Below are 81,232 nucleotides of genomic sequence, written 5' to 3' on the forward strand. Positions count from 1 at the left end.
GACCACCTTGTCAACACTGGCCGAGCCCTGCGCGCTAAAGGCGCCACTCAGCAGCAGGGGGCTGCCAATCAGGGCGGTAAGGGCGATCGCCAGCGTGAAGCCGCGCATGCCGTAACGCCAGATGATGCCAGCCAGCAGTGCCAGCAGCATGGCAGCCATCAGCCAGCCGGTGGCATAGCTGCCGAGATGGTTGTCGAGCAGGCTGGTGAGCCAGAGACTGGAGCCCAGCATCATCAGGCCAAGCAGGATGCGCAGATGGTTCATCCAGCGCCCCGGTTTCGGCAACCAGAGGGCGAGCCGTGGCAGGGCTGCCACCAGTAGCCAGGGCAGGCTCATGCCAATCCCGAGGGCGGTGAAGATCAGCCAGAGCTGGCCAAGTGGCGCCACCAGCGCAAAGGCCACCGCGGTACCGAGGAAGGGGGCCGAGCAGGGGGTAGCCAGCAGAGTAGCGAAGCTCCCCTGCAGGAAGTGACCGCCGAGGCCGTTGCCGCCGCTGGTGGCGAGGCGGGTGCTGAGGGCGCTGGGCAGGCGGATCTCGAACAGCCCCAACAGGTTGGCGCAAAACAGCAGGGTGACCAGCACCATCAAGCCGATAAAACCGGCGCTCTGGAACTGGATGCCCCAGCCGACGGCCCCTTGCGTGGCGCGCAGCAGGCTGCTCATGGCCGCCAGCACCCAGAAGGAGGCGATGATCCCGGCGCTGGCGGCGAGGAACTGCTTGCGCACTGCTCCCTGTTCACGCTCCTGATGTTGCAGCACAGACCCCAGCTTGAGCGCCAGCACCGGCAGCACGCAGGGCATCAGGTTGAGGATCAGGCCGCCGAGCAGCGTCGCCCCCAACAACCAGAAGAGGGGTTGGCTCGGCGCTGGCAGCGCAAGCGCTTCGCCAATCGAGCCTTTGGCCTGCCACGCCTGTTCGCCGCTGGTGAGCAGCAGGCCGAGAGATTGGCCGCGCAGATCCGGCGCATCCCCCTGCCAGCCATCGCTCACCGGCACCCGGGCGATCAGGGTGTTGCCCTCGACCTCAAGCGCCGGTTTGCCAAATTCGGCCCCCTCCAGTGCATCGATAAAGAGGGCCGGTGATTGCCAGCCCTCTGCCCGCTCGGCGCGCAGTTGCAGCTGGTTGTGCTGATAACCCAGCTCGACCCGGGTTTCGGCAGGCAATTGCTGGGGCAGGGTACTCATCGCTTTCGCCCAGGCAAAATCGAAGTCGGCCGGGGCGGCGCTATCCACCGCGAGGGTGAAGGGGAAGTCGGTCAGGATGCAGACATTGCTGCAGGTGGAGAGGCGTAGAGTCCCCTTGAGCGGTTGCCCGGCGGGATAGTTGAGGCTGAGGGGGAAGGTCACCTCACCCTGATAACCCTGGGTGCTGAGCCCGGCTACCTCGAAGTGACGTGGCACCGGCCAGTGCCACTGAAAGTCTCCGACCGGCTCGTCCCACAGGGTCTGGGGAGCAATGCCCCCTTCTCCCGGGCTGTGCCAGTAGGTTTTCCAGCCCGACTCCAGCTCGACATCGAGCAGGATGCGGGTCTGATCTGCCGTGCTGCGGTCGGCCTGCAGCCGTACCCGGGCGTGATCATTCTGTGGGCTGGTGAGCCAGCCCGTGTCGCTGGCCAATCCCATGGATTGCCACAGCAGACCGCCCAGTAGCAGGGCCGCCTTGAAGAGATTCGACATCTTTTTGGTCTCGCAAAAATTGAGTGACAGCTAACGAAAGAACGCTGCCGAACTCATTCCCGCCAGACGCAGAGGGTGAGGTGCAGACGCCGCTCGGGCGGCGAGATGACTCTGGGAGGGGGCAGTGGCGGTGTGTAGCGCCAAAGGGGGGCCAGCAGGGCGATCAGCACGGCCACGGCAAAGAATAGCTGTTCGACGCAGAGCAGGGTGGCGGCGCTTAGCCACTTGCCGTTGAGCTGGCAGCTGGTGGGTTGCGGGCTGGCCGGTTTGGCATCCTCTTGATCCGTTGCCGAGCCTGGAACGGGCAGCGCTTGACAGCTGAGGGCATGATCGAGCAGGGCAAGCCGGGCCAGCGGCTGGGCCGCACAATTGAGCACCAGCAGGCAGACCAGCAGCAGGAGATGTTTCGCTACCCGTTGTTGCAACATCATGTTCGCCCCGTCCATCAAGATGGGGCCATCCTAACGACCAATGGCGGGTGGGGCAAGTCGGCGGCGTATTGATGAGCAGCAATGTGTGTGGCGCGACGGGGTGGTCGGTTCTGTTTGGCGAACGCTTGTTCGCTAAAAGGGGGATCAGTATACTGCGCCGAGTTAAAACTCGAGGTGTTCGATGCTCAAAATTGCCCGTGTGCTGCTGCTTGGTCTGCTGCTCATTTTCTGGTTCCTGTTCGGCCTGCTGCTCTGTCTGGTTCGTCCGCGCCATCCCAACAACGTCTATGTCTTCGCCCGCATGTATCACGCGGTCTGCCCGCTGATCGGGCTGCGAGTCAAGGTGACGGTGGCCGACGAGGTCAAATCGGTCGGCCCGGCGGTCTACGTCTGCAACCACCAGAGCAACTTCGACATCTTCACCGTGACCGGTGCGGTGCAGCCCGGCGTGGTGGCGGTAGGCAAAAAGAGCCTGCTCTGGCTGCCGCTGTTCGGCCTTATCTTCTGGCTCTCCGGCAACGTGCTGATCGACCGCTCCAACCGCTCCCGTGCCATCGGCACCATAGGTCAGGTGGTGGATCGTATCAAGAACCGCGGCACCTCCATCTGGATGTTCCCGGAAGGGACCCGCTCCCAGGGACGTGGCCTGCTGCCATTCAAGGCGGGCGCTTTCCACACTGCGGTACAGGCTGAAGTGCCCGTGGTGCCCATCGTCTGCTCCAGCTACTTCGGTCAGGTCGACCTCAATCGCTGGGACAACGGCGAAGTGCTGGTGGAAGTGATGGCGCCGGTCTGCAGCAAGGAGCACGGTGCCAGCGGCATTCGCGATCTCTCCGACACCTGCCGTGCCCGGATGGAGGCCAAGCTGACCGAACTGGACAGCAAGCTGGGCCACAGCCACGCCGCCTGACGGATATTGCAGACGAATCGACAAGGGAGCCACAGGCTCCCTTTTTTGTTGGTAAAAATCACCACAAGGTTGGCTATTCTCACCAACAAGCCCTTCTTGAATTTCCTCAGTAAATTCCCATCTATATGTAAAACAACAATAATTTTTCTTGGCACGGCTCTTGTAATGCTATGGGAAGAGATAGCCATCCCATCAACAAGGAGCCAGACCATGAGCGTATTCAGCCGCCTGACCGACGTGATAAATGCCAACCTGCACAGCCTGCTCGACAAGAGTGAAGAGCCGGAGAAGATGCTGCGCCTGATGATCGAAGAGATGGAGCAGGTGCAGGTCGAGATGCGTACCCAGGCCGCCCGCGTGATTGCCGAACAGAAGCAGCTGGAGCGTTACCAGCAGGCGCTGCAGGCGCAGATCCTGGAGTGGTCGGCCAAGGCCGAGCTCGCCATCCAGAAGGGACGTGAGGATCTGGCCCGCGCAGCCCTCACCGAGAAGCTGGCGGAGGTCAAAAAATGTGAACAGCTGGAGCAGGACAAGGCCCGGGTGGCCGAGGTGCTGGCTCAGCTTACCGCCGACAGCGAACGGCTGGCTGCCAAGCTGACCGAGGCGCGCGAGAAGCAGAAACTGCTGACCCTGCGCGAGCAGACAGCCCACAGCCGCATTCGTGCCCGCGCTCAGGTGGACAACCAGCGTATGCATGAGCTGATGGCGCGCTTTGACGGTTTTCAGGGCCGGGTCGATCAGCTGGAAGCCCAGCTGGAGGCGGCCACTCTGGGGCAGAATCCCTCGCTGGAGGCCCAGTTCCGCGAGCTGGAGCTCAATGACGAGATCGAGCGCGAGCTGGCTCGCCTCAAAGGCCAGAAGGCGGAGGCGTAATCATGAGCCCCTGGCCCAAGGATCTGGTGAATCGCAAGCTGACCGGGGTCTGCGCCGGTATTGCCAGGCGGTTGGGGGTCTCCAGAGTCACGGTGCGGGTGGTGGCACTGCTCGCCCTGATCCTGATGCCGCCGCTGGCACTGGCCGCCTATCTGCTGGCGGTGCTGATGATGCCACCCCGTTATGAATTGAAGCGCTGGCTGGATTGACCGAAGGGTTGCCAAGCCGGCAGACAAGGTACTGATAAGGAGCAAGTTATGCTGGAATTTTTCATATTGCTGGTGGTGCTGCTGGTCATGGCACTGACCGGTTTTACCCTGGTAGCCATGTTGCTGGTGAGCAGCCTGTTCGTGCTGCTTGGGGCGCTGGGCGGCATGCTTGCTCTGATCATCAAGCTGGCCCCCTGGTTGTTGCTGGTGCTGGCGGTTTGCTGGCTGATCAGCAACCGCAGCAAGCGTTCCAATACCTACCTCTAACCCGCCTGAGGTTGTGCAAGACGTTGTGTGATGCTCCCTGATTTCCCCTTTCCGGCCACTCATCGAGTGGCCTTTTTTTGCCTGTCGTCCTCAAGGCTGGGTGGCTGCGGGTAACCACTGGGGGCTCCAGCTCTGCCAGAGTGCCGGGCTGTGGATCAGCTGCTCCTTGAAGGATTTCGGCTGTTGCTTGAGGCGATATTCGATGCGCAGGGCTGCCCCCTTCTCGCCGACTTCCTGTTGCCACGCCAGCGTCAGTGGCCCCTTGCCGCGCAGGGCGCGAGCGCCCTTGCCTCTCTGGTGCTGGCCCAGACGGCGCAGCGGATCCGTGCTGATCCCGGTATAGAGCAGGCCGGTGGCAGTACGCACCATATAGACAGACCAGCGGGAAGGGGCGGATGGTTGCGGCGCTGGAGTGGTGGTCGCGGGTTCTCTCATTCAAATTCTCTGTGCCAAACTCAGAGGCAGCTCAAGGAGGTGCGATGAGAGTCTGGTTTTGGTTGTGGTTACTGTTGTCGGTCCCGGCTCTGGGGGAGACGATCCGTCTCTACGATTACCATCAGCATCCCCCCTTCAACACCGGAGTGGATGCAGGGCTGAGCCGCGAGCTGGTCAAGTATCTCAATGAAAAGCTGGGGGGTGAACCCAGAATCGAGCTTTGGCTGGTCAATCGCGCCCGGCTGGCGCTGGAGATGGCAGATCCCGACTTTGACGGTCTGGTTGTCTGGGTCAATCCCTCCTGGGTGGGGGATCCCCATCGCGAGCGCTATCTCTGGACCTTTCCGGTGATGCGCGACACCAACGAGCTGGTCTCGAACATCGACAACCCGGTCACCTACCGCGGGCCTGACTCCCTCAGGGGGCTGGTGTTTGGCGGGGTGGAGGGCTACCGCTATCAGGGGATCGATGATGCGGCCAGCCGCGGCGAGCTGGTACGTCAGGATGCCAAGAAGGTGAAGACCAATCTTGAGCTGCTGGTGCGCGGCCGCATTGATGTGACGCTGGTGAGTGGTTCATCGCTGGGCTTTTTCATCGACGCACAGCACTATCAGGGCAAGCTGTTTATCTCGCCCTTCCCCCAATCCAGCTATACCCGCCATATCCTGCTGCCCAAATCCCGTCCCGAGCTGCATGCCACCCTCAACGACATCGCCGAGCAGATGGACAGGGATCCCCGCTGGCACAAGGTGCTGGAGTCCTATCGCGGTACGCCCTGAGGGCGGCGCTTGAGCCGGTGCAGCGGTAACAGGCTCACCAGCAGACCTGCCCAGACAAAGGCGAAACCGACTGCCTTGATGGGGTCCGGCGCCTCACCAAACCAGTAGATGGCGAGCAGGAAGGCGAGGCTGGGCTCGATATATTGCAGCAGCCCCACAGTGCTCATCCGGGTTCTCGCCACCGCGTAGCAGAACAGTCCCACCGGCAGCAGGGTGGCGGGCGCACTGCCCATCAGCAGCAGCTTGTCGGCCAAATCCCCGTTCACGAATGCCCCTTCCCCGTGCCACGCCAGCGTGCCGATGATGATCAGCGCGACGGGCAGTTGCACCATGGCTTCCAGATAGAGGCTGGTGCCGGTGTCGTAGTGGATCTTCTTCTTGATAAGGCCATAGCAGGCGAAGTTGGCCCCCATGATGAGGGAGAACCAGGGGAGCTGGCCGTAGCAGAACAGCATGTAGGCGAGCCCCGCCAGCGCCAGGGCGACCGCCAGATGCTTTTGCGGGGTGAGCCGCTCTTTGAGGAAGATGACGGCGAATACGATATTGAACAGCGGGGTCATAAAGAAGGCGAGGCTGGTGGTCAGCACCTGCCCGGTAGTGAGGCACCAGGTGAACATGCACCAGCTGATGGACATAACGGGGCCCGCCAGCAGAATGAGGCCGAGCTGGCGCGGCTCACTGCGCAACCGTGCCCACGGCACCTGGTGGCCAAGCAGCAAAAACAGGGCACCCAGCAGCACCACAGACCAGAGCACCCGGTGGGAGATCAGCTCCCACATGTTGACCTCGGGCATGAATTGATAATAGAGCGGCAGCATCCCCCACAGGATGAAGGAGAGGGTTGCGGTGCCGGTACCTAGCCAGTTTTTCATTATTGTCCGTTTATTAAATTAAACACCCATGGCGATAGTAGGGGGCGCGCCCTGTTTCCACAAGAGGGAAAACAGGGAAATGCTGGTACTATCAACGTCATGCAGCGAATCGATAAGTTGTTTGAGCAAATCAGGGCCTGCCGTCTGTGCGAGGCTCATCTGCCGCTGGGGCCTCGTCCGGTGATCCGCGGGGCCGAGAGTGCCCGCCTGCTGATCATCGGTCAGGCTCCGGGCACCCGGGTGCATGCCAGCGGTATCCCGTGGTATGACCCCTCTGGTGACAGGCTGCGCCAGTGGCTTGGTGTCGATAAGGCCACCTTTTACGACCAATCCCGCATCGCCATCATGCCGATGGGGCTCTGCTATCCTGGCAGGGGAAAATCCGGCGATCTGCCACCCAGACCCGAGTGCGCACCCACCTGGCACGACAAGGTATTGATGCTGCTGCCCAATATCGAGCTGACCCTGCTGATCGGCCAATATTCACAAGCCTACTATCTGCGGGGGGCAGTCAAGGGATCGCTCACCGATACGGTGCGCCGCTGGGCCGACTATGGCCCCGGCTGGCTGCCGTTGCCGCATCCCTCCCCGCGCAATACCCTCTGGCTCAAAAAGAATCCCTGGTTCGAGGATGAGATCGTCCCCCATCTGCAGCAAAGGGTCGCCCCTTTGCTGGCACGACCCTGAGTGCTTAAACCGCCGGCTCGGCCAGCGGTTTTGGCTTGCTGCGCGCCATGGCGATGAGCGGCAGGACGATGCAGATACAGCCCAGCAGCAGCGGCAGGCCCGGCTGCTCGTCAAACAACCATACCCCGATGGCCACCGCCATCAGCAGACCGGTGTACTCCGCCGAGGCGATCTTGCTCGCCTCCGCCTTGCGATAGGCCACTACGCACAATCCCGCATAGACCATGATCAGCACCGAGGAGCCGAAGGCGGGCCACCACATCTGCCACTGCCAGTCGCCCCCTTCCCACAATGCCAGCACCAGGATAAAGGGCATGCTCAGCACGTTGGTGAAAAACAGGGTCTGGGCGATGGGCTGCTTGAGCGGGATCCGCTTGATCAGCAGGTTGTTGAGCGCCATCGACAGCGCCACCCCGAGCGCCGCCAGTGCGGCCCAGTTCACTTCGGTCGGGCGCAGCACGATCAATACCCCGATAAACCCGATAACCGCGGTCAGCACCTTCTGGCGCGAGATCGCTTCCCCCGCCATCCACACCGCCAGCGGCACCATCATCAGGGGGGCGGCATAGAAGAGGGCATTGGCAGTGGCGAGCGGCAAGCGGGTGAGGGCCACTACCATCAGGCAGACGCCGACCGCCCAGATATGGGCCCGCAGCAGGTGCCACTTGATGGCCACCGGTGGATTGCGGCGCCATGACCAGAGCAGCCAGGGCATCAGCAGAATGGCGGCCGAGAGCTGGCGGAAAAAGACAAACTGGAAGATGGGCTGATCCGGCTCCAGCACCTTGACCAGCGCATCGGAAAAGACCGCCACCATATTGCCCAGCACCAGATAAAGGATGCCGATCCCTACTGCATTCATACCACCTCCCACTTCAGATGGGCGGAGGGTAGCGTGCCGGTTGATATCCAGTAAAATGATAAAAAATGACCACTCATGAGACATTTAGATAATGAAGCTTCCTCCCCTGCGTGCGGTGCAATATTTCGAGGTGGTGGCCCGGCTGCTCAGCTTCTCCCGTGCCGCCCTTGAATTGAACGTCAGCCAGAGTGCGGTCAGCCACCAGATCCGCCTGCTGGAGGATTTTCTGGGGGAGCGGTTGCTGCTGCGTCAGGGGCGGTTGCTCTCGCTGACAACCCAGGGGGAGAGCTACTTCGAAGGGATTGCTGCCGGGCTTAGCCAGATTGCCCAGAGCAGCGAACAGCTGCGCGGTGGCGGCGAGATGCGGTTGCGCCTCGCGGTCTACAGCTCGTTTGCGGTTAAGTGGCTGATCCCGCGGTTGGCTGGATTGCGCCAGCTCTACCCCGAGCTGGACTTGAGTCTGGAGATGGTGGCGGAAGATCCTGAGCTATCTGATAGGGTGGCGGATTGCTTTATCACAGTCTCACCCCACGGACGGGGCTACTGCCACGATCTTATCTATCAGGAGCGGCTCTTTCCGGTCTGTAGTCGCCGCCTGTTGCAGCAGATCAGCGGGGAGTGGCCTGAGGCCATCTGGCAGTTGCCGCTGCTGTCGGTGCAGTCCATCTACAAGGCGCGGGGGGAGGATTGGCAGCGCTGGGCCAAGGCCGGCGGGCTGGTTATTCCGGACGAGGCACGGATGCACCACTTCAGCCATGTGCTGTTGGCGATGGAGGCGGCGGCCTGGGATCAGGGGGTGGCGTTCGTGAATGACTACATGTTGCGGCCCGATGATCCCCAGCTGGTGGCTTTGCCGGTACACCAGCTGGAGACGGGGGATGCCTTCTATTTCACCTGCAAGCGCTCGCGGGCCCATGAGCCCGCCATCAGCCGGTTGCGCCAGTGGCTGATGATGGAGACACGCCAGAGCATGCCGTTGTAATTGCCTGGGTTATCAGGCTTTTTTGAACTGGCTCAGCACAAACAGGCTGGTGGCGCAGACGACGACAGAAGGCCCTGCAGGAGTATCTTGATACCAGGAGAGGGTCAATCCACCCAGCACGGCGAGGCAGCCAATCAGCGCGGCAAAGCCGGCCATCTGCTCCGGCGTCTGGCTGAAGCGGCGGGCGGTGGCGGCGGGGATGATCAGCAGGGAGGTGATGATCAGCGCGCCGACAAATTTCATCGCCACGGCAATCACCAGCCCGATCAGCAGCATCAGTACGCAGCGCAACACGTCGACCCGGATCCCTTCTACCCGTGCCAGCTCTTCCGAGATGGTCATGGAGAGCAGGGGATCCCACAGTCGCCACAGGGTGAGCAGCACCAGTGCGCCACCGCCGTAGATCCAGAGCAGATCCATCGGTTGTACCGAGAGCAGGTCGCCAAACAGGTAGGCCATCAGATCCACCCGCACGTTATCCATAAAACTCAAGGTAACCAGACCGAGGGACAGGGCGCTGTGGGCCAGAATGCCGAGCAGGGTATCGGTCGCGACCTGCTGGTTGCGGCTCATGATCACCAACAGCATCGCCATGGCGAGGCAGCAGACCACCACCGCCAGGGTGAGATCGACCTGCAGCAGGATGCCCAGCGCGATGCCAAACAGACAGGCATGGGAGAGGGTGTCGCCAAAATAGGCCATCTTGCGCCATACCACGAAGCTGCCGAGGGGGCCGGCCAGCAGGGCGATGCCGAGACCGGCCGCGAGGGCGTATAACAGAAAGCTGTCCACTTGAATGTCCTGTTGCTTGCGCTATTTGCTGTGAGCGTTGTTGCGAGAAGGCAGGCGGATGACGGGGGCCTGCGGTTCATGATGATGGTGTTCGCCGTCGCAGTGGTGATGGTGGGTATAGACCGCCAGCACCTCCTGCTCCGGTCGCCCGAACAGACGGGCAAATTCGGGGTGGCGGGCCACGCTTTCCGGCTCGCCATGACAGCAGACGTGGCGATTGAGGCAGATCACCTCGTGGGTGCTGGCCATCACCAGATGCAGGTCGTGGGAGACCATCAGCACGGCGCAATTGAACTCGGCGGCGAGTTGGCCGATCAGGGCGTAGAGTTCGATCTGGCCATTGATATCCACACCCTGCACCGGCTCGTCCAGTACCAGCAGCTCGGGCTTGACCAGCAGGGCGCGGGCCAGCAGCACCCGCTGCATCTCACCGCCGGAGAGTTTTTGCATCCGGTTTTCCAGCAATCCCTCTGCGCCCACCCGGGCCAGAGCTTCCTCGATGGAGAGGCGGCTATTTTTGCCCAGTTGCAGGAAGCGACGCACCGTCAGCGGCAAGGTGGGATCCAGATAGAGGCGCTGCGGTACATAGCCGACTCTCAGATCGCGGCTGCGGGTGATCTTGCCTGAATCCGGCGTGAGCAGGCCCAGCACCAGCTTGCTCAGGGTGCTCTTGCCCGCCCCGTTGGGGCCGACTAGTGTGGTGATTTTGCCTTTATTGAGGGTAAAGGAGACCTTGTCGAGCACAGAGCGTCCATCAAACGAGAGAGAGACCTCTTTCAGCTCTACCAGTTGGCTCATGACAACTCCGGGGTTTACAGCCAGTGAGAGTTATAATATAACAAAAAGCGGCTGTTATATTATCACATACTCACCCCCTGACGAGATTCACCAATGAGAATTATTGCGCTTTTCACTGCCCTGCTGGCGGTGAGTTTGCCTGTTCGTGCCATTGAGGTACTGACCACCATCAAGCCCCTTGGCTTCATCGCCGCGGCGATCACTGACGGGGTGAGCGAGCCCAAGGTATTGCTGCCGACCGGCGCCTCTCCCCACGATTTTTCCCTGCGTCCCTCCGATATTCGCAACATCAATAGTGCCGATCTGGTGGTATGGGTTGGCCCAGAGCTGGAAGGGTTTATGGCCAAGCCGCTGGCCAATCATCCCCATGCTCTGGCCCTGACTCAGGTTGAGGGGATGCCGCTGTTCAACTACGCGACTCAGGATAGTCATGACTCCCATGACCATGATGATCACGATCATGCTGCCCACGAGCACGGTGACCATGATGAAGGGCATGAAGGACATCATCACGAAGGGGTCGATCCCCATATCTGGCTTGGCCCGACGCAGGCCAAAGTGATTGCCAAGGCGATCGCAAGTGAATTGGGCAAGCTGGATCCGGCCAATCAGGCTCGCTATGACGCCAACCTCGCGGCATTTGATACCACAGTGGATGCCAAAGACAAGGTGATTGCTGGCCAAATGAAGGCGGTGAATGAGAAGGGGTACTTTGTATTCCACGAGGCGTATGGCTACTGGGAGCGCCACTACGGCATGAGTTCAAAGGGTCACTTTACCGTGAGCCCTGAGCGTCGCCCGGGCGCCAAGACCCTGGTGGATATCCGCAAGGCACTGGAAGAGAAGCAGGCGAGCTGCATTTATGCCGAGCCGCAATTCTCACCGGCTGTGATCGAATCGGTGGCACGCAATACCGGCGCCAAGGTGCTGTTGCTTGATGAGGTGGGTGAACAGGTACCGCTCGGCCCGGATGGTTATCCCCAATTCATGCAGCAACTGGCAGACGCATTTGCCCAATGTCGCTGATCAGCGGCTGAGCCTCTCATCCGGAGGGGCTATACTGACCTCCAGCATCTGACATGGAGTGTCCGGTATGAAATGGTTGTTGATCCCGGCCTGTACTCTGGCGCTATGTTGCGCCAACGTGCAGGCTTCGCGTCTTTCCGAATATATTGCCAGTCCGGATCTGCGGGCCAAGCTGCAGGAAGTGTATGGTGGCCGGGCCATCCAGCGGGCCGAGGCATTCTCTCGCCTGCTCACCCCCAGAGCGGGTACAACCGACCAGCAGAAGATCGAGCTGGTGAACAACTACTTCAACAATCTGACCTACAGCGAGGATCCCAAGCTGTGGGGAGATGAGGATTACTGGGCCAATCCGCTGGAGTTCATCGGCGCCCGGGGGGGGGATTGCGAGGATTACAGCATCTCCAAGTACTACACCCTGATGGAGTTGGGGGTGGATGAGAAGAAGCTGCGGCTGGCCTACGTCAAGGCGGTGCGTTACAACCAGTTCCACATGGTGACTCTCTATTTTCCGACGCCCAAGGCTGATCCACTGGTGCTCGACAACATCAACAGCCGGATCCTGCCGGGCAGCAAGCGAACCGATCTCATCCCCGTCTACAGCTTCGATGCCAAAAGCATCTGGATCATGAAGTCACGGCGGGAAGGGACGCTGGCGGGGAGTGCCGATCGGCTGGCGCAGTGGACATCGATGAAGACCCGTTTCTCCAGCGAGCAACTGCGCTCTCCCCGTCGCCAGCTATAGCTTGCCTGCCGCTTTCAGCTCCTCGAAATATTTAGCCGCGCCCGGATGCTGCTCAATACTCAGTACTGGGCCGGTTTTATTGCGTGCCCGGTGAAACATATTGGCGTAGCCATAAGTCTGCTCATTGAACTTGGTCTGCTGGGTCAGCATGGCCTTGGTCAGACGATAGACAGACTCTTCCGGCATGTTTGCATTGGTGACCAGGGTGGCGGCAATGGCAAAGGTGGGGGTCGCCTTCAGATTGCCGGGGTAGATGCGGGCGGGCACCTGACTACGTTGGTAATATTTGACCCCTTTGAGTAGCTGATCACGGGTGGCCCCATCGATGGGGAGGAAACTGACCGCGCAGCGTTTGGCGGTGTCGAGCACAATCCGGTTCGGGTGTCCCATCACCAGTGCAAATGCGTCGATCTGTTTGCTGCAGAGCGCATCCGGCAGGTTGGCCATGCTCTTTAGATCGAGATCCTGTTCTTTCGCTCCCAAGATGTTGAACAGGGTCAGCGCCGTCTGGCGGGTTCCCGAGCTCTTCAACCCCATGTCGATGGGGGCGAGCTTGAGCTGTTCCAGTGAAGTGATATCGCCATCGGCACGGATCACTATGGTGAAGGGCTCGGCATGGGTGGCAAACAGGGCGCGCAGCTCAGGTTGCGGCTGCGTGGCAAAAGGGCCCAAGCCCTGGCTTGCCTGATATAGCCAGTCTGATTGCACCATGGCGTAGGAGGTCTCGCCACTCTTCAGCCGCTTCAGGTTTTCTATTGAACCCGATGAGCTCTGCAGTGTGCACGCAAGTTGCTCATCAACCTCATGGGCCAGACGGCAAAACTCTTTGGTTATCTGGTGATAAATCCCCTGCTCACCCCCGGTGGTGATAGTGACGGTTTCAGCCATCAGGCCGGGTTGCCACAGCAGGGGCAAAAGCATGGCGAGCTTCTTCATGATTGCGCCTCCTTGGCATAACCATCGATACCCCAGGTCCGCAGTTTGTCGATGTCGCGACACTCTCCCGATTCTGCCAGCAGGGTATAACCGGCGGCATGCATGGTTTGGGAGAGCAGATTCCAGTAGAGCGGCGCATCGGTCAGCTGACAGCTGATAAAAATGGGATTGAGTGGGTCAAGTTGATTGAAGGTATCCGCATTGAGGGGAATGGCGCTGAAGGCGAGCTCACACCCCTGTTCCTGCAACGCAGCCAATGTGGCTTGGCCATGGGCCGGGAATGTGGCTACATCCCAGCGCCAATCCAGTGTCTTGCCGCGACCCTGGCTTAGCAGAGGTACGATTTCTGACCATTGCGGATGATTGAGCAGGGAGAGGGGCAGCAAGATCCCCTCTATATGAGAGTGCTGCCATTGTTGCAGGGCGCTCTGGATGGTTGCGAGATCGCTGTCGGCACCGAGGGGCTGACTGGGCAAGAAACGCTCATAGAGCGCGATCTCCCCTTGTGTGGAGACAAATTTTTGCAGTTGCCCACCTTCCGGCAGCGGGCTCACTCCTTGCAGCGGCTGTGGGGGCGTCAGTGGCAGCTGTTTTCCCAGCTGGGTGATTTTGAGTCGTTGTTGCAGCAGATCCCGTTTGCGTTCGGAAACCAATTGGTTGATGGAAAGTGCCACTTCTTTGAGGTCTTGCAACCAGGGAGTGGGCAAGGTGCTGTTGAACTGGTGTTTGCGGATACGGATCAACTGCAGGTTGATCTGCTCCAGGGGCTGCAGCAGGCGTTGGCACACCAGGGAGATGATCAGGGTAAATACGACGAGGCCCGCCAGCAGCGCCAGACCGGTGCGACTGATGGCATTCCACAGATGCTGATAGGCGTAGCCGCTATGCCCCTCAAGGGTCAGAGTGCCCAGCATGCGCCAGCCATCGGTCAACTCTTGCTCAATCTTGACGGGGGGCATGCCGATAACCGAGGGAAGCCAGCCGGGGACATTTTGCTGGGTAGAGTGGAAGACCTTCTGAAACAGCAACTGGCCATCAGGATCGATCAGGGTGACCGAGCTGACGAAGCCGCCATCGAACATGGCATTGACGATGGTCTCGGCCAGCACATTGTCGTCATTAAGCAGGGTTCCTTGCAGCACCAGCCCGAGAGCGGTGATGGCGGTTTCCAGGTTGGCTGACATCTGGTCGAGGATGGATTGGCGGACCGTCGTGACTTCCAGTGCAAACAGCAGCGCTGCACCGATCAGGAACAGGACGACAATTATTCTGATTAACAGTTTTGCTAACGACATATCCACTCCATGGAAAAGTTATCGCAACATTTCAGGTTTCTATTCAGTATCGAATCCGACCCGGTTCTTAAAAATAGGAAAAAATGGTTAAAAAAGACGATCATTTCTGCCCATCCGGGCGGGTTATGCATAAAATGTGAGGTTCATGCAGATTGTGATGAACTATTTGTAACTATTTGTGTCCAACAAACAGTTTTATACGGTTTTGTCACAACTGACATCGCAACTCACACTCTTTAGATCTAAATACAGGATAGCGGATGAAACGTCTCCGTCCCTTGGTAGTACAGGCTGCCAATTGGGAACCACCGGTTCCCCGCAAACACTTTTACGCCATGCTGATGCTGACGGCCATGACCCTGTCAGCAGTGGCATTATTGCCAGCTCCGGGTGACATCCTTGAGCGGCCGCTGCGTCTTGAGTTGCCCATTGATACCGCAGGTACGGCAACCAACGAAAACAACACCGACTTTAACGAAATTCCCGATCACGAACTGGTTGATCAAAGTGCGCCGGATGACGACATCCCGGTTGACACCACCCCCCAGTGGCAGGATTACCGGGTCCGCAACGGCGAAAACCTGACCGCCATTTTTAACAATCTCGGTCTCTCCACCACCACCCTTTACAAGGTGCTGGACGCGGACAACAAGAACTATCTGGCGCGCCTCAAGCCGGGCCAGAATATCGAGCTGCTGATCGATCAGGACAACATCCTGCAGCAACTCAAAATCCGCCTGAACATCAAGCAGACGCTGGTGATGGCGCGCAGCGATGATGCCTATACCGCCTCCATGATCAATGAGAAGGTCGAGTGGCAACCGCAGCGTTACAACGGCGTGATCAACGGCAGCTTCTATGTCAGTGCCCGCAATGCGGGGATTCCGGCCAACCATATCCAGAAAATTGCCAACCTGTTCCAGTGGCGGATGAATTTCGCCAAGGATCTGCAGAAGGGCGACAAGTTCAAAGTGCTGGTACGCCAGGAGACGGTGGAAGGCAAAAGCACTGGCAACAGCCAGCTGCTGGGTGTGGAAGTGACCAGCCAAGGCAAGACGGTGTCGGCCTGGCTCTCCGATGACGGCAACTATTACGACGGTCAGGGCAACAGTCTGGAGCGCGGATTCCGCCGCTACCCGACCCACAGCCGCTATCGGATCAGCTCCAATTTCAACCCGGCCCGCAAACATCCGGTAACCGGTATGGTGCGTCCTCACGAGGGTACCGACTTTGCGGTGCCGGTGGGCACGCCAGTGCTGGCGACTGGCGATGGTATCGTCCAGAAGGCAACCAGCCACCCGCTGGCGGGTACCTATATCGTCATCAAGCATGGCCGTACTCTCTCTACTCGTTATCTGCACCTGAGCAAGCTGCTGGTCAAAACCGGTCAGCGAGTGAAGATGGGCGACAAGATCGGCCTTTCCGGCAACACCGGTCGCTCGACCGGTGCTCACCTGCACTACGAGCTGCGGATCAACAACCGCCCGGTCAATGCCATGACCGCCAAGCTGCCTATGGCTGAACCCCTGAGCGGCAAGGAGCGTCGTCAGTTCCTTGCCAAGGTGAAGAGCTATCGCAAGGAGCTGGCAGCGGGTTGATTCCTGTCGTCACAGCCTGAAATGAAAGGCCCCGCCAGATTGGCGGGGCCTTTTTACATGCGCAGTGAGGGTCAATAACCCTTGTCGAAGTCGATCTTGCCATCCAGTGGCTGGCCATCGATAAAGCGGATGTAGTTGCGCACAAAGATCTGGGCCACATCATCCGGGAAGCTGTAGGCGCTGTTATGGGGGGTGACGATGAGGTTGGGTTGGCCCCACAGCGGACTGTCGGCGGGCAGCGGCTCCTGCTCGAACACATCCAGCACCGCCATCGCCAGCTTGCCGGTACGCAGTGCGGTGAGCAGATCGCCAGAGTGCACGGCGCTGCCACGGCCAACGTTGAACAGGATGGCGCCCGGTTTGCAATGTTCGAAGCGGGCGGCATTGAACAGATGACGGGTATCGCGGGTGGCTGGCAGCACGCTGACGATGACATCGGCCTGCGCCAGCATTTTGTTGAGCGCAGGTAGCTGATAAACCTGATCAAACCCGGCTCGCTCCCGACCGCTGCGGCTGATGCCCAGCACCTTCATGCCAAAATGTTTGCCGGTGTGGGCAATATGCTGACCAATGCTGCCGGTCCCCAAGATCAGCATGGTGCGCCCCTTGAGGCCCTGATAGGGGTGGCTTTGCCACAGTCGCTGTTTCTGCTGTTCCCGATAAAGGGGGATTTGGCGCATCAGGCTGAGCAGATGACCAAAGACATACTCGCTCATCAGCGGGCCGAAGATGCCGCGCACATTGGTGAGCTGGTAGTCACGGCGACTGTCAGGGTCGAGCAGCACATCGACTCCCGCATAGGTGGACTGGAACCAGCTCAGCTTGTTGGCTTTGGGCAGCAGCGGTTTGGCACGGGCCGGTTCGGCCATCAGAATATGGGCTTCGCCGATCAGCTTCTCGGCATCGCTCTGGTTATCGGCTCGCAGAATGCGCAGATGGGGGAGATTGGCGGCCTTGAGCAGCCGTTCGTAGTGAGCATTATCCTGGCTGAGCAAAAGAAGGGTACGTTGGCTCATACTCTTGTTCCTTATCAGAATTTGCGGCGCAACAAGATGCCGCTCTCGACCCATCTTACCTGACTTCATATCGCAACATAGCCGACCAGGGCGCTTTTTCGTTTTCGCCGCGCGCCTCGTGGGCTACAATCTGCCCCACATTTTGCAAAGGATCCGACTCCAGTGTTTGGTGACAAGTTTTATAAGCGACTGGCCGAGCTACAGCCTTGGCAACAGACCGTCTACACCCTGGCGCTGGCAGAGCGCATGTACCCCAACTATGCCCTGTTCTGTCAGGCCTCCGGCTTTGGCAATGCTGGCGCTTTCCGGCATGCGCTGGATCAGATGTGGGTCTACCTCACCGTCAAGGGATCCCGGGTCAATCTGGGGGCCATTCTCGAAGAGTTCGAGTCTCACATTCCGGATCCCCGCAAGTTTGAATCCTACGGTGCCTATCCCGCGCTGGATGCCTGTGTTGCGCTGGGCTGCGCCTACAACTCGGTGATCTGCCGGGTCGGCGAAGAGGCCAACGATGCCAGCCATGCGTCAGTCGGTACCGTGGCCGGTTTTATCGAGCTGCTGGAAGAACGGGATCTGACCGAAGATGAGCTCTACGAGCACGAGTACATGGAAGCCGAGCTGGAGTTCCAGGTTGAACTGCTCAAGCGGGTTGCCCATGAGCGCGACAGCGATCGTATCCTGGCCATCAGAGCATTCGCCTCTCAGGATGGCGTCTCCAATATCGGGATCAGCCTGGAAGAGTAATCCTCTACGACCCCTGATAGAACAAAGCTCCCTTTCGGGAGCTTTTTTTATGCCTGAAATTGTTCAGCAGCTTATGCCTGCTCTTCGGTGAGGGGTCTGACGCTCAGCACCGGGGCGGCATCGATTTCGTCTGCATTCATCATGGCGGAAATGCGCTGCAGCGAGGAGAGCAGCAGGGTCTGTTCCCACGTTTCCAGTGCTTGAAAACGCTGGATGAAGCGCTCTTGCAGCGGGGTCGGGGCCTGGGCCAGCAGGGCGCGGCCTGCGTCAGTCAGTGTCGCGTGAACCTTGCGCTTGTCGGTATTGCTGCGAACGCGCTGCACCAGTTGGCGGCTCTCCAATCGGTCCATGATGGTGGTGGCGGTGGCCTGGCTCATGTTGGTGTGATCGGCCAGCTGGCGCATGGAGATCTGTCCCAACTCGTCGATCCCTTTGAGCAGCAAAAGTTGCGGGGAGGTTAGCCCGGCTTCTTTGATTAAGCGCCTAGAGTGCATGTCGATGGCACGAATAATCTGGCGCAGGGCGACCAGCACTTCATCATGTTTTTCCATGGGGTGTGCGTCATTGGAGGGCTATGGAGAGGGGCAAAATTTTCCGCCTAATTCGTCTCAAGGTCAATATGGTTTTTGCTGTAATAATTTCTGCTCTAACTAATTTTGTGTTAGGTTGACGGGCATTTCACGGAATTCACCCTGACATTTGAGGAGCGAAATGATGAATGACGAGCTGGATATCAAGTCTCTGGTGGCCGAGTTACGTGTGGTCAGAGTGCGCTATGAACTGCCGGATACCTCGGCTTTTGTGCGCTATCAGCCTGCCTATGATGAAGACCCGAACAACCTCAAGGTACACCACTATGATGGTGAGTTACCCCTCTCTTGCAGTGAGACAGGTACTTTCAACCTAAAGGAGTTGGTGAATGAATTGCGCTACGCCTATGTGCTGGTGCACCTCTTTCCTGACGAAAGTGCCATGAACTTCTATCTGACCGGCCTCGATACCGGCCTGGCCCAGCTGGAGTTCATCGGTGGCTCTTACGACTTCAATCGCCTCTGGATCACCAGCGGTATCTCCAATCTGGGCGTCCCCATGGCCATCTTCCTTGGCAAGCGTCACGCCGTGAATGGCCAGCCCTCGGTTTCGCTGGTGGATCACCGCGAACAAGCAGCTGGCAAGCTGGTCTATCGCGCCATCGGCGGGGCCGGTGATCATGTGGGCGAAGACTTTTTCAACTACGACTAAGGAGGCTGGATGCGAGCAAGCAAAGGGCTATTGAAAGGCCTCAACCCCACCATGGCCATGACGGCCCTCACCGTGATCACCCTGTTTTTGCTGTTTGGCGTATTTGTTCCCGATACCGCGGCCGCCTGGTTTGTCGGTGCCAAGGATCAGATTATTGCCGGGTTCAAGTGGTACTACATTCTGGTGGTCGCCCTGTTCCTGTTCTTCGCTGTCTACCTGATGTTCAGCCGTTTTGGCAGCATCCGGCTGGGTGACGACGACCAGGTACCGGAGTTCGGCTACTTCGCCTGGTTCTCCATGCTCTTTAGCGCTGGCATGGGGATCGGTCTCGTGTTCTGGAGCATCGCCGAGCCGATGAACCATCTGCAGGGCAACCCTTTTATTACCGAAGGGATGACCCCGGAGGCGGCCCAGATCGCCATGCGCCTCACCTTCTTCCACTGGGGCCTGCACCCCTGGGCCATCTATGTGATCGTCGGCCTGTCGCTCGCCTTCTTCAGCTACCGGCGCAAGCTGCCGCTGGCGATCCGCTCCGTGCTTTACCCCATTCTTGGCGAGCGGATTTACGGCTTCTGGGGCCATGCGGCCGATGTGCTGGCGGTGTTCGGCACCGTGTTCGGGGTGGCAACCTCCCTTGGTCTGGGGGTCTCCCAGATGAATACCGGCCTCAACCAGATGTTTGGTATGGCGGTGTCGCAGTCCAACCAGCTCTGGCTGATTGGCGGCATCAGCCTGATCGCCACCCTCTCGGCGGTCTCCGGGGTCGGGCGCGGAGTGAAGCTCCTCTCCGAGCTCAATATCTGGCTGAGTGTTTTCGTGCTCGCGCTCTTTCTGGTGCTGGGGCCGACCACCTATATCCTCAACGCCTATGTACAGAACATCGGTGATTACCTGCAGAACATCGTCAAACTGAGCTTCTGGACCAACACCGAGGCCAACGGCACCTCGGCCTGGCAGTCGAGCTGGACGGCGTTTTACTGGGGTTGGTGGATTGCCTGGGCGCCGTTTGTCGGCATGTTTATCGCCCGCATCTCCAAGGGGCGTACTATCCGCGAGTTTGTGCTCGGTGTGCTGCTGGTGCCCTCGCTGCTCGGCATGTTCTGGCTCACCGTGTTTGGCGGTACGGCGATGAATCTGGAGCTGTTTGGTGGTGGCGGCGTGGTCGCTGCGGTCAATCAGGATGTGACGCTGGCGCTCTACAAGACGGTCGAGCTGCTGCATTGGGATACCTTCGGCTGGATCGCCAAGGCTGTGTTGACCCTGCTCATCTGCACCTACTTCATCACCTCCAGTGACTCGGGCACGCTGGTCATCACCACCCTGCTCTCCATCGGTGATCAGGATCCGCCGGTGCTGCACCGCGCCGTATGGGGTCTGGGGCAGGGGCTGGTTGCCGCTATCCTGCTGGTTTCCGGCGGCCTGGCGGCCTTGCAGGCGGCCAGCATCATAGCCGCGCTGCCCTTCTCGGTGATCATGCTGGCCATGTGCTATTCGCTGATTCTGGGGCTCAAACAGGAGAGCCAGCGCCAGTTCGAGTATCGCCAGAATCTCAAGCGCCACGATGGCTCATCCCATATGAGCCTGATGGAGCGAATTGGTCCGGCATAACGGCACCAGCAGGGGTTAGCGCCCCTCACATATCAATCTGGATGCAAAACGGCCGCCCTGGCGATGTTCTCCTTGCGGATCTCATCGTCAAGGCGGCCGTCTGTTATGGGGCCGAGGTTACTCCTCGATAAAGGTCCACTCATCCTTGATGCGGCTGATGGCATCAGTGCGCTTTTTAGCCAGCTGCTCCTTAATCTCTTCCCCTTTGTAACCGGCCGCCACTATCTCTTTCACCGGCACTGCCTGGGCGGCAGCCAGCGCTTCGGCCACATAGTCAGGCTCGGCGTAGACCCGCTCCTCGAAACCTGTGCGGCCGTGGAAGTCGGCGCGGCAGGCATCCAGCAGCTGGGCAAAGCGCTCGGGGCGACGCCAGGCATCAGCCTTGTCGAACACCTTGAGCAGGGTGGCGGGCTTGAGCTCAAAGGCGATATGGATGTGGGTGTGCAGATCGCTCACCAGCAGCGCCAGATCCCGGCACTCGTTGGGAACCCGGAACCGCTCGCACAGGGCGCGAATAAGCGGCAGCCCCTTCTGGCCATGACCGTGATGACTTGGCCAGAACTCCTTGGGGGTTACTCCCTTGCCAAGGTCGTGGCAGAGGGCAGCAAAGCGGACGGTCAGCTCGGGGGAGATCCGGCACGCCTGCTCCAGCACCATCAGGGTGTGGATGCCGGTGTCGATCTCCGGGTGCCACTTGGCCGGGGCGGGGACGCCGAACAGAGCGTCGATTTCGGGGAACAGCGCCTTCAGGGCGCCGCACTGGCGCAGCACCTCGATAAAGATCTGCGGGGTTGGCCCCAGCAGCACTTTTTCCAGCTCCTTCCAAACCCGCTCCGGCGTGAGGTGGGCCAGCTCGCCAGCGGCCGTCATCTTGCTCATCAGGGCGAGGGTCTCCGGCGCTATGGTAAAGCCCTGAGCGTGGAAGCGGGCGGCGAAGCGGGCGACCCGCAGGATGCGCAACGGATCTTCGGCAAAGGTGGGGGAGACGTGGCGCAGCAGCCGTTTTTCCAAATCCTTGATGCCACCGTAGGGATCATGGAGCTGGCCCTGATCATCCTCGGCGATGGCGTTGATGGTGAGATCCCGGCGCAGCAGATCCTGCTCGAGCGTCACATCGGGGGCGGCGTGGCAGACAAAGCCGGTGTAACCCTGACCCTGTTTTCGCTCGGTACGGGCGAGGGCATACTCCTGCTGGGTTTTGGGGTGAAGAAACACGGGAAAGTCGCGACCGACCTGGGTAAAACCCAGCGCCAGCATCTGTTCCACGGTGGCGCCGACCACCAGATGATCCCTGTCGCCCTGCGGCAATCCCAGCAGGCGATCCCGCACTGCGCCCCCAACCAGATAAGTCTGCAAACCGTCTCTCCCGTCATCAATCGTGGGGCCGAGTATATCGTCTTTGTTACCGCTTTGCTGCCTGACCACCACCTGCCCGCAGCGCCAGTCAGCGCGGCTTTGACTTGGGCGTGACGAGGCCTTACGCTGCCGCACCAGACAGCTGGCACTATGCTGCGGGATGACTTTATGCCCGCGCAGGCCAGATGAGCCGAAGGAACCGCAGAGTTCCCCATATATCAACGACATGAGAACAACGTGAATCAATCAACCTTCGCAAGCCGGGTTCTGGAGTGGTACCAGCTTCATGGCCGCAAAACCCTGCCCTGGCAGCAGGAGAAGACCCCTTACCGGGTCTGGGTCTCGGAGATCATGCTGCAGCAGACCCAGGTCGCCACAGTCATCCCCTATTACCAGCGTTTTATGGCGCGCTTCCCCGATGTGGTGGCGCTGGCCGATGCCCCTGTCGACGAGGTGCTGCACCACTGGACTGGGCTGGGCTACTACGCCCGGGCCCGCAACCTGCACAAGGCGGCCCAGCAGATCCGCGATCACCACCATGGTCTCTTTCCCGAGCGCTTTGACGAGGTGATGGCGCTGCCGGGGATTGGCCGCTCAACCGCCGGGGCCGTGCTGTCGCTCTCTCTGGGTCAGCCCCACGCCATCCTTGATGGCAACGTGAAGCGGGTACTCACCCGCTGGCTGGCGCTGCCGGGCTGGCCCGGTCAAAAACAGGTGGAGAACGAGCTGTGGGAGATCGCCATCCGGCTCACCCCCAAGCTGGGGGTGGCGCAATACAATCAGGCGATGATGGATATCGGGGCGACAATCTGCACCCGCAGCAAGCCTGCCTGTGATCGCTGTCCGGTGCGGGCCGATTGCCAGGGGCTGTCGCAAGGCAAGCCTACCGCTTATCCCAACAGCAAGCCCAAGAAGAGCATTCCGGCCCGTGACGGCGTCATGCTGCTGATCCGTCACGGCGATGAGTTGCTGCTGGAGAAGCGGCCGCCACAGGGGATCTGGGGCGGGCTCTACTGCTTCCCGCAGGTGGCCTCGCTGGCGGAGGTGGATGGTCTGCTGGCGTCCCTCGGCCTGAGCCATCACAGTTATCGTGAACTGGCCGGTTTTCGCCATACCTTCAGCCACTTCCATCTCGATATTCAGCCGCTGCTGATTGACATTGATGAGGCGCAGCCGCTGCGGCTCATGGAAGCAGATAACCGACTCTGGTATAACTTACGCCATCCTGCCGAGGTGGGGCTGGCGGCCGCCACGGCCCGTCTGCTCGCCTATCCAGAGTTACAACCATAGAGGTCAACATGAGCCGTACTGTATTTTGCCAACGCCTGAAAAAAGAGGGCCCGGGTCTGGATTTCCAACTCTATCCAGGTGAGCTCGGCAAGCGGATTTTTGACAACATCAGCAAGGAAGCCTGGGCCGAGTGGCAGAAGAAACAGGTGATGCTGATCAACGAGAAAAAGCTCAACATGATGAATCTTGAGCATCGCCAACTGCTGGAAAAAGAGATGGTCAGCTACCTGTTTGATGCAGGTGAAGTGCAGATCGAAGGTTACACCCCGCCTGCCCAGTAAGCTCTCCGGCTGTTGTACGTGTGAACAGGTGCGGGAATGGCGCCACACTGGCGTGACCGCTCCTGAAGTCGCAGCAAATGAATGATGGGCAGCTCTGCTGCCCGGTTTGAGGATCCTATGGGCCGAATTTTTTGGCTGCTGTGCACCCTGCTGTTTCTCTCTGCCTGCTCATCTTCCCCCAAGCCCAGCGGGAGTGAGGATGACGATCTGGTCAACGGCAAGGACATCCGCGGTTTTGAACACATGATCAGCGCGCTCTCCCATAACGTGAACGAGATATGGGGGCGGGAGGCGCTGTTTGCGGGCAAGTTTGACTACGTAAAATACACGGATCAGTACAAGAGCCGGGCCCACATCGACTTCTCCAGCGGCCACATCATGGTGGAGACGGTCTCGGGCATCGATCCCCGCGCTCACCTGCGTCGCGCCATCATCGAGACCCTGCTGACGCCGGACGATCCGGCCGAAGTGGATCTTTACTCCGATCGGGAAATTCTGACTGGTGGCGAGCCTTTCCTCTACGGTCAGGTGCTGGACAACCAGCGCCAGCCAATCCGCGCCTCCTGGCGCGCCGAGCGCTATGCCGATTACCTGCTCAACACGGCGATGAAGAAGCGCACTTTGGGGATTCGCACCATCTTCTTCGTCGATATTCCCATGGTGGCCAACCATGAAGATCGACGGGGCTACAAGTATGCGGGGATCATCCGGGAAGCGTCGCGCAAATACGGCGTGCCGGAGAGCCTGATCTATGCGGTGATCAAGACCGAGAGCAGCTTCAACCCCTATGCGGTGAGCCATGCCAACGCTTATGGCCTGATGCAGGTGATCCCGGCTACCGCCGGTCGTGACGTCTATGTTCGGGTCAAGGGCAAGAACGGCCAGCCGACCCGGGAGGAGCTGTTCAACCCGGCCTACAACATCGATGTTGGTACCGCCTATCTGCACCTGTTGCAGACCGTCTATCTGGCGGATATCGAGGATCCGCGCTCCCGTCGCTATGCGGTGATCTCCGCCTATAACGGTGGCGCTGGCGGGGTGCTCAATACCTTCTCCAGCGATCGCAAGGCGGCGCCGGGCCGGATCAACCGGCTCTCCCCCGAGGCGGTCTATCAGGTGTTGACCGAGCAGCATCCCAAAGAGGAGGCGCGCCGTTACCTCTACAAGGTCAATCAGGCCGAGAAGGGGTTCAAGAGAGCCTTTGCCAGTCGGGCCGGTTAAGCGGTGATGCTGGGTTAACCATGCAAAAGGGCGCTTGATATCAAGCGCCCTTTTAACGTCTGGCCAGTTCGTCGTTGAAGTGGCCTTATTTGGCGATAAAGCCGCCCTTGGTCTGCGGGGCCGCGCCCACTTTCTCCAGCGTTTTCACTTCCACTTCGGTTTTGTTCCAGCTGTGGTCCACTTCACCACGGATACGGATCTGATCATCCGGGCCCACTTCGGTGCCACGCCACACATCCTGATCCACTTCGACCTCTACTTCACCGCTGGCATCGCGGAACAGATAGTTCTCGCCGCCCAGGTGCTTGACCAGTTTCCCTTCCAGGGTGGCCCAGCTGTCATCGGCCAGATCTTTCAGTTGAGCAACGGAAACCTTGTTCTGCTCTTGCGGGCCGGTATAGGCCGCCATGGCAAAAGAGGAGACAGACATCAGGGTCAACAGTCCGATTACGCTTGCGCTTGCCTTGTTCATTTCATACTCCTGTCGTTGGTATGGGGGCATTGTGCCGGGGGGGGCGTGAAACAAGCGTGAAAGAAATAGGCTGGTGTGATTGTCTGTTTTGTGAGCGCAAGCGATTTCATCGGTGGCGGAACATGTGTGATTTCATCTGGAACTGTAATCTGTCGCCTTCACCAGAAGTCAGTGGCAGCAGACTCTTCCCATGCCTGTCGCCACTCGAGGAGAAGTCCGCAGGTCTCACCTGCTTAATCGAAGAGCATAACAATATGAAAAAATGGCTTGTTTGTTTATTGGGGTTAATGGCATTGACCGCGCAAGCGGCAGAGGGACGCCAACCTTTTTCCCGGGTTGTGATGTTTGGTGACAGCCTCTCCGACACCGGCAAGATGTACAAAAAGATGCGGGGGTATCTCCCCTCCAGCCCACCCTACTTCAACGGGCGCTTCAGCAACGGCCCGGTGTGGCTGGAGCAGTTGGGTGACGAGCGTTTCCCCGGTTTGGTCGTGGCCAACGAGGCGGAAGGCGGTGCAACCGCGGTGGCCTATAACCATCTGGGTGCTCTGAATGGCTGGCTCGGTTTCTGGTCCTGGGATCCCAAATATCAGGTGATCAACAATCTCGATTACGAGATCGATCAGTTCCTGAAAAAGGACAAGTTCCGCCCCGATGATCTGGTGGTGATCTGGGTCGGTGCCAACGACTATCTGGCCTATGGCTGGAACACCGAGCGGGATGCGGATCGGGTGATCGATACCATCCGGCTGGCATCCAACCGGTTGGTGCTCAACGGCGCGCAGCAGATCCTGCTGTTCAACATCCCGGATCTGGGGCAGACCCCGTCAGCCCGCAGAATGAAGGTGGTGGAGAAGGTGCGCCATGTGGCCAGCTACCACAACCAGAAGTTGCAGAACCTCACTCGCGAGCTGGCTCCCCTTGGCATCGTGAAGCTGTTCGAAGTGGACAAGCAGTTTGACGAGATGATGCGCGATCCTCAGCAGTTCGGGCTGAGTGACACAGAACACGCCTGCTACGGTGGTGGCTATACATGGAAGCCGTTCTCCGGCAGCGCCGCCGAGGTGGCTGCGACCCCGGTTTTGAGTGTCTCCGAAAGAGTGGCTATTGCCGGTAACCCGATCCTGGCGCAGGCGGTGGTGAGCGGGCAGGCAAAAGGGCGAGCAGCGACTCTCAACTGCGATGAGCATATGTTCTGGGATCAGGTGCATCCGACCAAGACGGTGCACAAGGTATTGAGCCAGCGTGTTGCTGACTTTATCGATCAGCACTACGAGTTTGTTCGTCACTGATATCGCTTCGGGCCAGCATGTTGCTGGCCTTTTTCTCCTATCAGCCCTCATCTGTGCGTCTTTTTGCGTCACATTTAGTTCAAATAACAAACGTTTGTTGCTGTTTTTGTAACGTGGTTGCGTTAGAGTGTTTTTTGTTAATTGATATCAGTGACTTGAAAATAGGCTAACGTTGATATGCTGCGATCGCTTTTGGGTGGTTGCACCTATAAGACGAGGTGATATCAATCAACCTCCTCCTACATAAAGTTGCAGAGGCTCAAACATGAAAAAATCATTGATTACCTTGCTGGTTACCGGCTTGCTGGCGGCCAATGCCCAGGCTGCCGGTCAAGACAACACCTGGTATGGCGGTGCCAAACTGGGTTGGTCCAACTTCTACGGCATTGATGAAAGCAATGCCCTGACCCTTGGCAATGAGACCAACGATGCTTTGGGTGCAGGCGTGTTTGGCGGTTATCAGATCAACAAGAATCTGGGACTGGAGCTGGGTTACGACTATCTGGGCAATTACAAATACGATGCCACTACGGCGGCAGGCGCTTTCAGTGATGAAGTAAAAGCGCAGCTGGCTCAACTGACCCTGAAACTGGGCTTCCCGGTTACCGATAATCTGGATCTGTATGGTCGTGTCGGTGGCGGTTATGGCTGGGCTGACACCAAGAGCGATGTCTACAAAGATGACAGCCGCTTTGTCATGGTCGGTGCACTGGGTGCCGAGTATGCATTCAACCTCGACTGGGCCGCTCGCCTGGAGTATCAGTACACCACCCCGTATGGCAGCCGCGATGATACCGGTTTGAGAATGGATAACGGCCTGCTCTCGCTGGCAGCGGTTTATCGCTTTGGTCAGGTTGCCCCGGTGGCGCCCGCCCCGGCTCCGGAACCTGCTCCTGCACCTGTGATGGTTGAGAAGCAGTTTACCCTGAGCTCCGATGTGCTGTTTGACTTCAACAAGGCGACCCTCAAGCCAGAGGCCAGTCAGGCACTGGATAGCCTCTATAGCCAGATTGAAGAAGCACGACCCAAAGATGGCGTGGCAACCGTAATTGGTCACACCGACCGTATCGGTTCCGATGCCTACAACCAGAAGCTCTCCGAGCAGCGTGCCCAGACCGTTGCCAACTATCTGGTTGGTAAAGGGATCCCGGCCGCCAAGATCAATGTGGAAGGGCGTGGTAAATCCTCACCGGTTACCGGCGACAGCTGCGTCAGCAAGTCCAAGCGTGAGCTGATCGTCTGCCTGGCTCCGGATCGCCGTGTTGATGTGAAAGTCGAAGGTGTCAGCGAGGTGCAGGAGTAATCCTTCACACTGAGCAGATCTCCACTGGGGCTGGAAGGAACAGCCCCTGTCGGAGCAAGAGAGACCAAAAAGCCAGTCAGTTGATCTGACTGGCTTTTTACATTGGCATTGCGGTCGGGCAGGGGACAAATCAGGAAGGGAGTGGCATCACCCGGTTGCGCCCCAGCTCCTTGGCCTTGTAGAGCAGCTTGTCGGTACGTTCGACCAGACAGTCTGCGCTCTCCTGACCGTTGAACTCACCCACGCCAAACGAGGCTGTGATGTGGTCGATGCGGCGGCCCGATTTGCGATCCAGAATCGACATCCGCTCGATAGCGCGGCGCATGCTCTCCGCCATCTGTCTGGCCAGCGCCAGCGAGCGATGGGGGACCAGCATGGCGAACTCCTCCCCACCCAGCCGATAGGCGGTGACCCCCTCCTTGCAGGCATCGCGCAGCCGTTTGCTGAAGGCGCGCAGTACCTGATCGCCGAGCAGGTGCCCATATTCGTCGTTGAAGTTCTTGAAGCGATCGATATCGGCAAGGATCAGCGAGAAGGGGTGCTGGCTGCGGATCAACCCCTCCAGCTCCAGATCGAAGGCCCGGCGGTTAAGCAGGTTGGTGAGGGCATCCTCGTTGGCCAGTTTGCGGGTCTCGTTTAGTGCGGCACGCAGCTCCTTGATCTCTTTCTCCGCATTGCTGAGCTGGCTGCGAAAGTGCATGGTGGACATGCGTACATCCCGTGACTCGCGTACCAAGTCTCGCAAGATGCCCATGGTATCTTCCAGACTTAAACCCTCATCGTCGATCTTGCTCAACTTGTCGAAGCTTTTGTCGAGCATTTCCTGAAACATGCCGGTGTCGGAGATGGCATCCTGCATCGAGTGACCCAGTTCATTGGCCATGGCGGCAAGGTTGAGCTTCATGGCTTCCATCTGCTGTTCGTCCTGCGCAGCCAGATATTGGTGATAGAGCCGCTCGCAGGTAGTGAGCGAGCAGGTTCCCTGCAACTTGATGGCTTGATCGATCGCCTGGTTGAGTTCGGGCATGCTGGCCGAGACATAGTTGTACCAGAGATGGTAATTGTCCGGCGTAGTTGGGATTTGGTACTTGATCATCAGGGGAACTGCCTGCTTGAGATAAGCGGCAGATTGGGCAAATGTATCCTTACTCATGAGTTCTATGTCTCATCATGCCAGCGAACTGCACATAGTATGACAGAGAGATTGGCCAAAAGGCAGCCGATGGATGCCATTCGCCCCCCCCTCCGATATAATGGCACCGTTACCACCAACCCTAAGGCCTGCTTATGTCTCAAAAAGATCCTTTCCTCGAACGCGAGGCCGAAAAATACGAAAACCCCATTGCAAGTCGTGAACTTATCCTCGACCTCATCAAGGGCCATGAAAAGCCGATGTCACGGGAAGAGCTGGCAAAGGTCCTCAAGCTGACAGAAGAAGAGCCGTTGGAGGCCCTGCGCCGCCGCCTGCGCGCCATGGAGCGCGATGGTCAGCTGGTCTTTACCCGCAACCAGTGCTATGCCCTGCCGGATCGCCTGAATCTGGTGAAAGGCTATGTGCTGGGTCACAAGGATGGCTTCGGTTTTCTGCGTCCGGAAGGTGGTGGTCCGGATCTGTTTTTGAATAACCGTGAAATGCAGCGTCTGATGCATGGCGACTATGCGCTGGTGCAACCGACCGAGATCGACCGCAAAGGACGTCAGGAGGCACGTCTGGTGCGTCTGCTCAAGTCACGCGAAGCGGATATCGTCGGTCGTTACTTCGTCGAGAACGGTGTCGGGTTTGTGGTACCCGACGACAGCCGTATCGGCCAGGACATCATTATCCCTGAAGGGGAAAACAAAGGGGCTCGCCAGAGCCAGGTGGTGGTCGTGCGCATCAACCAGCGTGCCACCGCCCGCTTCAACGCGGTGGGTACCGTGCTGGAGGTGCTGGGTGAAAACATGGCGCCCGGCATGGAGATCGAAATCGCCCTGCGTACCCACGGTATCCCGCACACTTGGCCCGAGGAAGTGACTAAAGAGGTTGCCGGTCTGGGCGAAGAGGTGCCGGAGAAGGCTAAAGAAGGTCGCATCGACCTGCGCGCTCTGCCGCTGGTTACCATCGACGGGGAAGATGCCCGTGACTTCGATGACGCCGTCTTCTGTGAAGCCAAGCGTGGTGGCGGCTGGCGCCTGTGGGTCGCCATTGCTGACGTCTCCGCTTACGTGAAGCCCGGCACGGCGCTGGATGCCGAAGCCTATCAGCGCGGCAACTCGGTCTACTTCCCCGAGTTCGTGGTGCCCATGCTGCCTGAGGTGCTCTCCAACGGCTTGTGTTCCCTGAACCCGCAAGTTGACCGCCTCTGCATGGTGTGCGAGATGACCATCTCCGCCGCTGGCCGCATGTCCGGCTACAAGTTCTACGAAGCGGTAATGAACTCTCACGCCCGTCTGACCTACACCAAGGTTGCCGCGATCCTCGATGGCGATCCCAAGCTGCGCCAGCAGTATGATCCGCTGGTGGGCCATATCGAAGAGCTCAACAACCTCTACAAGGCGCTCAAGCATGCCCGCCACCAGCGTGGCGCGGTGGAGTTCGAGAGCGAGGAGACCCGCTTCATCTTCAACGCCCAGCGCAAGATCGACCGCATCGTGCCGCTGGTGCGCAACGATGCACACAAGATCATCGAAGAGTGCATGATCCAGGCGAACGTGGCTGCTGCCCGTTACATCGAGAAGAACGAAGCCGCCGCCCTGTTCCGGGTACACGATCGTCCTGGCGAAGAGCGTCTTACCGGTTTCCGCGATTTCCTGGCCGAACTGGGTCTGGAGCTCAAAGGCGGTCTCGAGCCCGAGCCGAAAGACTTTGCCGAGCTGGCCGCCAAGTTTGAAGGGCGCCCGGATGCGGAGCTGCTCTCCACCATGCTGCTGCGCTCCATGCGTCAGGCCATCTATCAGGCTGACAACATCGGTCACTTCGGTCTGGCGTTGAAGTCCTACGCGCACTTCACCTCGCCAATCCGTCGCTATCCCGACCTGATCCTGCACCGGGCGATCAAGTATCAGACCGCCAAGGAGCAACAGGGCAACCTGCGCCACAAGTGGACCCCGAGCGGTGGTTATCACTACCAGTTGGAAGAAGTGGACCCGATGGGCGAGCACTGCTCCATGACCGAGCGCCGTGCCGACGATGCCACTCGCGACGTGGCCGACTGGCTCAAGTGCGAGTACATGCTGGATCACGTGGGTGACGAGTTTGACGGCGTCATCGCCAGCGTCACCGGCTTTGGCTTCTTCGTGCGTCTGGCGGAGATCCACATCGATGGTCTGGTGCACGTCAGCACCCTCACCAACGACTACTACCAGTTTGATCCCCTGCACATGCAGCTGATTGGCGAGAACTTCCGCCGTCGCTACCGTCTGGGCGACAAGGTGCGGGTCAAGGTGATGGGCGTGAACTTGGATGATCGCAAGATCGACTTCGTGATGGTGGAAGAGCCGCTCAAGGCCACCGGCAAGAACGCCAAAGAGATGGCGCGCAAGCAGGCCGAGATCAAGAAAGAGAAGGCCAAGAGCGCCCAGCGCCACGAAAAACGTAAAGAGGGCAAGGATCACGGCAAATCCGACAAGGGTGGCCGCGCCAAACCGAGCAACAGACGACCGGGCAAAAAGGCTCGCGATAAGGCCAAGAGCACTAAATGAGTACTGAACTGATCTACGGCATTCACGCTGTATCCGCGCTGCTGGAGCGCACCCCGGAGCGTTTCATCGAAGTGTGGGCCCTCAAGGGGCGCGATGACGACCGGCTGCAACCCCTGCTGGCCGAGCTGGAGTCCCTCGGCCTCAAGGTGCAGAGCGTGAACCGCAAGACCCTTGATGACAAAGCGGAAGGCAACAATCACCAGGGCATCATGGCCCGGGTGAAAGAGGCGCCGAAGCTCGCCGAGCACGATCTGGCCAGCCTGCTGGACGAGCTGGCTGCACAACAGAGCCAGCCCTTCCTGCTGGTACTGGATGGCGTGACCGATCCGCACAACCTCGGCGCCTGCCTGCGCAGCGCCGATGCTGCCGGGGCTCATGCGGTGATCGTGCCGCGGGACAAGGCCACGGGTCTCACCCCGATCGTACGCAAGGTCGCCTGTGGCGCGGCCGAAGTGGTGCCGCTCATTCAGGTCACCAACCTGGCCCGCACCCTGCGCGAATTGCAGGAGCGCGGAGTCTGGATTGTCGGTACCGCTGGCGAGGCCGATCACGACCTCTATCAGGCCAAACTGACCGGCCCGATGGCGCTGGTGATGGGAGCTGAAGGTAAAGGCATGCGCCGTCTGACCCGCGAGCACTGCGACGAGCTGGTGAGTATCCCGATGGCGGGGGCGGTATCCAGCCTCAACGTCTCGGTGGCAACCGGCGTCTGCCTGTTTGAAGCCGTGCGCCAGCGCCGTGCTTGATCATGCTGATTGACAGACCCCCCTTCGATTGGGCGCAGGTCGCAGATAAAGAGGAGGCCGCGCGCCTCCTCTCTTTTGCCCGCCCGCTGACCCTCAGCCCGAAAAGCTGCCTCTGGCACGCCGGCGACAGCCCGGATCTGCTGGTCAGGGTGGAGCAGGGGCTGCTGCGGGCCAAGCTGGTGCTGGAGGATGGCCGCGAGTACATCAAGGAGTTCTACTGGGAGGGGGACGAGTTTCTCGACTTCCACCACCTGCTCAGTGGCGAGCCGGCCCGCTACAGCGTGGAGGCGCTGGATCCCTGCCGTCTGCAGCTGTTCCAGTTGGCCGACTTGCGCCAGTTGCCCGGCTGGCCGCGCTGGTACCAGCACCTGCTGGAGGTGCAGCTGCGCATCAAGGAGGAGAAGGAGCAGTTGCTGCTGACCGGCAGCCCGCAGGCGCGCTATCAGCACTTTCTCGACAGTTTTCCCACGCTTGATGCCAGAGTGCCCGACCACCAGATCGCCGCCTATCTTGGCATTACTCCCATCAGCCTGAGCCGCATTCGCAAACGGCTGAAAGAACTTAACAAAGGTTAATGCAGGGGGCGGGCGCCACGATTATGCTGGCAGGCCGAACTGATAAGGAGTTGCCGATGAACTGGATCCTGAAACCCTGGTCTGAACTGACCACTGACGAGTTGTATGAGTTGCTGGCGCTGCGGGCCGAGGTGTTCGTGGTGGAGCAGACTTGCCCCTTTCAGGATCTGGACGGGCTCGATCGCCGCGAGGGGGTCTGGCACCTGCTCGGGTATCAGGGTGAGCTGCTGGCGGCCTATGCGCGGATCATGGCGCCCGGCATCGGCGACGAGAGCGGCGCCGCCATCGGCCGGGTGGTGACCTCACCCAAGGCGCGCGGCGGCGGTCTTGGTCATAAGCTGATCAGCGAGGCGGTCAAGGCGTGTGAGGCACGTTGGCCGACCCACAGTATCTGGCTTGGTGCTCAGGCTCATCTGCAGGGCTTCTACGGCCAACACGGTTTTGTGGCGGAAGGGGAAGGCTATCTCGAAGACGATATCCCCCATATCGGGATGCGCAGAGTGGTGGCATAACCACTCGTCAGAGTGATTCAGAATGCAGAAGGGCCATCCCGCGGGATGGCCCTTCTCTTTATCGCCAGGCGATCACTTCTTCTTTTTCTTCTTGGCGGACTTCTTCTTGTCGACCGGCTTTTTCTTCTTCACCGGTACCCGTGCTTCCTTGTGTTTCGGGCGCAGCTCGTCGATCACCCGGCGCTTGAGGCGCTCCTCGGTGTAGCGCTCGATCTTGGCGACCATCGCCATGTCGTGGGCTTCTACCAGGCTGATGGCACAGCCACGGTTGCCGGCGCGGCCGGTACGACCGATACGGTGGACGTAAACATCGGCGCCGTAGGGCATGTCGTAGTTGATGACATGGCTGACGTTCGGCAGGTCGATGCCGCGGGCGGCGACGTCGGTGGCGATCAGGAAGGGTACTTCCCCTTCGTGGAACTTGCGGATCGACTCGATACGCTTGCTCTGCTCCATCTCGCCACGGATCCAGGCGCAGGAGATACCTGCCGCCTGCAGCTGGCCGGAGAGCTCCGCCAGACGCTCGCGAGTCTTGACGAAGATAATGGCCTTCTGGGTTTCCGGATCTTTCAGGATGTGGGTCAGCAGCGCCAGCTTGTGGGCGGCGTCATCGGCCAGATGGATCCACTGGGTAATGGGGCGACGTTCGCTGCGGGGAGGTTCGGCATGCAGCTCCACCGGATCCTTGAGGATCTCGTTGGCGAACTTCTCAAGGCCGGCCCCTTCCAGGGTCGCGGAGAAGAGCATGGTGTGCTTGCGGTAGCGCGCCTCTTCCACGATGCGGTTCACATCCTTGATAAAGCCCATGTCCAGCATGCGGTCCGCTTCATCCAGCACCAGCACTTCGATGTCGTGGCTCTCGAACTCCTCTTTCTCGATGTATTCGAGCAGACGGCCCGGGGTGGCCACCACGATGTCGGTGGTTTTGGTCAGGGCAGGCAACTGCTCTTCATGGCTGACGCCGCCGATGATAGTCTCGATGCTGAGGTTGGTGTGTGCCGCCAGCGCCTTGGCGTGGGCGGTCACCTGCAGCGCCAGCTCGCGGGTCGGGGTCAGGATCAGCATGCGGCAGGGGCCCGGCTTGCGGCGCGGGAAGTCCAGCAGGTGCTGGAGTGCCGGCAGCAGGAAAGAGGCGGTCTTGCCGGTACCGGTCGGAGCGGATGCCAGAATATCGCGGCCGTCCAGGGCTGGCTCCAGCACCATCTGCTGGATGGTGGTGGGGCGGGTGAATCCCATCTCGGCCAAGGCCCGGTTGAGGGCTGGGTGCAGGTCGAAATCATCAAAGGACTGGCTCATGGCAATACTCGGTCATTAAGGAAACGGCAGATTATAGGCGATTATCTCGTCGGCTCCTATTGGTGAGTGTGTCTTAGCCGCTATAATCGCCCACCATTTTTGCAGATGACGGGGGCCAGATGGGACGTAGTCGCGGATTTACCTTCAAACAGTTCCATATCAATCACGATCGCTGCGCCATGAAGGTGGGCACCGATGGCATTTTGCTCGGTGCCTGGGCGCCGGTCGAACAGGCGCGTCGAGTGCTCGATATCGGCACCGGCAGCGGCCTGATCGCTCTTATGCTGGCCCAGCGCAGCAGATCTGACTGCCGTCTTGATGCGGTCGAACTGGATATTAATGCGGCCAGTCAGGCGCGGGAGAATGCGGCTGCCTCTCCCTGGGGCGATCGGGTGACCATCATAGAGAGTGCCATTCAGGATTATCAGGCCGACCCTTATGATCTTGTCGTCTCCAACCCTCCCTATTTCGTGGCAGGCCAGTCATTTAGCGATCCGGCGCGGGCGTTGGCCCGCCATACCGGCGCCCTCGACAGCCACGCATTACTGGCGGCCTGCAATCGTTTGCTGAGCCCGAACGGGCAGGTAGCGCTGGTGCTGCCGACGGCGATGGCCGATGAAATTTTATGCATTTCGGCGAATTATGATCTGCATGGCATTTGTTATACAGCTGTTATCACCAGAGAGGGTAAAGAGGCAAATCGTGTTTTATTGCTACTTGGCAGAGGATTAAACAGGTGTGAGAGGGGTGAAATTGTTATCCATTCTGCTGATGGGGCCTATTCCGACAGATATATCCAACTGACCAACCCCTTCTATTTGAAGATGTAAATTTCGTCTTGAACTATTTTTTCACGCCATTATGCTGGTTCCAGATCGAGCGCCCGCTCCAGACCAGCTAAAACCACTGGTTGCGATGAAAAAACATGCGGGGCTCTTTTTTTATACCCCCTGAACACACCCGGTCAGCGACCGATAAAAACTATAACAAGCAATAATTTACAAGACAGACGAGGTTGAACTTGACGAAATCACTCACATTGTCCGATGTACTCGGATTAGGGTTTATGACCTTCGCCTTCTACCTGGGCGCCGGTAACATCATTTTCCCGCCGTTGGCCGGTTACATGGCTGGTGAGCACCTCTCCCTGGCGATGTTTGGCTTCCTGGTCACTGCCGTGGGCCTGCCTCTGGTGACCATTCTGGCCGTTGCGAAAGCCGGTAACGGCTGGGCTGGCATGACCAAGCTGCTGCCTGCCGGTGTCGCGACTGCGCTGGCCGTTGCCATCTACATCATCATCGGCCCGGCCTTTGCCGCGCCCCGTACCGGTCTGGTTGCCTACGAGATGGGCCTCAAGCCGTTCATCGGTGACATGGGTCAGGTTGGTCTTGCTGCCTATACCGTGATCTTCTTTGGTGTGGCCATTCTAGTCTCCATGAACCAGGGCAAGCTGATGGACGCCATCGGCAAATACCTGACTCCGGTACTGATGCTGCTGCTGCTGACTCTGGCGGTCGGGGTATTCGTAGCACCGCAAGGCTCCATGCCTGATGCGTCCGGTGACTATCAGAACAGCCCCTTCGTCAAAGGGATCCTGGAAGGCTACAACACCATGGACACCCTGGCGTCCCTGATGTTTGGTGCTCTGATCGTCGACCTGCTGCGCCAGAAAGGCATCAACGATTACAAGAGCCAGTTCAAGTATCTGGCCATTGCCGGCCTCATCTCTGCCGTTGGTCTGAGCGTGGTGTACGTCTCCCTGTTCCAGCTGGGCAACACTGCAGCCGGTGTGGCGACCGATGTGAGCAACGGTGGCGCCATCGTCAACGCTTACGTACTGAGCCTGTTTGGTCAGCCGGGTCAGTTCATTCTGGCGGCCATCATCACTCTGGCGTGCTTTACCACTGCAGTCGGTCTGATCTCCGCCTGTTCCGATTTCTTCCACAATCTGACCGGCATGGCTTACAAGAAGCTGGTGGTGTTGCTGGGCGTTATCTGTGCCGTGGTGGCCAACGTGGGCCTGAGCCAGCTGATCAGCCTCTCCATTCCGGTGCTGGTTGCCATCTATCCGGTTGCCGTGGCGCTGGTACTGGTCACCTTCCTGAAGGGTTACTTCGGCCGTCCCCGTCTGGTGTTCCGTGGCGTGTTGATGGTTGCCTTCCTGTTCGGTTGCCTGGATGGTCTGGGTGCTGCCGGCATGAAGATGGATGCGTTCGCCTTCCTGCCGCTGTTCGACAAGGGCCTCGCCTGGCTGATGCCGACCCTGCTGGCCTGCGTAGTTGGCATGATGGTGCGTCCGACCGAGATGGCTGCCGAAGCTGCCTGATCACGCCCGATGTGATATTGCCAAGAGCAAGAGCCTGCCCCGTGCAGGCTCTTTTGTTTTCTGTGAGCTTCGTTTCTCGCCTCGCTTTACACTGCCGTAGTTGTCACCGTTCGCAGATAGCATCTGAGCAGCCGTATTTGGCCGCTATAACCTGTTCCCCCCTTCTTACCTCCCATACGCCACGTGTGACACCTGTTTATGGAACGCCGAGTTGTTCGGCGATTAATTCCGCAGCAGTAAATTGTTTCAAGATATTAATTGGTGATTGAGATCGAACTCTTCTTCTTTATGCTAAAGGTGGTGCGCCTCATCCGGTCCGAGGGCCGTGTGGGGGCGAGAGGTATTGTTACCGGTTATCTGCCAGGCAGTGGGTGCAATCAATAACAAGCTGATAAGGCAGATGAGGTTGAGTTTGACGAAATCATTGAAGTTGTCCGACGTATTCGGATTGGGGTTTATGACGTTTGCCTTCTATCTGGGGGCTGGCAATATCATTTTTCCGCCGCTGGCCGGTTTTATGGCTGGTGAGCATCTGCTGGCCGCCATGTGCGGCTTTTTGCTGACGGCAGTGGGCTTGCCGCTGATCACCCTGATTGCGGTGGCCAAGGGGAGTTCGGGGGGCGGCGCGAGTGGCTGGACCGGAATGACCCGCTATCTGCCCGCCGGGGTGGCGACGGCGCTGGCCATCGTCATCTATATCATCATGGGGCCCGCCTTTGCCATTCCCCGCACCGGTCTGGTCGCCTACGAGATGGGGCTCAAGCCCTGGCTCGGCGATGCCGGTCATGAGGGGCTGCTGATCTACACCCTGAGTTTCTTTGCGCTGGTGATCCTGGTGGCGCTCGATCGGGGCAAACTGCTCGATGCGGTCGGCAAGTATCTGACCCCAGCCCTGATGGCGATGCTGCTTATTCTGGCGGTCGGGGTCTTTATGACGCCGCAGGGCACCATGCCTGATGCCAGCGGTGAGTACATAGATGCAGCCCTGACCAAGGGGATGCTGGAGGGGTACAACACCATGGATACCTTGGCCTCCCTGATGTTTGGCGCCCTGATCATCGGGTTGCTGCGCCAGAAGGGGATTGAGGATTATCGCAGCCAGTTCAAATATCTGACCATTGCGGGCTTGATCTCGGCGGTCGGGTTGTCGGCGGTGTATGTCTCACTCTTTCAGCTGGGCAACAGCGCCGGTGGGGTTGCGAGCGATATCAGCAATGGCGGCGCTATCGTCAATGCCTACGTCCTGAGCCTGTTTGGCCAACCGGGTCAGTTTATTCTGGCTGCCATCATCACCCTGGCCTGTTTTACCAGTGCGGTCGGCCTGCTCTGTGCCGGTGCTGACTACTTCCATGGCCTGACAGGTTGGGCCTATCGCAACTGGGTGATGCTGCTGGGGGCGCTCTGTGCACTGGTGGCCAATGTGGGATTGAGCGAATTGATCGGCCTCTCCATCCCGGTGCTGGTGGCCATTTATCCGGTCGCCATCGCGCTGGTGCTGCTCACCTTCCTCAAGGGGTGGTTTGCCCATCCACGGCGGGTGTTTCGCGGCGTGCTGGCGGTCGCCTTTCTGTTTGGCTGTCTGGATGGGCTGCGAGCTGCCGGTATGAAGATGGATGCGTTTGCTTTCCTGCCGCTGTTCGACAATGGCCTTGCCTGGCTGATGCCGACCCTGCTGGCTTGCGTGGTAGGGATGGTGGTTCGCCCGCCCGAGAAGCTGGCTGCCGAGGCGGCTTGATTCAGAAACAACGAGATAGCAAGGAGGCCAGCATCTGCTGGCCTCTTCTGTTTCTGCCGGATCCGTTACCGGATCAGATTTGCGGGCCTTTTGGCTTGGGTTTTCCCTCCAGACCATACCAGTGGGTTTCTACCCGTCCGGCATGCCACTCGAAGGTGCCCCAGGGCTGCTTGGCTTCCCAGCGCGGGAAGTTGATGAGCACCCGGTTATCTTCGTACTTGTAGAGGGAGGTGCTGATCTGAATGTCCGACAGGATCAACAGCAGGGCCCAGCAGATGAAAATCCATTTCAATGCTTTCCACATAGGGTTACTCGAAGCAGATTTCGATAGTGGCGCGACCGAAATCCGATTCGAACGGCATCATGATCTTGGTGCCATCGGCACGGTGGGTAATGGTGTGGTTGGGGCCTGAGACGATGATGGGGGTCGCCATGTCAAACTCGTAGCCCTTCTCACCCAGCATCCGCTTGGCACCGCCGGTCACCATGTTGGTGATTTCACCGACCATGTCGGTCACCTCTTCGTTGATGGAGGCGGGCGCTTCCCCCAGCATACGGCGCATGATCTCCAGCGCCAGCCCCTTCTCGAAGCTGATGGAGAGGGAACCACGGGTCTGCGGGCCGACCATGCCGATCAGGCCGGAGACGTCGCCGCGCGCCAACTCATCCATCTTGCGTTTCGGTTTGCCCGGTTTGAGTTCCAGCTGTGCCATGGTCGAGAGCACATTGAGCAGGGATAGCAGGAACGGATTTACAAAATCAGCCTTCATGATGACTTCCTACAGTGGGCGTACAACGGGCACATTGGCCATGTGCCTCTATCGTCTTATTGGTAATAGTAAAACCATGCAAGTGGGCCTGCTCGGAAAACGCGCTATCGATCGCCGAGTCGTGAAGCTCGACCACATCACCGCACTCATCGCAGATCAGTAGCTGCATCGGGTGAGCGTGATCGAAGTGGCAGCAGAAGATAAACGCGTTGAGAGATTCCACCTTGTGAGCAAAACCCTGCTCGAGCAAAAAATCGAGTGCCCGATAGACGGTTGGCGGCTTGGCATTGGCTTCGGTTTGTTGCAGCTGGGCTAACAAATCATAGGCGCTGATGGCGTTGCCGTGTGCCGCCAGCAGGCGAAATACCTGACGTCGGGTCGGGGTGAAGCGGATCCCTCGCTGTATACAGAGTCGCTCGGCTCGTTGTAAAAGTTGGTCTTGATTCATGATCACGCAGATACCCTTTCTATTAGCCGGATACTATCACAGGGCCTCGCATGGCGCGGCGACAAAATTCATTTTCTGGGGCTGCTTCACGTTGTGATAAAATCCGCCCCTTTCTTTAGCCAACCCGGATGATTTTTATGCAGGCGCAGCGTTTTTCCATCGCCCCCATGCTGGACTGGACTGATCGGCATTGCCGTTACTTTCATCGACTGATGAGTCGCCAGACCTTGCTTTATACCGAAATGGTGACCACCGGCGCCATCATCCATGGCAAGGGGGATTATCTGGGTTACAGCGAGCAGGAGCACCCCATTTCCCTGCAGCTGGGGGGCAGCAATCCGGCCGATCTGGCGCGCTGTGCCAAGCTGGCCGAGGAGCGCGGCTATGACGAGGTGAACATCAACGTCGGTTGCCCCTCCGATCGGGTGCAGAACGGCCGCTTTGGCGCCTGCCTGATGGGCGAACCGGCGCTGGTGGCTGACTGCGTCAAGGCGATGCGCGATGTAGTCGATATTCCGGTGACGGTGAAGACTCGTATCGGTATCGATGATCAGGACTCCTACGAATTTCTGCAGGCCTTTATCGAGCAGGTGCGCGATGCCGGTTGCGATACCTTTATCGTCCATGCCCGCAAGGCGTGGTTGAGTGGTCTGAGCCCCAAGGAGAACCGCGAGATCCCGCCCCTCGATTATCCTCGGGTCTATCGGGTCAAGCAGGATTACCCGGAGCTCACCATTGCCCTCAACGGCGGCGTCATCTCCATGGAGCAGACCCTTGAGCACCTGCAACACGTTGATGGTGTTATGATGGGGCGTGAAGCCTATCAGAACCCCTACATTCTGGCGCAGGTAGACAACCTGGTGTTCGGCCAGAACAGTGCTGTGCCGAGCCGCCATGAAGTGGTTCGGATGATGCTGCCCTATATCGAGCAGGAGCTGGCCAAGGGCAACTACCTCTCCCACATGACCCGCCATATGCTGGGGCTGTTCCAGAACATGCAGGGAGCCCGCGCCTGGCGTCGTCACCTGAGTGAGAACGCCTGCAAGCCGGGCGCCGGTATTCAGGTGGTGCTGGATGCCATGGCCAAGGTGCCGGAGTTTGCCGCCAGCGAGACGGCAGAATAAGCCAGTTGTGCCAAGGCAAGAGCAACAAAAAGCGCGTCAGTTGACGCGCTTTTTTGATCGCTGTCGCTTCAATATCTGAACTGGTTGATCAGCCGCGAGAGATCCTGCAGCCGCTCTACCAGCAGGGTGATGCCATCTAGCGCCTGCCTGCTGTTGTCGGCGGTGTGGCTGGCCAGCTGGTGGATCTGGTGTACCCCTTCATCGAGGGTCGCCGTGACGTCGGCCTGCTGACTCACCGCCTGGGCGATCTCGTCGCTGGTGCGGGTTACCTGCCCCAGCATCCGGTTGATCTGGGTGAGCACGTCGGCGGTGGTGCCCGCGTGCTGCTGGCAGCGTACCGAGGTCTGCGCCCCTTGTGTCATCCCGTCTGACAGCTGTCGTGTAGTCTGTTGCAGCGCCTGGATCATCTCGTGGATCTCGCTGGTCGAGGCTCGGGTCTTCTGGGCCAGCGCCCTCACTTCGTCCGCCACCACGGCAAAACCGCGCCCCTGTTCGCCCGCCCGAGCGGCCTCGATGGCCGCATTGAGGGCGAGCAGGTTGGTCTGGTCGGCGATTTGGCTGATCACCTCCAGAATACCGCTGATCTTCTGGCTGTCGCTGGTGAGCTGGGCCAGCACGGCATGGTTGGCATCCAGCTCCTGATGAAGTTGGTTGACGGCGGATCGGGTGGTCGCCAATGCTTGCAGCCCCTCATCGGAGACCTGCTGTACCTCTATAACCAGATTGCTCGCCTCATGGGCACTGTGGGCCACATCGCGAATGGAGTGGCTCAACTCGGTGATGGCGGTCGCCAGCTGCTCGCTGTGGGCGCGCTGCTGCTGCAGATGAGTATCAATGGTCTGGATATTGCCCCGGTCATCTTCGGCTGCCTGCAGGATCTGCTGGTTAGTGTCGGCGCTGCGCCCGACCACGGCCTTGAGCTCGGCCTGCTTCATCCGCAGGGCCAGTTCGACGGCCGCCAGGGTGTCGCGCCGTCGGGTGTAGAGCACCTGACAGAGGCGGGTTCCCTTGTCTTGATCGGCAAGGGTGAGCAGATGAGCCAGCCGTTGCTGCAATCGCCAGCCGTGGATTGCCTGTGCCAACAGCAACAAGGCGGTGGGCAGCAGCCATAACAGGTTGCCGGTGACAAAAGTAGCAAGGGTAGTGAGCAACGCAGAAACGGAGAGCCAGAGGGTCAGCTGACCCGGTTCAAAGTGAAAACGGCTCAGCCAGGGAAGCGCCTTGCCGCTGCGCAGCAGGCCATAGAGCTGCTCGGCCCAGGCCACATCGCTGGCGGCGGGTTTGGTGCGCACCGACTGGAACTCGACGATCTCTTTCTGGGCGTTGAGGATCGGGGTGACGTAAGCGTTTACCCAATAGAACTGACCGCTTTTGGCGCGGTTCTTGACCAGCCCCATCCAGCTTTTGCCCTGTCGCAGCCGCTGCCACATGTCGGCGAAGGCCACCTTGGGCATGTCGGGGTGTCGCACCAGATTGTGGGGTACCCCTTCCATTTCGGCTGCACCGTACCCGGCCACATCACAGAAGTGCTGGTTGGCATAGGTAATATGACTGGCGGGATCAGTGGTCGAGATGAGTGCGATGTTGTCGGGGAAGTGTATCTCCCCCTCCTGATGGAGTCTGGTCATGTGTCGTTCCTGAAAAAGCCAAATAACTGATAAATATATTTTTTATTGTCGTTCTCAGTTAATCATTCTAAGGCTCTTCAGTGACCCGAACTTGGCTTGGGTCAATTAATCAACACAATGAATTGATGAAGTGAGGGTCAGCTGGCCGGTGTGAAATCGTGAACTTCACCCTTTCTTGGGGCGAGGCGAGGATCATCATCTTTGTACTCATGTACAAGCTGCATGGTTTTGCAGAAGCTGGCCTGCTTGTCGTACTCCTGACGAGCCAACTCGATGGCCCGCTCGGCCCGGCGCCGTTCCATCTTGTCAGACTTGCGATCGCTGAACTGTTGCTGCTGGTGCAACATCCAGCCAACAAACTCTTGCTGGCATTGGGATTCGCTATTGGCCTGCGCGGGCAGGGTCCACAACAACGAGAGCAGTATCAAATAACGCATGTCTGACTGGGCATTGGAGATTAATTGAACAGAAGGGGCGGCATTTTAGGCTGGAAATCGTGGTATGAACAGTATCAATAGCGAGGCCCAGCGGGGCCTCGCATCGTTGTGGCCGGTCTCAGTGTTTGACGAGGTAGAGCTGGCGGCTGTAGGCCACATCTTCCGGGTTGTTGATGGGGTAGCCCTTGAGCCATGGCTTGATGAGGCGGGCATTGGTGTACTGGTAGATGGGGGCGATGGGGGCTTGATCCAGCAGGATCGCCTCCGCCTCGCCAAACAGCTTGCTGCGGCTGGCGGCATCCTGAGTGCTGGCCGCCTCTGCCAACAGTTGGTCATAACGGGCATTGGCAAAGCCAGCCATATTGCCGCTGTGACGAGAGCCCCACAGGCCGAGGAACGCAGACGGGTCGTTGTAGTCGGCCACCCAGGAGGAGCGGATCACCTCGAACTGACCGCTCTGGCGACTGTCGAGATAGGTTTTCCATTCCTGATTGGTCAGCTCGACCTCGGCGCCCAGCTTCTGCTTCCACATGCTGGCAATCGCCAGTGCCATCTTCTTGTGAATTTCCGCGGTGTTGTAGAGCAGGGTCAGCTTGAGCGGCTTGTCCGGGCCGTAACCGGCCTCCTTGAGCAGGGCCTTGGCCTTGCTGTCCAGCGCCGGTTGGCTGCTGGTGGAGAGCAAGTTGGCGGCCGGGGTAAAGCTGGCGGTCACATCCGGAGTGAAGTGATAAGCCGGTTTCTCGCCGGTACCGAGCACCTTGTCGGCGATCAGGGTGCGATCGATGGTGTAGGAGAGCGCCTTGCGCACCCGCACATCGTTCAGTGGTGCCTGCTTGGTATTGAAGGCGTAGTAGTAGGTGCCGAGCTGATCCGGGGTGTAGACCTCATTCGAGATCTGCTGCTTCAGCTTGTCGTACTGCTCCTTGGGGAAGGATTCGGTGATATGCAGATCGCCAGCCAGATAGCGGTTGGTCGCCGCACTCTCCTGATTGATCGGCATGAAGATCACCTTGGTCAATACGGTATGGGCCCGATCCCAGTAATAAGGGTTGGGGGTCAGCTCCAGCTTCTCGTTGACCACCCGGTTGTTCAGCACAAAGGCACCATTGCCCACCAGTTTGCCGGGTTGGGTCCACAGGTTGCCGTACTGCTCGATGCTGGCTTGATGGAGCGGCGACAGGCTGGGGTGGCTCAGCAGGTTCAGGAAGTAGGGCACCGGCTGGGAGAGGGTCACCTGCAGGGTGTGATCATCGAGGGCCTTGACCCCCAGCTCGCTGGCAGGCAATTTGCCAGCGACTATTTCGTCCACCTTGTCGAAACGGGCCAGCTGGGCGAACCAGGCGAAGGTGGCCGCCTCTTTCGGGTCGACCAGCTTGCGCCAGCCGTAGACGAAGTCACCGGCCTTGACCGGATCGCCGTTGGACCAGCGCGCATCCGGGCGCAGATGGAAGGTAAAGAACTGGTTGCCCTTGTTCTCCCAGCTGGCCGCCACCCCGGCAACCGGTTTGCCATCCGGCCCCTGGGTCAGCAGCCCCTCGAACAGGTCCCGCAGTACCTGCAACTCCGGCAGGCCGACCAGCTTGAGCGGGCTCAGGCTCGCAGGTTCATCCTTGAGGTGGCGAACGACAATCTGCTCGGCGGCGAGTTGTGTTCCGGCGGGAATATCGGCAGCCTGGACAGCAGCACAGCCCAGCAGGGCCAGCAAGGGGGTCCATCCTTTCATGGGTCGGATCCTTCAAATAGTGTGAAGCGGGGAGAAAACTCGGCGAGAAAATATCGCCGACAGATGGGAAATCATGATATCCCGTTTGCTGGTCTGACCGCCAGCATTCGACTCTCACTCCCAATCGGGGTAGAAGAGCATTCTCGGCGTCTGTGCAGTTCAATATGGTGAGGAGTGTCAAACGATGAAAGCATGGTTATTGCTGGCCTGTGTGTTGAGCCAGGGTGCCTGGGCGTTGGCCCCGTGCCAGAGCGACACGGCGGTGGGCAACTGGTGCGAGATAGGCATCGATGCTTTGCACCCGACTCAGGGGGGCGTCGGCCAGATCCAGGTCGATGAGACCCAGGCCACATTGGCGGGCATGAGCGCAAAGCAGCTCGACAAGTTGATGAAAAAGAAAGAGATCCCCGTGGTGATTGCGCCGGATGGCAGCTACTGGCTGGTGGATAGACACCATCTCACCAAGGCGCTGTGGCAACAAGGAGTCAAGGATGCGAGGGTCAAGGTGATTGGCCGCCTGCAGGACAAAGCCAACTTCTGGAGCCAGATGCAGAACAACCACTGGGCTTGGCTCAAGGATGAGAAGGGACAGTCGCTGACCCCGGAGCAGTTGCCGACCAGTATCGACAAGCTGCCTGATTATCCCTATCGCACCCTCGCCGGACTGCTGCAGAATGCGGGCTACTTTCGCAAAGATAAACAGGTCTATTTCGTCGAGTTTGCCTGGGCTAGCTGGCTTGGCAAGCAGATGCAATGGATGCCGGTGGACAGCGCCAATCTGGCGGCCCGCCTGCAACAGGCCAAACGGCTCGCCTGCGGCAGCGATGCCAAGGATCTACCCGGTTATCCCGGCAAGCAGTGCAGCCTCAACCAGTCCAAAAGCGCGCAATGAGTGGATGTGCGATGACGGCATCCAGAGCATGCCGGAGATAACAGAGGGCGACCCCGGGGTCGCCCTTCTGCTGTCAGCTTGTTCGTGCTGGTTGGCGGTGGTCACTCATGGCGCTCCGCCCAGCGGGCAGCCGCCTGTTCAAGCAGGGCAACGTCACCTTGCTGGATCAGCGGTAGCAGATCGTTGACCTGTTGATCCGGCCAATCCCACCAGGCGAGGGCCTGTAGCCGGGCAATCTCCTCCTCGCCAAAGCGCATCCGCACCACCCTGGCCGGGGTGCCCGCCACCATGGCATAGGGCGGCACATCCTGATTGACCAGCGAACGGGCGGCGATGATGGCGCCGTCGCCGATGGTGACGCCGGGCATGATCATCGCCTCCATGCCGATCCAGACATCGTTGCCGATGCGGGTATCGCCTGCGGGGCGGTAGCTGCGCTTGAGCGCCGCCAGATCGGCGAACGGATAGGTGCTGATGAAGGACGTGTTGTGGGTGTGGTTGCCGCCCATGATGATCTTTACCCCGGCGGCAATCTGCACATAGTCGCCGATATGGAGACGGTCGATATGCCAGAGCGGCTCCCAGCCGGTTTCCGGGCTGCGGCTGAAGGGATCGCCATGGAGGTAGCGCACCGCCACCTCTTCGAAGGGGCCATCCCAGGCACCCGAGTAGTAGCTGTGCAGCCCCTTTAGGCAGATATTGGGGTTGGTCACCGTCAGGTGCAGGTATTCGACCTGCGACCAGTGTTGGCAGGTGTTCATGCTGGTACTCCTTTGCTGAATGGATCGGATGGGTTGCGTTCGCTTGAGCGCAGCTAATAGATCCAGACCAGCATGCGGGGCACGCAGAGCAGGGAGCAGCCCAGCATCTGCGGGAGGCGAGGTCGCATTGTGGTGTGCTCCAAAGAAGAGGGAAGGGCGCGATCATAAGGTCGGGCGCTGGGTTTGCCAAGGTTGCGCAGAGATCCTGCACTAACCCTCTGGTTGATATTTATTCTCAATTAGCCATGATAACACTCCCACCATGACGGACTCGGGAGAGCGAAATGACACCGCAAAGTTGGCAACGATACATGCTGGAGGCGGAGCGTGCCTGGCAGGCCGGTTCGCTGGGGGCGGCGATCTGCTTTTATCAGCAGGCGCTGGGGGATGTTTACGAGATGACTCAGGTCGAGTTGACCGAACTGGCCACCATGCGAGTCGCCACCTGCCACCGGCTGGCTGACTTCTGGCGGGCGATGGATGAGCCGACTTACGAGCTGCGCTACCTGAAGCTTGCCTCCGAGCTGGTAACGGCGCTGGTGCCGCAGTGCCCCAATCGGGAGTGCGAGGCACTGATCAGCGAGCTGGGTTGCTGTCGCGGCGCCCTGCTCGCCTTTCTCAAGCGCCACCCCAATCCGGAAATTGCCCGGCTGATCCAGCTACAGGACAAGGTGCAGGGCTGCGAGCTGATCGGCCGTTTTCGCCTCAACTGACAGGCATTGAGCGGCAGCTCAGCTCCGCCGTTTGAGTTTCTGGGCGATGCGCTGTTGCGCCTCTTCCCCCTGCAGTGCCTGAGCGAAGGCGCGCGCCTCCAGATCGATGACAAAGTGCACCGCCTGTTTAAGCTCCTGTTTCAGCAGCGCCTTGCTCTTTTGCAGCGCTCTGGGCGGTTTGGCCGCCAGCTTCAGTCCCTGCTCGCGGGCAAAGGAGAGCAATCCATCGGCCGCTACCACCTTGTTGGCCAGCCCCAATCGCAGCGCCTCTTCGGCATCCATCGCCTCGGCCAGCAGCAACAGCTCGGCCGCCTTGAGGTGCCCCACCAGACGTGGCAGCAGCAGGCTGGAGGCGAACTCCGGCACCAGCCCCAGCTCGACGAAAGGAAGCTGCAAGCGGGCGTTATCCGCCAGATAGACCAGATCGCAATGCAGCAGAATGGTGGTGCCAATCCCCACCGCCGGGCCTGCAACGGCGGCGATCACGGGTTTGGGGAAGTCGGCCAGGGTGTGGAGGAGCTGCAGTATGGGATCGTCGGGCTCCAGCGAGCTCTTGCCCATAAAGTCGGCCAGATCATTGCCCGCGGTAAAGCAATCTTGCTGCCCCTGCAACAGCAGGACATGCACCTCCTCATCGGCTGCCGCCTCTCGCAGCGCTGCCACCAGTTGCTTATAGAGCTCGGTGTTGAGGGCGTTGCGCTTGTCGGGGCGGTTGAGGGTCAGGGTGAGCAAGCCATCCTGCTGCTCGGCAATGAGAATGGGGGCCATGTCTAAATCCTTGTTATTGAAAGGTGCAAAAAAGGTTGCTGCTGGGGTAACCTTGGCGCCGTTTAACAACATCATAAAAGGATTTCAACCATGTTTAAACGTGCGTTTTATTCTCTGCTGGTTCTGGGTATGACGGCGCCTGCACTGGCTAAGGTCGAGGCTGTCGACGGCTATGTGCGCCTGTTGCCACCGGGCTCCCCCAACACTGCCGCCTTTATGGTGCTGAAGAATGACGCCGACCAGCCGGTCAAGCTGGTGGCTGCGGCTTCTGCTGCTGCCGGGCGTGCCGAGCTGCACACTCACCTGCACGAAAATGGTGTGATGAAGATGCGTCAGGTCGAGAACATCGAGATCCCGGCCAGGGGCGAAGCGGTGCTGAAACCGGGCAGCCTGCACATCATGCTGTTCGAGGTGGGCACGCTCTCCGAGCAGACCCCTTTCCCGCTCACCCTCACCATGGACGATGGTCAGAAGCTGGATCTGTCACTGCCGGTGAAGCCGATTGAGCCGATGGCCGAGATGAAGCATATGAAGCACTGACATTTGTCGTCGTTTGTTCAGGATTGACGCTGGGTATTTTGGCTGCACCGAGTAAAATAGTGCTCTTTTCCATGTATGCAAGAGGAAGTGACGTAATGAAAAAGACGCTGATTGCCGGTTTTGTGCTGGCTCTGTGCAGCCAGAGTGCCATGGCCGCTGACGACTGGCGTTTTGCCGCCGGTGCCGACGTATGGGCCGCCAAGGGCAGTGGTCAGGCTTATGGCACCAGTGCTGATGGCAGCTATGACGACAGCTACAACTGGAACGGCTATCTGCAACTGGAACACGGCATCATCTTCCTGCCGAACGCCAAGTTTGAAGTCTCCGATTTCAGCACCTCCGGCGGTAACTTCAAAAACGATCTGACCGCCTACGATCTGAGCCTCTACTACCGTCTGTTCAACAACGATCTGTTCAAGATCGATCTGGGTATGACCGGCCGTCACTACGATGGCGAGCAGGTCTACTTCGGTCGCAAGGGTTATGACGAAGATACCCTGATGGCCTATGCCGGCAGCGAAGTGAAGATCCCGGGCACCGGCATCGCCTTCTTCGGCGATCTGCGCACTCACGATGCGGACAACTATGACTACCGTCTGGGTGGTTCCTACAAGTTCTCCTCCATGCCGATCAAGCTGCGTGCCGGCTGGCGTGAAGCCAAGGTCGACTTCGACAACGTTGACCAGCGTATCGATGGCTGGTTCATGGGCGGCGAATTCACTTTCTAATCTGACGTTGTCTGACAACGGGGGTGAAATTCTTCGCCAACATCTATCAGAGCGTTCTGTCGATGGATGGTTCATGGGCGATGAATTCACTTTCTAATCTGACCGTCAACTGACGACGAGGAGCGATAATGGGCCACATCATAGTGACAGGTGCCGGTTCCGGTCTTGGCCGGGCGCTGACCATAGGTCTGGTTGAGCGGGGCCATAAGGTCTCCATGATGGGGCGCCGTTATCAGCGACTGCAGGAGCAGGAGCAACTGCTCGGCAGCGCGGTAATCGGCATCGCCGCCGATCTGGCGCACCATGAAGAGGTCGACGTTGCCTTCGCCGCTGCGGTGGAGTGGGGCGGGCAGCCCGACATGGTGATCCACTGCGCCGGGGTGGGTGAGTTTGGCCCGGTCGGTGTCTATACTGCCGAGCAGATCCGCCGGGTGGTGGAGAGCAACCTTATCTCCACCATTCTGGTGGCCCAGCAGACGGTGCGGCTTATCGGCGACAAGGGTGGAGTGCTGGCCAATGTGCTCTCCTCCGCCGCGCAGGTGGGCAAGGCCAACGAGAGCCTCTACTGCGCCTCCAAATGGGGGATGCGCGGCTTTCTCGAATCCTTGCGCGCCGAGCTGAAAGGCTCGCCACTGCGGCTGGTCAACCTCTACCCGAGCGGGATCCGCAGCGAATTCTGGGACAACTCGGATCACGTGGACCCGAGTGGCTTCATGACTCCGGAAGATGCGGCGGCCTATATGCTCGACGCACTGGAAGCCAGAAGCAGCTGCCACGTGACCGATCTCTTTATCGGTCGCAACGAGTAGGCTCCTTGCGGCAATCCTCTTTGCTTTAGAAGAGAAGACAAACAAAAAGCGCGCCATTGGGCGCGCTTTTTTATATCGGGAAGAGGGTGGGCTTAGCGGCCCAGCTTGGCCTTGATCATGGCGACGATATCGCTGATGGCCACTTCCTGCTTCTCGCCGGTGCGGCGGCACTTGTACTCGACCACGCCGTTATCCATGCCGCGATCGCCGATGACGATGGCGTGCGGGATGCCCAGCAGCTCCATGTCGGCGAACATCACGCCCGGGCGCTCTTTACGGTCGTCGAACAGCACGTCCACACCGGCCGCTTTCAGCTCGGCGTAGAACTGCTGTGCCTGCTCGGCTACGCGCTCGGATTTGTGCATGTTCATCGGCACGATGGCCACTTCGAACGGAGCGATGGCGTCCGGCCAGATGATGCCGTACTGGTCGTTGTTCTGCTCGATGGCGGCGGCCACCAGACGGGAAACCCCGATACCGTAGCAACCCATCTCCATGGTGACGGACTTGCCAGCTTCGTTCAGCACGCTTGCCTTCATTGCTTCGGAGTACTTGGTACCCAGCTGGAAGATGTGGCCCACTTCGATACCGCGCTTGAGCAGCAGCTTGCCCTGGCCGCACGGGCTCGGGTCGCCTTCCACCACGTTGCGCAGGTCGGCAACTTCGTAAGCGGTGATGTCGCGATCCCAGTTGGCACCGGTCAGGTGGAAGCCGGTTTCGTTGGCGCCGCAGACGAAGTCCGCCAGATGGGCAGCGCTGCGATCGACGATGATGCGACCGGCAAAGCCGACCGGGCCGATGGAGCCTGCGTCGCAACCGGCGGCAGCTTTGATCTGCTCGTCGTTGGCGAAGGTCAGCGGGTTAGCCACGCCAGCCAGTTTCTCTGCCTTGATTTCGTTCAGCTCGTGGTCGCCACGCAGTACCAGCGCAATAACGGCCTGCTTGCCGTGCTCATCTTCCTCTGCCAGTACCAGCAGGGTTTTGGCGATGGCGGTCGGTGCCACGTTCAGGAAGGCAGCCACTTCGTCGATGGTGTGAACATTCGGGGTGGCAACCTTGGTCAGGGCTGCGGTGGCGGCAGGGCGCTCACCAGCCGGTGCCAGTGCTTCGGCCATCTCGATGTTGGCGGCGTAATCGGAGCTGTCGGAGAAGGCGATCAAGTCTTCACCGCTCTCGGCCAGCACCTGGAATTCGTGGGAACCGGTACCACCGATGGAGCCGGTATCGGCCTGCACCGGACGGAAGTTCAGACCCATGCGGGTGAACGCCTTGCAGTAGGCGGCGTGCATCTTCTCGTAGGTATCGACCAGAGACTCTTTGTCGATGTGGAAGGAGTAGGCATCCTTCATCAGGAATTCGCGGCCACGCATCACGCCGAAACGGGGGCGCACTTCGTCGCGGAACTTGGTCTGGATCTGGTAGAGGTTGAGTGGTAGCTGCTTGTAGCTGTTCACTTCGTAACGTACCAGCGCAGTGATCACCTCTTCGTGGGTCGGGCCCAGCACGAAGGGACGGTTGTGACGGTCGGTCAGACGGCACAGCTCGGGACCGTAGTCATCCCAGCGGCCTGACTCCTGCCACAGCTCGGCGGGTTGTACCACCGGCATGGAGACTTCGACGGCACCAGCATTGTTCATCTCTTCGCGAACAATGTTCTCGATTTTCTTCAGTACCCGCAGACCGGTTGGCAACCAAGCATACATGCCGGAGGCCAGTTTACGGATCATCCCGGCGCGCAGCATCAGCTGGTGGCTGACAACTTCAGCGTCGGAGGGGGTTTCCTTGAGAGTGGAAAGCAGATATTGGCTGGTACGCATCGCGGTAGACCTTAGCTAGAACGGGCGCGGGGCCCAGGATAATTTCAAGGGCGGAATTTTAACAGGCTGGGCGTTGCGGCCCAAGGGCTAAATTTGCCGCAACCCGAAAGGTGGCCACGCCCGTCAGATAGCCTGGGGTAATGACCATTGCAACAAGCAGGCTTTTTATGCCTGCAATTTGGCCGGATCTCCGCTAAACTCTGCCACCTTTTCTCGATGGGCATGGTTTTGCCGCGTTCATCACCCCCCATTTTTAGTACTTTTGGAGCCGCTCATGCCGTTAGTGGGACATCAACACCAGATCGAGATCCTGGAACTGACCGACAAAGGAGATGGCAAAGGACGCCTGTTCGATCGCCCCCTGTTTGTCGAAGGTCTGCTGCCCGGTGAGCAGGCGCTGGTGGAGCTGACCGAGGTCAAGCCGAACTATCTGCACGGCAAGGTTGCCGAGCTGCTCCAGCCCTCCGCCGATCGGGTTGCCGATTTCTGCCCCAACACCGAGTGTGGTGGCTGTCAGGTACGTCCGCTGGCCTATCCGGCCCAGCTCAAGCTCAAGCAGGCACTGGTGCAGAGCGCACTGGAGCAGGTCGGGCTGGGTGACACGCTGGTCAAGGATATCCTTGGCATGGAAAGCCCGTTCGCCTATCGCAACAAGGCGCAATATGCGGTGCGTGGCTGTGACGCCGGTGCCGAGATCGGTTTTTATCGCAAGCACTCCCACGATCTCATCACCGCTGATGACTGTGCGGTGCAGGATCCGCTGCACGTCGAGCTCAACGCCCGGGTGCGCAACTGGATGCGCGCGCACGACATCGCCGCCTATGACGAAGTAAACCACAGCGGCTGCGTGCGTAACCTGATGACCCGCAAGGGCTTCAAGAGCGGCGAACTGATGGTGGTGCTGGTGACCCTGGGCGAGGAGCTGCCGTTCGAAGCCGAGCTGCTGGCGAGCTTAAGCGATCTGCCTATCACTACCCTGGTGCAGAACATCAACGATGAGCGCACCAACCGCATTCTGGGCGCCACCAACCGGGTGCTGCTCGGCGAAGGGGTGATCCGCGACAAGATCCACGAACTCGAGTTCGAGATCTCGCCGCTCTCCTTCTTCCAGAACAACCCGACCCAGACCGATGTGCTCTACTCCAGCGCCCTCGAGTATGCCGAGCTGACCGGTAACGAGACAGTGTTCGACATCTATTGTGGTATCGGCACCATCTCCCTGTTCCTGGCTGGCAAGGCCGCCAAGGTGGTGGGGATCGAGTCGGTGGAGAGCGCCATCAGCGATGCCCGTCGCAACGCAGCCCTCAACGGCATCGAGCACACCGAATTCCACGTCGGCAAGGCGGAGCAGCTGATGCCCGAATTGCACGCCCAGGGCGTGACCGCTGACGTGGTGGTAATGGATCCGCCGCGCAAAGGCTGTGACAAGGCGGTGCTGCAGACCCTGGTCGCCATGGCGCCCCGTCGTCTGGTCTATGTCTCCTGCAACCCGCAGACCTTGGCCCGCGATCTCGCCTGGCTGGTCAAGCAGGGCTTCGTGCTGGATGAGGTGCAACCGGTCGATATGTTCCCGCACTCCATGCATGTGGAAGCGGTTGCCCGCCTGAGCCTGCCTGCCAAGGCATAAGTCGCCCCCGACTCTTGTCCATAAAAAACGACGCCAGCTGGCGTCGTTTTTTTATCTCTGCAATCGGCGGATGGGCGATTAGCTGGCGTTCTGGCGCACCTCGGCGGCAATTTGGTCGAGCAACTGTTGCCAGCCCTGACCCAGTTCGTTCACCAGCGCGTTGTAGCCATCGGCCGGCAGCACCCGCTCCTGACGGAAGGGGGCATCGCGCAGCACGGTGCCATCTTCCGCCAGCAGGCGCCAGCGGCCGCTCAGCACGGCGCTGCCGTCATGACGGCCCTGAAAGCGCTCCACCAGAATGGTCAGCACCGGCCCCTTGCGGGCGCCATCCTGCCGCACCACCCAGCCCGGCAGGCGGGTGGAGAGGCCATTGAGGGTGAGCTGGTTGAGTTGATCGTCCAGCGCACCGGCCCAGCGATGGTACTCGGTGAAGTGCAGCTCTTGCCCTTCCAGCTGATAGACCAGGCTGATCCGATCGAGCTGGCTGGCCAGCGCCACCGGGCGCAGCACCAGCTGGTGCTGCGGTTGGGCCGGGGCCGTCACGGGTTGCTGGCTGTCGGCATCGAGCGAGTAGTAGTGCAGGCTTGGCTGGCTGCTGCAACCCGCCAGCAGGCCCAGCAGGGCCAGCGTCAGGATCTCTTTTTTCATTGTTTGCCTCGCTTGGGCTCAGGGTCCGATGGATGCGCGCGATCGAAGATCAGCGAGCTGGGCTGCTCGTTGAGGGAGTGCACCAGCGGCTGCAGTTCGCGCATCAACTGATTGAGGGTCTGCACCGACTGACGCAGGTCCTGATTGGTCTGCGACTGGGCATCATAGGCCTGCAAGGTCTCCTGCAACTGCTTGAGGCTCTCGTTGAGCGAGGCGGGCAGCTGCTGGGTAGAATCCTTGGCGGTGAGCTTGTTCAGGTTGGCGCTGACTGCACTGATGTTCTTCAGGGTGCCATCCAGGGTAGTCAGTGACCCGTTGACCTTGGTCAGGGTGGTTGCCATGTCCATGTCGACAAACTTGTCGAGGATGAGGTTCACCTTGCGCTCAATCTGATCCAGCCCGCCCTGCACGGTGGGGAAGACCTGATAACCGGCCAGCTTGGCCTGTTCGAAACGTGGCGCGTCCGGATAGAAGTTGAGATCGATGATCTTGCCGCCGGTCAGCAGGCTCGAGGTCTTGAGGCTGGCGCGCAACCCCTCCTTGAACTGCTTGCCGAACAGGGCACGCCACTGATCCTTCTCCGCCTTGGCATAGCGGTGGGAGAGGCGCTGTACCTCGATGCGGGCCAGCACCGGGATCTGGCGGCTCTTGAAGATCTGCACGCCCTTGTCCTCGATGAGGTAGGGGGCGGAGATGACGGTACCGACCCGAATGCCGCGATACTGCACCGCCGCGCCCGGGTGCAGGCCACCCACGTTGTCATCGAACAGGAAGACGTAGTCGATGAACTGATCCAGACTACCGGCCAGCACGCTCGCCTCATCCTGGAACAGGGTGAACCCTTCCATCTGTTTGACCGGTTCGCCAGGCGCCCAGCCGGGTGGCAGACCCATGGTGATGCCGCCATCGATCAGGCTCTCCAGCGAATCCATCTTCACCTTCATCCCCTCGCTGCTCATGGAGACCTCGAAGCCCGGGGTCATCCAGAAGCGGGAGTTGCTGCTCACCAGAATGTCATAGGGGGCGTGGATGAAGATTTGATACTGCATCTCGCTCTTTTCCGGCAGGAACTTCGCCTCTTCCACCTGACCTATGGTGAAGCCCTGATAGTTGATGGGGGAGCCTTCCCCCAGCGCGCGGGTGTCGCGGCTGCTGAGGGTGAGACGCAGCCCCTTGGCATCGAGGGAGGCGAGCGGCGGTTTGTCGAGCATGGCGTATTCATCCCGCGCCCGACCTTTCTTGCCGGGGGCGAGCTCGATATAGGCGCCGGAGAGCAGGGTGCTCAGACCCGATACCCCTTCACGGCCCACTCTGGGCTTGACCACCCAGAACTGGCTGTCACCGCGCAGCATGCCGGAGGCGGCATTGGTCAGCCGTCCTTTCAGCACGGCATGGCTGTAGTCATCACTCAGCTCGACGGCCTCGATACGGCCGACGTCCACTTCGCGGGAGCGGATCACCGTCTTGCCGGCGACTATGCCCTCGGCAGTGGCGACTGTCAGGGTGAAACTGGGGCCCTGGGAGTACCAGTGCTGGAACAGCATCCAGAGACCGATGAACAGCGCCAGCAGGGGCACCATCCAGATTGCGGCGGCAGAGCTCAGAAAGTCAGAGCCCGGTTTCCACCTTTTTTTACGCTCACTCACGTTCGCGTTCTCCTTGTTGTAAATCCCAGATCAGGCGGGAGTCGAAACTCATGGCGGCGACCATAGTGATCAGCACCACACCTGCAAATGCGACGGCCGCAGGGCCGGGATAGATGGTCATCAGATTGTCGAGCCGGATCAGGCCCGCCAGAATGGCCACCACGAAGACGTCGATCATCGACCAGCGTCCGACAAATTCGGTCATGCGATAGAGTTTGAGCTTGCCGAGGGGGGAGGTGACATTGCCGCGCTGCACCATATAGCAAAGCCAGAATAGCGCCAGTATTTTCACCAGCGGCACCACCACGCTGGCGAAAAAGATCACCGCCGCTATGGGGTAGGAGCCCATGGCCCAGAGCAGCACCACACCGCCGAGGATGGTGGAGGGGCTGTCATCACCGAGAAACACCGTATCCATGATGGGATAGACGTTGGCCGGAATGTAGAGAATGGCGGAGGTAAACAGCAGCGCCCAGGTGCGGTTCAGGCCGCCCGGCTTGCGGGCATGCAGCTTGCCGCCGCAGCGGGAGCAGCTGTGGCTGCCCACCTCGCTCAGAGCGCCACAGATATGGCAGCCCACCAGACCTGATTCCAGCGCGCCCGCTTCCGGGTCGATATCCCGCGCCTCGGTCGGGCCGAACAGCCGCTGCCACAGCCACATCTGATCCAGTGAGGAGATCATCTTGATGAGCAGCACGGTGTAACCGACGAAAGCCCAGAATGACAGCCCCATCTTGATGTCGGCCATCCCCATCAGCTTGACCAGCGAGATGAGCACCCCCACCAGAAAGACATCCACCATCAGCCAGGGTTTGATCCGGCAGAGCAGACGGCCGAGGGAGCGCAGGGCATTGCTGTGCAGATCTTTATCGATCCGCCACAGCACCAGCATGATGGAGCCCATATAAACCAGCGGCAGGCCGATCAGGGTCAGGCTCAGTACCGCGCCGAGAAACAGATAGCCCTCATCCACCAGGGTGGTGATGCTCTGCAAAAAGGTCATCTCCTGGCCCACCCCTTTGGCCGAGAAGGACATAAAGGTAAAGGCATTGGCGAGCACGAACATTATGAGTGCCGCGAACCCGTAGGAGATCGGCAGCAACTCCTGCTTTGGCAGGTGGCGACTCAAGGTGTGTCCGCAACGGGGGCAGCAACTGGCCTGTCCCACCTCGAGCGGTGTGGCCGGTATCAGCAGGTCACACTCTTCGCAGGCAGTGGCATCATGGACATAGGTGGTGTGGTGTTGGTGTGAAACCGGATGCAAGATAAAACCCCAGATAAGGCCCGTGGTAGAGCCAGAGCTGGCGATTATCGCAGTTGTGCCGGTCAGCGACCAGCCCCCGGAGGCCGCTATTGCTGGCGGGAGTGAGAATGACTTTGACAAGCCAGTGCCCATTTAGCACAATCAAACGCCACTTTTTTTCCGCGGGACAATAATTTATGACAACTGAATCCCCCAGCTACTCCACGATTGAGCAAGCCTTCTCCCTCGGGAACGGGCAAGATTCTGCCCTCAACTGGTTGCGCAAGAACCGCAGTCAGGTTGCTATTTTTCTGGTGAGCGGCATCAAGCTGGAAGGCACCATCAGCGGGTTCGACCAGTACAGCGTGCTGCTGACCGATGCTCATGGTAACCAGCAGCTGGTCTACAAGGCCAAGATCTCCACCATCGCCATGCACACCGGCCGTCCGCAGGTGAACATCCAGCGTGCTCGCAAGCCGCGTGTCTCCATGGCGCCGCGCCCCCACGGTGCGCCGGGTCGTTATGACGACAATCAGGGCGGCGGCAACAACGAGTAATCGTCTGCCCCGCACTCCTCGTTGACGCGCCCTGCGTCAGCGGCTGACGGAACCTGCTCTCATTTTCATTCATGTCCCGTATGAGAGCCGGTTCCGGTTATCGCCCCTTGCAGGGCGATATTTTTTCCGCACTACGCCGTTATGCCGACCGGTTTGCCTTCTTTGACCATGCAGGTCTGCATACCCGCCGCTTCTCCGGCCTGTACCCCGATACCGGTATCTTCAAACACCAGACAGCCTGATGGAGCGACCCCCAGCTTGCTGGCGACCAGCAGGAAGGTGTCCGGATTGGGCTTGTGCAACTCTACATCGTCTGCGGTGACCACCACGGAGAAGTAGCGATCCAGCCCGGTGTTGCGCAGCACTGCCTCGGCGTTTACGCGAGGCGAGCCGGTGCCGATCCCCATCGGGATGACGCCATGATAGCGCTCGACCAGCGCCTGCATGGCCGGAAAGACGGTCGCCTTGTGCAGGTTGGCCACATAGTGGGCGGTCTTGCAGCGGGTGACTTCGAGCGGATCGAGGGGGATCTGCTGCTCCTGTGCCACCAGCAGGGCTATCTTGCGGCTCGGCATGCCACCCAGTTCATAGAACCAGTCGGCATCGAAGCGAAAGCCAAACTCACGTGCGGTATGTTCCCAGGCGGCGAGGTGCAGCGGCATGGAGTCGACCAGGGTGCCATCAAGGTCAAAGACCAGGCCTTGGAATCCGGAAAGCGTCATGGTGCGGGTCAGTCTCTGAAAAAAGGGAGCCCATTCTAGCCAGTGGCTCTCCGCCTCGCCATCACCTAGCTGGTGAGAAACGCTTGCCCCCACATTTGTGACTGAAAATAGACGGGGGTGAGCTGGGCCGGATCGAGCTGATATTTGGGGGCAAGCTGTTCCAGCAGAGCCCAGTTGCCCTGTTCATAGGTGCTGACCAGCTGAAACAGATGAAATAGTGGCCCTTCATGCAGTTCGATGGCGCGCTGCACGCTCTTGGGCAGGTGGGCCATCAGCGGTTCCGACAGCAGGGAACCATCGAGCACCAGTCCCACCAGAAAAGCCCAGCTTGCCTCCGCTTTACCGAGGGCGGTGAGGGCAATCAACTCGCAGAAGCGGCCGCGGGCGATGGCCATGCGGGTGCAGGCCTCCGGCATGTGCTGGCTCACCCGGGCCAGACCGTTGATCAGTACGAACTTGCGGATCTCCTGCTCCCCCAGATAGGAGAGGGCGCGGGGCACCGAGGTGATGGGGGCGGCATGATCGAAGCCGGGGGCGTTGACGTAGGTGAGCAGCAGGCCGGGCAGCCAGGCATCCTGCTCCAGCAGGCGGGCTACCTGGGCGAAGGAGAACTCTTCGTGGCAGATGAGCTGGAGGATCTGCTGCACCAGCGCCATATCGGGCTGGTTGGCCCGCTGATTAACCAGCTCGGGACGGGCGAGAAAGCCGCCGGCAAAGAAGTCGACCCCCGCCTCCCGCAGCGGGAGAAAATCCGCCCAGGCTTCGATGTTCAGCGCCATCCGCTTGTGCTCGGTGGGCTGGCAGATCCCCTCTTCTCCCATCCAGTACACCAGCAGGCGGCTGGCACCGAGCCAGCGTGGATCCCGGTTGGCGCCGTGCACCGCCAGTCTGCGCCGACTGTCGCGCCACTGCTCCAGCACCGGGAACGAGTTGGGCTGGCGTTCGCTGGAGGCTTCAACCAGCGGGATCGCGTCCTGATCCAGCAGCAGGGGACGCTGTTCATCGAGCTGTTCGTGGGTGAAGGGCACCAGATATTGACGCCCCTGCGCCAGCAGGCGGCAATGTTGCGCCAGTGAAGGCCATTCGGCCGGTGAGCTTAGCTGATAGTCGATGCCGTAGGCCACCAGAGCCAGGCGACGATTGAAGATAGGGTAGCGACGCAACAGCATGGGATCACCGATAGGCCAGAGTGCGGGCCCTCCCTTGTGACTTGGCGTGGTAGAGCGCCTGGTCAGCCTGTTCAGTCAGGGTCTGCCATGCTCCGTCCTGGGAGGGAACCAGATAGCTAAAGCCTATGCTAACCGTAATGAAATCAGCAACCCGCGAGGCGGGATGGGGCATTTTCAAGCGGGCAAGACCATCGTGTATCCGTCCGGCCAGCTGTTCGGCCTCACCGGGTTGGGGGGCGCAGAGCAGAATGACGAACTCCTCCCCGCCGTAACGGGCGACCAGATTGGTGCAGCGTCGCTCTGCATCCCGCAGCACATGGGCCACCTGTTGCAGGCAGAGATCCCCCTTGGCATGGCCGAAGTGGTCGTTGTAGGCCTTGAACTCGTCGACGTCGATCATCAATACCGCCAGCAGGTTCTGGGTGCGTCGTGCCCACTCCCACTCCCGCTGCATGGTGATGTCCCACTGGCGCCGGTTGGCGATGCCGGTGAGGGGATCTTCCAGCGACAGCAGGGAGAGGCGGTGATTGGCCTCCTCCAGCGCACGGTTGGTCTCGGCCAGCTGCATGGTGCGCTCGGCGACCCGGGCCTCCAGCTGGCGGTTGAGGGTTTCCAGCTGCTCCTGAGTACGCTGGCGGATCAGCAGTTGTGACAGAATGGCGGCGTACTGTTTGAAGATCTCGCTCTGATAGGCCTTGAGCGGACGGTGCCAGAGCAGGTTGTCGGCGGCGATCCAGCCGATGGGGGTGGTGCCATCCCACAGCGATACCATGGCGTTCCAGCCACGGCCCACCTGCTGCTTCTCGTAGTAGAGAGGGGTATCTTCCATCACCAGCACGTAATCCTTGCGCCTGAGCGCCTCTTGCACCGTGGGGTGATCCGGAATGGGACTGATGAAGTTGTGTTCATCCATCAGCTCGCCCTCTTCGCTGGTGCCCCAGGTGCCGCGCATGGTCTTGCCATCGGGTTCGATCAGGAAGATGGCAACCCGATCGAACTGCAGCTCCTTGCGGGCCAGCAGCACGGCATCCCGCAGCAGATCGTTCTCGCTTCGACTGCGGGAGAGGGCGACGCTGACCATGTGCAGCGCCTGCAACATGGTGAGGAAGGCGCCTTGCAGTGCCTGACTCTGTACCAGATCGGTCTGGGTATGGAGCCGCTGGTCCCGCTCCTGATTGACCTGGCTGGAGAGCAGGTGATTGCTGAGCTCGGCAGTCAGATAGTGGATAAGGAGCTGGATGCCCTGACGCTGGTGGGAGGAGAGGCGGTCGATGCGGCGGCGGGTCTCCAGATAGATGACCCCTTCCAGTTTCATGTGACGCTTGAGAGGGAAACAGGCGCGTAACTGCGGCTGGGCGGGCTCCACATTTTCGCCGGGATCCGGCGGAGGCTGGAGTTGTTCGATCACCAGTTGTCCCTTCTCCATCGCCTTGTCGATCAGGTGGTGGGGCAGGGTCAGTTGACCTAGATGGGCGAGATCAAGCGTGGTCAGCCCGTGATCGAGCTGAAAGCTGTAGAGCTGCGGTTCGGGGGCTTTTAGCCAGAGGTAGAGGCGTTCGGCATCGGTCTTTTCACGGATGGTGGCGAGGCTCACTTCGCATAACTGAGCAAAGTTGGTGAAGTGTTCCGGGTCCCATTCCTGCATACCAATATCCCTTGGATTGTACCCAAGCGAGTATAGACATATTTCTCCTTGATTAATATGTCAGAAAGGAGAGGTGGCGCACATAATGGTTGCTTTAAGCTATTCTTGTGGAGATATTCACTGCGTTCTCTGCCAATCGTGGCTAGAACTGTGTGCCATGACGGTATATATGGCAGCTTGTAGGGCGGGATGCCGGGCAAAAAAAGCCCGCACGATGGCGGGCTCTCGGGCAGATCAGATGATTCTGCGCGGCTTATTCTGCCTTGGGGGCTGCCTCAGCGGGTGTTTCACTGCTATCGGCTGGCGCACTCTCGGCCGCCGGGGCTTCTGGTGCCGGGCCTGGTACCAGATCTACCGCCGGTTTGGCGATAAGAGAGCGGGTCTCTTCCACCGCTTCGGTCAGCTTCACCTCGATGATTTGGCCGAGTTCGTAGACCACCTCGGTCTTGTCCAGATAGACGCGGCCGTTGTCCCAGTTGCACTCCAGTCGATCCTTGTTGTCGAGGATGTGACGGGCAGGCATGAAGACCACTGCGCCGTTCTCCTGCAGACGCAGCTTGAGACCGGCACGCATCACGTCGATGATCTCGGCGTTGAATACCTGATCGGTGCCTGCCGCGGCTTTCAGGTAGCGAACATAGAGCCAGTCGCCGATGTCACGCTCCACCATGCGGTGCAGGCGGCGGCAGGCGGTCAGATGCTCGGTGAGCTCCTGACTCGGGCGCTCACCCGGGGTCTTGCCGGCGATGACGGCTTTGAGCAGACGATGGTTGACCATGTCGCCGTATTTACGGATCGGGGAGGTCCAGGTGGCGTAAGCATCCAGACCCAGACCGTAATGGGCGCCCGGTTCGGAGGACATCAGCGCATAGCTCTGGAAGCGGCGGATCTTGCCATCCAGCCAGCGGGTGTCGAGGTTGTCGATCCAGCGGCGCAGGGCGCAGAAGCCGGAGAGGCTGGCGATCTCGTCGCGCTCGAACGGGGCTTCGGCACTCTTCAGCAGGTCGATGGCGCCGTCGAGGGACTCTTCGTCAAAGCCGGTGTGAACGTTGAAGATGCCGTAACCGACGCTCTTGCCCAGCACGCGACCGGCACAGATGTTGGCGGCGATCATCGACTCTTCCACCATGCGGTTGGCGATGCGGCGCGGCTCGACGTGGATGGCCAGCACTTCGCCATTCTCGCCCAGCTCGAAGTCGTAGTCGGGACGATCCGGGAATACCAGCGCATGCTCGGTTCGCCACGCGATGCGCGCCTCGGTCATTGCCTTCATCAGCGGCAGCTGGGCCAGTACGCCTGCGTCGATGGACAGCTCTTTGCCATGCTCGGCCCAGTCGGAGACGTCGTCGTAGTTGAGACGGGCGTGGGAACAGATGCGGGCAGCGAAGAACTCGGTCTCCTCCAGCAGCAGACCATCTTCGGCGATCAGCAGACGGGCGCACAGGGTGTTGCGCTCCTCACCCTCTTTCAGGGAGCAGAGCTCGTCGGAGAGGGTGCGCGGGATCATCGGCACGTTGCGGCCCGGCATGTAGACGGTAAAGGCGCGCTGGGCGGCCTCTTTGTCCAGCTCGCTCCCTTCGGCCACATAGGCGGTCGGGTCGGCGATGGCAACCAGCAACTCCCAGCCGTTGTCCAGCTTGGTGATGGCCAGCGCATCGTCCATGTCCTTGGTCTTGGCACCATCGATGGTGAAGAAGGGCACCTTGGTCAGGTCACGACGGGGCAGCTCTTCCTCTTCGATGACCTTCCACTCCGGCAAATCAGCCGGCTCGACCTGGGCCAGATTGTGGCGCGCCAGCACCACCCACCAGGGCACATTGTGATCTTCCTGGGCGGCGATCTTCTGGATGATCTCGGCAGAGAAGTTGCCGTCGACCAGCGCATGGCGCTTGAGGGTAGCTACCACCCAGTCACCTTCCTTGAACTCTTTCTCATCCAGACCCTTCTTGACGCGGGCCTTGATGGCATCCTTGATCAGCGGGTGGTCGGCGACCACGTTGAGGCGGTCGCGGAACATCTTGACCCGAGCCACGAAGCGGGTGACGGACTGCTCCAGCAGGGTATCCGGCTCGGCCACTTCCTTCTCTTTTTCGGTGCGGATCAGGGCGGTCACCCGGTCACCGTGCATCACCTTCTTCATGTAGGGAGGCGGCACGAAATAGCTGGTCTTCTCATCGACTTCCAGAAAGCCGAAGCCCCGGTCCGAGGCGCGGATCACACCCTCTTTCTTCGGGATGTTTTCGCGGATTTGTTGCTTGAGCTGGGCCAGCAGCGGATTGTCTTGGAACATAAGTGAGGAACCTGAAGTGAAAACCTGGGTGGAGACCTGATGAAGGATCGCCCAGCACTATACGTTTTTAGCCCTGCAAAGCCAAGGTGAATGGCCGGCTCAGCGTGGTTTCAGCTGCGATCTGGCGTGGTCAATGAGTCGCAGGGAGAGCTGCTTGTGAACCCCTTTTTCCAGTACCCAGCGGTGCCAGTAGAGGCGTTCCGTCAGGACGTGGTCGGGACTGAGGTTGAGTAGTGACCCGCCAGCCAGCTGGCCTCTTATCTGCAATTCGGGGATCAGGCAGTAGGCCAGCCCCTGTTCTGCCATGGCGACGAAGGCCTCTGACGAGTGGACCGTATGGCAGGGATAACCGCCCGGCTCCAGCCCGAAGCGTTCTCTCATAAAGCTCACATGCATGTCATCGCGCTGATCGAACGCCACCGCCGGTGCCTTGGCCAGCGCCTCACGGGTCAGGCCGTGAGGGAAGTGGCGGGCTACGAAGGCGGGGCTGGCGGTGAGCAGGTAGTTCATCTCACCGAGCTCGTCGACGCAGCAACCCGCCAGCGGCTGGGGATGCAGGCTGACCGCACCAAAGGCCTGACCCTCGCGGACCTTGTCGAGAGTGCGGCTCTCGTCATCGACCAGCAGGTTGAGTTCGATGGGATGCTGTTTCAACAAGGGGGCAATGGCGGGCAGAAACCAGGTGGCCAGGCTGTCGGCGTTGACGGCGATGCTGATCCGGATTGGCCCCTGTGGCTGGTCGGGGGTCAGCTCCCCCGCCAGTTCGAGCTCGAGCTGATGTACCTGCCGATAGTGGGCCAGCAGTTTTTGGCCGAGTGGCGTGGCCTGCAGCGGTTGGCTGCGAATGAGTAGCGGCTCGGCAAACTGTTGCTCCAGCTGCTTGATCCGCTGGGAGATTGCCGACTGGGTGATATGGAGCGACTTGGCCGCCCGATCGAAGTTCTGTTCCTGCAGTACCGCATCCAGCGCCCGCAGCAGTTTGTAGTCCAGCTCTTTCATCTTCTCTCCCTTCCGTTGCCCAAGGGCTGACTCTACGTCACTCGGCAGGGGACAACAATGGGCGGTGGAAGGGGCGTTGCGCTGTGATATCTGACAGTGGTGGTCTGTCTTGTAAGGAAGGCATACTGCTAGAGACCGCAGGGGGCAGCCCTGCGGGGTCATAGCGATACAGCGATACGTTTATCCCGGGCCTGTTTTCCCGGGATTTTTTATATCTGGGCCGCTAACTCATGCGAGCGATAAGTGGCAGTTTGATAGTGTCCGATAAGTGGCTGCGAGACCGCCTGCGCGAAGCGCTCATCCAGATGGAAGCGGATGCCAACGCCCCTTACCGCCCCCAGATCGACCGCCTGACGATGACCGAGCCGCTCGATGGGCAGGCCAAGTCGGCGGAAGATGCGCTCCACCGGCAGGCTGACGACTGCGACCAGCTCGCGGATCCCTTGGGCATGGGCGAAGGCATAGACCTCGCGGAAGATGACACAAGTGAGTTCACTGACGCCATTGCTCATGCGCGGTGCGCGCTGGGCATCGATAGCCAGACGGGTGAGTTCCCAGACATCGGGGGTGCGTGGCGCGCTTTCACCGGCAAGGGCGGTGGGGAAGATGGTGGGCAGCATATAGGCATCGGCACAGTTGAGTAGACGAATACAGCCACACAGCCCTTGTTCGTCCTCGATCAGAACCCAATGGGTGTCTGGCGTGTCGAAGCTGTCACGCTCCAGGCCCCGATGAGACTCGACATCCCAGCCTAGCCGGTCGGAAAAGACGCGATTTCGAAAGCGATAGAGTTCATTCTCCACCTCGTTTCGTGGATGTTCTCTCAATTTTCCTTTAAAAACCAACATTATGGACCCTCTATCTTGCTATTCGCCGTTATAATCACATGTCTGGCCAAGGGGGCTTTCATATGAACAGAGACCAACTGCTTGAGTACCTCGAACATTTCACTTCGGTGACAGACGGCAATCGTCTGGCGGAACTGATCGGTCGCTTTACGCTCGGGATGGGCTATGACTACTATCGCTTCGCCCTGATCATCCCGATGTCGATGCAAAGGCCCAAGGTGGTGCTGTTCAACCAGTGCCCCGATTCCTGGGTGCAGGCCTATACCGAAAACAACATGCTTGCGTGCGATCCGGTGATCCGGCTGGCACGCAAGCAGACGCTGCCCATTTACTGGAACCGCCTCGATGAGCGGGCCAGTTTTCTGCAGGAGGGAACCATGGACGTGATGGGGTTGGCAGCCGAGTTCGGGTTGCGTAACGGCATCTCCTTCCCTCTGCACGGTGCAGCCGGGGAGAACGGTATTCTCTCCTTCATCACCTCCGAGCGGGCCTCGAGCGACCTGCTGCTGGAGTCCTCGCCGATCCTCTCCTGGATGTCCAATTACATCTTCGAGGCGGCCATTCGGGTGGTGCGTTTCAGCATGATGGACAGTGCGGGGAAAGACCCCTTGACCGAGCGCGAGACCGAGTGCCTGTTCTGGGCCAGCGAAGGGAAGACCTCTAGCGAGATCGCCTGCATCCTCGGGATCACGGAGCGCACGGTCAATTACCATCTCAATCAGGTCACCCGCAAAACCGGCTCAATGAACCGCTATCAGGCCATTGCCAAAGGGGTTAGTACGGGGCTGTTGCTGCCCAATCTGGAGCAAGTTGTGGTTACCAACTTCCCCAGATTGCTGCAGTAGGCTGAGCCCACAGGCGCAACAGATTCTCCTGCCGCACTCTGAGGGTCACAATTGTCAGATCCGGTAATTGACAAGGGCTGGAACAGCGGCTGGGTATGCCGGTTTTTATTAGCAAAATGAATCAATCAGTAAATCAATGAATTTCTAAGAAGGAACCGCCATCGCTATAGTGCCGCTCATTCATCATTTCGAACGGTACTCTCCATGATGCTCGCAACGACACTGCAAGGCTTCACCATCGGTCTGGCCATGATCATCCCCATCGGCGCCCAGAATGCCTTTGTGCTGAGTCGGGGCATCCATCGCAATCACCATCTGCTGACGGCCACGCTCTGCAGTTTCTGCGATCTCACCCTGATTGCTATCGGCGTATTTGGCGGGGCCAATGTGCTGGCCACCAGCCCCCTCGGCATGGCGCTGCTCACCTGGGGGGGCGTGCTGTTTCTCGGCTGGTTTGGTGGCCGTTCTCTGCTCAGTGCCTGGCGTGGTAAAGGGGAGGGGCTTGCCGAGTCTGCTCAGCAGATGGGCGCCAAAAGCGTGCTGGCGATGACGCTGGGAGTTACGCTGCTCAATCCTCACGTCTATCTCGATACATTGATGCTGCTTGGCTCCCTTGGCAGTCAGGTGAGCGAGTCCCTGCGTCCGGCCTTTGCTGCGGGGGCCATGCTGGCCTCGCTGGTGTGGTTCTACTCGCTGGCGCTGGGGGCTGCGGCACTGGCGCCCTGGTTGGCCCGCGGCCGGGTGCAGCAGGGGATCGATCTGCTGGTTGGCATCATCATGCTGAGCCTGGCTATGCAACTGGCCATAGGACGTTGAGGAAGTTAAGGCGGCAGGAATGGGCGAACGGTAACAAAAAGATGCCACTCACATGAGTGGCATCTTTGCTATTGGAGGGGCTCAGACTCTGAACTGGGAGAGCAGGCGCTGCTGCAGCAGGCTGGCCTGATGGAGCGAGGAGGCGAGCTGCAGGCACTCCTGTGCCTCCTGTTCGCCAGTTCTGGCTTGCAGACTGATACCGGAGACCTTGTCAGAGGAGTGGCTCAGGGTGTGTGACAGTTGACCTGTGGCTACGGCGACCTGCTGCACCATGTCGGCCAGCTGGTCGATGGCGCCTTCTACCTTGAACAGGATCTGCTTGGTGTTCTCGGAGTCCTGCATGCCGGACTCCACCGTCTTGAGGTTGCGCTGCATCATCAGGTAGGCGGTCTCGGTCTGCTGCTGGATACTGCTGATCACCTGGCTAATTTCGGCGCTTGATGTCGCGGTGCGATTGGCCAGGGTGCGCACCTCGTCCGCAACCACCGCAAAGCCACGCCCCATCTCCCCTGCGCGGGCCGCTTCGATGGCCGCATTGAGGGCCAGCAGGTTGGTCTGCTCCGAGATACCGCTGATGGTGGAGATGATCTGGCCAATCTGACCCGCCTGCTCCTTGAGGGAGTTGATGGCGATGGCACACTCGCTCACCTCTTGTACCACCCGTTGCATGCCCGCGCTGGCGGAGGCGACATACTGGCTACTCTCGGTGGTCAGCTGGCGCACCTCATTGGCATTGTGGGCCGCCATGCTGCAGTTGTCCGAGATACCGGTGGCGACCTGCACCATCTGTTCACTGTCGTGGTGCAGGGCCAGCGCATGTTCGGCGGTCTGGCGGCTGCTCTGGCTGATTGCCTCCACCCGGTTGACCGAGGTGTGAACGTGTTCGCTGATGTGCTGGTTGTTGTCCATGGTGGAGCTGATCATCTTCTGCAATTTCTCGATGAAACGATCCACGCTGTTTGCCAGCGAACCTATCTCGTCATCCCGTTGCAGGTTGATGCGGGCGTTGAGATCTCCCTCGCCGGCTGCGATATCCTGCATTCGTTTGTCTACTTGCAGCAGCGGGGTTACCAGCTTGCGGGTCAGCCAGAAGCCGCAGAGGGTGACCATGATCAGGCTCAGTAACAGGCCACCCAGCAGCAGGGTTCGGGTCTGGCTGATGATGCCGTTGAGCTGGGCCACCTGATCCTCGACGGTGGCATCGCCGCTCTCCTCGATGGCAACCAGCTGTTGTCGCAGCTCATCGGCACTGACCTCATAGGCGGACTGCTGGGCCTGATAGCTGCCGAGCGCATCGACCCACTGTCCCATCAGTTGCTGATGCTGGGCCAACAGGGCGCGATACTCTGCCGACAGTGTCTTGCCGGCAAATTCGCCGGTTCCCTCGATATCGAACAGCCCTGTGCCGAGCATGCTGTCGACCGCTTCGTGGTAGAAATCGGTCGCCTCTTTTAACTCGGCTTGGATCGCCTCTGTGACTCCTTGTCTGCGCATCTTCTCCAGCGCATAGAGTTGGCGCAAAAAGCCTATGTTGGACTCCATACCCCCGTCGGCCGCTTCCCAGCGAGTGGAGAGGCCGCTGTTCCAGCTGATGGTCTGGTCGGGGGATTGGGTCAGCGCCTCGACCGCCCCATCGCCGATCACCTCCAGCTGGGTCGAGAGGCGAGCCATCAGATCGGCGTTGTGATGCAGGGCCTGATCCACCTCTGTATAGGCGTGATAGAGCGCCAGCAGCTTCTCTTGTTGCTGTTGATAGTCCTGCTTGTGCTGTTCCATGGTGGCAAGGGCTGCACCATCAATGAGCTGCCCCTGGCTGACCCGGGCCAGCGCGTCATCGGTCGCCGCCTTGGCAGCATCGAGTTCGGCGCGATTGAGTAGGGTTCCGTTTTGCATCTTCTGAATCTGTAGCTGTTGGTTGCCCAGCTCTATGGAGCCCTCCATGGCACCGTCGGCGGTCTGCCAGGCGGCGCCCAATACGTAGGAGAGCAGATTGGCTAGCCGCTGGCTGCCATACCAGCCAACGACCCCCATGCCCAGCGTACAGCCGAGCAATATGGCAAGACCCAGATTGGAGGTGGTAACAATTTTCATGTGATGGCCTTCCTTGGTATCGACATTGGCACCAGTTTCGGTTCCGAACGGGTTTAGTGTAGTGGTTTATCCCCCGCTCGGGGGCCGGTGCGGCGCTGAAACATCCCGTGCACTGGCTGCACCCGATCAAGCATGGTGGAAAATGGGATAAAAAGCCTCTCTGACTAAGCGGGTGTTGCTGCCCTATGCTGGATACTTATCCAGTTATTCTTTATGCTATGAGCCAATTTACGAATAGTTGTATTGGTGAGGAGAGAGCCGTGATTGGTCGCTTGAGAGGCATTGTCATTGAAAAGCAGCCCCCCGAGGTCCTGCTGGAAGTGGGCGGGGTTGGCTATGAGGTGCAGATGCCGATGAGCTGCTTCTATGATTTGCCGGAGATCGGCAAGGAAGCGACCATCCATACTCACTTCGTGGTGCGGGAAGATGCCCAGCTGCTCTATGGTTTTAACCACAAACAGGAGCGGGCGCTGTTCCGCGAGTTGATCAAGACCAACGGAGTCGGCCCCAAGCTGGCGCTGGCTATTCTCTCCGGCATGACAGCTACCCAATTCGTGCTGAGTGTCGAACGTGAAGAGATAAGCTCTTTGGTCAAACTGCCGGGAGTCGGCAAGAAGACCGCCGAGCGGCTGGTGGTGGAGATGAAGGATCGACTCAAGGGGTGGGTCAGTCACGATCTCTTCTCCCCGGCCATGGTCACCTTGCCAGCCAGTGAGCCCGAATTGCGGGCACCTGATGTGACCGAAGAGGCGGCCAGTGCGCTGGTGGCCCTAGGTTACAAGCCGCAGCAGGCGAGTCAGATTGTCAGCAAGATCGCCAAAGAGGGGATGTCGGTGGAAGATATCATCCGTGAATCCCTGCGTAGCCTGGTGTGAGGTAGTTGATGATTGAAGCAGACCGCCTCATCTCGGCCAGTGCCGCCCGTGAGGATGACATTATTGACCGGGCTATCCGCCCCAAGAAGCTGGCTGATTACACCGGTCAGGATACCGTCTGCGAACAGATGGAGATCTTTATCGAAGCAGCCCGTCAGCGGGGGGAAGCGCTCGATCACCTGCTGATCTTCGGCCCGCCGGGTCTGGGCAAGACTACCCTTGCTAACATCGTCGCCAACGAGATGGGGGTCAATATCAAGACCACCTCCGGCCCGGTGCTGGAGAAAGCGGGGGATCTGGCCGCGCTGCTCACCAACCTCGAACCGAACGATGTGCTGTTCATCGATGAGATCCACCGTCTCAGCCCGGTGGTGGAAGAGGTGCTCTATCCGGCGATGGAGGATTACCAGCTCGACATCATGATCGGGGAGGGACCAGCGGCTCGCTCCATCAAGCTGGATCTGCCTCCCTTTACCCTGATTGGCGCTACCACCCGGGCCGGTTCACTCACCAGCCCGCTGCGGGATCGCTTCGGTATCGTCCAGCGGCTGGAGTTCTACAACGTCAAGGACCTGACCGATATCGTCTCCCGCAGTGCCCGTTGTCTGGGGCTCGACATGACGGAAGATGGTGCCATTGAGGTCGCCCGTCGCTCTCGCGGCACGCCGCGGATTGCTAACCGTTTGTTAAGGCGGGTGCGCGACTTTGCCCAGGTGAAATCCGATGGCCGGATCGACGGCCCCATTGCTGCTCGCGCCATGGACATGCTGGATGTCGATAACGAAGGTTTTGACTTCATGGACCGCAAGTTATTGTTGGCTGTGATAGACAAGTTTATGGGGGGCCCGGTGGGTCTCGATAATCTGGCCGCCGCGATCGGGGAAGAGAAAGATACTATCGAAGATGTGCTGGAGCCTTATCTGATCCAGCAAGGGTATCTGCAACGTACACCCAGAGGACGGATTGCGACCACACGAGCCTACGCTCATTTCGGTCTTCAGCGACCAGATGAGAAGTAAAAACAGTCGTTTGAACATGAAACCGCCGTCAAAGGCGGTTTTTTATTATCCGGGCAAAAAAAAGCCCACGGCGGATGCGGTGGGCAAAGACAATTCAGGATGGATGTTCACAGACAGTGAGTGCGTCTGGACACAGGCCGGAAAATAAACAGGTGAGCCGTCGCAAGCTCTCAGAGTCGGTTCAGTTGATAGAGCTGAACAAAGGAAAGCTTGTAGTAACGGATGGTTTTAGCAACAAACTTTTTCATCTTCGATTCCAATAGACAGGTTCAAATTGATCGTCGAATACGTACCGTGAACCCGGATTAACCGGCCTGTATCCAAGGGTATGCCCTCACTGCGAGGCGCATTGTAGGAGTTCGAATCGACCCCGGCAAACAAGAAAAATTGCACTCTTCAAATTAGTTTATCTAATGTCTTTATTGATGAAATTGGTTCGCATGAGTATGCATTCTTTGCAATTTTAAATTGAGTTTTCGAATCAGCTTGCCTGACTCGGATAACATGGAAAAAGGCGCGTCATTCACGCTTTTCAAATTAAACCGAGCGGCGGGATGTTAAATTCTTAAATTGATTTAAATCAATGTTTTACGCTTTATCGTGTTTTGTGATCTGGCTCGCGTCAATAATCGTGAAATAGATTAAAAATGCCTTTCAAAGCCATGTATGGCGGGTCCTTTTACATTGATTTCAATCAAATAAAGGTGATATAAAAACCCGGTCATCATGGGCGAGAATAAATTTAGGCTGATTGTTTTGGAATTGTTAAACATTAGCTTTATTTGTGTTCTCGTATTGCCTTGTTGTTAATGCCAGTGGTTGCTGAACGCGTTTTGTTGTGACACGTCCCAATAAGGCTCATTCGCTAACCTCCAACGGAAGCTTTGTGCTTAAAACTTAAAATAGCCGTGCCAATAATCGGTGAGGAAACATCATGATTGCTGAGCATGTGGTAGACCTATCGCGGTTCCAGTTCGCTGCGACGGCCCTTTATCACTTTTTGTTTGTACCCCTGACGCTGGGAATGGCCTTTCTCCTGGCGATCATGGAATCCGTCTATGTGATGACCAACAACACCATCTACCGGGACATGACCAAATTCTGGGGTAAGTTGTTTGGTATCAACTTTGCCTTGGGGGTTACCACAGGTCTGGCCATGGAGTTCCAGTTCGGGACGAACTGGGCTTACTACTCCCATTATGTCGGCGATATCTTCGGGGCCCCGCTGGCTATCGAAGGGCTGATGGCCTTCTTCCTGGAGTCCACCTTCGTCGGTATGTTCTTCTTTGGTTGGGATCGTCTGAGCAAGCATCAGCATCTGGCTGCCACCTGGTTGATGGCGCTGGGTACCAACCTCTCCGCCCTCTGGATCCTGGTCGCCAACGGCTGGATGCAGAACCCGGTCGGTGCCGAGTTCAACTTCGAATCCATGCGGATGGAGATGATGAGTTTCGCTGACGTGGTGCTCAACCCGGTTGCTCAGGTCAAGTTCGTCCACACTGTGGCGGCTGGTTATACCTGTGGCGCCATGTTTGTGCTGGGTATCTCCTCCTACTACCTGCTGAAGAATCGTGATGTGGCGTTCGCCCGTCGCTCTTTCGCCATTGCCGCCGCGTTCGGTATGGCTTCCATCGTGTCCGTGCTGATCCTCGGTGACGAATCCGGTTACGAGACAGGTGAAGTGCAGAAGGTGAAACTGGCCGCTATCGAAGCCGAGTGGGAAACTGAACCTGCTCCGGCCGCCTTTACCCTGTTCGGTATTCCGAATCAGGAAGAGATGCGCACCGACTACGCCATTAAGATCCCCTATGCGCTGGGCATTATCGCGACCCGTTCTCTGGACGGTCAGGTCACCGGTCTGAAGGATCTGAAGAGCGAGCACGAACTGCGCGTTCGTAACGGTATGACCGCTTACGACCTGCTGACCAAGCTGCAATCCGGTGACAAGTCTGACGAGACCCGCGCTCGTTTCGACGAAGTGAAGCAGGATCTGGGCTACGGTCTGCTGCTCAAGCGCTACACCAGCAACGTGACCGATGCTACCGACGAGCAGATTAAGGCCGCCGTGGATGACTCCATCCCGCAGGTTCTGCCGCTGTTCTTCGCCTTCCGCATCATGGTTGCCGTCGGCATGCTGATGCTGGTACTGATTGGTATGGCCTTCTATGACAGTGCCCGTCACCAGATCGGCAAGCGCAAGTGGCTGCTCAAGGGTCTGCTGTGGGGTATCCCGCTGCCGTGGATCGCGATCGAAGCTGGCTGGTTTGTCGCTGAGTATGGTCGCCAACCGTGGACCATTGCAGAGGTGTTGCCGACTTCCCTCTCTGCATCCAACCTGCCTGCAGCCGAGATCTGGTTCTCTCTGATCGGTATCTGCCTGTTCTATACCGTACTTCTGGTTATCGAGATGTACCTGATGTTCAAGTATGCCCGTCTTGGCCCCAGCAGCCTGAAGACTGGCAAGTATCACTTTGAACAGATCAAGGCATAAGGAGAGCGACCATGTTTGATTACGAAACTCTGCGTGTCATCTGGTGGGCTCTGGTCGGCGTACTGCTGATCGGTTTTGCCATCACTGACGGCTTCGACATGGGGGTAGGTGCACTGCTCCCGTTCGTCGGCAAGAAAGATGTCGAGCGCCGCGTGATGCTCAACACCATGGGACCGCACTGGGAAGGTAACCAGGTGTGGCTGGTCACTGCCGGTGGCGCCTTGTTCGCCGCCTGGCCGATGGTGTATGCCGCGACCTTCTCCGGCTTCTACATCGCCATGATCCTGACGCTGATGGCGCTGTTCCTGCGTCCGGTCGGTTTCAAGTACCGCTCCCTGCGTGCTGATGCCAAATGGCGCAGCAACTGGGACTGGGCCTTGTTCGCCGGCAGTGCGGTGCCGCCCATTGTCTTTGGCGTAGCCTTTGGCAACCTGTTGCAAGGCGTTCCGTTCGAGTTTAACCAGTTCATGATGTTGACCTATCACGGCAACTTCTTTGGCCTGCTTAACCCGTTCGGCATTCTGGCTGGTCTGGTGAGCCTGTTCATGCTGCTCACCCAGGGCGCAACCTGGTTGATGATGAAGACCGACGGTGAAGTGCTGGCGCGTTCCCGCACTGCCGCCATGATCTGCTCACTGCTGACCCTGGTGCTGTTTGCTGCCGCGGGTTGGTGGGTAAGCGGTATGGAAGGGTATGTCATCGTCAAGGCTGCCGCGACTGACGCAGTATCCAACCCGATGAACAAGGAAGTTGTCCTGCAGGCTGGTGCCTGGATGAACAACTACACCCTCTATCCGTGGATGGTGGCTGCCCCTGTACTGGGCCTGGCCATGAGCCTGCTGACTGCGCTGTTTGCCCGCATGAACATCGGCTGGCTGGCGTTTACCAGCTCCTCGCTGGCGATTGCCGGGGTCATCCTCACTGCCGGTTTCTCCATGTTCCCGTTCGTGATGCCCTCAAGCCTTGAGCCGTCACTGAGCCTGACCATGTGGGATGCTACCGCCTCTTTCAACACCTTGCAGGTGATGACTGTGGCTGCAGCGATCTTCGTACCGATTGTGCTGGGTTACACCATCTGGACTTACATCAAGATGTTTGGCCGGGTAACCAACAAGCACATCGAAGATAACCAACAATCTCTCTATTAAGAGGTGCGCTGACAATGTGGTATTTCACCTGGATCCTGGGGCTGTTGCTGGCCTGTGCATTTGGCATCATCAATGCGCTGTGGCTGGAACACACCGAGAACATGGATCGTCAGATCGATGAAAACAAGTGATCGACTCGCCAGGCTCGCCGCTCCACTGGAGCGGCAGCCGTGGCAGGGGTTGATGTTACTCGCGGCGGCCTTGTTGGCCGTCGCTATTTTACAGGCCCCCAATCTGATCGCGGCCAACACCAGCGAGCATGGTCTCTGGCTTGCTCCCTGGCTGATGTGGGCCGTCTGTTGTGGCGTACTTAACGGGCTCGGCTTTCATCTGAAAAGCCTGCCCGGACGTGTGCTGTTCAACCCCTGGCTCGCCTGGCCCAGTTTGTTGTATGGCCTCTGGCTGACACATTCATATTTCCTTTCATAAAAAACGGGGGGAGGCAGGATTTCCCTGTCTCCCCCTGCTTCTTTCCTATTCAGCCCTGCGCTATGATAGCCCCCCATCTGACTGTCGAATGGATCACAGATTGTTATGGGGGAAGTCTTTGAGTTTCCGGTGCGTGTCTACTACGAAGACACCGACGCCGGGGGCATCGTCTACAACGCCAATTATCTCAAGTTTATGGAACGTGCTCGCACCGAGTTTCTTCGTGCCAAAGGGGTCGAACAGGACGTCTGGCTGCAGGAGGGATATGCCTTCGTGGTGAGCCGAACTGAGATCGATTTCCGCTCGGCGGCCCGTTTTAATGAACTATTGAATGTATTAACGCAAGTGATTGAAGTGAAACGCGCATCCCTGCGCTTTTCGCAGCAGATCCTGGCGGCTGATGGACGACTGATCACCCAGGCCATGGTACAGATAGCCTGTGTCAGTCATCCGCAAATGAAACCTGTAGCTATACCTGAAAAAATCAAGGGAGTGCTGTTAAGTGCACGCTGAAATTTCGTTTATTGGCCTGTTTTGGCAAGCCAGCCTGTTGGTAAAACTGGTCATGATGACCCTGATGAGCATGTCTATTGTCTCGTGGGCGCTGATTATCCAGCGTTCAAAGGCGATCAAGGCGGCCAATCTCGCATCGGAACAGTTTGAAGATCGCTTCTGGTCAGGGGTCGATCTCAATCGCCTCTATCAGGAGTCCTCTTCTCGCCGCGATGATATCGAAGGCATGGAAGATATCTTCTACTCCGGCTTCAAGGAGTATGCCCGCTTGCTCAAGGCCGGTGCCCGTGGTCAGGATGCGGTGATGGATGGTACCTACCGCGCCATGCGCGTCTCCCTCTCCCGCGCGGTGGATGATCTGGAATCCAATCTGCCGGTGCTGGCGACCATCGGCTCCATCAGCCCCTATATCGGTCTGTTTGGTACCGTATGGGGGATCATGAACGCCTTTATCGCCCTGGGTCAGGTGCAGCAGGCTACCTTGCAGATGGTGGCACCGGGTATCGCGGAAGCGCTGATCGCTACCGCCATGGGTCTGTTTGCCGCTATCCCGGCGGTTATCTTCTACAACCGCTTCTCCAACAAGGTCGAGCGGCTGGAGAACGCCTACGCCAACTTCATGGACGAGTTCACTACCATTCTGAACCGTCAAATTGCACAGCAGCAGGGTGATCAGTAATGCAAACCTATCAGCGGATCCGGCGCAAGAAGGTGGCCGAGATCAACGTGGTTCCCTATATCGACGTCATGCTGGTGCTGCTTATCATCTTTATGGCGGTCACGCCGGTGATCACGCAAGGGGTCAAGGTGGATCTGCCACAGGCTGAGTCCGAGCAGTTGCCGGAAGATGCCAAGCCGCCCTTCATCGTCAGCGTCAATACCGAAGGCGAGTATGTCATCAAGGCTGGCGAAGCCGATGACGAGCCGGTGCCAAGCGGCACGCCAGAGGCGATGCAGCAATACATCACCGAAAAAGCCATGGGCTATCTGGCGATCAACCAGAATGCCCCCGTGGTGGTCGCGGGTGACAAGGCCGTGCGCTACGAAGAGGTGATCCTGTTGATGGTGGCCCTCAAGAATGCGGGTGTGCCTCAGGTTGGCCTGATGACAGATCCGGTGAACTAACGGAGATGGATGTGAAGCGTGGTATTTCCGGTTATCTCATCGCGTCGTTTCTGCTGCACCTGATCATCGGCATCATCCTGTTTGTCGGGCTCGATTTCAGCAAACCGAAACGACCCGAATCGAAGGGGCAGATCGTCAATGCTGTCATGCTCGATGAGAACTTCCTCAACGAACAGGCCAAGCAGATCCAGCAGCAGAAATCTCAGCCCAAGCCTCAAAAGGTAGAGAAAGAGAAGGATAAGGAAGACACGGATCTCGCCAAGCGCGAGCTGGCTCAGAAACAGGAGCAGCTTCGCATCGCCGAGACCAAGCGCAAGCAGGCCGAAGAGGCGACTCGCAAGGCCGAGGCCGAGAAGCAGAAGAAGGTTGCCGAGCAGAAGCAGGCTGAAGAGAAGGCCCAAAAAGCTGAGGAAGCCCGCAAGCTGGAAGAGCAGAAGGCCAAGAAGGCCGAAGCCGAGCGTAAAGCGGCGGAAGCCGAGAGCAAGGCGTTGGCGTTGAAGAAGAAAAAGGAACAAGAGAAGAAAGAGGCCGAAGAGAAGGCCAAGGCGGCAGAAGCCAAGGCCAAGAAAGCGGAAGCTGACAAGAAGGCCAAAGCCGAAGCCGAGAAGAAAGCCAAGGCAGAAGCAGAGAAAAAAGCCAAAGCCGAGGCCGAGAAGAAGGCCAAGGAAGAGGCTGAGAAAAAGGCAAAAGCTGACGCAGAGAAGAAAGCCAAGGCAGAGGCCGAAAAGCAGGCCAAGATCGCGGCTGAGCGCAAGCGTAAAGCGGCCGAGCAGGCCAAGCTGCAAAAAGAGATGGAAGAGATGATGCAGCAGCAGCTGTCGGCTGAGGCCAATGCCCGCAGTCAGGCTGCATCGGCAGCAGCCCAGGGCGAAGTCGACAAATATGCGGCGCTCATCAAGGCCACTGTTGAGCGGTATATGATTTTGGATCCCACCATGCGGGGCAAAACATGTACTATCGGCGTACGTCTTGCGAGCAGTGGCTTTGTCATATCGGTAGATAACGGCCAGGGTGACCCGGCGGTCTGTCGTTCCGGTAAGGCGGCTGTTCTGAAAGCCAATCAACTGCCTGTGCCCAAGGATCCTGCGGCATTCGAGATGTTGAAGGAATTTAACCTGAAGTTAGAACCGAGTATCTAAGCGTGATAAAACGAGGTTGCTTGCCTCCGGTTGGCAACCTCTCGCCGAGAAAGGAATTTAACCTCTCATCTATATTGGAACCGAGTATTTAAGCCATGATCAGAAAAGTATTTTTTGCTTTGGTTGGCTGTTTGTTGCTGGGCCAGAGTGCCCAGGCGGCCCTGGACATCGTCATCACCGGCGGTATTGATAGCGCACGCCCCATCGCCGTTGCTCCCTTCAAGTGGGAAGGCAACGGACAGTTGCCGCAGGACATCGCGGAAGTAGTCTCCAACGACCTGATGCGCAGCGGCAAGTTCAAGCCGCTGGCCCGTGGCCAGATGCCGCAAACCCCGAGCAGCAGCAGCGAGATCAACTTCGCTCCCTGGGCCTCCCAAGGGGTTGAAGCCGTGGTGGTGGGTTCCATTTCGGCAGTCGGTGACGGCACCTACAAGGTGAACTTCGAGCTGGTCGATGTGCTGAAAGGCCAGCTGGCCAAGGCACAAGGTGGCGAGAGCAACGGTTACATTCTGGATAGCCGTATGGCGACCATCCCGGGTGCCCAGATGCGCCAGTTTGCCCACCGTATCTCCGACATCGTCTATGAGCGTTTGACGGGCGAGCGCGGTGCCTTCCTGACCCGTCTGGCTTATGTCTCCGTACAGCAGGGTACCCAGTTCCCGTACCAGCTGCGTATTTCTGACTACGACGGTTACAACGAGAAGACCTTGCTGCGCTCCCGCGAGCCCTTGATGTCTCCGGCCTGGTCGCCGGATGGCAGCAAGCTGGCTTACGTGAGCTTCGAGAACCAGAAGTCCGAAATCTACGTGCAGGATATCTACACCCAGCAGCGCAGCCTGATCACCAGTTTCCGCGGTATCAACGGGGCGCCGGAGTGGTCTCCGGATGGTCGTCGTCTGGCTATCGTTCTCTCCAAAGATGGTTCACCGAACCTCTATGTGGTTGATGTCGCTAGCAAGCAGCTGACCCGCGTCACAACCAGCCGTGTGATCGACACCGAACCCTCCTGGATGCCGGATGGGCAAAATTTGTTGTTCACCTCTGAACGTGGTGGCAAACCCCAGATTTATAGCGTAAATTTGGCGACTGGTATGACTCGCCGGATGACTTGGGAAGGTGAATCCAACCAGGGTGCATCCATCACTCCTGATGGCAAAATCATGGTGATGGTGACCCGTGTTCAGGGACAGTATCGTATTGCCCGTCAGGACATGGAAAACAATGCCCTGTTGGTCCTTACCCAGAGTGCTCTGGATGAGTCGCCAAGTGTGGCTCCCAATGGCAGCATGATCATTTATGCCACCATCTATCAGGGTCGTAAGAGTCTCGCGTTGGTGTCGACTGATGGTCGCTTCAAGGCTGTGCTTCCGACCAGTAGCGGTGAAATTCGTGCACCAGCTTGGTCGCCCTTCTTGAATTGATAAAAATCCAATTGTTTTTTGTTTTGTTATAAAGGTTTAAGGAAATAGCATGCAACTCAATAAACTGCTCAAGGGTTTGGCCATCGCACTGCCACTGTTCACCCTGGCCGCTTGTAGTTCTTCTTCTGATTCCGACGCCGCTGGCGCTGAATCAGGTATGACCGACGGCATGGGCGGTGTACAAACCGGCGGCGCCAACGGCATGTTGTCCCCGGAAGAGCAGATGCGTCAGAAGTTCGAAGCACTGCAGCGTGACAACGTGATCTACTTCCCGTTCGACGGTTACGATATCCAGGGTCAGTACGCTGATCTGCTGGATGCCCACGCCAGCTACCTGCGCGAGCGCCCGAGCGTGAAAGTCCTGATCGAAGGTCACGCCGATGAGCGCGGTACTCCCGAGTACAACATCGCTCTGGGCGAGCGTCGTGCCAAGGCTGTTGCCAAGTATCTGCAAACCCTGGGTGTGCAGGCCGAGCAGCTCTCCATCGTCAGCTATGGCGAAGAGAAGCCGCTGGACATGTCTCACACCGAGGATGCCTTTGCCAAAAACCGCCGCGCGGTTCTGGTTTACTAAGGTTTAAACCGAACTAAGTTCGTTTATATGCAAGCGGCCATTTCGATGGCCGTTTTATTTGCACTAAACGCCAAGGTTTGATCCGAATGAAATCTGCATATGCGAGCGACGATGGCGCTGGCCGTTTTATCTGTACTAAACGCTAAGGTTTGATCCGAATGAAATCTGTGTACAAGCAAGCTGTCGTTGCGCTGGCCGTATTGGTTGCTCTGAATGCGCAAGCTGCGGCTCCTGTCAGCGATCTGGGCGGTGACTCGGGGGGTGGCGTTGTCCTTAGTGGCAACAACGGCGCCATCGTGCCCACCGGTAGCCTGGAAGATCGGGTTGCCCTGCTGGAGCGCACCCTCAATGCCCGTCTACGACTGCAAGCTGAATTGCAGCAACAGGTCGACTCCCTGCAAGGGGAGGTTTCCGAGCTGCGTGGTCAGCTGGAGCAGCAGACCTACCAGATGGAACAGTCGCAAGAGCGCCAGCGTCAGCTCTACCAAGAGCTCGACAAGGTTGCCAGCAGCCAGCAGGCTGCTCCAGCCGCCGCGGCCCCTGCTGCTGCCACACCGGCTGCCGCCGCCAATTACTCAACCAATCAGGATGAGAATCAGGCCTACGACGCAGCGGTCAACATGGTGCTCAAAGAGAAGAACTACGACAAAGCCATTCCGGCTTTCCAGGGCTTCATCAAGCAGTACCCCAATTCGGGCTATGTTCCCAATGCACACTACTGGCTCGGCCAGTTGCTGTTCAACAAGGGTGACAGAGCCGGTGCCTCGGCCCAGTTCTCGACCGTGGCCAACAAATACAGCAAATCCCCCAAGCGAGCCGATGCGCTGCTGAAGCTGGGTATGCTGGCGCAGCTGGATGGCAAGAAGGCGGAAGCCAAATCCTTCTATGAGCAGGTGATCAAGGGCTATCCCAACACCTCGCCGGCCCAGTTGGCCAAACAGAGTCTGGCCAAGCTGTAACATTGCTGTATGTCACTGTTTTCGTAACGCTACTGTAAAAACAGCCTGCATTTGTACGCACAGTGAGCAAACGGATTTAAATTACGAATTTTCTGTTGCACCGGAAATTTAAATCCGTAATATAGGCCGCCGTCAGAGCCGAAGCAGTAATGCAGTCGGAACTGGTCGTGGTGAGGGTCGTTAGCTCAGTCGGTAGAGCAGTTGACTTTTAATCAATTGGTCGCTGGTTCGAATCCAGCACGACCCACCATTTTCTCCACTCGGTGGAGACAGAATTCCCAGGTCGTTTAGCTCAGCTGGGAGAGCACCTCCCTTACAAGGAGGGGGTCACTGGTTCGATCCCAGTAACGACCACCAGTTTGTAGAAA

Annotated in this window: 82 protein-coding genes and 2 tRNA genes (1 of these 84 only partly in view); 50 read left to right on the forward strand and 34 right to left on the reverse strand. The window is 59.0% G+C overall.

All coding sequences use genetic code 11. The annotated features are described in order from the left end of the window. Together LRL22_RS14330 and LRL22_RS14335 are read right to left on the reverse strand one after the other, a co-directional pair. Positions 1-1,677: the 5' portion of a protein-disulfide reductase DsbD family protein gene (locus LRL22_RS14330; protein WP_270905654.1), read on the reverse strand. The gene continues 366 nt to the left of window position 1, outside the view; 1,677 of the gene's 2,043 nt are visible here — the first part of the coding sequence; the start codon lies at positions 1,675-1,677; its stop codon lies off the left edge, out of view. Positions 1,678-1,730: 53 nt separating this feature from the next. Beyond that, positions 1,731-2,108 carry a hypothetical protein gene (locus tag LRL22_RS14335; RefSeq protein ID WP_005354882.1) on the reverse strand — a complete coding sequence of 126 codons (378 nt, stop codon included), beginning with the start codon at positions 2,106-2,108 and terminating at the stop codon, positions 1,731-1,733. A gap of 181 nt (positions 2,109-2,289) precedes the next feature. On the opposite strand from LRL22_RS14335, the gene LRL22_RS14340 reads away from it, so the two are divergent. From LRL22_RS14340 to pspG, 4 genes are all read left to right on the forward strand, one after another. Then, on the forward strand, positions 2,290-3,018 hold the full coding sequence (locus tag LRL22_RS14340) for a 1-acylglycerol-3-phosphate O-acyltransferase (RefSeq protein WP_005335875.1): 729 nt from the start codon (positions 2,290-2,292) through the stop codon (positions 3,016-3,018). A gap of 210 nt (positions 3,019-3,228) precedes the next feature. Next, on the forward strand, positions 3,229-3,891 hold the full coding sequence (pspA, locus tag LRL22_RS14345; protein WP_270905655.1) for a phage shock protein PspA: 663 nt from the start codon (positions 3,229-3,231) through the stop codon (positions 3,889-3,891). 2 nt (positions 3,892-3,893) lie between these two features. Next, the gene (locus LRL22_RS14350; protein ID WP_252413207.1) at positions 3,894-4,100 is read left to right on the forward strand and encodes a PspC domain-containing protein; all 207 of its coding nucleotides are present in this window, start codon (positions 3,894-3,896) and stop codon (positions 4,098-4,100) included. Positions 4,101-4,148: 48 nt separating this feature from the next. After that, complete coding sequence (gene pspG, locus LRL22_RS14355; protein WP_270905656.1) at positions 4,149-4,367, forward strand: envelope stress response protein PspG; 219 nt, start codon at positions 4,149-4,151, stop codon at positions 4,365-4,367. A gap of 90 nt (positions 4,368-4,457) precedes the next feature. Here the strand turns inward: pspG and LRL22_RS14360 are convergent, their stop codons facing one another. Continuing rightward, complete coding sequence (locus LRL22_RS14360) at positions 4,458-4,802, reverse strand: GIY-YIG nuclease family protein (RefSeq protein WP_158113572.1); 345 nt, start codon at positions 4,800-4,802, stop codon at positions 4,458-4,460. Positions 4,803-4,846: 44 nt separating this feature from the next. On the opposite strand from LRL22_RS14360, the gene LRL22_RS14365 reads away from it, so the two are divergent. Continuing rightward, positions 4,847-5,581: a substrate-binding periplasmic protein gene (locus tag LRL22_RS14365; RefSeq protein ID WP_270905657.1), complete on the forward strand. Its 735-nt coding sequence runs from the start codon at positions 4,847-4,849 to the stop codon at positions 5,579-5,581. Here the strand turns inward: LRL22_RS14365 and rarD are convergent. After that, entirely contained in the window at positions 5,563-6,453 is an 891-nt protein-coding gene (gene rarD, locus LRL22_RS14370; RefSeq protein ID WP_201904372.1) for an EamA family transporter RarD, read from the reverse strand. The two genes, LRL22_RS14365 and rarD, sit on opposite strands and share 19 nt — an antisense overlap. Positions 6,454-6,552: 99 nt before the next feature. On the opposite strand from rarD, the gene LRL22_RS14375 reads away from it, so the two are divergent. Then, a complete protein-coding gene (locus LRL22_RS14375) occupies positions 6,553-7,140 on the forward strand; it encodes a uracil-DNA glycosylase family protein (protein ID WP_270905658.1) in 588 nt (195 codons plus the stop codon). Positions 7,141-7,144: 4 nt separating this feature from the next. Here the strand turns inward: LRL22_RS14375 and LRL22_RS14380 are convergent, their stop codons facing one another. Continuing rightward, positions 7,145-8,002, reverse strand: coding sequence for a DMT family transporter (locus LRL22_RS14380; RefSeq protein ID WP_270905659.1), 858 nt, complete (start codon positions 8,000-8,002; stop codon positions 7,145-7,147). A gap of 91 nt (positions 8,003-8,093) precedes the next feature. Between LRL22_RS14380 and LRL22_RS14385 the strand changes: the two genes are divergently transcribed. Beyond that, positions 8,094-8,984: a LysR substrate-binding domain-containing protein gene (locus LRL22_RS14385; protein WP_040067029.1), complete on the forward strand. Its 891-nt coding sequence runs from the start codon at positions 8,094-8,096 to the stop codon at positions 8,982-8,984. A 12-nt stretch (positions 8,985-8,996) separates the two neighbouring features. Here the strand turns inward: LRL22_RS14385 and znuB are convergent, their stop codons facing one another. Together znuB and znuC are read right to left on the reverse strand one after the other, a co-directional pair. Further along, a complete protein-coding gene (gene znuB, locus LRL22_RS14390; RefSeq protein WP_033115078.1) occupies positions 8,997-9,776 on the reverse strand; it encodes a zinc ABC transporter permease subunit ZnuB in 780 nt (259 codons plus the stop codon). Between the two features lie 21 nt (positions 9,777-9,797). Continuing rightward, on the reverse strand, positions 9,798-10,574 hold the full coding sequence (gene znuC, locus LRL22_RS14395) for a zinc ABC transporter ATP-binding protein ZnuC (protein ID WP_042019414.1): 777 nt from the start codon (positions 10,572-10,574) through the stop codon (positions 9,798-9,800). A gap of 93 nt (positions 10,575-10,667) precedes the next feature. Here znuC and znuA point away from each other — a divergent pair, with 93 nt between their 5' ends. Then, positions 10,668-11,600, forward strand: coding sequence for a zinc ABC transporter substrate-binding protein ZnuA (gene znuA, locus LRL22_RS14400; RefSeq protein WP_270905660.1), 933 nt, complete (start codon positions 10,668-10,670; stop codon positions 11,598-11,600). A 67-nt stretch (positions 11,601-11,667) separates the two neighbouring features. Then, the gene (locus tag LRL22_RS14405; RefSeq protein WP_005335848.1) at positions 11,668-12,342 is read left to right on the forward strand and encodes a transglutaminase-like cysteine peptidase; all 675 of its coding nucleotides are present in this window, start codon (positions 11,668-11,670) and stop codon (positions 12,340-12,342) included. Here LRL22_RS14405 and LRL22_RS14410 read toward each other — a convergent pair. After that, on the reverse strand, positions 12,337-13,278 hold the full coding sequence (locus LRL22_RS14410) for a TAXI family TRAP transporter solute-binding subunit (RefSeq protein WP_236399237.1): 942 nt from the start codon (positions 13,276-13,278) through the stop codon (positions 12,337-12,339). The two genes, LRL22_RS14405 and LRL22_RS14410, sit on opposite strands and share 6 nt — an antisense overlap. Beyond that, positions 13,275-14,573, reverse strand: coding sequence for a LapD/MoxY N-terminal periplasmic domain-containing protein (locus LRL22_RS14415; RefSeq protein ID WP_270905661.1), 1,299 nt, complete (start codon positions 14,571-14,573; stop codon positions 13,275-13,277). The genes LRL22_RS14410 and LRL22_RS14415 overlap by 4 nt, the downstream gene beginning before the upstream one ends. A gap of 260 nt (positions 14,574-14,833) precedes the next feature. On the opposite strand from LRL22_RS14415, the gene mepM reads away from it, so the two are divergent. Continuing rightward, the gene (gene mepM / locus LRL22_RS14420; protein WP_005354854.1) at positions 14,834-16,171 is read left to right on the forward strand and encodes a murein DD-endopeptidase MepM; all 1,338 of its coding nucleotides are present in this window, start codon (positions 14,834-14,836) and stop codon (positions 16,169-16,171) included. A gap of 71 nt (positions 16,172-16,242) precedes the next feature. On the opposite strand, the gene LRL22_RS14425 is transcribed toward mepM, so the two are convergent. Then, the gene (locus LRL22_RS14425; RefSeq protein ID WP_005363043.1) at positions 16,243-17,187 is read right to left on the reverse strand and encodes a D-2-hydroxyacid dehydrogenase; all 945 of its coding nucleotides are present in this window, start codon (positions 17,185-17,187) and stop codon (positions 16,243-16,245) included. Positions 17,188-17,349: 162 nt separating this feature from the next. Here LRL22_RS14425 and LRL22_RS14430 point away from each other — a divergent pair, with 162 nt between their 5' ends. After that, complete coding sequence (locus LRL22_RS14430) at positions 17,350-17,931, forward strand: YjaG family protein (protein ID WP_270905662.1); 582 nt, start codon at positions 17,350-17,352, stop codon at positions 17,929-17,931. Positions 17,932-18,002: 71 nt separating this feature from the next. On the opposite strand, the gene LRL22_RS14435 is transcribed toward LRL22_RS14430, so the two are convergent. Continuing rightward, positions 18,003-18,482, reverse strand: a complete 480-nt coding sequence (locus tag LRL22_RS14435; RefSeq protein ID WP_101529685.1) for a MarR family winged helix-turn-helix transcriptional regulator — start codon at positions 18,480-18,482, stop codon at positions 18,003-18,005. Positions 18,483-18,645: 163 nt separating this feature from the next. On the opposite strand from LRL22_RS14435, the gene LRL22_RS14440 reads away from it, so the two are divergent. Both LRL22_RS14440 and LRL22_RS14445 read left to right on the forward strand, forming a co-directional pair. Continuing rightward, positions 18,646-19,173, forward strand: a complete 528-nt coding sequence (locus tag LRL22_RS14440; protein ID WP_270905684.1) for a hypothetical protein — start codon at positions 18,646-18,648, stop codon at positions 19,171-19,173. Positions 19,174-19,182: 9 nt separating this feature from the next. Continuing rightward, complete coding sequence (locus tag LRL22_RS14445) at positions 19,183-20,781, forward strand: BCCT family transporter (RefSeq protein WP_270905663.1); 1,599 nt, start codon at positions 19,183-19,185, stop codon at positions 20,779-20,781. 117 nt (positions 20,782-20,898) lie between these two features. On the opposite strand, the gene LRL22_RS14450 is transcribed toward LRL22_RS14445, so the two are convergent. Continuing rightward, positions 20,899-22,137, reverse strand: a complete 1,239-nt coding sequence (locus tag LRL22_RS14450; RefSeq protein WP_270905664.1) for a multifunctional CCA addition/repair protein — start codon at positions 22,135-22,137, stop codon at positions 20,899-20,901. A 237-nt stretch (positions 22,138-22,374) separates the two neighbouring features. Between LRL22_RS14450 and mutY the strand changes: the two genes are divergently transcribed. From mutY to mltC, 3 genes are all read left to right on the forward strand, one after another. Then, positions 22,375-23,427, forward strand: coding sequence for an A/G-specific adenine glycosylase (gene mutY / locus LRL22_RS14455; protein ID WP_270905665.1), 1,053 nt, complete (start codon positions 22,375-22,377; stop codon positions 23,425-23,427). 8 nt (positions 23,428-23,435) lie between these two features. Then, on the forward strand, positions 23,436-23,708 hold the full coding sequence (locus LRL22_RS14460) for an oxidative damage protection protein (RefSeq protein WP_005335828.1): 273 nt from the start codon (positions 23,436-23,438) through the stop codon (positions 23,706-23,708). Positions 23,709-23,825: 117 nt separating this feature from the next. After that, positions 23,826-24,929 carry a membrane-bound lytic murein transglycosylase MltC gene (mltC, locus tag LRL22_RS14465; RefSeq protein ID WP_042052484.1) on the forward strand — a complete coding sequence of 368 codons (1,104 nt, stop codon included), beginning with the start codon at positions 23,826-23,828 and terminating at the stop codon, positions 24,927-24,929. A gap of 85 nt (positions 24,930-25,014) precedes the next feature. Here the strand turns inward: mltC and LRL22_RS14470 are convergent, their stop codons facing one another. Next, positions 25,015-25,401 (reverse strand): YgiW/YdeI family stress tolerance OB fold protein, encoded by a 387-nt coding sequence (locus LRL22_RS14470; RefSeq protein ID WP_005335826.1) that lies wholly within the window; start codon positions 25,399-25,401, stop codon positions 25,015-25,017. Between the two features lie 254 nt (positions 25,402-25,655). Between LRL22_RS14470 and LRL22_RS14475 the strand changes: the two genes are divergently transcribed. After that, a complete protein-coding gene (locus tag LRL22_RS14475) occupies positions 25,656-26,693 on the forward strand; it encodes an SGNH/GDSL hydrolase family protein (RefSeq protein WP_270905666.1) in 1,038 nt (345 codons plus the stop codon). A gap of 265 nt (positions 26,694-26,958) precedes the next feature. Next, complete coding sequence (ompA, locus tag LRL22_RS14480; protein ID WP_005335824.1) at positions 26,959-27,996, forward strand: porin OmpA; 1,038 nt, start codon at positions 26,959-26,961, stop codon at positions 27,994-27,996. Positions 27,997-28,126: 130 nt separating this feature from the next. On the opposite strand, the gene LRL22_RS14485 is transcribed toward ompA, so the two are convergent. After that, on the reverse strand, positions 28,127-29,149 hold the full coding sequence (locus LRL22_RS14485; RefSeq protein WP_047434508.1) for a GGDEF domain-containing protein: 1,023 nt from the start codon (positions 29,147-29,149) through the stop codon (positions 28,127-28,129). Between the two features lie 134 nt (positions 29,150-29,283). Between LRL22_RS14485 and rnr the strand changes: the two genes are divergently transcribed. Genes rnr through LRL22_RS14505 form a run of 4 tightly spaced genes read left to right on the forward strand, consistent with a single transcriptional unit; the run spans position 29,284 to position 33,510 of the window. Next, entirely contained in the window at positions 29,284-31,677 is a 2,394-nt protein-coding gene (rnr, locus tag LRL22_RS14490; protein WP_270905667.1) for a ribonuclease R, read from the forward strand. After that, entirely contained in the window at positions 31,674-32,423 is a 750-nt protein-coding gene (gene rlmB / locus LRL22_RS14495; protein WP_167565242.1) for a 23S rRNA (guanosine(2251)-2'-O)-methyltransferase RlmB, read from the forward strand. The genes rnr and rlmB overlap by 4 nt, the downstream gene beginning before the upstream one ends. A gap of 2 nt (positions 32,424-32,425) precedes the next feature. Continuing rightward, the gene (locus LRL22_RS14500) at positions 32,426-32,998 is read left to right on the forward strand and encodes a Crp/Fnr family transcriptional regulator (RefSeq protein ID WP_270905668.1); all 573 of its coding nucleotides are present in this window, start codon (positions 32,426-32,428) and stop codon (positions 32,996-32,998) included. A 56-nt stretch (positions 32,999-33,054) separates the two neighbouring features. Next, positions 33,055-33,510 (forward strand): GNAT family N-acetyltransferase, encoded by a 456-nt coding sequence (locus LRL22_RS14505; RefSeq protein WP_270905669.1) that lies wholly within the window; start codon positions 33,055-33,057, stop codon positions 33,508-33,510. A gap of 72 nt (positions 33,511-33,582) precedes the next feature. Here the strand turns inward: LRL22_RS14505 and srmB are convergent, their stop codons facing one another. After that, entirely contained in the window at positions 33,583-34,806 is a 1,224-nt protein-coding gene (srmB, locus tag LRL22_RS14510; protein WP_005335816.1) for an ATP-dependent RNA helicase SrmB, read from the reverse strand. A gap of 119 nt (positions 34,807-34,925) precedes the next feature. Here srmB and LRL22_RS14515 point away from each other — a divergent pair, with 119 nt between their 5' ends. From LRL22_RS14515 to brnQ (LRL22_RS14525), 3 genes are all read left to right on the forward strand, one after another. Then, positions 34,926-35,636 carry a tRNA1(Val) (adenine(37)-N6)-methyltransferase gene (locus tag LRL22_RS14515; protein ID WP_270905670.1) on the forward strand — a complete coding sequence of 237 codons (711 nt, stop codon included), beginning with the start codon at positions 34,926-34,928 and terminating at the stop codon, positions 35,634-35,636. Positions 35,637-35,827: 191 nt separating this feature from the next. Beyond that, positions 35,828-37,132 carry a branched-chain amino acid transport system II carrier protein gene (brnQ, locus tag LRL22_RS14520; RefSeq protein ID WP_270905671.1) on the forward strand — a complete coding sequence of 435 codons (1,305 nt, stop codon included), beginning with the start codon at positions 35,828-35,830 and terminating at the stop codon, positions 37,130-37,132. A gap of 457 nt (positions 37,133-37,589) precedes the next feature. Further along, the gene (gene brnQ / locus LRL22_RS14525; RefSeq protein ID WP_254204564.1) at positions 37,590-38,867 is read left to right on the forward strand and encodes a branched-chain amino acid transport system II carrier protein; all 1,278 of its coding nucleotides are present in this window, start codon (positions 37,590-37,592) and stop codon (positions 38,865-38,867) included. Between the two features lie 73 nt (positions 38,868-38,940). On the opposite strand, the gene LRL22_RS14530 is transcribed toward brnQ (LRL22_RS14525), so the two are convergent. Genes LRL22_RS14530 through zur form a run of 3 tightly spaced genes read right to left on the reverse strand, consistent with a single transcriptional unit; the run spans position 38,941 to position 40,085 of the window. Then, positions 38,941-39,171 carry a hypothetical protein gene (locus LRL22_RS14530; protein WP_005335809.1) on the reverse strand — a complete coding sequence of 77 codons (231 nt, stop codon included), beginning with the start codon at positions 39,169-39,171 and terminating at the stop codon, positions 38,941-38,943. Between the two features lie 4 nt (positions 39,172-39,175). Continuing rightward, positions 39,176-39,637: a chemotaxis protein CheX gene (locus LRL22_RS14535; RefSeq protein ID WP_005343179.1), complete on the reverse strand. Its 462-nt coding sequence runs from the start codon at positions 39,635-39,637 to the stop codon at positions 39,176-39,178. Then, positions 39,627-40,085 (reverse strand): zinc uptake transcriptional repressor Zur, encoded by a 459-nt coding sequence (gene zur / locus LRL22_RS14540; protein ID WP_160882369.1) that lies wholly within the window; start codon positions 40,083-40,085, stop codon positions 39,627-39,629. The genes LRL22_RS14535 and zur overlap by 11 nt, the downstream gene beginning before the upstream one ends. Before the next feature lie 137 nt (positions 40,086-40,222). On the opposite strand from zur, the gene dusA reads away from it, so the two are divergent. Continuing rightward, the gene (gene dusA / locus LRL22_RS14545) at positions 40,223-41,209 is read left to right on the forward strand and encodes a tRNA dihydrouridine(20/20a) synthase DusA (protein WP_216979507.1); all 987 of its coding nucleotides are present in this window, start codon (positions 40,223-40,225) and stop codon (positions 41,207-41,209) included. A gap of 68 nt (positions 41,210-41,277) precedes the next feature. Here dusA and LRL22_RS14550 read toward each other — a convergent pair whose 3' ends face one another. The 3 genes from LRL22_RS14550 to LRL22_RS14560 form a co-directional block, all read right to left on the reverse strand. Beyond that, a complete protein-coding gene (locus LRL22_RS14550; protein ID WP_216979506.1) occupies positions 41,278-42,837 on the reverse strand; it encodes a methyl-accepting chemotaxis protein in 1,560 nt (519 codons plus the stop codon). Positions 42,838-42,974: 137 nt separating this feature from the next. Next, a complete protein-coding gene (locus LRL22_RS14555; RefSeq protein WP_013723462.1) occupies positions 42,975-43,274 on the reverse strand; it encodes a hypothetical protein in 300 nt (99 codons plus the stop codon). Positions 43,275-43,392: 118 nt separating this feature from the next. Next, the gene (locus LRL22_RS14560; RefSeq protein ID WP_270905672.1) at positions 43,393-44,997 is read right to left on the reverse strand and encodes a peptide ABC transporter substrate-binding protein; all 1,605 of its coding nucleotides are present in this window, start codon (positions 44,995-44,997) and stop codon (positions 43,393-43,395) included. 184 nt (positions 44,998-45,181) lie between these two features. On the opposite strand from LRL22_RS14560, the gene LRL22_RS14565 reads away from it, so the two are divergent. Further along, positions 45,182-45,889 carry a ParB-like protein gene (locus LRL22_RS14565; RefSeq protein WP_005354823.1) on the forward strand — a complete coding sequence of 236 codons (708 nt, stop codon included), beginning with the start codon at positions 45,182-45,184 and terminating at the stop codon, positions 45,887-45,889. 101 nt (positions 45,890-45,990) lie between these two features. On the opposite strand, the gene LRL22_RS14570 is transcribed toward LRL22_RS14565, so the two are convergent. Continuing rightward, positions 45,991-46,650 carry a CatB-related O-acetyltransferase gene (locus LRL22_RS14570; protein WP_270905673.1) on the reverse strand — a complete coding sequence of 220 codons (660 nt, stop codon included), beginning with the start codon at positions 46,648-46,650 and terminating at the stop codon, positions 45,991-45,993. A gap of 284 nt (positions 46,651-46,934) precedes the next feature. Between LRL22_RS14570 and LRL22_RS14575 the strand changes: the two genes are divergently transcribed. Next, positions 46,935-47,363, forward strand: a complete 429-nt coding sequence (locus tag LRL22_RS14575) for a DUF2753 family protein (protein ID WP_005335785.1) — start codon at positions 46,935-46,937, stop codon at positions 47,361-47,363. 18 nt (positions 47,364-47,381) lie between these two features. On the opposite strand, the gene LRL22_RS14580 is transcribed toward LRL22_RS14575, so the two are convergent. Further along, entirely contained in the window at positions 47,382-48,131 is a 750-nt protein-coding gene (locus LRL22_RS14580; RefSeq protein WP_270905674.1) for an enoyl-CoA hydratase-related protein, read from the reverse strand. A gap of 90 nt (positions 48,132-48,221) precedes the next feature. Here LRL22_RS14580 and LRL22_RS14585 point away from each other — a divergent pair, with 90 nt between their 5' ends. The 3 genes from LRL22_RS14585 to LRL22_RS14595 all read left to right on the forward strand — a co-directional run bounded on the left by LRL22_RS14585 (position 48,222) and on the right by LRL22_RS14595 (position 50,208). Beyond that, positions 48,222-48,671: a copper chaperone PCu(A)C gene (locus LRL22_RS14585; protein WP_043820460.1), complete on the forward strand. Its 450-nt coding sequence runs from the start codon at positions 48,222-48,224 to the stop codon at positions 48,669-48,671. Between the two features lie 95 nt (positions 48,672-48,766). Beyond that, a complete protein-coding gene (locus tag LRL22_RS14590; protein WP_252655804.1) occupies positions 48,767-49,399 on the forward strand; it encodes a TIGR04219 family outer membrane beta-barrel protein in 633 nt (210 codons plus the stop codon). Between the two features lie 128 nt (positions 49,400-49,527). Then, positions 49,528-50,208 carry an SDR family oxidoreductase gene (locus LRL22_RS14595; RefSeq protein WP_270905675.1) on the forward strand — a complete coding sequence of 227 codons (681 nt, stop codon included), beginning with the start codon at positions 49,528-49,530 and terminating at the stop codon, positions 50,206-50,208. Positions 50,209-50,300: 92 nt separating this feature from the next. On the opposite strand, the gene LRL22_RS14600 is transcribed toward LRL22_RS14595, so the two are convergent. Further along, entirely contained in the window at positions 50,301-52,025 is a 1,725-nt protein-coding gene (locus tag LRL22_RS14600; RefSeq protein WP_216960816.1) for a proline--tRNA ligase, read from the reverse strand. A gap of 274 nt (positions 52,026-52,299) precedes the next feature. Here LRL22_RS14600 and rlmD point away from each other — a divergent pair, with 274 nt between their 5' ends. Further along, complete coding sequence (rlmD, locus tag LRL22_RS14605; protein WP_216960818.1) at positions 52,300-53,652, forward strand: 23S rRNA (uracil(1939)-C(5))-methyltransferase RlmD; 1,353 nt, start codon at positions 52,300-52,302, stop codon at positions 53,650-53,652. A gap of 78 nt (positions 53,653-53,730) precedes the next feature. On the opposite strand, the gene LRL22_RS14610 is transcribed toward rlmD, so the two are convergent. The 3 genes from LRL22_RS14610 to LRL22_RS14620 are packed head-to-tail and all read right to left on the reverse strand — an operon-like array spanning position 53,731 to position 57,210. After that, positions 53,731-54,300, reverse strand: coding sequence for a PqiC family protein (locus tag LRL22_RS14610; protein ID WP_019445716.1), 570 nt, complete (start codon positions 54,298-54,300; stop codon positions 53,731-53,733). Continuing rightward, entirely contained in the window at positions 54,297-55,946 is a 1,650-nt protein-coding gene (pqiB, locus tag LRL22_RS14615) for an intermembrane transport protein PqiB (protein ID WP_005335774.1), read from the reverse strand. The genes LRL22_RS14610 and pqiB overlap by 4 nt, the downstream gene beginning before the upstream one ends. After that, positions 55,939-57,210, reverse strand: a complete 1,272-nt coding sequence (locus LRL22_RS14620; protein ID WP_216960821.1) for a paraquat-inducible protein A — start codon at positions 57,208-57,210, stop codon at positions 55,939-55,941. Before LRL22_RS14620 ends, pqiB begins: the two co-directional genes overlap by 8 nt. Positions 57,211-57,386: 176 nt before the next feature. Between LRL22_RS14620 and hfq the strand changes: the two genes are divergently transcribed. Next, positions 57,387-57,746: an RNA chaperone Hfq gene (gene hfq, locus LRL22_RS14625; RefSeq protein WP_005335772.1), complete on the forward strand. Its 360-nt coding sequence runs from the start codon at positions 57,387-57,389 to the stop codon at positions 57,744-57,746. Between the two features lie 131 nt (positions 57,747-57,877). Here hfq and LRL22_RS14630 read toward each other — a convergent pair whose 3' ends face one another. From LRL22_RS14630 to LRL22_RS14655, 6 genes are all read right to left on the reverse strand, one after another. Next, positions 57,878-58,468 (reverse strand): HAD family hydrolase, encoded by a 591-nt coding sequence (locus LRL22_RS14630; RefSeq protein WP_270905676.1) that lies wholly within the window; start codon positions 58,466-58,468, stop codon positions 57,878-57,880. Between the two features lie 65 nt (positions 58,469-58,533). Then, on the reverse strand, positions 58,534-59,637 hold the full coding sequence (locus tag LRL22_RS14635) for an EAL and HDOD domain-containing protein (RefSeq protein ID WP_270905677.1): 1,104 nt from the start codon (positions 59,635-59,637) through the stop codon (positions 58,534-58,536). A gap of 4 nt (positions 59,638-59,641) precedes the next feature. Beyond that, positions 59,642-61,282, reverse strand: a complete 1,641-nt coding sequence (locus LRL22_RS14640; protein WP_270905678.1) for a sensor domain-containing diguanylate cyclase — start codon at positions 61,280-61,282, stop codon at positions 59,642-59,644. Positions 61,283-61,535: 253 nt separating this feature from the next. Further along, positions 61,536-63,572, reverse strand: a complete 2,037-nt coding sequence (locus tag LRL22_RS14645) for an exoribonuclease II (protein WP_270905679.1) — start codon at positions 63,570-63,572, stop codon at positions 61,536-61,538. A gap of 99 nt (positions 63,573-63,671) precedes the next feature. Further along, positions 63,672-64,571, reverse strand: a complete 900-nt coding sequence (locus LRL22_RS14650) for a LysR family transcriptional regulator ArgP (protein ID WP_270905680.1) — start codon at positions 64,569-64,571, stop codon at positions 63,672-63,674. 209 nt (positions 64,572-64,780) lie between these two features. Further along, positions 64,781-65,419: an acyl-homoserine-lactone synthase gene (locus tag LRL22_RS14655; RefSeq protein WP_270905681.1), complete on the reverse strand. Its 639-nt coding sequence runs from the start codon at positions 65,417-65,419 to the stop codon at positions 64,781-64,783. Positions 65,420-65,481: 62 nt separating this feature from the next. Here LRL22_RS14655 and LRL22_RS14660 point away from each other — a divergent pair, with 62 nt between their 5' ends. Then, on the forward strand, positions 65,482-66,264 hold the full coding sequence (locus LRL22_RS14660) for a LuxR family transcriptional regulator (protein WP_139443503.1): 783 nt from the start codon (positions 65,482-65,484) through the stop codon (positions 66,262-66,264). Positions 66,265-66,471: 207 nt separating this feature from the next. After that, positions 66,472-67,080, forward strand: a complete 609-nt coding sequence (gene lysE, locus LRL22_RS14665) for an L-lysine exporter (RefSeq protein ID WP_159159183.1) — start codon at positions 66,472-66,474, stop codon at positions 67,078-67,080. Positions 67,081-67,161: 81 nt separating this feature from the next. Here lysE and LRL22_RS14670 read toward each other — a convergent pair whose 3' ends face one another. After that, positions 67,162-69,171 (reverse strand): methyl-accepting chemotaxis protein, encoded by a 2,010-nt coding sequence (locus LRL22_RS14670; RefSeq protein WP_270905682.1) that lies wholly within the window; start codon positions 69,169-69,171, stop codon positions 67,162-67,164. 260 nt (positions 69,172-69,431) lie between these two features. Between LRL22_RS14670 and ruvA the strand changes: the two genes are divergently transcribed. The 15 genes from ruvA (at position 69,432) to LRL22_RS14745 (ending at position 81,221) form a co-directional block, all read left to right on the forward strand. After that, positions 69,432-70,046: a Holliday junction branch migration protein RuvA gene (ruvA, locus tag LRL22_RS14675; RefSeq protein WP_005335746.1), complete on the forward strand. Its 615-nt coding sequence runs from the start codon at positions 69,432-69,434 to the stop codon at positions 70,044-70,046. 8 nt (positions 70,047-70,054) lie between these two features. After that, entirely contained in the window at positions 70,055-71,065 is a 1,011-nt protein-coding gene (gene ruvB / locus LRL22_RS14680; RefSeq protein WP_005335744.1) for a Holliday junction branch migration DNA helicase RuvB, read from the forward strand. 934 nt (positions 71,066-71,999) lie between these two features. Then, on the forward strand, positions 72,000-73,556 hold the full coding sequence (locus LRL22_RS14685; protein WP_005335743.1) for a cytochrome ubiquinol oxidase subunit I: 1,557 nt from the start codon (positions 72,000-72,002) through the stop codon (positions 73,554-73,556). An 11-nt stretch (positions 73,557-73,567) separates the two neighbouring features. After that, positions 73,568-74,704 (forward strand): cytochrome d ubiquinol oxidase subunit II, encoded by a 1,137-nt coding sequence (gene cydB / locus LRL22_RS14690; protein ID WP_005335741.1) that lies wholly within the window; start codon positions 73,568-73,570, stop codon positions 74,702-74,704. Positions 74,705-74,718: 14 nt separating this feature from the next. After that, entirely contained in the window at positions 74,719-74,835 is a 117-nt protein-coding gene (gene cydX / locus LRL22_RS14695) for a cytochrome bd-I oxidase subunit CydX (RefSeq protein WP_005304933.1), read from the forward strand. Continuing rightward, entirely contained in the window at positions 74,822-75,133 is a 312-nt protein-coding gene (locus LRL22_RS14700) for a cyd operon YbgE family protein (protein WP_041202810.1), read from the forward strand. Before cydX ends, LRL22_RS14700 begins: the two co-directional genes overlap by 14 nt. 105 nt (positions 75,134-75,238) lie before the next feature. Then, positions 75,239-75,646 (forward strand): tol-pal system-associated acyl-CoA thioesterase, encoded by a 408-nt coding sequence (gene ybgC / locus LRL22_RS14705; protein WP_005335737.1) that lies wholly within the window; start codon positions 75,239-75,241, stop codon positions 75,644-75,646. After that, positions 75,636-76,325 carry a protein TolQ gene (gene tolQ, locus LRL22_RS14710; RefSeq protein WP_005335735.1) on the forward strand — a complete coding sequence of 230 codons (690 nt, stop codon included), beginning with the start codon at positions 75,636-75,638 and terminating at the stop codon, positions 76,323-76,325. Before ybgC ends, tolQ begins: the two co-directional genes overlap by 11 nt. Continuing rightward, on the forward strand, positions 76,325-76,771 hold the full coding sequence (gene tolR / locus LRL22_RS14715) for a protein TolR (RefSeq protein WP_005335733.1): 447 nt from the start codon (positions 76,325-76,327) through the stop codon (positions 76,769-76,771). The genes tolQ and tolR overlap by 1 nt, the downstream gene beginning before the upstream one ends. Before the next feature lie 5 nt (positions 76,772-76,776). Next, positions 76,777-77,910 (forward strand): cell envelope integrity protein TolA, encoded by a 1,134-nt coding sequence (gene tolA / locus LRL22_RS14720; RefSeq protein ID WP_013723471.1) that lies wholly within the window; start codon positions 76,777-76,779, stop codon positions 77,908-77,910. A 95-nt stretch (positions 77,911-78,005) separates the two neighbouring features. Continuing rightward, positions 78,006-79,331: a Tol-Pal system beta propeller repeat protein TolB gene (gene tolB / locus LRL22_RS14725; protein WP_005335728.1), complete on the forward strand. Its 1,326-nt coding sequence runs from the start codon at positions 78,006-78,008 to the stop codon at positions 79,329-79,331. Positions 79,332-79,380: 49 nt separating this feature from the next. Continuing rightward, positions 79,381-79,905: a peptidoglycan-associated lipoprotein Pal gene (gene pal / locus LRL22_RS14730; RefSeq protein WP_005304908.1), complete on the forward strand. Its 525-nt coding sequence runs from the start codon at positions 79,381-79,383 to the stop codon at positions 79,903-79,905. Between the two features lie 158 nt (positions 79,906-80,063). Then, a complete protein-coding gene (gene ybgF / locus LRL22_RS14735) occupies positions 80,064-80,864 on the forward strand; it encodes a tol-pal system protein YbgF (protein ID WP_270905683.1) in 801 nt (266 codons plus the stop codon). A gap of 174 nt (positions 80,865-81,038) precedes the next feature. After that, positions 81,039-81,114, forward strand: a tRNA-Lys gene (locus LRL22_RS14740). Between the two features lie 31 nt (positions 81,115-81,145). Beyond that, positions 81,146-81,221 (forward strand) — tRNA-Val (locus LRL22_RS14745). Positions 81,222-81,232 lie beyond the last annotated feature (11 nt).

Source organism: Aeromonas sp. PI_26 (genome assembly GCF_027854445.1).
GTDB classification, from domain to species: domain Bacteria; phylum Pseudomonadota; class Gammaproteobacteria; order Enterobacterales; family Aeromonadaceae; genus Aeromonas; species Aeromonas veronii.

Bases quoted from the DNA above. Each gene is read 5' to 3' on its own strand.
- tolB (WP_005335728.1), top strand. From the start codon at position 78,006: ATGATCAGAAAAGTATTTTTTGCTTTGGTTGGCTGTTTGTTGCTGGGC.
- LRL22_RS14645 (WP_270905679.1), bottom strand. From the start codon at position 63,572: ATGTTCCAAGACAATCCGCTGCTGGCCCAGCTCAAGCAACAAATCCGC.
- LRL22_RS14435 (WP_101529685.1), bottom strand. From the start codon at position 18,482: ATGGAAAAACATGATGAAGTGCTGGTCGCCCTGCGCCAGATTATTCGT.
- zur (WP_160882369.1), bottom strand. From the start codon at position 40,085: ATGAATCAAGACCAACTTTTACAACGAGCCGAGCGACTCTGTATACAG.
- LRL22_RS14440 (WP_270905684.1), top strand. From the start codon at position 18,646: ATGAATGACGAGCTGGATATCAAGTCTCTGGTGGCCGAGTTACGTGTG.
- LRL22_RS14515 (WP_270905670.1), top strand. From the start codon at position 34,926: ATGGGACGTAGTCGCGGATTTACCTTCAAACAGTTCCATATCAATCAC.
- LRL22_RS14485 (WP_047434508.1), bottom strand. From the start codon at position 29,149: ATGAGTAAGGATACATTTGCCCAATCTGCCGCTTATCTCAAGCAGGCA.
- LRL22_RS14360 (WP_158113572.1), bottom strand. From the start codon at position 4,802: ATGAGAGAACCCGCGACCACCACTCCAGCGCCGCAACCATCCGCCCCT.
- LRL22_RS14610 (WP_019445716.1), bottom strand. From the start codon at position 54,300: ATGAAAAAAGAGATCCTGACGCTGGCCCTGCTGGGCCTGCTGGCGGGT.
- pspG (WP_270905656.1), top strand. From the start codon at position 4,149: ATGCTGGAATTTTTCATATTGCTGGTGGTGCTGCTGGTCATGGCACTG.
- srmB (WP_005335816.1), bottom strand. From the start codon at position 34,806: ATGAGCCAGTCCTTTGATGATTTCGACCTGCACCCAGCCCTCAACCGG.
- LRL22_RS14410 (WP_236399237.1), bottom strand. From the start codon at position 13,278: ATGAAGAAGCTCGCCATGCTTTTGCCCCTGCTGTGGCAACCCGGCCTG.
- LRL22_RS14535 (WP_005343179.1), bottom strand. From the start codon at position 39,637: ATGAAGGCTGATTTTGTAAATCCGTTCCTGCTATCCCTGCTCAATGTG.
- LRL22_RS14590 (WP_252655804.1), top strand. From the start codon at position 48,767: ATGAAAAAGACGCTGATTGCCGGTTTTGTGCTGGCTCTGTGCAGCCAG.
- LRL22_RS14350 (WP_252413207.1), top strand. From the start codon at position 3,894: ATGAGCCCCTGGCCCAAGGATCTGGTGAATCGCAAGCTGACCGGGGTC.
- LRL22_RS14685 (WP_005335743.1), top strand. From the start codon at position 72,000: ATGATTGCTGAGCATGTGGTAGACCTATCGCGGTTCCAGTTCGCTGCG.
- tolA (WP_013723471.1), top strand. From the start codon at position 76,777: ATGGATGTGAAGCGTGGTATTTCCGGTTATCTCATCGCGTCGTTTCTG.
- LRL22_RS14700 (WP_041202810.1), top strand. From the start codon at position 74,822: ATGAAAACAAGTGATCGACTCGCCAGGCTCGCCGCTCCACTGGAGCGG.
- LRL22_RS14555 (WP_013723462.1), bottom strand. From the start codon at position 43,274: ATGCGTTATTTGATACTGCTCTCGTTGTTGTGGACCCTGCCCGCGCAG.
- LRL22_RS14415 (WP_270905661.1), bottom strand. From the start codon at position 14,573: ATGTCGTTAGCAAAACTGTTAATCAGAATAATTGTCGTCCTGTTCCTG.
- rnr (WP_270905667.1), top strand. From the start codon at position 29,284: ATGTCTCAAAAAGATCCTTTCCTCGAACGCGAGGCCGAAAAATACGAA.
- LRL22_RS14650 (WP_270905680.1), bottom strand. From the start codon at position 64,571: ATGAAAGAGCTGGACTACAAACTGCTGCGGGCGCTGGATGCGGTACTG.
- LRL22_RS14550 (WP_216979506.1), bottom strand. From the start codon at position 42,837: ATGACCAGACTCCATCAGGAGGGGGAGATACACTTCCCCGACAACATC.
- LRL22_RS14530 (WP_005335809.1), bottom strand. From the start codon at position 39,171: ATGTGGAAAGCATTGAAATGGATTTTCATCTGCTGGGCCCTGCTGTTG.
- LRL22_RS14340 (WP_005335875.1), top strand. From the start codon at position 2,290: ATGCTCAAAATTGCCCGTGTGCTGCTGCTTGGTCTGCTGCTCATTTTC.
- lysE (WP_159159183.1), top strand. From the start codon at position 66,472: ATGCTCGCAACGACACTGCAAGGCTTCACCATCGGTCTGGCCATGATC.
- LRL22_RS14445 (WP_270905663.1), top strand. From the start codon at position 19,183: ATGCGAGCAAGCAAAGGGCTATTGAAAGGCCTCAACCCCACCATGGCC.
- mltC (WP_042052484.1), top strand. From the start codon at position 23,826: ATGGGCCGAATTTTTTGGCTGCTGTGCACCCTGCTGTTTCTCTCTGCC.
- hfq (WP_005335772.1), top strand. From the start codon at position 57,387: ATGACAACTGAATCCCCCAGCTACTCCACGATTGAGCAAGCCTTCTCC.
- LRL22_RS14600 (WP_216960816.1), bottom strand. From the start codon at position 52,025: ATGCGTACCAGCCAATATCTGCTTTCCACTCTCAAGGAAACCCCCTCC.
- LRL22_RS14575 (WP_005335785.1), top strand. From the start codon at position 46,935: ATGACACCGCAAAGTTGGCAACGATACATGCTGGAGGCGGAGCGTGCC.
- LRL22_RS14365 (WP_270905657.1), top strand. From the start codon at position 4,847: ATGAGAGTCTGGTTTTGGTTGTGGTTACTGTTGTCGGTCCCGGCTCTG.
- LRL22_RS14660 (WP_139443503.1), top strand. From the start codon at position 65,482: ATGAACAGAGACCAACTGCTTGAGTACCTCGAACATTTCACTTCGGTG.
- LRL22_RS14585 (WP_043820460.1), top strand. From the start codon at position 48,222: ATGTTTAAACGTGCGTTTTATTCTCTGCTGGTTCTGGGTATGACGGCG.
- LRL22_RS14335 (WP_005354882.1), bottom strand. From the start codon at position 2,108: ATGATGTTGCAACAACGGGTAGCGAAACATCTCCTGCTGCTGGTCTGC.
- LRL22_RS14405 (WP_005335848.1), top strand. From the start codon at position 11,668: ATGAAATGGTTGTTGATCCCGGCCTGTACTCTGGCGCTATGTTGCGCC.
- LRL22_RS14375 (WP_270905658.1), top strand. From the start codon at position 6,553: ATGCAGCGAATCGATAAGTTGTTTGAGCAAATCAGGGCCTGCCGTCTG.
- cydX (WP_005304933.1), top strand. From the start codon at position 74,719: ATGTGGTATTTCACCTGGATCCTGGGGCTGTTGCTGGCCTGTGCATTT.
- ybgC (WP_005335737.1), top strand. From the start codon at position 75,239: ATGGGGGAAGTCTTTGAGTTTCCGGTGCGTGTCTACTACGAAGACACC.
- LRL22_RS14380 (WP_270905659.1), bottom strand. From the start codon at position 8,002: ATGAATGCAGTAGGGATCGGCATCCTTTATCTGGTGCTGGGCAATATG.
- cydB (WP_005335741.1), top strand. From the start codon at position 73,568: ATGTTTGATTACGAAACTCTGCGTGTCATCTGGTGGGCTCTGGTCGGC.
- LRL22_RS14580 (WP_270905674.1), bottom strand. From the start codon at position 48,131: ATGGCCCCCATTCTCATTGCCGAGCAGCAGGATGGCTTGCTCACCCTG.
- LRL22_RS14565 (WP_005354823.1), top strand. From the start codon at position 45,182: ATGAAAGCATGGTTATTGCTGGCCTGTGTGTTGAGCCAGGGTGCCTGG.
- pal (WP_005304908.1), top strand. From the start codon at position 79,381: ATGCAACTCAATAAACTGCTCAAGGGTTTGGCCATCGCACTGCCACTG.
- ybgF (WP_270905683.1), top strand. From the start codon at position 80,064: ATGAAATCTGTGTACAAGCAAGCTGTCGTTGCGCTGGCCGTATTGGTT.
- dusA (WP_216979507.1), top strand. From the start codon at position 40,223: ATGCAGGCGCAGCGTTTTTCCATCGCCCCCATGCTGGACTGGACTGAT.
- LRL22_RS14630 (WP_270905676.1), bottom strand. From the start codon at position 58,468: ATGACGCTTTCCGGATTCCAAGGCCTGGTCTTTGACCTTGATGGCACC.
- znuA (WP_270905660.1), top strand. From the start codon at position 10,668: ATGAGAATTATTGCGCTTTTCACTGCCCTGCTGGCGGTGAGTTTGCCT.
- LRL22_RS14635 (WP_270905677.1), bottom strand. From the start codon at position 59,637: ATGCTGTTGCGTCGCTACCCTATCTTCAATCGTCGCCTGGCTCTGGTG.
- rlmD (WP_216960818.1), top strand. From the start codon at position 52,300: ATGCCGTTAGTGGGACATCAACACCAGATCGAGATCCTGGAACTGACC.
- LRL22_RS14470 (WP_005335826.1), bottom strand. From the start codon at position 25,401: ATGAACAAGGCAAGCGCAAGCGTAATCGGACTGTTGACCCTGATGTCT.
- brnQ (WP_254204564.1), top strand. From the start codon at position 37,590: ATGACGTTTGCCTTCTATCTGGGGGCTGGCAATATCATTTTTCCGCCG.
- mepM (WP_005354854.1), top strand. From the start codon at position 14,834: ATGAAACGTCTCCGTCCCTTGGTAGTACAGGCTGCCAATTGGGAACCA.
- LRL22_RS14475 (WP_270905666.1), top strand. From the start codon at position 25,656: ATGAAAAAATGGCTTGTTTGTTTATTGGGGTTAATGGCATTGACCGCG.
- LRL22_RS14655 (WP_270905681.1), bottom strand. From the start codon at position 65,419: ATGTTGGTTTTTAAAGGAAAATTGAGAGAACATCCACGAAACGAGGTG.
- LRL22_RS14505 (WP_270905669.1), top strand. From the start codon at position 33,055: ATGAACTGGATCCTGAAACCCTGGTCTGAACTGACCACTGACGAGTTG.
- LRL22_RS14460 (WP_005335828.1), top strand. From the start codon at position 23,436: ATGAGCCGTACTGTATTTTGCCAACGCCTGAAAAAAGAGGGCCCGGGT.
- LRL22_RS14670 (WP_270905682.1), bottom strand. From the start codon at position 69,171: ATGAAAATTGTTACCACCTCCAATCTGGGTCTTGCCATATTGCTCGGC.
- LRL22_RS14640 (WP_270905678.1), bottom strand. From the start codon at position 61,282: ATGCAGGAATGGGACCCGGAACACTTCACCAACTTTGCTCAGTTATGC.
- tolR (WP_005335733.1), top strand. From the start codon at position 76,325: ATGCAAACCTATCAGCGGATCCGGCGCAAGAAGGTGGCCGAGATCAAC.
- pspA (WP_270905655.1), top strand. From the start codon at position 3,229: ATGAGCGTATTCAGCCGCCTGACCGACGTGATAAATGCCAACCTGCAC.
- znuC (WP_042019414.1), bottom strand. From the start codon at position 10,574: ATGAGCCAACTGGTAGAGCTGAAAGAGGTCTCTCTCTCGTTTGATGGA.
- LRL22_RS14425 (WP_005363043.1), bottom strand. From the start codon at position 17,187: ATGAGCCAACGTACCCTTCTTTTGCTCAGCCAGGATAATGCTCACTAC.
- rarD (WP_201904372.1), bottom strand. From the start codon at position 6,453: ATGAAAAACTGGCTAGGTACCGGCACCGCAACCCTCTCCTTCATCCTG.
- ompA (WP_005335824.1), top strand. From the start codon at position 26,959: ATGAAAAAATCATTGATTACCTTGCTGGTTACCGGCTTGCTGGCGGCC.
- rlmB (WP_167565242.1), top strand. From the start codon at position 31,674: ATGAGTACTGAACTGATCTACGGCATTCACGCTGTATCCGCGCTGCTG.
- LRL22_RS14595 (WP_270905675.1), top strand. From the start codon at position 49,528: ATGGGCCACATCATAGTGACAGGTGCCGGTTCCGGTCTTGGCCGGGCG.
- LRL22_RS14500 (WP_270905668.1), top strand. From the start codon at position 32,426: ATGCTGATTGACAGACCCCCCTTCGATTGGGCGCAGGTCGCAGATAAA.
- LRL22_RS14560 (WP_270905672.1), bottom strand. From the start codon at position 44,997: ATGAAAGGATGGACCCCCTTGCTGGCCCTGCTGGGCTGTGCTGCTGTC.
- LRL22_RS14385 (WP_040067029.1), top strand. From the start codon at position 8,094: ATGAAGCTTCCTCCCCTGCGTGCGGTGCAATATTTCGAGGTGGTGGCC.
- LRL22_RS14570 (WP_270905673.1), bottom strand. From the start codon at position 46,650: ATGAACACCTGCCAACACTGGTCGCAGGTCGAATACCTGCACCTGACG.
- ruvB (WP_005335744.1), top strand. From the start codon at position 70,055: ATGATTGAAGCAGACCGCCTCATCTCGGCCAGTGCCGCCCGTGAGGAT.